Source organism: Mycobacteroides franklinii, assembly GCF_002013895.1.
Lineage (GTDB): Bacteria > Actinomycetota > Actinomycetes > Mycobacteriales > Mycobacteriaceae > Mycobacterium > Mycobacterium franklinii.
In genome coordinates this window covers 230,687-344,413 of the sequence record NZ_MAFQ01000006.1, presented here as the reverse complement: position 1 = coordinate 344,413, position 113,727 = coordinate 230,687, and the positions used below count along the sequence as shown (strand labels likewise).

Here is a 113,727-nt window from a genome sequence, read left to right as displayed (position 1 = left end):
GGTACTGCCGGATTCGATCGGCCGGAGGACCATTGGCCACGTCAATGGGCGCACGCATATGTGGACTTCGCCGCCGGAGAGAAGCGAACCTGGCTGCGTGCCAGGGGGTTACAGACTTTTCCGCTGGTCTCCTGGGCCGAGCGCGGCGGTAGGGATGCGCTGGGTCCGGGTAACTCCGTGCCACGATTCCACATCACGTGGGGCACCGGTCCCGGGCTGGTGGAGATCTTCGCCCGGCGCGTGCTCGCTGCCGTCGACCGTGGCCAGGTGCGCATCGCGTACCGGCACCAGGTCGACGAGCTGATTGTCGATCAGGGTGCCGCCGTGGGGGTTCGCGGCACGGTGCTGGAGCCATCAAGTGACGTGCGCGGTGTCGCGTCCTCGCGAACGGCTTTGGGAGAATTCGAGTTCCGCGCACAGGCCGTCATCGTGACCAGCGGTGGCATCGGCGGAAACCACGACCTGGTGCGCGCGAACTGGCCCGAGAGGTTGGGGCATGTGCCGTCTCAGCTGCTGACGGGTGTGCCTGCACACGTCGATGGCCGCATGGTGGGGATATCGGTGGCCGCCGGAGCCCACCTGATCAACCGTGACCGTATGTGGCACTACACCGAAGGCATTACCAACTACGACCCGATCTGGCCGGGTCACGGAATTCGCATCCTGCCCGGGCCTTCGTCACTCTGGTTGGATGCCAAGGGATCTCGAATCCCGGCGCCGCTGTTCCCTGGATTCGACACTCTGGGCACGCTCGAGCACATCTGTGGCAGCGGGCACGACTATTCGTGGTTCATCCTGAATGCGCGGATTATCGCCAAGGAGTTCGCGTTGTCGGGGCAGGAGCAGAATCCCGACCTCACGGGCAAGGATGTGCGTGGGGTGTTGCGGCGCGGTAAGGCGGGCGCGCCCGGGCCGGTGCAGGCGTTCATCGACAAGGGTGTCGATTTCGTCTCCGCCACCAATCTGCCGGACCTCGTCGCCGGAATGAACGCGCTGCCGGACGTCAGGCCCCTGGACTACGCCACTGTCGCTCAACAGGTGACGGCGCGCGACCGCGAGGTGGCCAACCCGTTTGGCAAGGACCCGCAGATCGCCGCCATCCGTGCCGCACGCGGCTATCTCGCCGACCGATTCACCCGCGTGGTGGCTCCGCACCGGCTCACCGATCCCAAGGCCGGTCCGCTCATCGCGGTGAAGCTGCACATTCTGACGCGAAAGACGTTGGGCGGTCTGGAAACCGATCTCGATTCGCGTGTCCTGCGGGCCGATGGCAGCTGCTTCGAAGGACTGTATGCGGCCGGGGAGGTTGCCGGATTCGGTGGCGGCGGTGTGCACGGCTATCGCGCGCTGGAGGGCACGTTCCTGGGCGGCTGCATCTTCAGCGGACGGGCCGCGGGTCGGGGCGCCGCCGAAGACATCGGCTAGTCACCCGCCGACACGCCGTGTTTTGCGAAGGTTACTCGCGAAACACATCGAAACGCGGCGTGTCGGCGACTGGGTAGGCCTAGAAGGTGACCGCATCCTCGTGCGGCAGCACCTGGAAGTCCGCGTCGGACATCTCCCGAAAACGCGTGTAGAAGAACGGGTATGCGGCCTCTTGCAGAATGCCCTGGTGAATCGGCACCGCCCGGGCCGGGTTGACCGCGCGCAGATACTCGATCGCCTCGGACACCTTCATCCACGGCGCCGCGGCGGGCAGCGCCAGCACGTCGACGTCCTCGCCGGGGGCGAAGAGCGCGTCACCGGGATGCATGAGGCGCGCGGCATGCTCACCGTCGCCGATCAGATACGAGGTGTTGTCGATGAGCGGGATCTCCGGATGGATCACCGCGTGCTGCCCGCCCACCCCGCGCACCGTCAGCTCCGCGACGGTGAAGCTGTCGCCGGCATGCACCGCCTGCCACGGCTCGCCCAGCTGCGCTGCGGTCATGGGGTCGGCATAGAGCGCCGCCCCGGGGTTCGCCTCGACCAGCGCGGGCAGCCGTTGCAGGTCCACGTGGTCGGGGTGCTGATGGGTGATCAAGATGGCTGACAGACCGGTGATCCCTTCGAATCCGTGCGAGAAATTTCCCGGATCGAACAGCAAAGTGGTGCTGCCGAAATCGGCCAGCAGGCACGAATGCCCGAAGTGGGTCAGCTGCATGAGGGGAGTCTAGGCGGGATGTGTCCGGGCCCACACGGTAAAGTCAGTCCGTGGCCCGAGTCGTCGTAAACGTCATGCCGAAACCCGAGATCCTGGACCCGCAGGGACAAGCGATCGTGGGCGCACTCGCCCGCCTTGGCTATGCCGGCGTGGCAGACGTCCGGCAGGGCAAGCGCTTTGAGTTGGAATTTGACGGAGAGATCGGCGATTCCGACCTGGAGTCCATCGCCGAGGCGTTGCTCGCCAACACCGTTATCGAGGACTGGGAAATCGTGCGGGAGTCCGAATGACCCCACGTATCGGTGTCATCACGTTCCCCGGCACCCTCGATGACGTTGACGCCGCGCGCGCGGCCCGGCTCTCCGGTGCCGAGGCCGTCTCGCTATGGCATGACGATGCCGACCTGAAGTCAGTCGACGCGGTGATCGTGCCCGGTGGCTTCTCCTACGGTGACTACCTGCGTGCCGGGGCCATCGCGCGGTTCGCCCCGGTGATGCGTTCGGTGGTGGACGCCGCCGCGCAGGGTCTGCCAATCCTGGGCATTTGCAACGGTTTCCAAGTGCTGTGCGAGGCCGGGCTGCTGCCCGGCGCGCTGGCCCGTAACGCCGGACTGCACTTCGTATGCCGGGACGTCTGGCTGGGTGTCGACGCCAACAACACCGCCTGGTCGTCCCGGTACGAGCAGGGCGCCGATATCCTGGTGCCGCTGAAGTCCGGTGAGGGCCGTTACGTGGCCTCCGATGCGGTGCTCGATGAGCTCGAGGGTGAGGGCCGCGTCGTCTTCCGCTACCGCGAGAACCCCAACGGGTCGATGCGCGATATCGCCGGGATTTCCTCGGCCAACGGTCGCGTGGTGGGGCTCATGCCGCACCCGGAGCACGCCACCGAGGCGCTGACCGGGCCCAGCGACGATGGGCTCGGGATTTTCTACTCGGCGCTCGACGCCGTGCTGACCGCGTAAATCCTGCCTGCCAATAGGCGTTTGCTGACGGCTCACGTAGCGGCCGTGCGACACTGCCTGTCTTAGTGGCTCATTGCATCGCGCGTCCTCGTACGCAGCGGTTGTCCGGCAATGGATGGCAAAGCCATAACTAGTGCCTATCTGCGTATTTGCTGGGTAGTTGCGCAGATGTCCGTTCTTACAGCTATGCTCCCACCAATTGCGGAGGGAGTGTGTCTATGGGTCAGGCAATCAGGGTTGGATGGCGGGTCGCGGCGCTTGTCCTATCGGTTGCGGTCGCCTGTCTTGGGTTCGCGGGACCGGCGAGCGCCGACAGCGATTTGGCCGACAAGCCAAGCTCTCAGTTGATGTCCCTGCTTCCGGACGACGCCATCCCGGCGGACTGGAAGGTGGAGAAGGACGACCTCGCCGGCGCAACCAGCAGCGGTGACCAATTGTGTCACCAGGCCGGCGACGCGAATGGCGCCAAGGTTAACTTTCTGGTCCGGTTGCAAGCGTTGTCGCACTGTACGGAATCGGTCGATGTCCTTTACGGCAAAGAGAACCCTGGGGTCGACATGATCGCCTGGGCCAAGTCCATCGTGCCCGCGCAGGGGGTCAACACCCTGGAGACGGGCACTGCGTCGGTGCAGATTTCGTCCGCCCCCGGCCCGAACACCGCGCCCTATCCGTCGGTCACGGCGCTGATGCGGCCGACCGACATGGACCAGGAGATTCCCGGGCAGCTGGTGACGTGGGTCCGTGTTCGTGGGCTGCTGGTTGTCGTGCGATCGTTCGCGTGGGATGCGGGTGAGGGGCGGGCGCGGCTCGACCAGGTGGTGCACTCGGCGATCGGCAGACTCAAGGCCGTGTGATCCTCCCGTTGTCGGCCTTTGGGCGACAAGCAAGATAACGAATTGCTTTGTCGCTCAAAGGCGGGCACACATCAGTGCGTTGAGAGACCGACCCGCCTAGGGCAGCAGCGCGACCGACGCCTCGGCGGTGTAGCTCAGGAACGTCAAGGTCTCCTGCAGGTAGAGCTGCACGCTCTCAGCGTCATGGGACAGGTAGCCGATGGTGACATCGGTGCCCAGCTGTAGGTCGAAGTCGCCGCCGCGGCAGCTCAACACGAACGCCCCGTCAATTGCCGGCGCCCAGAGAATCTCGCCGGTGACCAGCCGGCCAAGATGCTCGCGGATGGGGTATCCGCGATCGGAGGCCTCGCTGACCTTCGTGTACTCCTCCGCCGACAGCAGCACCGAATACGGACCGTCGACACCGGCCAGGCGCAGTTCCGAGAGCGCCTGCGCGACGATGTCGGGGTACTCGCGGACATCTTCGGGCAGCTTGAGTTCGGGGTTGGAGCTGGACTCGCGGATGCCGACGATCGAAGCGGCGGGGTATCCCTCGAAGATGGCGCGGTCCTCGGCGAACGCCAGCTTCTTGGCCGCCGCCTTGACCGGGTCCCAATCGGAGTCCTGTGAGCCGCGCTCCACATCGTCGATGGCCGAGCGGGTGATGGTGAACGGAACGCGTAGCCGCACAAGTGGTTTGCTTTCGCGCAGATGGGCCTGCACACCGTCGGCGGGTGCCGCCACATCCAGCAGATGCCCGGTGCTCACGGCCGCACTAGAGGGGCCGCCCGGCTCGCTGACGTCGACTACCCGGCGCCCGGCGATGTGGCGCTTGAAGGTGCGGGCGGCCTCGGTCTCGATCTCCGCCCAGGCCTCGTCGGTGATGGGTGCGAGTTCGCGGTACAGGTTGTTCATGACAACGATCCTTTCAGGCTGCCGATCGAAAGAGAACCTTGGTACTCAACAGATTTGGTGGCTGCCACGGTGGGCAGCGGTGGGGGAGCGTCGAGGAAATCGGCGGCCGGTGCAAAGAACAGTCCGCCGGTGACCGCGGTCGAGAAGTCCAGGATACGGTCGGTGTTGCCCGGTGGATCCCCGATAAACATGTTGCGCAGCATGCGTTCCGTGACGTCCGGGGTGCGCGAGTAGGCGATGTAGTAGGTGCCGAACTCGGATTTTCCGAGCTCGCCGAAGGGCATGTTCCGCCGCAAGATCTGCAACTCGTTGCCCTCTTCGTCCTCGATGACATTCAGCGCCACATGGGAATTGGACGGCTTGACGGCATCATCGAATTCGATGTCATCGAGCTTGGTGCGCCCGATCACCTTCTCCTGCTCATCCACGGTGAGCGCGCTCCACGCGGCCATGTTGTGCAGGTATTTCTGGACGTGTACGTAGCTGCCGCCGGCGAAGTCCGCGTCCTCGGAACCGACAAGGGCAGCCGAGGCCGCCTCGTCGCCGTCGGGATTCTCGGTGCCGTCCACGAATCCCAGCAGGTCGCGGTTGTCGAAGTACTGAAAACCGTGCACCTCGTCGGCGACGGTGACCGCACCCGCCAGCGTCGTGGTGATGCGGGTGGCCAGTTCGAAGCAGCGGTCCATGGTCGAAGCGCGGATATGGAACAGCAGGTCGCCGGGGGTCGCCGGAGCCACGTGCCGCTCGCCGCGCACCTCCTGGAAGGGCCACAGCCGGGCGGGCCGTGAACCGGAGAAGAGCCGGTCCCAGGCATCGGACCCGATGGCGGTGACCAGCGACAATCGCCGTGCCGGGTCGCGGAATCCGATGGCTCTCGCCTGGCCGGACAGCTCCGGCAGGGCGTCGTGAACTGCCTGTTCGGCGCCCTCGTTGACGGTCACCACCAGGAAGATGGCCGACGAGGACAGCGGTTCTAGGACGGCTTGCGGCACAGGATCGGGCACGCTTCGACCCTAGACCGTATCCGGTCAGCCATCATGGGAAGCGTGACCGCGACCGCAACAGGACTTTGCCAATTCATCGACGCCTCACCGTCGCCGTTTCATGCTGTGGACACCGTCGCACACCGCCTGCGCCAGGAAGGGTTCACCGAGCTGTCCGAGGCGCAACGGTGGCCGGGGCACGCCGGCGACTACTTCGTGGTGCGGTCCGGTTCGATTGTGGCCTGGCGCGGTATGGACATGGAAGACGAGAACGTGGCCTTCCGGGTGATCGGGGCGCATACAGACAGCCCGAACCTGCGGGTAAAGGCCAACGCCGATCGGGTGCAAGCGGGTTGGCCCATGGTCGCCCTGGAGCCCTACGGGGGTGCCTGGGTACAGACCTGGCTGGACCGCGATCTGGGCTTGTCCGGGCGGGTGCTGGTGCGCGATGGAGATGCGGTGCGGTCCACATTGATTCGCATCGATCAGCCGATCCTGCGGGTGCCGAACCTAGCGATTCACATGGTCAGTGCCGAGGAACGCAAGAAATGGGTGATCGACCCGCAGTGGCATGTGAACTCGGTGTGGAGTGGGAAGCGCAGCTTCGAGGAGTACATCGCCGAGCAGTTGGGGGTCGCCCCGGCCGATATCCTGGGGCGCGATCTGATGACGCACGACCTGACCGGCGCGGCGCTGGTGGGACCCGACGAGAGCCTGGTCAGTGCGCCCCGTTTGGATAACCAGGCCAGCTGCTATGCCGGCCTGGAGGCATTCTTGGCCGCCGAATCCAGTTCGACGACCGTGCTGGCACTCTTCGACCACGAGGAGATCGGTTCGGTCTCCGACCATGGCGCCCACTCGGATCTTTTGTCGACAGTACTGGAACGGATCGTGCTGTCCAGCAATGGAACCCGCGAGGATTTTCTGCGGCGCGCGGCCGCTTCGCTGATGGTCTCGGCCGATATGGCGCATGGCACCCACCCCAACTATCCGGATCGGCACGAACCGGGCCACCAGATCGGCGTCAACGCGGGACCGGTCATCAAGATTCACCCCAACGTGCGTTACGCCACCGATGGGCGGGGCACGGCGGCCTTCGCGCTGGCCTGCGAGCGGGCCGGGGTCCCCGTGCAGCGGTACGAACACCGGGCGGATATGCAGTGCGGCTCCACCATCGGTCCGTTCGCGGCATCACACACCGGCATTGTCACCGTGGACGTGGGCGCTGCGATGCTTGCGATGCACTCGGCACGTGAGCTGATGGGCGCGCACGACGTGCCGATGTACTCCGATGCGCTGCAGGCGTTTTTGGAGCTACCCGCTACATCGTGAAGCGCAGATTGGAGACGATCTTCCACCCCAGGTCGGGATCGCCGTCGAGTGTGAATCCGTTGCGGTTCGCGCTGGCACGTCCGCCCAGATGGCGAGCGAACTCACAGGTGTCCGCGGTGAGCGTCACCTGGGGGGCATCGGAGAGTGTGGCCACGATGCGGGCCCGGTCCGGGATTTCGATGTTGATGGTCTGCGCACCAATTCCGGTGAGCACGAAACGGATCCGGCTACCTTGGGGTGCGCCGGCCCGCTTGCCCACCAGGAAAGGCAGCGCGTTGATCAGTTCGGCAAGGGCCGGTGTCACGGTCACCGGATCCGTCGGTGCTGGCAAACCGAGGCTGTCACGCACGTCCAATTCGTGCATCCAGCAGTCGAAGTCGCGAATTTGCATGAACCGGCCATAACTTTCGGGCCCTACGGGGGTGGCGGTTTCGGCGTTGAACTGCTCTTGGGACAGGCCCTCCAGAACGGCCAGCCGGGCGCTGGTGACGGTACGCAGGTCATTCAGTACCGCGACCGGTGGCAGCTTGCGGTAGTAGGTGAGCCAGCGCTCGTTGAGGACGCCGACGGGATTGTGCACGTGCGGCAGATTCGCGACGGCCTCGTCGGTGCTGGGGATCGGGTCGCCCGAGAGCAGGCGCTCGGTACCGACCACATGCGCGAGGACATCCTTGACGGTCCACCCCGGCAACACCGACGGTGCGGCCCACTGGTCATCGGTCAGGCGCGCGCCCAACTCATCGAGCGCGGTCCACTCGGCGGCCAACGCGGCGACGACAGGCTGCTTGGCGACGATCGTGACGGTCATGGGGCGAGCCTACGAGAGTTAGCGCGGACAGGTTTCGAATTGGGCGCGCAGCTCGCCTTGCAGGGCCACATCGGGGGCAGTACTGGGCTGCGGCTCCCACACGCCCGTGGAGCAGCGTCCGGGACGGACCGTGATCTGGGCGTGGTCGATCGTGTACACGGTTGCCGTTCCTGACTTCTTGATCAGCTGAAGCTGTTCTTCCGCAACGTGATCCATGTTCCGGCCGGTCAGCTTGGTGAGCTGGATGCTGTTGCGGTCAGGCTGGTCACGGTTGCCTGGTAGCGGGCCCCGATTGAAGTCGCCGTCGACGGGCGCGATGGTGTCCAGGGCCTCCCACAAGTCCAGCTGCGCCGCGGTCGGCAGACCGTGGCCGGATCGGATGCTGGGTGGATCGTTGGCGTAGATCAAGGAGTTGGTGATTACCCAGTCGCTGGTGGAGCCGGGGAAGTCGGTGCCGAGCCTGCGCACTGCCGTGGCGAATTCGGTGGCGCCGATATCGTCCGGCCGTCGATCCTTGCCGTCGAACAACGTGACATTGAGGCTGGCGCCGGCGGGTCGGTCGTAGTCGGACGGCCACACCCGCCCGGTGATCTGGTGGCCGTATTCGCCCCGGGAAAGTTTCAGCCAGTCCTGCCACGGCGGCTCCGGGGTAGCAGCCGAGGGCCGCAGTTCGACATACATCGTGGAAAACAGGTGATTGCCCTCCGGCCAGCGTCTTACGTTGAGGGTCGCCGCCCAGGAGCGGAACGTGCGGGAATCGTGGATCTGGCCGGTGAAGACGCGCGTCAGTGCGGAGAGCTGATCGGCGGACGCTTCGCCGCGGACGTAGACGTCGAAGGTGGCACTGGCCGGTGCGGGGCCGCCGCTGTGGCTGATGGTGTGTGACACCGACGACACCCCCGCAAGCGATCGCAACGTTTCATCGATTCGGTCGGCGGTCCGCGAGCCGGTGAAATCGCAGCCGGCGACCAAGGATGCGACGCTGAGCACCAGAACGCCAAGCGCGCCGCCGCCCTGGCCGAACATTCTCATTGGTGGAGTATGCCGTCCCGGTGAGTCTCGGTGTCCTTGTCAGTCGGCATCAATACTGTTAGGGGATCGATCGAGAAGGGACCCATGATGGCCGAGACCAAGAGTGTTGTGGCGAATATTCAGGCCGCATTCGCCACCCGGACACCACCGGAAAAGATTGGTCTCGCGTTGACAGCGATCATCGTGCTGTTCCTGTTGGCCGATGCCGTGCCGAAGATCTTCGGAGCGCAGTTCGCGCGCACCGCGACGGAGGCGCTGGGCTTCCCGGCTTATCAGACAGCGCTGATCGGCTGGGTGCTGCTGGGATGCACCATCGTGTGGGCCATCCCGCGCACCGCGGTCCTCGGCGCGATCGGGTTGACGGCATACCTGGGTGGTGCGGTCACGATCGACATGCACGAGGAAGCGTGGTTCCCGGTCATCTTCGCCATCGGCTTCGGATTGTTGATCTGGGCGGCAATGATCCTGCGCCGGCGCGAATTGCTGAAGGTGCTGATCGGCTAGCGCGGGCAGGTCTCATATGTGGCGCGCATCTCCGCCTCGACTGCTGAACTGCGCAGTGAGGGAGGCATTTCCCCCATGCAACCGCCCAGCCACACAGTGACACTGGTCTTGTTGCCGTGTAATTCGTAGATACCGGGCTGGCCGAACTGCTTCAGCAGCTCCAGTTGCGCAAGCGCTATGCCTCGCAGCTGCGCTTCGGTCGCTGTCGGCACCTCCGCGTACGTGGTGTTCAGATAGTGCCGCGCCGTGGAGTACTGGACGTCCTTTTGATCCTTGTGGGCAGAGCGCGCGGTAAACCTCGCGGAGGTCGGAGCGACCGCGTTGAGCCGTTCCCACAGTGCGACCGCGCTGATATCGGGAAAGCCCTGCTCGGTGCTGAGAGCCGGGTATGCGCCGACGACAGGTCCTACCCGCCACGCGGCGTCGGATAAGGCGGCAAAGTCACCGGCGATCTGATGGAAGGCCGTCGTGATGTCCCGATAATCGGTAGGTCTGCCCGGTTGACTGCCCTTGATCGCGACCTCCACTGTGACGCGGGGCGCGGGACCGGAGTAGGCGGTGGTTATGTCGGCGCTCCCGACGTTGGGCGATTGCCGCAACCGGACCCAATCGGCGAAGGGCGGCGCGGGTTGACGTTTGGCGCCCGCGTCGATGGCTGAGGTGACCTTGCTGCAGCTCGACGAGGTGTCTTGGGTTGTGCAGGGCGCCACGACAGTAAGCGTCACATCGTGCTGACTGAAGCCGACCTCGCGTACTCGCTTGGTGAACAGCTCCCAGATGGCCGACAGCTGGTCGGCGGTCACGTCGGGAACTACCGAGACCGTCAGGCCGAACCGCTGGCCCTTGGTGAAGACATTGAAGTAGTCGTGGGTGGTCTCGGTGACGCCGGGAAGTGCGCGGATCTGCGTGGAGATCTGCTGCGACTCTTCAGTGCGTTGCGGCGCGCATCCCGTCCCCAGCAGAGCCACGGCGACGGCAACTACGGTCCAGATACCTCGGCGCCCCCATTTCACAGCGTTCAGTATGCGCGCCAGGAGCGTTTGTCCAGGCCTGCACCGACCACATATAGAATCTTGTCGTGACTTCACGGGTTGACTCGGTCGATAACGCAGCATCCACCCCCGATCACCCGCAGCCATTCGCTGAACTAGGGCTCAAGGACGACGAGTACGCGCGCATTCGCGAGATCCTCGGTCGCCGCCCCACCGACGCCGAGCTGGCCATGTACTCGGTGATGTGGAGCGAGCACTGCTCCTACAAGTCCTCCAAGGTGCACCTGCGCTACTTCGGGGAGACCACCACTGAGGAGATGCGCTCGGCAATGCTGGCCGGTATCGGGGAGAACGCCGGCGTCGTGGACATCGGCGACGGATGGGCGGTCACCTTCAAGGTCGAGTCGCATAACCACCCGTCGTATGTCGAGCCCTATCAGGGCGCCGCGACGGGCGTGGGCGGCATCGTGCGCGACATCATGGCCATGGGTGCCCGCCCGATCGCAGTCATGGATCAGCTGCGTTTCGGTGCGGCCGATGCCCCCGACACCCGTCGCGTGTTCGATGGCGTGGTGCGCGGTATCGGCGGCTACGGAAACTCGCTGGGTCTGCCGAACATCGGCGGCGAGACGGTGTTCGACGCCTCGTATGCCGGCAACCCGTTGGTGAACGCGCTGTGCGCCGGGGTGCTGCGCAAGGAAGATCTGCATTTGGCCTTCGCTTCCGGCGCCGGCAACAAGATCATCCTGTTCGGGGCACGCACCGGGCTCGACGGCATCGGTGGGGTTTCGGTTTTGGCCTCGGAGACGTTCGGTGGGGACGAGGCCGACGGCGCCTCCCGTAAGAAGCTGCCCAGCGTGCAGGTGGGTGATCCGTTCACCGAGAAGGTGCTCATCGAATGCTGCCTGGAGCTGTATGCGGCGCATCTGGTGGTCGGCATTCAGGACCTCGGTGGTGCCGGACTGTCCTGCGCGACATCAGAACTTGCCTCAGCCGGTGATGGTGGCATGCATATCGACTTGGACAAGGTGCCGCTGCGGGCGACCGGTATGACACCGGCCGAGGTGCTCTCCAGCGAGTCCCAGGAGCGCATGTGCGCCGTGGTGACTCCGGAGAACGTCGACGCCTTCATGGCGGTCTGCCGCAAGTGGGATGTATTGGCCACCGTCATCGGTGAGGTCACCGAGGGCGACCGGCTACGGATCACCTGGCACGGAGAGACTGTCGTCGACGTGCCGCCGCGGACCGTCGCGCACGAAGGCCCCGTCTATCAGCGTCCGGTGGCTCGCCCCGACACCCAGGATGCGTTGATCGCCGACAGCACAGCGGGATTGGCGCGTCCGGCCACCGCTGCCGAGCTGCGACAGACGCTGCTGGACATGATCGGCAGCCCGCACCTGTGCAGCCGCGCGTTCATCACCGAGCAGTACGACCGATACGTGCGCGGCAACACCGTGCTCGCCGAGCACGCCGACTCCGGCGTGATCCGGGTGGATGAGCAGACCGGGCGTGGAATCGCTTTGGCCACCGACGCTTCCGGTCGGTACACGGTGCTGGATCCATACCGCGGTGCGCAGCTGGCGCTCGCCGAGGCGTACCGCAATGTGGCGGCCTCCGGCGCGACTCCGGTCGCGGTGACCAACTGTCTGAACTTCGGCTCCCCGGAGGATCCGGGCGTCATGTGGCAGTTCTCCGAAGCGGTCCGCGGCCTCGCCGATGGCTGTGTGACGCTGGGCATTCCGGTCACCGGTGGCAACGTCAGCTTCTACAACCAGACCGGTACCACCCCCATTCTGCCCACTCCGGTGGTCGGCGTGTTGGGTGTGATCGACGATGTAAATCGGCGCATCCCGACGGGATTCGGGACCGAGCCCGGGGAAACGCTGATTCTGCTGGGTGACACCGCCGACGAGTTCGACGGCTCCATTTGGGCGCAGGTGGCCCACGATCATCTCGGTGGCACACCGCCGAAGGTCGATCTGGCCCGTGAGCAGCTGCTGGCCCAGGTTCTCACCGCCGCCTCGCGGGACGGGCTGGTGTCCGCCGCGCACGACTTGTCCGAGGGCGGGCTCATCCAAGCCGTCATCGAGTCGGCGCTGGCCGGTGAAACTGGTTGCCGGATCCTGCTTCCGGAAGGAGCCGATCCGTTCGTGGCGCTGTTCTCCGAATCCGCTGGGCGCGTGCTGGTCGCCGTCCCGCGTACCGAAGAGAGCAGATTCATGTCGATGTGTGAGGCGCGGCAACTTCCCGCCGTGCGTATCGGCGTCGTCGATCAGGGTTCGGATTCCGTTGAGGTGCAGGGACAATTCTCGATTACGCTGGCCGAGCTACGTGAGGTTCACGAGGGCGTGCTGCCCGGATTGTTCGGATGAGCGAGACTCCTGGAGTCCCGGTTACAACGAGCACCGTCGATCCCGATGATTGGATCGGCCGCAGTTGGCTGGCATTCCAGGAACTGGAGGAGCAACTCGAGCACCGGCACCCCTTGGTGGCCTGGGCATGGAATCTGCTGCGGCTGGATTTCTGCGGAATCGCCTTCGGGGCCTTGTTCTTCTGTCTGTCGCTGACGCCGTCGCTGATGCCCCGCACCTGGCTGTTCCAGGGGCTTATCGGTGGCGCCACCGCGGCCATCGGCTACGGCATCGGTGTCGCTCTCTCCAAACTGGTGCTGCGTTTTTGGCTCGGCCACCAGAAATGGTGGCCGCTACGCGACCGAGTGATGATGACCGTAAAGCTCGGAGTGGTGGTCCTTGGGGCGGTGTGCTCGCTGGCGATGATCGTGCCCGCTGCTCGGTGGCAGCGCCAGATCGCGGCCCTCATGGACACCCACGGGCCGACGACGATGGAGTACTCAAAGGCCTTTCTCGTCTCGATTGCCGTTGGTGCACTGTTTATTTCGGTATCCCGGATACTGCGCGACCTGGTTCGGTTGCTGGCCCGGTTCCTCATCCGCCGTCTGCATCTGAGCCAGGAAGTATCGCTGCTCATCGGTACCGCCATCGTTGCGGTGCTGGCGATCATGTTGTTCAACGGCGTATTGGTCCGCGGATTCTTCTCCGCCGCCAACGCCTCGTTCGGTCCGCACAACGACACCACACGCGCCGGAGTCAAACAGCCGATCCAACCCGAGCGTTCCGGCAGTCCGGCATCGCTGTCCTCCTGGGAGAGCCTCGGATACGAGGGCCGCAACTTCGTCTCCGGCGGTTTGCACGCCGATGTGCTCTCCAGGGTGAACGGCCGCCCGGCCAAGGAGCCCATCCGGGTGTACGCGGGCCTGGAGACTGCCGATACCGCCGAGGGCCGGGCTGACATCCTGGTGCGGGAATTGGAGCGCACCAAGGCATTCGAGCGCAAGGTATTGGTGATCGTGCCGACCACCGGCACCGGCTGGGTAACGCCCGCTGCCGCCCGCGGTATCGAGCTCATGTACAACGGCGATACCGCGATCGTGGCCACCCAGTACTCGTTCCTGCCCAGCTGGATCTCATTCCTCGCCGACAAAGAGAAGGCCCTGGCTTCGGGCAAGCTGTTGGTCGATACCGTCCAGAAGCGCTGGGCTCAGCAACCCGAGGGGCATCGCCCCAAGCTGCTCATCTACGGCGAAAGCTTGGGATCTTTTGCGGGGCAAGGCGCATTCGATGGTCTCGGTGACATCCGCGCCGCCGGTGTCGACGGTGTGTTGTGGACCGGTCCGCCGAACTTCAGTCATATCTGGAACGAGCTGGTGTCCAAGCGTGACCGGGGCACGTTGGAAGCGCTGCCGGTGTACGACAGCGGATTCACCGCGCGTTTCGCGATAGGCCCCGATATCGACGCCCTTGCCAAACCGCCGTGGCAGAAGCCCCGAGTGCTGTTCGTGCAGCATCCGTCGGACCCGGTGACCTGGTGGTCCACCGATCTGCTGTTCAGCCAACCGGATTGGCTCAAGGAGGCGCCGGTGGGGGACCGGTCGGTCGCCATGCGCTGGTATCCCATAGTCACCTTCTGGCAGGTGGCCGCCGATCTGGCCAACGCTGTCGGAGTGCCCGACGGGCACGGCCACAACTACGGCATCTCATCGGTCAACGGCTGGGCCGCGATCGCTCCGCCGGACGGTTGGACCCCGCAGGACACCGAACGCATCCGGAAGGCACTCGACGACACCGCGTCGCTCGACGGCCCCGACACGTGACCTCTCGCGTCCGGGCACTTGCTCTGTCTGTCGCGCTGGTGGGGTGGCCGGCAGCACTGGCGCGGGTCCCGCAGCGCTGGCGTCCCCTGATCGGGGCGGGCGCGAGCACCGCGCTGGCGGTGGCGGCCGGCACCCCTCTCGGGCTTCGGCGGCCCCAACTGAGGGCGGGTCTGCGTCTCGGTGGTGTCGTCGCATCGACCATCGCTGTCGCCGTCGGTGCCTCACCCGCGCTGAAGCCGGTGCGCGCCTCGATGCGAGAGCGCGATATCGGGCTTCATCCCGCGGCGTGGCTCGGATTGCACATTCCGGTGGGCACGGTGTGGTCCGAAGAGCTCGCGTTCCGTGGGGTGCTGCAGCCGATCGCCGTCGAAGCCTTCGGGGGCAGGCTGGGTGGTGTGGTGCAGGCGGCGGCCTTCGGGCTGGCTCATGTTCGGCCCGCGCGCGCCGTGGGAGACCCCATCGTGGCGACGGTGCTGGTCACCGGGTTGTTCGGTGGGCTGTTGGGCTGGCTGCGCGAGCGATCGGGCAGCATGGCCGCGCCTATGCTGGCTCACCTGGCGCTCAACGAGGCCGGTGCGGTGGCAACCCTGTGCCTGGCTCGGCCGAATGTCGACTAGGGCGAGAAAGTGCGAGCAACTGATACCAAAAGTGGACATTCGACGGAATACTGCACAGATGGCCTCGAAGTGGATGAACAGAGCCGGTGCAGCGCTGGCAGGAATGACCATCGCCGCCGGACTAGCACTGGCCGCACCCGCGGGTGCTGATGCCGGGCAGGGCGCCTCGTTGCCTGTATTCGTGCCGCACCCATCGGACTGGGCGCCGGACACCTCGGTATTCCCCTACAACATGTGGCAGAACCGGGCGAACGATGAGCAGTTCACCGCACTGCGGGATTCCTGCCAGTGGTTCAACGCGCAGTACGACACCCTGATGGGTTCGGTGTATGGATTCCAGAACTATCTGCGTGATCACCACGACGTCTGGGCGGCCTCGGGTTCGGACACCGTTGGCAATGTGGTGACCGCCAACCTGGATCAATCGGCGGCGTTCCTGGATCCGCGGGTGCATGCGCTGTACATCACCAACTACCCGGATCAGAGCCAGTATTCGCCGCTCTACAACGGTGACTCGTTCTATCACCTGTGGTTCCAGTTCACCCAGATCAGCGACAAGATCAAGCAGCAGTTGCCATCCGGGGTGATCAACGCAAACATCGCGACGGCGACCGTCTACGGCAACACCATTCGAGACTCGGGAATCTGCGACGGGGCATAGGGCCCCGGACCCGGCCAGATAGGCTGGCGGACATGCCAGCTCGCGCACCGGATGCCGCCTCGACCCGGGCTGCCGTGCTTGCGGTGGCCGAATGGTTGCGTGACAAGCAGGCGCCGGAGCCGGCGCGTGGTGCCCTGGCGGACGCCGTCCGGTTCACCGCGCGAACCCTCGCGGCCGATGCGCCCGGCGCGTCCGTGGAGGTGCGGGTGCCGCCGTTCGTTGCGGTGCAATGTATTTCGGGTCCGCGGCATACCCGGGGAACTCCGTCCAATGTGGTGGAGACCACCCCGCGTACCTGGCTATTGCTTGCGACGGGGCTGCTGACCTTGGAGCAGGCGGTCGCCGATCGTGCCGTCACCGTGTCCGGATCGCGTGCCGCCGAGATCGCCGAATGGCTGCCGCTGGTGCCGCTCGGCTAGCGAAAGAACGGATACTCCTGCACCCAGTGGAATCCTCGGCTGCGCAGCGGCAAGCTGTTCGGATCCACCCGTTTCAGCATGATCGTTACGGGCGCGTGGTACATCATTCCGCCCAGCATCAGTGAGTCGACGTTCGGCTGGCTATAGGTCAGGTCGGCGAAAGGCGCTTTCCCGCCGATCTTTCCGCCGGAGGTGTCCGAGGTGTTCATGAGCAGCAGGTGGCCATCGTGGAACTCTGCGAGCGCTATCACAAGGTTGCCGTTCATGTGCTGGTATGTCGCCGTCCCGGGCTTGTCGAAAATGATTGTTTGCCAGCGATTCCCATCGGTAGCCAATGGTGGGACGTACGTTCCGTCGACGAAGAATGCCTGCACCGACCAGATGCCGTACAGCTCGGACTTGGGACTGCCGCCTCCGTACTCATGCCAGGTCGCCCACCCGTCGTAGACGCCACCCAGCGCCACCCAGATGCCGATGGCCACCTGGCCCCAGGCCGCGACACGATTTCTGCGGTTGTCGGTGAACAGCGGTGGTTGCGTCAAGGGTTCGCTCGCACGTTGTCGCACAAAGACATTCAGGAGCCGTCCCAGGTAGGGGGTGAGCAGGACCAGGCTCAGCAGTAATAGGTGTAATGACAAGAGTTTGACGGGAACGTCGAACGTCATGTTCATCAGGAAGACCTGGGCCATGCTCGCCAGGCTCAGCACCGATCCCAGCACCGCCGTTCGCGGCACGAACAGCAGTAGGCCGGCGATGACCTCCACCGCGCCCAACGCCATCTCATAGGGGTGAGAGCTGCCCACCTGTAGCCACAGCACCGAGGCCGGGCTGAGGGTGCCGTACGGCTGCAGCAGCTGAGCCAGTGTCGGTCCCGGCATTTGAGTGGGGATGAGTTTGGCGAATCCGTAGAAGAGCATCTGCCCGCCCAGACACATCCGTAGAAACAGCGCGAACCAGGCCAGCAGCCGCGGATAGGCAGGGCGGCGACCGAGCGCCGTCCACACCGCCGTGGACACAATCGCGACGACCAGAATGCAGAACACCAGCACCCAGATGGCGGCCTGGTCCCCGCTCCCAGAGTCCTCGTGCAGGACGGCGTCTACACCGAAGAGGGTTCGGCCCACCCAGCCCGTGATCGGGTTCAGGAGCGACATCGCCGACAGGGCGAACTGGCCACCGATCACCCGGCCCACAACACCCAGCAATGCGAAGGGGATCTGCGTCAACAGCAGACAGAAGAGGCCGAAGTAGACGACGCAGAACCGGAATGCGACGCGTGTCAGCGGGCGCCATGATGTAGTGGCCTGGGTCACTTTTGTGATGGTACCGATGCGACCGGCCCGGCCGATTCCACGATCAGCAACCTTCCCCGTAGACTGGAGCAGTCACCCAAGCCCACGCAGGACGCAGCCAGGGAGCCGCACCGTGACCGCACAGCCGATCGAGCTGGAAAATGACCCTCGCGAAGAATGTGGTGTGTTCGGAGTCTGGGCGCCCGGCGAAGAGGTAGCAAAACTCACCTATTACGGCCTGTACGCGCTGCAGCATCGTGGCCAGGAAGCCGCGGGCATTGCCGTCGCAGATGGCTCGCAGATCGTGGTGTTCAAGGATTTAGGCCTGGTCAGCCAGGTTTTCGACGAGCAGACTCTGGCGGCCATGCGGGGGCACGTGGCTGTCGGGCACTGCCGCTACTCCACCACCGGCTCGGTCACCTGGGAGAACGCCCAGCCGGTATTCCGGACGACCGCTGCCGGTACCGGAATCGCGTTGGGACACAACGGGAACCTGGTCAACACCGCCGAGCTCACCGAGCGTGCGCGCGACGCCGGTTTGATCAACTCGAAGGCCCCGGGCATGGCCACCACCGATTCGGACATCATGGGCGCGTTGTTGGCGCACGGCGCTGCCGACGCCACCATCGAGCAGGCCGCGATGGCGCTGCTGCCCACCGTTCGCGGCGCCTTTTGCTTGGTTTTCGCCGATGAGAACACGCTCTACGCGGCACGCGATCCGCACGGGGTACGGCCGTTGTGCCTGGGCCGTCTCGACACCGGTTGGGTAGTCGCCTCGGAGACCGCGGCCCTGGACATCGTGGGTGCCTCGTTCGTTCGGGATATCGAGCCCGGCGAGTTGCTTGCCATCGACGCCGACGGGGTGCGCTCCAGCCGGTTCGCCAATGCCACTCCCAAGACCTGCGTCTTCGAGTATGTGTACCTGGCCCGGCCCGACAGCATGCTGGACGGGCGCTCCGTGCATTCCACCCGCGTGGAGATCGGTCGCCGGCTTGCCGCCGAACATTCGGTGGATGCCGACCTGGTGATCGGTGTTCCCGAGTCCGGCATCCCGGCCGCCGTCGGGTACGCACAGGGCTCGGGCATCCCGTACGGACAGGGACTGATGAAGAACGCCTACGTGGGCCGCACCTTCATTCAGCCGTCACAGACCATCCGTCAGCTCGGTATCCGCTTGAAACTCAACCCTCTTCGTGAGGTCATCCGTGGCAAGCGCCTCGTGGTGGTGGACGATTCGATCGTCCGTGGCAATACCCAGCGCGCGTTGGTGCGGATGCTGCGCGAGGCCGGGGCGGCCGAGGTGCACGTGCGCATCGCTTCGCCACCGGTGCGCTGGCCATGCTTCTACGGCATCGACTTTGCTTCTCCCGCAGAACTTATCGCCAACGCGGTGGAGTCCGACGACGAGATGCTCGACGGTGTGCGTACCGCGATCGGTGCCGACAGCCTTGGCTATATCTCGGCGGAAGGAATGGTGGCGGCCACCACGGAACCCCGGTCGAGGTTGTGCTGCGCGTGCTTTGACGGCAACTACCCGATCGAGCTGCCCAAGGAAGCGGCGCTCGGCAAGAATGTCGTCGAAAACATGCTTGCGGCCACCGTCCGGGAGACCTCCAGCGACAGTTCCGAATCCGTCCAGACGCGCTAGCGGTCGGTCCCCTGCGGCGGGTACTTCTCGTCGACCACCACGTCCCGCAGTCGCGGGAAGCCCGCCTTGATGAGCTCCACTTGTGTGTCGATCATGCCCTCGAGCGCCGTCATGAAGGACCGCTGAAGTTCCCCGGTCAAGATAACTTCGTCGATCAGCACGAAAAGCTCCGCGACGACCGAAGACGCCTTTTCGTAGACGTTGAGCACGACGGTGGCGCTGGCGCCCTGCAGTCTGTGCGACGCAACCTGGTAGCGACCCCGGCGGGCGGCGAGAAGTCTTGCCGTGTGGGTTATTTCGACGATCACCCATTCGATCGGCGTCATCAGACCGGCGATTCCGATCTGTGTGGTGAATGTATCGCCGACGGCGAGCGCATCGAGTCGACGAGCTGTGTCGGCGAAGACGCGGGGTGCGTGATTACCCGGTTCTATGTCGTCCGCTGAGGGCAGCTCAAAGTCGGCTACAGAAGAGATTTCCTCGAGGCTGCGGGGGAACTGAAAGCGCCGTTCAGCCGATAGCAAACTTCCCCCCTCAGGTGTTGTTGGCCCGAGGCTATGTGATTGAGGGTGAACGTGCGATGACCGAATTGGGCGAATTACTTGACCGAACGTGCGCTGTCTCGATATTGAGCCGGCGTTGCGCCCGTCCACCGCCGGAAGGCGCGAGTGAATGCGCTCAACTCCGAAAAGCCGAGACGAAGCGATAGGTCATTGAGCGATTCCGATCCGCCGGCAAGACTTCTGATGGCCTCCGCATGCAGCGTCGAGTCCCGGATCTGCCGGATGGAGGTGCCGAACTCGCTGCGAAGCGAACGCTGGAGCGCCGACGGTGCCATGTTCAGTGCACTCGCGATATCGCTCACGGAGGGAATCCCCTGCCCAATGCTTGATCCGATGATTCTTTCCACACGGTTGGGCAACTGCTGGTGATAGCCGTGCACGTCGAACCAGATCTGCTCCGGGCGTTCCAAAAGGGAGGTGATCTCCTCTTCGGTGCGAAGAATCGGAACATCGAGGAGCTTGGCGTCCAGAATTATCGCGGCCGAGTCATTACCGAACTCGATCGGCGCCTTGAACACGTTGCTGTGATCCGCCCGCCCGTCCGGCCGTGCCTGGGGGAGAAGAATTCGCTCCACCCGGATCGACCGCATGGTCAACCAACTCCAGATGCGGACGACGAGGGCCAGAGCCCACACCGTGAACGTGGCGTCGGGCAACGTGAGCGTTGAGGCCTCCAGTGCCACGGTGGCGAAGTCACCAGATCTGACCGCCGTCATGCTCGGTACCAAGGGCATCGCGTCGCGGAACGCCGCCCAGCGGGCAAAAGCCGCACCGGTGGTCTCCGACGTCGCGAGGCTGAACATCAGGACCTGCAGGGTCTCGGGTGGGACGGGCGCCGGGCTGGTGCCGAAGGACAGGTCACCCGTACGGGCCAGAACTTCGCAGGTAACGACGCGAACCTGTTCGGGGCTGATCGCCACGGGTTCACCAGCAAGGAACCGTGGCGAAACCTGCGCATCCATCAGCATTTTGGCCGCGTCCATGCCTTGCCGCTGCGCCAATTCCGTCGCCAGGGCACCCCAATGCGGCGGGATGGACAGCAGCTCCACGTCACCTCCTGAATCAAGATTCGAGAGGTGATCTTGGTATAGATTATTGCCAGTTTCAACTACCGCGGTAATGCGGTATGTCAATCCCGCGTGCGCGCAAGGATTCTGCCACCTTGGTGAGTAGACGTAGGAGCTCGGCCTGTTCCCTGGCAGGGAGGTCGTCGAAAAGCGCGGCAGACACCAGCTCCGAGGGGCCGAGCTCCACCTTGGTGATTTCCTTTCCTGCGTCCGTGATTTCGACGCAGGTAATCCTTCGGTCCCGTTCATGGGGCACCCTGCGGACCAGGTTTTCCTTCTCCAGGCCGTCAATCAGCACCGTCATGTTCCGCGGGGACATGCCGAGATATTCGCCGAGCTCGCTCATTCCGGCGGGCTCGGTGCGGGTGGACAGGCCGACAAGCACCGCCGCACGCGGCACGGTCATGCCGCCATTGGTGGGGATGTTCGACTTGGTCCATTGCGTGGCCGCCTTCGACACCTTGAGCAGGGTGAAGAGTAGTTCTCGTGCTGTTGTGCTTGACATAGCCAATCTTAACAATTGATAATATTACTGTTGGTACGTTACCCACCATCCTAAACCTCGCGGAAGGTTATCGTGACCGAATCCACCATCGTCATGACCGGTGCAACCGCCGGACTTGGCGCGTATGCCGCCAAACTCCTTGCTGAACGCCCCAATACGCGCCTGATCGTGGGTGCGCGAGGAGCTGGTCGAGATGTCCCCGGCGCCCAGGTGCTGCCGCTGGACCTGGCCTCGTTGGACAGCGTCAGGGAGTTCGCGGAGGAGACCAAGCGGGAGCTTGGCAACGTTCCTATTGATGTGTTGGTACTCAATGCGGGAATCCAGTTCCGCGACACCAACCATCGGACCGTCGATGGTTTCGAGACGACCTTCGCGGTCAACCACCTGGCGCATTACCTTATGGCGCGGCTGCTCCTGCCCAGCCTTGCCGACGGAGGTCGTCTGGTGATCACCACGAGCGACACCCATGACCCGGCGATCATCCCGTTCGCGCCACGCTCGCTGGACCCGGCGTTGCTTGCCCACCCCGAGACGGGCGGACACTCCGCAGGACTTCGGGCCTATGCGTCGTCAAAGCTGTGCAATCTGTTGACCGCGCAATCCTTCGCCGCGTCGGATGAGGTCGCGCGCCGGCGGATCGACGTGGTGGCCTACAACCCCGGCCTGACCCTGGGGACCAACCTGGCAGGAGCGTCGCTGTCGGGGCGCGTGATCACCGGGGCATTCCGGCCGATCCTGCGCCTGGTCTCGACGGTGCGACCCGCGTTCTATCCCGGCCGAATCGAAACCGCGGGAAAGGCGTTGGCGGATTTGTCGATTGGTGCGGTGAAACCGCCCGCCGGCCGCCTGTACGCGTCACTGGTGAAGGGACAGCTGACCTTTCCGGATCCCGCGCCTCTGGCGCGGGACGAAAAGGCTGCCGACGAGCTGTGGAGTGACAGCGCCGCGATGGTCGGTATCTAGAGCCGGCCCGAGCTGACGAGAAAGTCTACGAATTCGTTGACCGTGGTCTCGGTGGACCGCGGGTCATAGCCCAGCTCGGTGCGTGCCTTGGTGATGTTCGCAGTGGGTGACACGGTCAGCTTGTTGAATGCGGCGCGACTCAGCGCATCGTTCTTCAGTAGCTTGCCGATCGGTTCGATGACCGGAATCGCGGCGTTGAGCAGACCCATGGGCAGCGCGAACAGCGGACCGCGCTTGCCGACATGCTGTGCGGCCAGACGACACACGTGCAACAGGCTGCCCATGTGCCCGCCGAGCAGATAGTTCTCGCCGGTGCGTCCCTTCTCGCCCGCCAGGTACAGGCCGAGCGCGACATCGCGAGCATCGACCAGGTCGTACTGGCTGGCGACCATTGCCGGTAGCCGCCCACGGGCGCTGTCGAACAGCAGCTGGTTGATGCGCGACAGCGGTGCGGGGGCGGCCAGATCAACCGGGCCGTAGACACCGGTGGGGTTGCCGATGACGGCGTCCAGGCCGGACTCGATGACCTCGCGCACAGCTACCTCGCCACCCCACTTGGAGCGCTGATAGACAGGCAGGTCGGCACCCGTCGAGCGCGGCGAGGTCTCATCGAGAGTCGCCACGCTGTTGGAGTAGGAGTCGATCGAGCTGCAATGCACCATGCGGCGCACGCCGACGGAGAGGGCGGCCTGCGCGACTGTGCGGGCGCCCTCGGTATTGATGCGCCAGCACAGCTCGTCCTCGTGCTTGAGGGTGATGACGGCCACCAGGTGGTAAACCACCTCGACACCTTCGAGGGCCTTCGTCATGGAGGTCAGATCGAGAACGTCACCGGACACCCAGGTCACGGCGTCGCGGGTCTCCGGTGCGCTGGGCACCGCGCGGTCGATGGCGACGACTTCGTGCCCGTGCTCCACCAGGAGATTGACTAGGTTGGTACCAATGAAGCCGGCGGCTCCGGTGACGGCAGTCTTCATCTTTGTCCCTTATATGGCTCGGGTGTCGTAGCCGTCAGGCGCTGGTGCGGACGACGGCATCGCGTCCAACCTACCTAACGCTCGCTTGGTTGGCCTTGTGACATCTATTGCATCGCACCCCAGCGGGTTGGGACAAGTGTTGCCATACTCTCCGGATGGGCCGCTCGCGTGAAGACCGAGAACCGCGCTGGCGCAAACTCGCTGTGGCGGCATCCGCGCTGCTCGTCGCCGGATGTGGGATAGGCCGGCCACCCGGGGCCGCCGACGGCGAATACCTCACGGTGGGCACCACGGACCGGGTTTCCACGCTTGACCCGGCCGGTGCCTACGACAACGGGTCCTTCCTCGTCGAGAACCAGGTCTATCCCTTCCTGATGAACTTCACCCCCGGGACCGGTGAACTCAAACCGGACCTGGCCGCATCGTGTGGGTTCAAAAACCCCGCGCTCTACAGCTGCATGCTCAAGCCCGGTCTGGTGTTCGCCAACGGACACAAACTCACCTCATCGGATGTGAAGTTCTCGTACGACCGCGAGCGTGTGATCAACGACCCCAACGGGCCGCAATCGCTGTTGGCCAACCTCGATCGCGTCGAAACGCCCGACGACCTCACCGTCGATTTTCGGCTCAAGCTGCCCAACGACCAGACATTCCCCCAGGTGCTGGCCACCAACGCCGGGCCCATCATCGATGAAGAGGTCTTTCCCGCGGACCGCTTGTTGGACGATGACACCATCGCGCGCGCCGAACCATTCGCGGGGCCGTACACCATCACCTCTCATTCCAAGAACCAACTGATTGGGCTGCGCGCGAACCCCACATACGTTGGCGGGCTGGGTAAGCCGCAATGGGAGCTGATCGGTATCAAGTACTACACCGGTGGCGAGAACCTGAAGATCGACATCGAGAACCGTGCGATCGATGTTGCCTACCGGAGCCTGTCGCCCAACGACATCGAGACCCTGCGAGTCAATCCGCGTCTGGCCGTGCACGAGGGGCCAGGTGGGGAACTCAGATACATCGTCTTCAATCTCAAGACCATGCCGGGCGGCACGGACGCGCAGAAGCTGGCGATCCGCAAGGCCGTCGCGTCGTTGGTGGATCGTGAGGCGCTGTCTCGCAACATATACAAGGGCACCTTCACCCCTGCCTATTCGGTGGTGCCCGATTCGATGCCCGGTGCCGTGGAGTCGTTCAAGACACTCTATGGAGCCAAACCCAATAGTGAACTGGCCCGAAAGTTCCTGGCCGATGCCAATGTGGCTGTCCCCGTTCAGCTGAACCTGCAGTACAACCCGGATCATTACGGTGGTAACTCATCGGAGGAGTACGCGGCGGTGAAAGGCCAGCTCGAGTCGTCCGGCCTATTCCAGGTGGACTTGCAGTCCACCGAATGGGTTGCCTACCAGGAGCGGCGGTCATCGGACTCGTACCCCGTCTATCAGTTCGGCTGGTTCCCTGATTTCCCCGATCCGGACAACTATCTGACACCGTTCTTCATGCCGGACAACATGTTGGTGAACCACTTCGAGAACAGCACCATCACCCGACTCATCACCGCCGAAGCCACCGAGCAGGACCGCGCGACGCGGCTGCGCATCATCGGGCAGATCCAGGATCTGATGGCGCGCGACTACATTTCGACGCTGCCACTGCTGACCGGGAAACAAATAGCGGTGTCGGTGAAGAACGTCGACGGCATCAAACTCGGCCCCTCGTTCAAGTTTCAGTTCACCCCGCTGAAGAAGACCGGTGGCACCGCATGAGCACCACGCTGCTGCGCTATCTCGGGGTGCGCCTGGCACTCATCATCCCGACGGCGTGGATCCTGATGACGCTGGTGTTCGTGCTCATGCGCGGTATCGGCGACCCCATCACCGCCCAGGCCGGTGGTCGACTGACCCCCGCCGAGGTCGCCAAACGCAAGGCCGAGGCGGGTTTCGACCGTCCGATCTGGACCCAGTATTGGGAGTACCTCACCGGGGTGCTGCGCGGCGACTTCGGCCGCACGCTGACCGACAAGCGATCGATCACCGACATCATCGTGGTCAACGGTGCGGCGACCTTGGAGCTTGCGGTCGGCGCCATCCTGGTGGCGCTTCTGGTGGGGATTCCGTTGGGACGTCTGGCCGCAACGCATCGTGACAAGCTCACCGACGTATTCCTGCGGCTGGCTGCGGTGTTCTTCTATGCCGCCCCGGTGTTCTTTGTGGCGATTCTGCTCAAATTGTTCTTCTCGGTGAAACTCGGGTGGCTGCCGGCCTCGGGGCGTAGCACCGTCGGCACCGAAATCGCGCTGAATGCCATGCCGCACCGCACTCATCTGCTGTTGGTGGACACCGTGTTGTACGGCAACAGCGGATACTTCGTGGACGCGCTCAAGCATCTGGTGTTGCCGGTGCTGGCCCTGGGGCTGTTGACGGCAGGCGTATTCCTGCGGCTGGTACGCGTCAACCTCCTGCAGACGCTGCGCGCGGGGTACGTGGACGCGGCCCGTGCCCGTGGGCTGCCGGAGCGAGTCGTGGTGGGAAGGCACGCGTTTCGCAACTCGTTGGTCCCGGTGGTGACGGTGATGGGAATGCAGATCGCCATGCTGCTTGCCGGGGCCGTGCTGACCGAGACGGCCTTCGAATGGAACGGATTGGGCTCGCAGCTGGCGCACTATCTTTCGGCGCGCGACTTCGTCGCGGTGCAAGGCATCGTCACCGTGATCGCGATCATCGTCGCGGTGATGAGTTTTGTCATCGACGTGGTGGTCGCCTTCATCGATCCGAGGGTGAGGTTTTGATGACGGCATCGGTCAGGCAGTCCCTCGGAGGCCGGCTGCGCGGGCTACCGGGGGCGGAGCTACTGCGCTCCACCCATGGACTGCAGCGGTTCACTCTTGTCGCGGGTCTGGTTCTCGTCGTGGGATTCATTCTGGTGGCGATACTGGCGCCCGTCCTGGCGCCGTATGGGTTCTCGCAAACCGGGGTGGGCGGAACCGACTTTGTGCGGCAGCAGGCTCCCTCTTGGGAGCACTGGTTCGGCACCTCGGTGCGCGGCGAGGACGTGCTCTCGCGCGTGCTGTTCGGTGCGCGCACCGCGCTACTGGTCATCCTGACCTCGCTGGTGGTTTCCCTGCCGGTGGGTGTGGTGCTGGGTTTGACCTCCGGATACCTGGGCGGCTGGCTGGACCGTGCGTTGGTGTTGGTGATGGACGCCTTGTACGCCATGCCCTCGCTGCTGTTGGCCATCGTGGTCTCGGTTGCCGTCACCGGCGGACAATCCAGCACCGGCGGAGGAATTTTCGCGGCAGCCATCGCCATCATGGCGGTGTTCGTTCCGCAGTACTTCCGGGTGGTGCGCAACGCCACTGTGGGCGTCAAACAGGAGCCATTCGTCGACGCCGCGCGGGTCACCGGCGCCAGTACTTCGCGAATCTTGTTTCGGCACATACTTTCCAATGTCACCTCGTCGCTACCGGTCATCGTCACCCTCAACGGCGCGGAAGCCATTCTGACGCTGGCCGGGTTGGGTTTCCTGGGCTTCGGTATCGAGCCCACCCAGGCCGCCGAATGGGGATACGACCTGAACAAGGCGCTGTCGGATGTGGCCAACGGTATTTGGTGGACCGGAGTCTTTCCCGGTACCGCCATCGTCCTGGTGGTGCTCGGTATGACGCTGATGGGCGAGAGCCTCAACGAGGTCATCAATCCACTGTTGCGGACCCGGCGTGGTGACGCATGAGTGAGACACAAACGCCTGCCGCGTTGGAGTTCCGTTCGCTGTCGGTGACATTCAGTACAGACGGCGGTCCGGTGGCCGCCGTGGAAGACGTGTCCTTCGATGTGAAACCGGGGGAGGTGTTGGCGGTCGTCGGGGAGTCGGGTTCGGGTAAGTCGGTGTCCTCACGTACCGCGATTCGGCTGCTGCCGGACACCGCGCGCATCGCCGGTTCGGTCCTGCTCGGTGGGCGCGATGTCACCACACTGTCGGGCCGCGAGCTGACGGCGATGCGCGGTAAGGACATCGCCATGGTGTTCCAGGAGCCCGGGGCCGCGCTGGATCCCTTGTTCACCATCGGATACCAGGTGGCCGAGGCGGTCCGTGCGCATTCGGACTTGAGCCGCGTCCAGGTCCGCGCGCGCGTCATCGAGCTGCTCAAGCTCGTGCAGCTGCCCGACCCGGAGCGCCGCTACGACTGCTATCCGCATCAGCTCTCCGGCGGCCAGAAACAACGCGTGGTCATCGCCATCGCCATCGCATGCGACCCGAAGGTGATCATCGCCGACGAGCCCACCACTGCGCTGGACGTGACGGTTCAAGCCGAGATCCTGGAGCTGCTGCGGGATCTGCGCGACAGGATCGGCAGCGCGATCGTGCTCATTACCCACAACATGGGGGTGGTCGCCGATATCGCAGACCGGGTTGTCGTCATGAAACAGGGCAGGGTCGTCGAAATCGCGCCGGTGGAGCAGCTTTTCGCCGAACCTGCCGAGCCCTACACGCGGGCGTTGCTGGCCGCCGTCCCGCACCTGGGCCAGGGCGATCCCGAACATGCACCCGCGGGTGACGAGCCGTCCGAGCCCGTGCTGGAGGTGTCCCACCTCGTCGTGGAATTCCCCGGTCCGCTGGGCCGTGCATCCTTCCGCGCGGTCGACGATGTGAGCTTCAGTATCGGTAAGGGGAAAACCCTTGGACTGGTGGGGGAGTCGGGCTCGGGGAAGTCGACCATCGGCCGCTGTGTGGCGGCGCTGCAACAGCCTGCCTCGGGATCAGTGCGGGTGCTCGGCCAGGAACTCGTGGGTATGAGCCAGCGTAAGCTGCGCCCGCTGCGCGCCAAGTTCGGGTTCGTGTTCCAGGACCCGGCCACCTCATTGAACCCGAAAATGCGGGTGGGTGACTGTATCGCCGAACCCATGTGGGTGCATCGATACGGTGACCGCCGCAAGATTTTCGCCCGGGTAACTGAGCTGATCAACGCGGTGCAACTTCCGGCCGGGACCGAAAACCGTTATCCGCATGAGCTTTCGGGAGGGCAGCGGCAGCGGGCCAACCTGGCGCGCGCGCTGGCGTTGGGTCCCGACCTGTTGGTCGCCGACGAGCCCACCAGTGCACTCGATGTATCGGTGCAGGCGGCGGTGCTGGACTTGTTCGAGGAATTGCAGCGCCAGTGGCAATTCGCCTGTCTGTTCATCAGTCACGATCTTGCCGTGGTGGATCGACTGGCAGACGAGGTGGCGGTGTTACGCCACGGCGTCCTCGAAGAGCTGGGGCCGCGGGGCGAGATTCTGCACAACCCGTCGACCGAATACACCCGGACGTTGGTGGCCGCGGTGCCCGTGCCGGACCCCGTGGAACAACGGGCGCGTCGTTCCACAACGCCGAGATGACCGGCTAGGAGGCACCCGCAGTGTGCTCGTGCGACGGCCCGTCGGCGGCCTTCTTGTGATCACCGGAACTCGACGCCGAGCCGGTATCCGGATGCGCCGGCTTGTGGTCGCTTGCCCCACTCGGTGCGGAAGCCTGTTGTCCGCCAACGCTGGCTGACGGAGCCGTGTTCGCACTCCCGTTCGTGGTGGAGTTCTCGGTGCCGGAATGCGCGGCGGCCGAGGCGTCTGTGGCCGCCGCGCCGCTCTTCTTGGTCGCCGTCGGTGTCTTCTCAGTCTTCGTAGATCCCGACTCGGCCGCCGGACCGGCCGCATGGTCGGAAAGCCTGCTCCCCGCGGTTTTCCCATCGTGGGCTATGCCGTTGGCGCCGATACCGATCTTCGGCGTGATGGTGTTGGACTCGTGTGCCGCGGGCTTCGTGTCGACATCGGGCTTGCCCGGTGACTCTTTTGTCTTCGTTTCACCGGCCGCCGGAGAGGCCTTGGTGACCGGGCTCTCGGTGGCTTTGGCGAGGTGATCCGGCTGTGGGGAGGTCTTGCCGCTCGGTGTCTGTTCGGCCGGGTTGTTGGCAACCGTCACGCCGTGCGTCTCGCTGATCGAGACAGACTGGCCGTTGCGCTTCAACGTGACATCGCGTCCCGCGACCTCGAGGGTCGCTCCCGAAGGCGTGGTGACCGAGGTGCCGGTCGCGGCCTTGCCGACTGGCTCTTGAGATTGCTTGGTGGCGTTCTGCTTTGCAGATTCGGGCCGGTCTTCGATGGTCGCGACCACCTTGGTGCCCTCGGAGACGGTTGTGGTGCTGCCGTCTCTGCTGAGGGTGGTACCGGGATTGGCCTTGATCTGATCAGCCGAGCGCTGCGCCGACTGGCTGGACTTGAGGTAGTTGGTCACGGCAGAGATGACTTCCCTACCGTTCAGGCCGTGGTCGACCACCCCGTCGCGCGGCACTCCGGGCAGCGAATGTACTTCGATATTGACCGCAGTGGAACCCGGTGCCGCTGTGATGAATTGAGACTTATACGGGGTGGCGACGACATCATTTTTGGTGCTCACCACCAGGTAGTCGACACCAGGCTTGGTGTCCGGCAGCTTGTCGAGCTTGTCGAGAAAGCGGCTGCCCACCGTCTGTTGCGACAAGGACGGCCAGCCCAGCGTGCTGACAGCCGAATAGATCACGTCTTTGACGGGTTTCCAGCCGTTGATATCGACCAAATTACCAACCGGCGCAATGGCATCGGTGATTCCACTGAAGGTGGTGCCGTGACTCGAGGGCGCCAACTGGACAACATTGGCCACCCTGTCAGATTTGTCCTGTGCGACGAAATTCTTGATCAGCAGGCCGCCCTGCGAATGGCCGACGAGGTCGACCTTGCCGGCGCCGGTTTGATCCAAGACCGTCGCGACTTCGTGGGCAAGCTGTTGTGTGGACACGTCGACATCGCCGAAGCCGCGCAGCCCGATCTGCCGTCCGATCGAGCCCACGAGGCCCTGAAATCCCGTCTGTCCGTATTCGAAGGTGAATGCCTTCATCCCCGCATCATGCAGGCTCGTCTTCATCGCATCCCAATACTGCTGGTTCTCGGCAGTTCCGTGAACCAGGACGACCGGGATGCTTCCCGGTGTTGGTGTTCCGGGTTCGGTAGGGGAGGCGAGGGATTCGGATTTGATGACCGCATCCAGACCGTGGCCGTTCTCTACCGGATTCAGTGAGACGGTGGCCCGCCGGGTGATCGTGAGGGTAGGCGATGAATCGGAGGCGGCGGGCCCGGCCCCGAGCGGTGTCGAGTCCGAGGTCAGGGAAATGTATCCGGACTCCACTGTCAACGTGATCGGAGCAGACAACGAATTCTCTGAGATCGTGTGGAGGGCCGCGGGCGCCCCGTCCGTGACCACCAATGATGCGACCAGGCATGCGGCCAAGAGAACTCGCAGCCTGGCTGCGCGGGGGTGATGCGATAGGGGATTCCGTGAGGCACCGCGTGCGCGGTACGACGCCGTCGGCATGCATAAAACGGTAGGTGCTCAGCCGGTGGATCGCATGTCGAGCGCCCTAATTTTGTTGCAACACTGATGATTTGTGATTGGCATCACGAACGTGGGCTAGCCCATCATCGAGAACGGCTGCGCTTCCTCGATTTCCAACGCGAGCTCAAGCAGGGTCCGCTCGCCGCCACGGCGGCTGCTGAGCATGACCCCGATAGGCAGACCGTCGGGATCTTCGCCGAGCGGTAGCGATATCGCCGGGGCGCCGGAGGCATTGTGTACCGGGGTGAATCCGACGTATGAGCTGAGTTTGTCCAGCAGCACCTCGGGATCCTGATCCGGCGTGAGATATCCGATGCGCGGCGTGGTGTGGGTGAGCACCGGCGTGAGCACCGCATCGATACCGGTGCCGAATCCGCGTTCGTACACCCGGGCGGACGCGGCCAGGCGGGCCAAGAACAGCGGTGTGCGGTACGAGCGCCTGACAAACCGGCGGCTGAGGCCGAGCGTCAGCGGGTCCAGCCGGGAGGCGTCGAACCCGTCGAACAACCGGGGACCGCCCTTGGCGACCGCGAACGCCAAGAGAGACCAGTAGTCCTCGAAGTCGACCTTGAATGAGGGCAGCACCGCCGGAGCATAGGGCTCGACGGTGTGGCCAAGGGACTCAAGCAGTTCCGCGGCCGAGTTCACCGCCTGCCGGGTCGCCGGATCCGTTGCCGGGGTGAAGGGGGAGTCCATGCACAGGCCGACGCGCAGCCGGCGCTGCACCGGGCGATCCACGCGGCCGATCGGTGTCAGCTTCGGATTGCGGTAGTGCAATTCTGCGGCCTCGAAGAACCGGGCACAGTCCCGGACGCTGCGTACCAGCACCCCGTCTGCGACGATCTTCACCGGCGCCGAGCTGCTCGAAGGATCACCCAAAAGTCTTCCACGACTGGGTTTTAGCCCCACCAGTCCGCAGGCCGCCGCGGGGATCCGGATGGAGCCGCCGCCGTCGTTGCCATGCGCGATGGGCACCACACCGGCGGCCACCAATGCCGCCGAGCCGCCGGAGGACCCGCCCGCGGAGAAGTCCGTGTGCCACGGATTGCGGGTCACCGAGCCACCCGAGCGTTCCGTGCTGGCCGACCAGCCGTATTCGGGCATGGTCGTCGACGCGATGGGCACGACCCCGGTGCTGAGGAACTGTTGCGTGAACGGCCCGTCGACGGTCTGCAGCGTCGGCGCGATGGCGGCAGAGCCTTCCGTCAGCGGCATGCCCGCCACGTGGATATTGCATTTCGTCGCGGTGGGTACACCCTGAAACGCGCCGAAGGCGCCGGTAGCGGTGGCACCCTCCGCGGCCTGCGCGCGCTCACGTGCACGGGGAAAGTCCTTGAATTCCACAGCATTGAGTGCGGGATTGACCCGCTCCAGCCGGACGATGGCGGCCTCGGCGCATTCGGCCGCGGTGACCTCGCCGGAAGCGATCCGCTCGGCGACCCCGGTGGCATCCAGGTCGCCCAGGGCGTCCTCGGTGAATGCGTGGATGCGGGTCATGCATGACCTCCTAAGTAGGCGACGATCGCGTTGGTCAGCCCTCGGCGGGCCTCCTCCAGATCCGAATAGGTACCCAGCTGTTTTTCCGACACGAGTCCGCGCATGGCGCCCGGGATGAAGGCCGCCACCTCGCGCACCCGGACCGGATCCACATCCAAGCCGTCGAACGCCTGCTGGCACGCCCGCGCCCAACGATGTTTCCACGAGGCCAGCTCAGCGGCCGTGTGGGGGTATATCCGTTCGAGCTCCGTGGGGTCGGGCGGCAGCGCCCGGCGCAGGTTCTCGATGGCCCGCGAGTCCGGAGCCGTCAAACCCCGAAACAGGGTCTCGACGATCGCGCTGACCCGTTGATCCAGCGGGCCCGTCGGGTCGTTGCGCCAGGGTTGATCGCCACGACGTTCGGCGGTGCGCTGCAGCACCGCGGCCCACAGCCCGTCGATATCGCCGAATTGATACTTCACGGCGCCCCAGGTGGCGCCGCACTCCTTGGCGATTCTGTTCGCCGATACCGCCGCCGGGTCGCCCGAGGCGAGCACCCGCAGGGCGGCGTCGAGCATGCTCTCGCGGGTTGCCAGACCGCGACGATTCGCCCGCCGCCCCGTGGCCACCACTTCGCTCATCCGGATGATGCTAGCGGGCGGAGAATTTTTCATAGAAGTCTCTGTGAAAAGTGGGTGGAGTGGATTACTGTCCCCGCTTGAGGAGGTTCCGATGCCGAAGCCGCCGTTGTCGATGAAGCCCACCGGGTGGTTCCAGGTTGCCTGGTCCGCGGAGATCGCCGTCGGCGCCGTGCGGCGGATGACCTACTTCGGGCGCGAGATGGTGGCCTGGCGTGCGCAGTCGGGGGAGCCGGCGGTGATGGACGCCTACTGCGAGCACCTCGGTGCGCACCTGGGCCACGGTGGACATGTCGAGGGCGACCGCATCGTCTGCCCGTTCCACGGATGGGAGTGGAACCGCGACGGCAGGAACGTGTGCATCCCCTACGAGAAACGGCCAAACCCGTTGCGGCGCATTCGGAGCTACCCGGTGGTGGAACGCAATGAGGCGGTCTACATCTGGCACGACATCGACGGCCGTGAACCGTTTTTCGACGTCCCGGATGTGTTCACCGGGTTCGACGACGGCAGCAGTGCCCAGGACTACTACCCAGGATTCCCGCACAGCACCCTGTATCGCGAACGGCTGCAACTGCATCCGCAGTATGTTCTCGAGAACGGGGTCGACTTCGCGCATTTCAAATACGTACACAGGACGCCGTTCATTCCGAAGTTCACTCGGCAGGAGTTCGAGAAGCCGATCTCCTACGTCGACTTCACCATCGCCTTCGACGAGATGCCGGGTATGTCCGCCGAGGACATGAAAAGCGGCGTGCAGGCCATCAACGGCGGCCTGGGCGTCGCCGTCACCAAGAGCTGGGGAATGATCGACAACCGCACCGTCTCGGCGGTGACTCCCGTCGATGACGAGACCTGTGACGTGCGGTTCACCGTCTTCATCGGCAGGCCATCCGGTGACGAATCCGCTGAGCCGCCACAGACCGCGAAGACGTTCTCGCAGGCCATCATCGACCAATTTCTCGCCGATGTTCACATCTGGTCGCATCAGCGGTACTCGGACCCGCCCGCCTTGGTGCGCGCCGAATACGAAGGCTTCATCGCCCTGCGCAAATGGGCGACACAGTTCTACCCGGAGGAGATCACGGCATGAGTGCAGTCAGGGTGTTTCAGGTCGCCACCGGAAATGTCGGCACCGAGATGATCAAGCGCATCGCCCGGCACCCCGATCTGGAGCTGGCCGGATTGCATTGCTACTCACCGGAAAAGATCGGCCGGGATGCCGGTGAGCTCGTGGGGCTCGAACCCAACGGAGTCATCGCCACCGGCACCGTCGACGAGATCATCGCCGCCAAGCCCGACGTACTGACCTTCCATGGGGTCTTCCCCGACGAGGATCTCTACGTCAAGGTGCTGGAGGCGGGCATCGACATCGTCACCACCGCCGACTGGATTACCGGGCATCACCGCGACCAGAATCACCCGCACCCGTCGGGCCGACCCACCACCGAGGTGCTGCAGCAGGCATGCGAACGCGGCGGATCGACCTTCTACGGCACCGGGATGAACCCGGGGCTGACGCAGATCCTGGGCGTTGTCCACTCCTGCGACGTCGCCGAGATCGAGAACGTGACCGTCATCGAATCGGTAGACGTGTCCTGTCATCACTCGGTGGACTCCTGGGAGATGGTCGGATACGGGCGGCCCGTGACCGACCCCGAGATTCCGTCGCTCTTGGAGAAGGGCACCCGCGTGTTCGCCGACGGGGTATACCTGATGGCCGACTGCTTCGGTCTGAAACTCGATGACGTGACGTTTTCCTATGAGCTGGGCGCCTGCACCGAAGACGTCGACCTCGGTTGGTACCGGCTGCCCAAGGGCTCTCTGGGCGCCAACTACCTCAAATACCAAGGGATCGTCGACGGGGTGCCCAAGGTCGAGGTGCACGTCGAATGGCAGATGACCCCGAAGACTCAGCCGCACTGGAACGTCAAGGGCTGCTACATCACCAAGATCCAGGGCGATCCCTGCGTCTACAGCAAGCACATGGTCATCCCGAAGCCCGGCACCGACTTCTCCGACCCCGCCGCCTTCGCATCCGTCGGGATGACCGTCACGGGCCTGCCCGCGCTCAACGCCATCCGGAGCGTCATCGATGCCCCGCCGGGCATCCTCACCTCGGCCGACCTGCCACTGCGCGGATTCGCGGGGCGGTTCAAGTAGGGCTGTGCGGACACCGCTGACAGCTGGGACGGGTAGCCTAAGGCCCGTTATGAGCGAGCGAGCCGACAAACCCAGTAATTCGTACGCTGCGGCCGGGGTGGATATCGAAGCCGGTGACCGGGCGGTCGAGCTGTTCAAGAAATCCGTCGCCAAGACGCATCGCCCTGAGGTGCTGGGCGGTATCGGCGGCTTCGCCGGGCTGTTCGCCCTCAAGGGCGGATACCGCGAGCCGGTGCTGGCAGCCTCCACCGATGGCGTCGGCACCAAGATCGCCGTCGCCCAGGCCATGGACAAACGCGACACCGTCGGCCTCGATCTGGTGGCCATGGTCGTCGATGACCTGGTTGTGTGCGGGGCCGAGCCGCTCTTCCTGCAGGACTACATTGCCGTCGGCAAGGTGGTGCCCGAACGCGTCAGCGAGTTGGTCGCCGGTATCGCCGAGGGATGCGCCATCGCAGGCTGCGCGTTGCTCGGTGGCGAGACCGCCGAACATCCGGGCCTGATGGCCCCCGACGACTTCGACCTGTCGGCCACCGGGGTGGGCGTGGTGGAGGCCGACCGGGTGCTGGGACCGGACCGGGTGCGTCCGGGCGATGTCGTGATCGCGATGCGATCCTCGGGTCTGCATTCCAACGGGTACTCGTTGGCACGGCACGTGCTACTCGAAATCGACCGGATGGACCTGTTCGGGCAGGTCGAGGAGTTCGGCCGCACTCTCGGCGAGGAGCTCCTGGAGCCCACCCGCATCTATGCCAAGGACTGCCTGGCGCTGGCCGCCGAGACCGAGGTGCGGACCTTCTGCCACGTCACCGGTGGCGGGCTCGCGGGCAATCTCGCCCGCGTGATCCCCGACGGATTGGTCGCCGAACTCGACAGGGGTAGTTGGACTCCCGGTCCGATCTTCGCGATGATCGCCCAGCGCGGGCGCATCGAGCGTGCCGAGATGGAAAAGACCTTCAACATGGGCGTCGGCATGGTCGCCGTCGTCGCGCCCGAAGACGTCGACAGGGCACTCGCGGTCCTGACCGCACGACACATCGACTGCTGGACCCTTGGCGCCATCAAGAAGAAGTCGGGCAAGGATTCGGGCAGCGAAAGTGCCTTACTCGTGGGACAACACCCGAGGTTCTAGAACCTCGGGTGGGTTACCGCAGGGCCGTTACCGGCGCCAGGCGTCCTCGTCGTCCGTCCAGCGGTCGCTGGCGCGGTCGTCATCCGGCTGAGATACCGGAGCGCCGGAAAGTTCACGGCGGAGTTGCTCGAGATCCGTGTTAGGAGAGCTGTATTTCAGCTCGCGAGCAACCTTGGTCTGCTTTGCCTTTGCCCGGCCGCGGCCCATGGGGGAACCCCCTCGCGCAATAGCGGAGCGGCCCAATTTCAGGGCGGCTCCGGTGGAGTGTTTTTATCGATCCTGACGATAGTTTAGCGTGCCGATCCACCAACTGCTGCACGCCCTAACTACCCGGTTGAACAGACCCTTGCCGCAGGCGGTTCACGGCCTCCCGCCCGCGCTGCTCACCCTGCAGGTCGGGCAGTAGATCAAGGTCAATGGCGGCAGGTGACGGACCCGCCGACAGGGGCGCCGGATTGCCGTTCGAAAGGGCCTCGACGACCGATCGTTTGACCAGAGCCAACGCTATGGGACCCAGGTCGACATGATCGACCACGGAGCCCACCCGGCCCACTGCGCGGCCGGCGGCGGCCACCTCGTCACCAGTGGATGGGCGATCGGCGGAACCATCCAGATGTAGCAACACCAGCACTCGCGGCGGCTTGCCCAGGTTGTGTACCCGGGCCACCGTCTCCTGCCCGCGATAGCAGCCCTTGGCCAGATGCACGGCCCGGGGATCGTCATCCGGGCCGATACCGCCGATCCAGGCCACCTCATGGGGGATGGTTCGCTCATCGGTGTCCAGGGTCAGCCGGGGACGCGTGGCAGCGACGCGGAGCGCCTCGAACGCCCACAGGCCGGCAGGACGCACGCCCAGACGTTCGGCCAGGCCCGCTCCGGACGGGATGAGGAGATCGAAGGTCGCGTCGGGCAGTGGCCACGGCATGCGCCTGATGAAGCCGCCACCGGGTAGCGCGACGGCGCTGTCGAGCTCGGGCAGGGCCGCGATTCCCAACTTCCCGGCCAGCTCGGCGGTGCTGGGCCCGAGCAGGGTGAAGACCTTCAGCTCGGACGCGGCGACCTCCACCTTGGCCCAGAACACCATCTTGGTGAGGAAGTCCCTGAGCGCCTGGCCACGCCATGGCTCGGTATCCAGGTACGTGACACCGTCCAGATCGGTTTGCACCCAGTGGTCTTCGACACGCCCCTGCCCGTCCAGGCTGAGGTTCTCCCGCGTCTGGCCGTCGCGTAGGTCGGCGACGTGCTGGCTGGAGATGGTGTGCAGCCAGCTCAGCCGTTCGGCGCCGGACACCGAAATGGTCGACCGACTTGACCTGTCCACCAGGACGGCGCCGGTCAGGGCCGCACGCTGCTCACCCAGGGGATCGCCGTAGTGCCACACCGCACCGGCGTCGGGGTTGCCTTCAGGTACGTAAACAGCCGTCATCGGTGCCTAATGTTCTTCACGCAAGCGGCTCATCACATGTTCAACTCTACGACCGCTAATCTCATTGCCCATGGCGGTAGCGGTGGTGGTCACACTCGACGGTGAAGTGCACGACCCCGCGGTGCCGCTGTTGCATGCCGACGAGCTTGCCGCTGTTCGCGGCGACGGGGCGTTCGAGACGGCACTGGTGCGTGGGGGCGCCGTCTGCAAGCTGGAAGCCCATTTGGACCGGATGGCCGTATCGGCGGCGTCGATGGATCTCGCCGAACCCGACCGTCCCGCCTGGCGGGCCGCGGTTCAGATCGCTGTACGGCAATGGAATTCGATGTCAGGTGCGGACGCCATGCTGCGCCTGGTGTACACGCGGGGGCGTGAAAGCGGCGGGGGTGCAACGGCATACCTGACCATCGCGCCGGTTCCCGCGCGCTCGTTGACGGCACGGCGCGACGGTGTCTCGGTGATCACCCTGGATCGCGGGTTACCCGCGCAACCCGCCGAACCGCTGCCGTGGCTGCTATCGGGCGCGAAGACGCTGTCCTACGCCATCAACATGTCCGCCCTGCGATACGCCGAAACTCAAGGGGCGCAAGACGTCATCTTCGTCAGCTCGGACGGATTCGTGCTCGAGGGACCGCGCTCCACGGTCATTGTGGACACCGGTGACGCCCTGGTGACACCGTTCCCGGAGCATGGGATCTTGCACGGAACCACCCAGCGGGCGCTTTTCGAGGTGGCGGCCGCCGAGGGGATTCAGTGCCGGTACGAGGCCGTCAAGCCTACTGATTTGATTGCCGCCCAAGATGTTTGGATGTTGGCCAGTATTACCTTGGCGGCACGGGTGCACACGCTGGACGGTGTCAGCCGCTCCGCGGGGCCGTTGGCTGCGCGGTTGCCCGAGCTGGTCGACAAGGCCATCGCGCTCTAGTTCCGATCGCTAGTTCTGATCGCCGCAGAATAAATCGGTTGTGGCACACCCTCTTGCGTCGTACCGTCGTCGGTACACACGGAAGGAGGTGGTCCGACACTTTGATTGGTTATTGGACATGTGAGGTGGCTGCTCGCTAGCTGCAGCCATGCGCTGCGGTGGGCAAATCCACAGCAGCCACCCGGCCCCCGAACCCTCGATGAGTCCGATCGAGCCGAACGGTTCGGGGGCCGCCCCCTTTTCCGGGGGCGGGTCCGTGGCGAGCATGCTGAAATGTGCGCTTTTCGTGCCATTTTCGGCACGTATGGGCATGCTCGGCGGAAGGGCTAGCCCGCGAAACGCGACAACCGCGCGGAAAGATGCGGTTCCAGGCCGCCGTCGGCGCCCACCCGCTCCTCGACATAGGCCAGGTCGCCGCCGTCGACAATGCCGTACAGCCGCTTGGCCCCGCCGATCAGCGCACCGGACTTGCTCCGGGCCAGCGCGTCGGTCACCAGTTCCCAGGATGAGGCGTTGAGCGGCTGGCCGTAGAACAGCTCGACAAAGCCCGCGGCGTGCGCCAGCACCAATTCGATGGCCTGACTCTCGGCGAGGTCATCGGGATCGGGTGCAAACCGCCAGAAACCGCTCTCACGCAGGGTCAGCCGGTCGAACCGCCCATCGGCATCCAACCGCCACGATCGTGAATCCCACGTGAGGTAGTCGCTGCCGTCGTGCGCGACGACAATCTGCTGTCCGAAGCGGTAATCGCCGTCGGCGTCCCTGCCCTCGCCCTCGCCGCGCCACACCCCAACCAGGGGCAGCAGGGCCAGCATCGCCCCGTTGAGGTCCGGGCCTTCGCGCAGGTTAGCGGTATCGGCTGGGATGGGGAGGTCTTGGAAGGTGGGGAGATTCCTCCCCACCGATGGCCGCTGCTCGGCGGCGGTCGGATCCGGTTCCGTCACGACTCGTCGGTGATCAGCCGGTACAGCGCGTACAGCGCGAACCAGGTGATGACGAGCACCGCGGCCACCAACATGATCTCGAAGAAGAGCACCACGGGATGGGAGCTTACCTGGGATAACGGTGTGACCCACAACTCGCCGGGTAACGTCGACTACAGCTACCGCGATGGAAAGGTGTGAAGGTCTTGCCCGGGCGATGGTTATCTGCACTTTTCGTGTCCAGCGCGGTTTTCGCCGCGCTTGTCGCGGCACCCGCAGCGAATGCGCAGCCGCCGAAGTTCCCGGATGTCGACTCCTACCCGGCCGCCGATCTCGCCGAATACCAGGTGATCGGCGCGCACCCGAGCATGTCGGGATGGGTCTTCAGCACCCCCAGCGGTCTCAGATGCCAGAGCAACATGATCGCCGACCTGGGGGTGTCCTGTACCGGGCCGATCGTAGGTGCCGGTGTGGGCATGAATTCCGTGGTGGTGTCGCTAACCAAGCCGGGGCTCATCGCGCAGTACGAGCAGAGCCCAGACGACCACACGTATCCGTTGCTGCCGACCGGCTCGAAGATCGCGCCGGGCAATGGGACCGTTTGCGCAGTCCTCGCCGACGACGCGCTGGCCTGCCGCGCCAAGAAGCCCGATTCCTGGCCCGCGGACACCCAGGACCCGCCCGATCGGCACTACGGCGAACACGGATTCGTCATGCAGCCCTCCAGTAGTTGGGTCTACTGAATCGTCTCGATGGGGGACAGCCTTACCTCCGAGTAGAGGTAAACCCCACCTTATTTCCGTTCAGCCGTCGTTCACCGGAACTGGGATCGGCGTTAACTGGGCGCTAGCTAGAAATAACCCGCTCAGTTCGCGCTGAACTGGCCGGGCAGAACCGCTGCTACGGCTCTTCAGCACTCACCTGGAAGGCCGACATGGCAGGAACGTTCATTCGATGTATCCGCACCGCGTGCTTCGCGGCAGTGGCCGTGTGTTTCGCCGCGGTGACAGCTCCCACCGCCAGCGCGGAACCGGTGACCATGCAACCGGAGGACCTGGATCAGGTGACCCCGGACGGTTGGCATATCCATCTGAACAGCTACAACGAGGTCGTCAACTCGATCCCGAACCTCGCCAATGCGTCGAACTCGCGCGAGGCCTTCGTCAATCTGTACTCGTCGGCGGCAGTCACTGGCGGACAGGGATCAATCCTGGACAGCCTCTTCATCATGGGATACCAGCTGGGCTGCCAGTCCGATGTGTCGAGCGGACTGCAATTGGGTGGAGCGGTCTCCGGCGGCGTGAGCGGCACCGGGTCTTTGGGGTCGAGCAACTCCATCGGCGGGTCCGTGGGCGGCGGCGCCACCGGCTACGTGCAGACCGACCTGGAACCTGGCGTCATCGTCGACCTGCCGATGTCCAACATGGCGCTGAACCCGTCGGGCCGAGCGACGCTGGATATTACGAACCTGCACGTCAAAGTGGACGCCTGCGGCGGAGACGTCACCATCCGGTCGTACGCGTACCTGCGTATCTCGACCACCGGCGCGCATTCCTCGTATGCCATCTACGGCGAACCGATCAAGATCTAGACGAGGACGGTCACCCGAATGGCATCACGCATCAATACGGGCGCGGCTCTGCTCGCCGCCCTCCTGAGCGCGGGTTTCTTCCTGGCGCCCAGCGCACTGGCCGCGCCGTCGCCTCCCGTCCCGCCGGGCCCGCCGCCGGGATACGACGGGCTGCCGTACCACAACATGCCGGGCCGGATCGGTCATCAACCCGGCGCCTATACCTACATCCTCGGCTTCTGGATGCGTCCGCGCCGGGTCCTCGACGCCGCGGGTACCAGCGCGATGAGCAACACGGATTCGGACTCGGCGGAGTTCGGAATGCCCGGCTCGGAACTCGGCGTCGAACCGCTGCGCAACTCGACGCTGGGGGTCGCGCCGGGTGTGCGCCCGGAATCGCCGATGGATTCGATCGGTGCGCCCGATCCGGCCGCTGGCGTGGTGCCCGGGGCCAGCATGCCGGGCGGCGCCCCCGGAGGTCTGGAAGACCCCGTCCCCGGCACGCATCAGCCACCACCGGCCGCCGACAGCGAGTCCGTTCAGCCGAAGGCGAACGGAACCATCGCACCCGGCTCACTCAACAGCGACCCGGACCTGGGCCCCGCCGCATCGCACTGAATGAACTTGCGCCGCAATACAATACGAAGGACTTCCACAGTATGAGAGCATATATCCGCGACGCCGGTGTGATCGCGGCATTCGTGGTCGCCGGCCTACTCGGCGCGCCCAGCGCCGCTGCCGACCCCTCGGTTCCCGGTGACCCGACCGGGCAGATCTACTCGCCGCCCGGCTACATCGGCTACTACCCGGGTGTCTATGGATTGCAATCCATTTGGTCGTTGACCCCGCCGCCCCGCGTTCGCGACGCGGGAGGCACTCGGGCCATGACCAACGCCGATCCCGAGTCGGCTCATGTCGGCCTGCCCGGCGATCGCTTGGGGGTGCAGCTCAAGCATGTCTCGGTGAAGCCGCACGAGGCCGGTCCGCAAGGCCAGGTCTTCGGTACTCGCCCGTCGTCACCCATGCAACAGACCGGGACACCGGAGGTGGCCGGAGGTACCGCGCCGGGGGCGACGGCCGCTACCGGCCGCCAGAACATCCCCACCGGACAGCCCATCGGTCTGGAGGATCCGTCTCCTACCGGGAACGCACCCGATCGGCCGATGCCCGGCCTCGAGGCCAGGCAGCCGTCCCGAAGCGCGGCGGCCGCACCGGACACCGCGAACTGATCCACGTGTCGAGACGGTGGCGGCCAACGGATGTCGGTGACCGATGACCTACTCCTTGGGTGGGCACAGACAGAACGGATGTCCGTCCGGGTCCACCATCACCCGGTAGGAGTCGCCGCCTGGCTGCTCGGAGGCAACCGTGGCGCCGAGACCCGTGGCTTGGTCGACGGCGGCACGGAGGTCGTTCACGCGGAAGTCGAGGTGAAACTGCTGCGGATGCTTCTGGCTGGGCCACTGCGGTGACGAATAGTTCTGCACGCCTTGGAAATTGATATTCTGTGAGCCGATCGCCACCGACGCGTATCCGTATTCGGGATATTCACCCGTGACCGTGCCACCCGTGAGTTCGGCATAGAAACGGGCCAGTGCGGAGGCGTCGGAGCAATCGATGGTGAACGCAAGCAGTTCGGTAACAGCAGTACTCATGTGTTCACCCTGCCTAAGCTGAGGCGGTGCCGTCTTGGACCAACCCGACAGAACCGCGGGAGGGTCTGGGTGCGGATCCGTGGCGCGCGGTAGTGCGTCCCGAAGGGCTGTTACCGCGCATCGACCGAGTGGTGCTGCCGGGCCGCGGACCACTGCGTGATTGGGTGGAAAGGATTTGGTCGCTCTCCTGGGCCGAACCCGTACCGGCGGACTTCTCCGGTGTCATCGCCCACCCGACGGTGCATCTCACCCTCGAAGGCGGGCCGCCGGGCGAGATTCGGCACGGACATCGGCTTCCGGCCGGACTGCTGCACGGGGTGGTGACCGAGCGATTTGCCGTCGATCTGCCGGCACCCGGCTGGGTGGTCGGCTTACATCTGACGCCGGGAGCGATCTTCGACCTGACCGGCACCGAGGCCAGCACGTGGACGGGCCAAGTGGTTCTCTGGGACCAGGCCTGGCCGGGCTGGGATCTGACGGCGGTGTGGGAGGCGCGCGATGCGCGGGCTCGTGCCGAGGCAATCGAGAGGGCGGCACAAGAGATGATGGGCGGTCGGCGGCCGACCGCCGACGGTCACCGTGCTCGCAGCGTCGAACGGCTGGTGCGTACCGATCCGAGCATCGCATCGGTGGCAGATCTCGCCGCGAGGGTGGCGCTGTCACAGCGCTCACTGCAGCGATTGTGTCGCAGCCACCTCGGAGTATCGCCACGTTGGCTGCTGCGGCGGGCTCGAGTGATCGATGCCCATCAGCTGCTTTCCGAGACCGATCTCGACGTCGCAGAGGTGGCGAGCCGGCTGGGCTGGTACGACCAGGCCCACCTCACCCGCGACTACACCAAGTTGACAGGCACACCCCCGGTGCGGCTGCGCCAGGAACGGCGCGAAGGTCGTTAGATGACAAGACCGCAACTGCGCACGTCGTTCTCCGGGTGGGGAGGTGCGCAGTCGCGGTCTCGGTCAACGGCCTAAGCTGCTCAGCTTTCGATCTTGATGTCGACCTCGTGGATCCCGGCGCCGGTGGGGCTCACCGTCGCGGTGCCGTTCCCGGCCGAGGACAACGCCCGCAGCGTCCAGTCGCCCGGTGCGGCGAAGAACCGGAAGTCGCCGGTCGCCGACGCCACCACCTCGGCGGTGAACTCATCCGAGGAATCCAGCAGGCGCACAAAGGCACCGCCCACCGTCTGACCGTTGCCATCGACCACGCGGCCGGTGATCACGGTTTCCTTCTCCACGTCGACGCCCGCCGGAATGGCCAGGCCCTGCTTCGGTGCACTGCACATAACTAGCTTCCCAACTCGATCGGGGCTCCCACCAGGGAGCCGTATTCGGTCCAACTGCCGTCGTAGTTCGTCACGTTCTGGTGTCCCAGAAGCTCCTGCAACACGAACCAGGTGTGCGAGGAACGCTCACCGATACGGCAGTACGCGATGGTTTCCTTCTCACCGTCCAGCCCCGCGTCGGCGTAGAGCTTGGCCAGCTCTTCATCCGACTTGAAGGTGCCGTCTTCGTTGGCTGCCTTGCTCCACGGGACGTTGATGGCGCCGGGGACGTGCCCTGGACGCTGGCTCTGCTCCTGCGGCAGGTGCGCGGGGGCCAGGATCTTGCCGGAGAACTCGTCGGGCGAACGCACATCCACCAGGTTCTTGGCACCGATCGCGGCGATCACCTCGTCGCGGAAAGCGCGGATGGAGTTATCCGGGGCAGCGGCCTGGTAGGACGTCGCGGGGCGAGAAACGGTGTCGGTGGACAGCGCGCGGCCGTCCAGCTCCCACTTCTTGCGGCCGCCGTCGAGCAGCTTCACGTCCTGGTGCCCGTACAGCTTGAAGTACCAGTAGGCGTACGCGGCGAACCAGTTGTTGTTGCCGCCGTACAGAACCACGGTGTCGTCATTGCTGATGCCCTTGTCGGACAGCAGCTTCGAGAACTGCTGCTGGTCGACGAAGTCGCGCTTGACCGCATCCTGCAGATCGGTCTTCCAGTCCAGCCTGACGGCGCCTTCGATGTGGCCGACGTCGTACGCGCTGGTGTCCTCGTCCACCTCCACGAACACCGTGTTGGGGGCGGAAAGGTTGTCTTGCGCCCATTGGGCGGAGACCAGTACGTCAGAGCGTGCCATAAAGAGGACTTCCTTCCGTGTTTCTTGCGGGGTACTGAGTGGTTTTGCCGGGTTATTGAGCCGACGGTTGTGTATGGCGAAAACGAGTGACGAGGGGGTACAGCTGGCAGCCCAGGCAGATGCCGAAGGCAGCGTTCAGGAAGGCGGCACCGAGTGCGAGAGCGGTGGCGACCACACCAAGCAGGGTGAGGCCGGTAGCAAACCCGATGGTGCCGACGGCGGCGAAGCTGAAGCCCAGCAGCTGTGCGAACTGAAGAGGCGGGACGGGCTCGCGCTCGGTCACCGGGCTCAGCCGCGGCTGGATCAGCGTCCGGAAGATCGTTCCGTACGGGGCGCGATGCGGTCCCAGCAGCGCGCCAATCGCGAACACCACAGCTTGGAGCCCCAGGATCACCGCAGCGGCTGCCGGTGACACGGCAGACACGGCCAGGGTGACGATGAGAACGGTGGTGGTGACCCACGCCGAGAAGCGGGGGCCGCGAACGTCAACCTGACTGATTACAGGCGTGGTGTTGGCAGTGGTCATGGGTTGTTGTGCTCCTAAGGGTGGCGGATATGGCTACACCTTTTGGCGACCTGAATGCGGATGCACTCGAAGATGGCCGCGATTAGCAGCAACAACAACAGCAGCCCGCGACGCGGCACAGATCGACAGCGCGTCGTTTCGTGAGCATCGGCTCAAGGCGGGCTTGCACGGCGACGAGTTTACCCCGGCTGCGTCATGCCCTGCAGCGCAGTGCGCAGGTCCGCGGCCTTGGGCACTCCGGAGACCCGATATGCCTGCCGTCCGGTGGCATCGAAGATGAAGGTTGTCGGCAGCGAAAGCACTGAGAGGGCCCGTGCGGCGTCGGGATTCGCGTCGATATCGACCTCTATATGTGCGACCCCCGGCTGGTCAGCGGTCACCTGGTCGACGACCCGGCGGACCGAGGCACACGGCCCACACCACACCGCGCTGAAATGCACGATCGTCGGCCCGGTCGCTGAGAGTTCGATACCGGGCGGGGCCTGGACCCCATCTGTTCCGCCAGTGCCTTCGCGCAGCTTGCCGGACTTGCTCTTGATGGCCACGGCGATGAGGCTCGACGCCAGCAGTGCGACCGCAATCGCAATGACCGCGGTCACCAGTGGCGACGAGCCGCTCGCTTGAAGAGCGGACAGATCTGACCTCATGACTGCTTGAACGCGTCCAGGGAGATCGTTACTCCCTTGGCGATACCTTCGATGATCACATCTGATCCACGTGCGCCGACCGTTGTTGGTTCGATGGCGAAGGGAAGCTTCTGTCGGGGGACCACCTTGGTGAACGCGGCGAACACACCGGCCTGCTGCTCTTCGGGCACGTCGCGGTCGGCCGTTCCCGGGCCCGTGACCACGGACGTAGCGACGAACTGCAGATCTGTCTTGTCCGGTCCGCCGACGGACACGTCGACCGACACGGTCACCTTGTGTTGGAACTCACCTGTCTTGGGCGTCCCGGTGAACAGCAGACCCGTTCCCGTGGAGATGCCGGATTCGGTGGTGCCGCCGGTGGCGTCGTTCTGCTCCTTCGGCGGCGGTTCGACGGCGAGGTCATTGATTCCCATGAATCGGCCCAGGTGGTTGGAATCGATGATGATTCGGCTCTCCACGCGGTCCACCCGCAACGGGGAGTCGGGGCGGATCAGCCAGGAGGCCTGGGAGATGTCGATCCCGTGCAACGTGCCCTCCAGCGTTGCCTTCCCCGTCTCGGCGTGATCGACGCCATGCGCCTTGATCTCTACTTCCTTGTATCGGTGCGCGAGCGCCTGGGGGATGAAGGGAAACACCAGGATGGCCACCGACGGATCCGAGCTCAGGTTCGCCTCGGCGCGCAGCGTCCGGGACAGCCGATATTCGGCGTAGATCGCAAATCCGAAATCGGTGCCGGTGGCCACGATCGCCAGTGCACATACCGCCGCGATAGTGGCGATCAGGGGTTTGCGCATCTGCATATTCTGGCGTACCGCCGCACGCCCACCGTTCCCGACAGGCCCCGCCGGCCCGCGCTTGAGCGGCTCGTCCAACGCGCACGGTCGTCACGCGAACGGCTCGTCCGCGCTTATCAGCAGGTGGCGCGGTACATTATGGAGCACCTGGAGACCGAAGCACCCGGGTGTTGGAGGGCTCGTTGGACCTGTTGCTGCTGACCGCTGACCCAAATCCCGATGCGGTGCTGCCGTCTCTGTCGCTGCTCGCCCATACCGTGCGACCGGTGCCCAGCGAGGTGTCCTCGCTGTTGGAGGCGGGCTCTGCCGACGTGGCCATCGTCGACGCGCGCACCGATCTGGCGTCCGCGCGCGGACTATGCCGACTACTCGGAGCGGCCGGATCCTCGGTCCCGGTGGTCGCCGTGGTGAACGAGGGCAGCCTGGTCGCGGTCAACGTCGACTGGGGTTTGGATGACATCCTGCTGCCCGGCACGGGCCCCGCCGAGATCGACGCCCGGTTGCGTCTACTGGTGGGCCGTCGTGCCGGTGCGGTCAACGTGGAGAACGCCAGCAAGGTCGTTCTCGGTGAGTTGGTCATCGACGAGGGCACCTACACCGCGCGGTTGCGCGGTCGCCCGCTCGATCTCACCTACAAAGAATTCGAGCTGCTGAAGTATCTGGCGCAGCACGCCGGCCGGGTTTTCACCCGGGCCCAGCTGCTTCAAGAGGTGTGGGGATACGACTTCTTCGGCGGCACCCGCACCGTGGATGTCCACGTGCGTCGCCTGCGGGCCAAGCTGGGTGGCGAGTACGAGTCGCTGATCGGCACCGTGCGCAATGTCGGTTACAAGGCCGTGCGCCCGCCGCGCGCCAAGGGTGACCCCGGCGCGTCCGCAAGCCCCGGTACCGCGGAACCCGATATCGGCGAGATGGATGACGACGGTACCGGCGAGGACATCGCGTCCGAACCGGGGACGACCATCGCGGGGTAGATCTCCGACTAGCGTGACGGTATGACCGAATGGGTCCCGCTTCTCGATAGTCAACGCCAGCTACAGATACGCGAACTGGTTGTCGAAGCCACCCGCGTCGACGGTATCGCTCCCGTGGGGGAGCAGGTGTTGCGCGAGCTGCGCGGCACCGGGGCCAAGCACCTGGTTGCCGAGGACGGCGACGATGTGGCGGCCTACCTCAATATGGTGCTGCCCGACGAGGCCGCCGCCGAGAATGCCACGGCGATGGCCGAATTGGTGGTCGCACCGGTCGCCCGCCGCCGCGGGATCGGTTCGGCGATGATCCGGCAAGCCTTCCTCGAAGGGGGCGAGAGCACCCGTATCTGGGCTCACGGCGACCTGCCTGCCGCACAGGCGGTCGCAGCCAAGCTGGGGCTGGTCGCGCTGCGGCGGCTGCGCCAGATGCGTCGCCCGTTGGCCGAGCTGCCCGCACTCTCCCAAGACCCCAGCGTTGTCATCGGTCATTACCTTGGCTCCCAGGATGATTCGGATCTACTGCGCGTCAACAACGCCGCGTTCGCCTGGCATCCGGAGCAGGGAGGCTGGACTCAGGACGACCTCGCCGGCCGGTTTGATGAACGATGGTTCGACCCGGACGGGCTGTTCCTGGCGCGCGACGCGCACACCGGGGAACTTCTCGGATTCCATTGGACCAAAAGACATGTCGACAAGCCTGGGGTGGGCGAGGTGTACGTCGTCGGGGTTGATCCCGCCGCACAGGGCCGGGGATTGGGCCAGCTATTGACGCTGGTGGGACTGCATCATCTGGCGGGCCTCGGCTTGGACACCGTGTTGCTGTACGTCGAATCGGACAACGAAGCGGCGCTGCGGACATACCAGCGGCTGGGATTTCAGGTGGCGCTGACCGACGCCGCCTATGGTCGTGCCTGACAGGGCGTTTACCTGCGATAACAACCGGACTGTCAAGTCTGTGAGTTCACTTTCCGTTTACCTGCGGGCCGGTGCCCGTCCATTGACTGCCTTTAGTTTCCGGGGTGCGCGTAGAAGATTCCATCCCCGTCATCGTCTTCCATCACATATGCGAGAAAGCGAGAGCCGTGAACCTCAAGGCCGTGAATCTTAAGAGCACCGGCACCACGATCTTCGCGGCGGCCGCCGCGGTCGCTCTGTCCGCAAGCCTTGCCGCCTGCGGAACCGACAACACCACCGGAGGTTCCTCCTCCAGCGCCTCCGGCTCTGCTTCCGCATCGGGCGACTGTGCGGGCAAGGCCAAGCTGAGCGCCGAGGGCTCGTCGGCTCAGAAGAACGCGTTCGACATCTTCGCCAACGAGTACTCGACCGCGTGCCCCGGAAAGTCGATCAACTACAACCCCACCGGGTCGGGCAAGGGACGCGACAACTTCATCGCCGGACAGGTCGACCTTGGTGGTTCGGACTCGGCGCTGTCCGAGGAAGAGGCCGGCAAGGCCAAGGAGCGCTGCGGTGGCAACGAGGCATGGAACCTGCCCGTCGTCTTCGGCCCAATTGCGTTGGCGTACAACGTCCCCGGTGTGGATAAGCTGGTCCTGAACGCGGACACCGCCGCCAAGATTTTCACCGGCGTCATCACCACCTGGAACGACCCGGCCATCGCTGCCCTCAACCCGGGCGCGACGCTGCCGGACACCAAGGTCACCCCGGTGTACCGCAAGGACAAGTCGGGCACCAGCGAGAACTTCGGCAAGTACCTCACCACCGCCGCCCCGGAGAGCTGGACCAAGGGCAGCAGCGGCAGCTGGGAAGGTGGCGCCGGTGAGAGCGCAGAGAAGTCCTCGGGTGTGGCCGAGAAGGTCAAGGCCTTGCCCGGCGCCATCACCTACGTGGAAAAGGGCTACGCCGACGACCTCAAGATGGAGTACGCGCAGATCGACAGCGGTGCCGGCGCGGTTGCGCTGACCCCGGAGACCGCCGCGGCCTCGGTGGAGACCGCCAAGTTCGCGGGCGAGGGTAACGACCTCAAGCTGGACCTGGCCTCGATCTACGGGACCAAGACTGCGGGTGCCTACCCGATCGTGCTGGCTACCTACGAGATCGTCTGCTCCAAGGGCTACAAGGACGCCGACGTCGCCGCCGCGGTGAAGTCGTTCCTGACGGTCGCGGTGAACCAGGGACAGAAGGGTCTGTCCGATGTGGGCTACGCCCCGCTGCCCACGCAGTTCAAGTCCCGCCTCGAGACGGCCATCAAGGCGCTCGCTTAGCAGCGGTAGGTCCCCACCCGGCGAGCTCGGGCAACCCGGGTGGGGACGTACCATCAACCACATAGACAGCGAGTTCAATGAGCAGCCAGACCAGCGGGATCGATCCCGTGGGGGTAGCCCGTTCGGCGGATCTTGACGGATCGGTCTTCGAGGAGAAGCCACAACCCATGAGCGATGAGGGCGACCATCAGCCACCCGCCAAGGTCACCAAGGCGGTTACCCGTCCCGGTGATCGCATCTTCTCCGGACTCGCGACGGGATCGGGCGTATTCGTTGTCGCGCTGATCGGGCTGGTGGCGATATTTCTGATCCTGCGTGCCGTCCCCGCGCTGAGCAACGACGACGAGAACTTCTTCCTCTACAACGGTCCGTGGCGCACCGACGACACGGCGCACATGCACTTCGGCGTTCTCGACCTGTTCTCGGTCACGGTCTTCGTTTCGGTCTTCGCGCTGCTGCTCGCCATGCCGGTGGCCCTCGGGATCGCGATCTACCTCACCGAGTACGCGCCCGCACGGGTTCGTGGGCCGCTGGCCTACGTCATCGACCTGTTGGCCGCGGTGCCTTCCATCGTCTACGGCCTGTGGGGCATTTATGTGCTGGCGCCGGCGATCGCACCGGTTGCCCTGTGGCTCAACGGGAATCTCGGGTTCATACCACTATTCGCCGATAGCCCCGTGAACATTGCGGGCGGCGGCAACCTGTTCACCGGTGGCATCGTGTTGGCGGTGATGATCCTGCCGATCATCGCGGCGGTCACGCGAGAAGTGTTCATTCAAACTCCCAAAGGGCAGATCGAGGCGGCGCTCGCCTTGGGCGCTACCAAGTGGGAAGTGGTGCGCACCACCATCATTCCGTTCGGCACCTCCGGGTACATCAGTGGTTCCATGCTGGGTCTCGGCCGCGCGCTGGGCGAGACCATCGCCCTGATGTTGATTTTGTCGGGTACATCGGTGGCGTTCGGCTGGTCGCTGTTCGACAGCGGCAGCACCTTCGCGACCCATATCGCGTCCAATGCGTCGGAATTCAACAACGAATTGGAGGCCGGTGCCTACATCGCGGCCGGGCTGGTGCTGTTCGTGCTCACGTTCTTGGTGAACTCGGCGGCACGTGCCGTCGTCGGCGGAAAGGGCCGGGCATGACCACGACTCTTGACAGGCCCGTGAAGGAGCCTGCGTTCCATCCGCTCTCGGGCAGGCGCAAGTTCACCAATGCACTTGCCACCGTGCTGGTCTCGGCGGCGGTGATCATCGCTCTGATTCCCCTGGTGTGGGTGCTGTACACCGTGCTCGATCGCGGATTCGATGCCATCCTCAGCGCCGACTGGTGGTTCAAATCGCAGAACATGATGACCAACCGGATCGCGGGTGGTGGCGCCTATCACGCCATCATCGGCACCCTGTTCCAAGGCCTGTTCTGCGCCGTCATCTCGGTGCCTATCGGCATCTTCGTGTCGATTTATCTGGTCGAATACGGTGCCAACTCTCGGCTGGCCAAGCTCACCACCTTCATGGTCGACATCCTGACGGGTGTGCCGTCCATCGTCGCGGCGCTGTTCATCTACGCCCTATGGGTGGCGACGCTGGGGCTGCCGCGGTCAGGTCTTGCGGTATCCCTGTCCCTGGTGCTGTTGATGATTCCGGTGGTGGTGCGTTCCTCGGAGGAAATGCTCAAGATCGTTCCGAATGATCTGCGTGAGGCGTCTTATGCCCTGGGCGTGCCCAAATGGAAGACCATCTCGCGCATCGTGCTGCCGACCGCGCTGTCCGGTGTGGTCACCGGTGTGATGCTGGCACTGGCCCGCGTCATGGGTGAGACCGCGCCGCTGCTGGTGCTCGTCGGCTACAGCAAGCTGATCAACTACGACATGTTCGGCGGAGAGATGGCCTCGCTGCCCGGCATGATGCTCGATCAGCGCAGTGGTTCGGTAGTGGGGCTTGCCGAGTCCCGGCTGTGGGGCGCCGCCCTCACTCTCATCTTGTTGGTCGCGGTTCTCAACGTAATCGCCAAGCTCATTTCGCGTTTCTTCGCGCCGAAAAAGGTCTAGGAAGGTAGTCATGGCCAAGCGCCTCGATCTCAAGGACGTCAACATCTTCTACGGCAAGTTCCACGCCGTTCAGGATGTCGCGCTGTCGGTTCCGCCTCGCAGCGTGACGGCCTTCATCGGCCCGTCCGGTTGCGGTAAGTCCACCGTGCTGCGCACGCTCAACCGGATGCACGAGGTGACCGCGGGCGCCCGCGTCGAGGGTTCGGTGCTGCTCGACGGTGCCGATATCTACGGTGCCGGGGTGGACCCGGTATCGGTGCGTAAGACCATCGGCATGGTGTTCCAGCGTCCAAACCCGTTCCCCACCATGTCGATTCGCGACAATGTGGTGGCAGGTCTGCGGCTGCAGGGTGTGCGCAGCAAGAAGACCCTCGACGAGGTCGCCGAGCGTTCCCTGCAGGGCGCCAACCTGTGGAACGAGGTCAAGGACCGTCTTGATCGCCCAGGTGGCGGGCTGTCCGGTGGTCAGCAGCAGCGCCTGTGCATCGCCAGAGCCATTGCGGTGCAGCCGGATGTGCTGCTGATGGACGAGCCGTGCTCGGCCCTGGACCCCATCTCGACATTGGCGATCGAGGATCTGATCTCCGAGCTCAAGCAGGAGTTCACCATCGTCATCGTCACGCACAACATGCAGCAGGCCGCGCGCGTCAGCGATCAGACCGCGTTCTTCAACCTGGAGGCCGCCGGCAAGCCGGGCATGCTGGTGGAGATCGACGACACCGAGAAGATCTTCTCCAACCCCACCCAGAAGGCCACCGAGGACTACATCTCCGGCCGCTTCGGCTGATCCTGCCCGCCCGATCGGGCGGAATAGTGCCGGAGTCAACCCCGTTGACATGTGCATGACCAAGGCAGTGCAGTTCGATCGCTACGGCGATATAGACGTTCTCGAAGTCAGGGATGTGCCGAGGCCGGTGCCGGCCGCTGACCAGGTATTGGTTCAGGTGCGGGCCGCGGGGATCAACCCCGGCGAGGCGAAAATCCGCACCGGGATGCTGCATGACAGATTCCCGGCGGCCTTCCCGTCCGGGGAGGGTAGTGACCTGGCGGGTGTGGTTGTCGAGACCGGCCCCGGGACCGTGGAATTCGCCCTGGGCGACGAGGTGTTCGGCTATACCGATGACCGGGCCAGTCACGCGGAGTTCGTGGTCGTCCCGGTCGGCCAGCTGGTCATCAAGCCCGAGAGTTTGTCGTGGGAGGTGGCGGGCAGCCTGTTTGTCGCGGGCACCACTGCATACGCCGCGGTTGGCTCGGTCGATTTGGCTCCCGGCGACGTGGTTGTCGTCTCGGGCGCGGCAGGGGGAGTGGGCACCATCGCGGTACAGCTCGCCAAGGCGGCGGGCGCGACCGTGATCGGCATCGCCGGGCCGGACAACGACGAGTGGCTCACGGGGCACGGCGTCATCCCGATCAACTACGGCGACGGACTGGCCGACCGGATCAGGGCAGCAGTGCCCGGGGGACGGGTCGACGCCTTCCTCGACCTCTTCGGCGGTGGTTACGTGGAGCTGGCACTCAATGAGCTCGGGGTGGATCTACGGCGAATCGACACCATCATCGACTTCGCGGCAATCGAGCGATTCGGCGTGCAAAGTGTGGGAAACGCCGAAGGCGCCTCGGCGGAGGTGCTCGCCGAGCTGGCCGCGTTGATTGTCGCTGGAAAGCTAGAAGTCACTGTCGCGCAAACATTCCCGCTGGATGACGTGCGCGGTGCGTACGAGCTGCTGGAACGTCAGCACACCCGCGGAAAGATCGTGCTGGTGCCGTAGGTGCGCTAGATCGTGGTGAGGTGGTCGTGGCCTTGCCCCTCCGGGGGCAGGGTTCCGGTCACCTGGAAGATGACCCGGCGGGCGACCTCCACCGCGTGATCGGCGAACCGCTCGTAGAAGCGGCCCAGCAGGGTCACGTCGACGGCGGCGGCCACGCCGTGCTTCCACTCGCGGTCCATCAGCACCGTGAACAGGTGCCGGTGCAGGTCGTCCATCGCATCGTCTTCTTCGTTGATGCGGGCGGCCTTCTCCGGGTCGCGGGTCAACAGCACCTCTTGTGCGCTGTTGCCCAAATCAACTGCGACACGGCCCATCTCGGCGAAGTATCCGTTGACCTCTTCGGGCAGGGCGTGCTGCGGGTGGCGGCGGCGGGCGATCTTGGCGACGTGCAGGGCCAGGGCGCCCATCCGGTCCACGTCCGCGACGATCTGGATGCTGCTGACGACCTCACGCAGATCGCCGGCCACCGGAGCCTGCAAGGCCAAAATGGCGAAGGCGCTTTCCTCGGCCGCGGCACTCATCGCGGTGATCTGCTCGTGGTCAGAAATCACCTGTTCGGCGAGAACCAGATCGGCCTGCAGCAATGCGCGAGTGGCCCGTTCCATGGCGGCTCCGGCCAACCCACACATCTCCCCCAGCTGTGCCGACAACGAGGACAGCTGCTCCTGAAACGCGGTACGCATGAATCAAGACTACGGACCCGTCGTCGTCGAGTCATGGACCTGGTGTGAACGGCGAGTGAATGCCACTACAGGTTCCGTGTACGAAACTGCGAGCAGTGTCTAAATAGCTGGACTATCCGCAGCTAGTGTCGCCGGCGTTGACGACGGTCAGGTCCATCGGAAGCTCGGCGGGGGCCATCGAGCCGGACGACAGCTGCAGTGGGACGGTCGACCCGGCGGCGGGCGGCGCCTGCAAGTTTGCGGTGGAGGTGTAGTCGCTCCCGAGGACAACCCGCACCGTGGTTTGAGCGCCATTGATCCGCTGGAGCCGGGCGTTACCGAACGAGGCGGCAACCGTCGCGGCCTGCTGCTCGTGACCCGGCGAGAAGAAGACCGTGGTGGCGGGCAAGGCCGACGGGTAATCGTCGGTGGTGGTGATGCCGAATCCGTATCGGGTCAGCTGGCTGGCCGCCGACGCTGCCAGGCCGGTTTGGCCCGTGCTGTTGGACACGTGCACGTTGATCTCGCTGGGCTCGGTGGTCACCAGGTCGACCTGCTCGCTGGGCGTGGCCGGGGTGTTCTCAGGAGTCGGTGTGGCAGTGGATGTTTCGCCGAGCTCGCGCGCGGATCCGTGCTCGCTGGATGCCAGGGTGGTGTCCTGGGTGGTGGTGCCGGGCATCGGAACGCGGGTGCCGTCGGGCTGCAGCTCGCCGGGCAGCGGATCATCGTTGATGATGGCGTCGAAGATCTTTCGGATATCCGTGGTGCGCGGTGTCTCGTTGCCTTCGGAGTCGGTGCCATCGGTGGGCACGGTCAGGAAGGTGATTCGGCCGGCCTTCACGTCCTGGAGCGACTGGCCAAGGTCCACAAGGTCTTTCGTCCTGATGTTGTCGACATAGGAGTCGTCGATGAAGGTGTTCACCACATTGTTGAGCTTGCTCAGCGAGAAGAAAGTGTTGTGCGAGATCATCGAACGCAGCAGCGATGACAGGAACAACTGCTGCCGCTTGATGCGTCCGTAGTCGCCGTTGTACTCGGTGGTGACCTGGCGCGCGCGCACGTACTGCAGCGCCGTGTGGCCGCTAATCGTTTGGCGCCCAGCATTTTCCAGCACAGTGCCGAGCTCGTAGTCCTCGATCGGGGTGGGCGAGCAGACCTCGACCCCGCCGAGCGCGTCGACTATTTTGGAGAACCCGGCGAAGTCCACCCCGAGGAAGCGGTTGATGTTCAACCCGGAGATCTTCTGAATCACCTTGACCAGACACTTGGGTCCGCCGAAGGCGAATGCTGAGTTGAGTTTGGTTTCGGTGTAAGCCTTGTCGGGTCCGTAGGCCTTGGAGTCCTCGTTCCACACGTCACAGAGCGTCGGCTGGATCGCCAGATCGCGGGGGAAGGACACCACCGCGACGCGCTTACGGTTGGCCGGGATGTTGACCAACATGATGGTGTCCGAGCGCGTGCCTTCGGCATCGGAGGTGTCACCGGCGCCCATGGCGCTGTTGGCGCCGGCGCGGGTATCGACGCCGATGATGAGGAAGTTTTCGTCGCCGTACTGACCGTTGGGATCGCGGATGTCGCGGGAGTTGGGGTCGAGCGCCTCGACATGATTGAGCCTGCTGTTCTTGGCGTTGCTCCACTGCCACGCACCCCCGGTCAGGGTGAGGGAGCACACCGCGACGACGGCGGCGATGGAGCGCCCGAAGTAGATCGGCCGCCGCGAGCGTTTGGTTTCTTCCTCCCGGACAACGGCCTCCGGATTGCCCACCCGGATCGGGATGGCGCGAGTGTCGATGTCGTCGTCCAGGTTGGATGCCCGAACGCGACGTGCGGCGGCCTTGTCATAGAGGGGGGCGTCGTCTGGGTAGTCGACGTATTCGTCCGCCGGCTCCTGGGAATGTTGATCAAGATCGGGTGCGTGTTCCTGCACCTGGGGGAGGACGTCTGTGTGGCTTTCGTCGACGAACGACGGTGGAGCAGGCTCCTCTGCGTAGTCGTCGGACTCCTGGGCGCGCGAGTGCCGACGTGACCGTCGGCCGCCGCTGGCACCCTCACGGGCCAGGAGATCGGCGACCGACAGCGAGTGTGATCCCGTTTCGTGCGCCGATGGCACCAGCGGCTCCGGGGGCCTGGGAGCCGATCCGTTGGGAGCCGGCCTGGCAGGCCGCGCGGGAGGCAGGGGTGCGGGCCGGGGCACCGGAGCCTCGGCCGCCGCGCGCTCCGGCTCCCGCAGCGATTGTTCGGTCTGCAACCGCCGGGTCCACTCGTCGTCGGTGGGGTCGGGCAGCGAGTGATTCAGGGCAGGTGGTGGTGTCCACGGTGTGTTGGACGGTTCCGGCGCCACGTCAATGTCAGGATGACTGCCAACGGGTTCGATCGTGCGTTCCCATGGGGCCGAGCCGTACGCGCGTGGTTGGGCAGGAGTGGCGTTTGGGCCATCACCCATGTTCAACCTCGCTTAAAACGTCTGGACAGTTGCAAGTACACGGCACACCGGCAGCAGATAACGCCGCGCTCGGGGCACGGTCGTCGTCACATGCTACTGAGCATTGCCGCAGATCACCATGCCCGGTGACCTAGATGTGACCCCACATCACCCACCAGAGTGCATGACGTCGGCAGCCGAGGGAACCGTGCAATCGTCGGGGTCATTGAGCCAGCCATCGGGCAGCGACACCTTCGCGGGTGACCCCTGACGCCCTCGGGGCCCGTTTCCACCGTCGGGGAACGGGGCGGTCTGATCGAGCTGATTGAGCAGGGTGTCCAGCTCGGCGCGGGTACGCACGAGAGCCAGTGCTCGCCGGACATCGCCGCCGGCGGGGAAGCCGTGCAGGTACCAGGCGATGTGCTTGCGCATATCGCGCAACGCCTTGTCTTCGCCAAAATGATCGACGAGCAACTCCGCGTGGCGGCGCATGATGTCCGTTACCTGACCGAGATTCGGTGGCTCCGGAATCGTCTGACCGTTGAAAACGGCACTTAATTCGGCGAAGAGCCACGGACGTCCGAGACATCCGCGGCCAATGACGACGCCGTCGCAGCCGGTCTGTTCCATCATGGCCACCGCGTCGGTGGCATCGAAAATGTCGCCGTTCCCGAGGACGGGGATGGTGGTGACGTGATTCTTGAGCGCGGCGATCTGGCTCCAGTCGGCGGTGCCCGAGTAGCGCTGTGAGGCGGTGCGGGCATGCAATGCGACGGCCGCGGCCCCCTCGGCCTCGGCGATGGCGCCGGCGTCCAGGTGGGTGTGATGGTCATCGTCGATGCCCACGCGGAATTTCACCGTCACCGGGATTTCGGTGTTTTCGGTCGCAGCCACCGCAGCTTTGACGATCTGACCGAACAGCCGTCGCTTATAGGGAAGTGCGGCGCCTCCGCCGTTGCGGGTGACCTTCGGGACCGGGCAGCCGAAGTTCATGTCGATGTGGTCGGCGAGATTCTCGTCGACCACCATCTTGGCGGCCCGATACGTCGTTTCCGGGTCCACCGAATACAGCTGCAGGGACCGCGGCGACTCCTCGGGGGAGAAGGCCGTCATGTGCAGGGTGGTGGGGTGCCGTTCGGCGAGCGCGCGGGCGGTCACCATCTCGCAGACATAGAGACCGCTGACGGTGCCGGAGGTTGCCAACTCCAGCTCTCGGCACAGCGTGCGGAACGCGACGTTGGTGACGCCGGCCATGGGCGCCAACACGACAGGGCTCGGTAATGCCAAAGACCCGATCCGCAATGCAGACCGGGCCTCCGGCAGATCGACGGATGCAGTCACGGTGTCATTTCGATTAGACGCTGACCGCTTCCCGGGCGGCCTTGGCGGCATTGCGCTCGGCGCGCTTGGCCTGGCGGTCCAGGTACTTGGCCTTGACTTCCTCGAAGTCGGACGAGGTCTTCTTCAGATCGCCGACGATGCGGTTCAGGTCCTCGCGATACCACTCGCCCTCGCCGTTGATGTCGTCACGATCGAAGATGCGCCATTTGCGCAGCACCGGCAGCACGACCTCGTCGAGGTGCGACTGCGGGTCGTAGACGCCGCCGGTGGCGATGGTGACGGCGTTGCGGCGGAATCCCGGAATCGTGTAGCCGGGCATCTTGAAGTTGTCGAGCACTCGGTGAATGGACTTCATGGCCTGGTTGGGGGCGATTTCCAGGCCGGCCGAGACCATGTTGCGGTAGAAGATCATGTGCAGGTTCTCGTCGGTGGAGATGCGTTTGAGCAGCTCATCGGCGACGGGCTCGGCGCAGGCCTTACCGGTGTTGCGGTGCGAGACGCGGGTGGCCAGCTCCTGGAACGTCACGTAGACCACCGAGTCGAACAGGCTCTCGGCGAACAGTTCCTCGCCGCCCTGCCGGTTCTGGCCGGGAGAGAAGCCGCGGGTCATCTGCTCCACACGCAGCTTCTCCAACTCGATCGGATCGACCGAGCGGGTCACCACCAGGTAGTCGCGGATGGCGATGCCGTGGCGGTTTTCTTCCGCGGTCCAACGGTTGACCCAGGTACCCCACGGTCCGTCCATCGTGAAGTTCATCGCGATCTCACGGTGATACGAGGGCAGGTTGTCCTCGGTCAACAGGTTGGTGATCATCGCGACCTTGGCGACCTCGGAGAGCTTGGACTGCTCCGGATCCCAGTCCTGGCCACCTAATGCCTTGTAGTTCTTGCCCTCGGACCACGGGACGTAGTCGTGCGGGTTCCAGTCCTTGGTGACGCCGAGGTGGCGATGGACATTCTCCTCGACCACAGGCTCAAGCTCGTGCAGGAGCTCAAGGTCGGTGAATTCCTTCTGCGACATGAATGCGGTCCTCGGTTCGACAGAGTTATCTGTATCTGGAAGTTGCAGTCAATATATCTGTAAACGGCGGTTGCATACAAGTGGACGGGCCGCGACACACATCCACCCTTCCGCGTGCCTTCCGACGTGCGGATTGATGCTTTTCTCGCTGGAGCTGCGAGGCCGTTACACCCGCAGTATGCTTCCTGGCAAGCCAAGGTGGAGGTGTATCGGTGAAGTCGGTAGTGAACGCGACCATTGTCGCGGCTGCGGGTGTGGGTTTCTCATTGGCGATGGCCGGCCTGGCTCATGCGGGCGGTCCCACCGACACCACCGGGCAGTTCTACAGCGATGCCTCCTCGACGCTCAAGGGCGAGGGCTACACGGTGGTGGTTGCCGGGCGTTCGGGCGATCAAGTTGGCCTGGACAATTGCCTTGTCGCGCACCAGGAAGCCTTCACCGTCAAGAAGGGACAGGACGACCGCGGCAAGATGGTCCACGTGACCTTGCGCTGCTACAAGGCAGAGGTCGCGGCGGCTAAGAAGGCTGCTGAGGAGAAGGCGAAGTCGGCCTCGACGTAGCCGTCGCGCCAGCCGTCGAGTTGACACCCTGTAGCAGGATCTGCACGCAGTAGTCCACGAATCGCTGCCGGTCCACTCTCAGCTCCTCGTTGAGGTATCCCCGGAAAAGGCTTGTCAGTGCCCCCACCAGGCTGGTGGCGACCAGCTGTTGCTGCACCTCGTCGGTGAGGTTGGTGCTGAGCTTTCCCTGGAGCAGCGCCACGAATCGCGGCAGCCAGTCATATCCGGACTCGGAAAGTGTCGGCTCAAAGGTCGGTGCTATCAGCAGGACGCGCCCCATGGTGGGTTCGTCCACCATGAGCCGGACGAAAGCGTCGACCCCCTCATGCGCGGACCGCGCATGACTGAGCGCCTCGATGGCACGGAAACCCACGTGGTCGTAGACCGCCCGGACAAAGGTGTCGCGGTCGGAGAAGTTCTCGTAGAAGTACCGCTCGGTCATGCCCGCAGATCGGCAGACGGCGCGGACGGTGACGGCAGGGCGGGGGCTGAGTCCGAGCAGCCGCACGCCGGCCGCCATGAGTTCGCGGCGCCGCTCATCAGCCCGCTCGGCAGGTGAGACACCCGCCCAGCTACGTCGCTGCGCTTGACCGTTCGGCACGGGCCTCCTAATCTGATATCAAAGTTGACAACCGTGATTGTCACTATACGTCGAACTGCAACGGAGCGTTCCGAATGGTCAACGATATGTCCGAGCTCGCCCAGGCGCAGCCTGCCGCCGAATCCGGCGCCTTCATGTCGGGTTGCCCGGTGAGTCACGGAACGGGTAAGTCCACGCCGGTCCCGCTGGGGCCGGAGTCGTTGACGTGGAAGTACTTCGGCGATTGGCGCGGAGTGCTGCAGGGGCCGTATGCCGGATCCATGCAAAACATGCACCCGCAGCTGGGTGCGGCCGTTGAGCAGCATTCGTTGTTCTTCCGGGAGCGTTGGCAGCGGCTTTTGCGCTCCCTGTACCCGATCGGCGGGGTCGTGTTCGACGGAGATCGCGCACCCATGACGGGCGCCGAGGTGCGCGACTATCACGTCAACATCAAGGGCGTGGATGACCAGGGGCGCCGCTACAGCGCGCTCAACCCCGACGTTTTCTACTGGGCACACGCGACCTTCTTTATGGGCACGATCGTGGTGGCGGACTGGCTGAGCGGCGGAATCGGAGAAGCCGAAAAGCGTCAGCTGTTCGACGAGCACATCGTCTGGTACCAGATGTACGGCATGAGCATGCGGCCCGTACCGGCGAGCTGGGAAGAATTCCAGGAGTACTGGGATCACATGTGCACCAACGTCTTAGAGGATCAGAAGGCGGCACGTGACGTGCTTGACCTGACGACTCTTGCGGTGCCGCCGTTCGCGCCCTGGATTCCTGAGCGCGTGTGGCGCTTCCAGCGCCGTCTGGTGGCTCCGCTTTTCGTGTGGCTGACCGTTGGGCTGTATCACCCGGCTGTCCGGGAACGCTTTGGATACACCTGGTCCGCGCGTGATGCGTGGTTACACCGCAAGTTTGGGCAGGGTGTCAACCTGCTCTTCACGTTCGTGCCGGAGCGCAAGCGTCGTCATCCGCGCGCTCGTGCCGGATGGGATCGCGCGCTCGGGCGCATCCCCGCGGATGCTCCGCTGCCGCAGACCCCGGACTACAACCTGCCGCCGAGCGACACCTGGGGCAGCCCCAATCACTACAACCCCAAAGCGACCTAGCCGCAGTTTGTATTTCGGCGGTCACGCCGTGTCCGTGGTGCCATGATTGCTGCTCATGGTAGGAAGTTGGGGTTCGGTCCTCACCGGGCTCATTCCACTCGGGCTGGTTGTCGCACTCTCACCGATCACCGTCGTCCCGGCGGTGCTGGTCCTGCAGGCGCCGCGGCCACGGCCGAGCGGTCTGGCCTTCCTCGCGGGCTGGCTATTGGGCTTGGCGGCGCTGACGGCGTTGTGTGTCGGGGCCACGGGCTTACTGGGCGGGCTACACAGGTCGGTGCCGAACTGGGCCTCCTGGGTGCGGGTGGTCCTCGGATCGGTGCTGATCGTCTTCGGCATCTACCGATGGCTTACCCGGCATCATCACACCGAGTCGCCGGGCTGGATGCGATCGTTCTCCACCATCGGACCTGTCCGGGCGGCGATCACCGGGACGGCCTTGGTGGTGGTCCGGCCTGATGTCCTGTTCATTTGCATCCCAGCCGGATTGGCGATCGGTGCCAGCGGGCTTGACGACGCGGATCGCTGGCTGGCCGCGGTGTTCTTCGTCGTCGTGGCCGCGTCATCGGTCGCCGTGCCGATACTGGCTTACGCGGCCGCCGGTCATCGTCTTGACGACGCGATGCGGCGGCTCAAGGACTGGATGGAGAAGAACAACGCCGCATTGATGGCGGCAATCCTGGTCGTGATCGGGGTTATGGTGCTGTACAACGGGATTCGCGCGCTGAGGTGAGGCGCCTAGTCGTGTGACGGCTGCGGGTAGTCGTTGTAGAAGCCCTCGCCGGACTTCACGCCCAGCTTGCCGTCGTCGACATATCGCTGGAGAAGGTCCCGCGATGTGGCAGGGATGTAAGGGAAGTGGTCGATGTAGTTCTTCTCGATGTCCAGCGCGACGTCGAGGCCGACGTGATCAATAGTCCGAAACACGCCCACTGAGCTCATACCGGATGCGACCCAGATTCGGTCGAACTCGGCCGGCGTCGAGACTCCCTCGGCGACAACTGCCAGGGCTTCGCGCTTGATGGCAGCCCACACCCGGTTGATGATGAAGCCGACACTTTCCTTACGGGCTACGGCGGTGACGAAGCCGTGTTTGGGCAGTTCCTCGCTGAGGACGTCGAAGATCCGTTCGTCGGTCTTTCCGTCGGTCATCAACTCGGCCTGTGGGGCTTCGGGTGGCTGCCCGTAGTGGGTGTTCAGAAATCGTTCCGGGTGTTTGACCTTTCCGATGAGCTCACCACTCCTGAAGGACGACGAGTTGGTGCCGATGATCGTGTCGGGTGCGGCGATTTCGTCGAGCTGGCCCAGGATATCGATCTTGAGTGCCTGCACTTCGGGAACGGACTCAACGACATACCAGGCATCCTTCACCGCGCTGGGCAGGTCCGTGAAGTACTCGACGGTGGCGGCTGTGGCCCCCTCATCGCTTCTGGCCCAGACCAATTGCGGAATCCGTTGGTCGAGGAATTCCCTGGCTGACTTCAGCGAGTCCTCGGAGACGTCGTAGAGACGCACCACTCCGCCCCGTGTGGCGAAGGTAAGGGCGATGCGGCGGCCGAGCGTGCCTGCGCCCAGCACGGCGACCGGGCGATTGGCGATGTCTGTCGGGGGTGAATACGTCATGTTCTGTTCCTATCTGTGCTGACGACTGGTGAGTTATGTTCAGATACCGATGATTCCGGTGAAATTTCCGTCGACCTTCGCGAACGTGTGTTCGCCGCTGCCGTCGAGGTTGACTGCCCGAATCTCGCCCGCCATATCGCTCACGTAGGCGATGCCGGCTTCCTTGTCCACGGCCAGGCCAATGGCTTCCCCGAACCCGGACGCGAGAACGGTTACGGCGCCGCCTCGTTGTCCTGGAGCGGGGATACGAGCCTTGTTCAATGTGTTGCCCAAGGGCGCGGCGCCGCGGTCGGTCCAGTAGATCAGTCCGGCATCAAGGTCGAGTTCGATGTCGATCGGCTCGGGTAGGTCGGACCAGAGCACGTCGATATCGCGGCGCGTCGGGGCCTGTCCGTCGGGAATCTCCAAGGAAGTCCGGAAGATTCGGCCGTCGCCGCCCTTGGACGGGCCCTTCTGGGTCCAGTACAGGAGGCCGTTGCGCTCGTCAATCGCCAGTCCGACACATTGATTGCGGGCAATGTGACGGTCTTTGTCGGTGGTGGCGACCACGACCTCGTCGCGCAGGTCGCTGCCGTCCAGTCGCACGCTGCGGATGGCCGCGCCCTCGCGATCGGACCAATACAGGCGTCCTAGTGACCATGCTGCCGAAAGCTGTTTTCCGGTAACGAAACTTCCTGTCGGCAGGAGATAGCCCCGCCCGCTGCCGTCGATTGCGGCCCTCTCGATGGAGCCGTTCTGCCCGTAGAAATCCAGGTTGTGTTCGGTTGGCGGTTCAGCGGGGTGCACAAGGGTGGGCACGCCCATGTTCGTCCAGTAGATGTTCTCCCGGGCGGGATCGACGATGATGCCGTCGGGCAATTCATTCAGTCCCGTAACCAGTTCCGTGAATTGTCCGCCGGAAACGGGAAACTTCAGGATGGATCTCTTGATCTGGTTCAGCGCCAACAGGTATCGAAACATGGTGTTCTCCTTGAGGTATCGTGCTCGTTCAGGCGTCTAATTGACGAAGTGCTGCCAAGACAGCGCTAGTGCGTTCATCGCGCCGGGCGAGTAGTCGTTGGTAGTTCTGCTGGCCGGTTCCGTAGGCGGAATCAATGTCTTCGATCAGTTGCTCGATTACCTGCGGGTCCGCTGAGGGAGTCCCGAGTGCGATCTTGCCCACCTCGGCGCCAACGCCCTCGTAGAGATGCCGTGCGCCCTCCGGGCCGCCGCCTAGCGCGTTTCCTTCGAACAATCCTGTTGCGGCCCAGCGCAAGCCAAGCGAATTCTGCAGAGCGATATCGAGGTCCGCGACGCTGACTACTCCCTCCTCCACGAGATACTGCGCTTCGCGGGTCAGCGCAACTTGGAGGCGGTTGGCGACGAAGCCGGGAACCTCCTTGCGGATCACAATCGGTGCTCGGCCCAGTGCCCGATACAGCTCAAGGGCGTTCTGCAGTGTGGATTCACTCGTCTGAGCTCCTGGAACCACCTCAACCAGCGGCATCAGCTCGGGCGGATTGAACGGATGGCCCACGATGACCCGGTCACCGGCGCTCAGACCGTCGGCGATGAGGGTCGCCCCAATAGAGGAACTCGAGGTGGCCAACACCGCGTGTTCGGGCGCCGAGTCCAGAAACTGGCCGAACAGCTCATGTTTGACGGCCAGACGCTCTGGGCCGTTCTCCTGGACCAGGTCGGCTTCCGCGACCACATCGGTCAGCGCATGGCTCCCGAACACGTCGGGGTTATCCGCGCCGAAGGTCGCTGCGACCAACGCGTCGAGATCATCGCGGGGATCGGTGATGCCGACTCGCCATCCATGGTTGCGGGCCAGCCGGGCCCACGACAGGCCGATGACGCCAGCGCCGACGACTGCCATGGTCTTCTGCCGATCGCTCATTGTCGCTTTTCCTTCTCTGCGGTTGCGAGCAATGTCGGTGTTCGATCACCCGCTCGGTCGGTGGCCCCAGGATCCGGTGTCACTCCGATGTGTTCCGAGAACTCAATTCTGGGTATATGAACAATCTATTCGCATCTGAGCCGCACGTCGATGGCTGTAGAGCCAAGATGGAGAGACATCAAATTGTTGATTTGAACAATTTGAATGGTCCGGGGAGTTGTATCCTCGTGGTATGAGTGAGCCGCCGGCGGACACAGTGGGGGCAAATCTGCGGGCAGTCGGACGCCAACTGCTCACCCGGGTGGACGAGCTGAGCGCCAAACAGTGCCGGATCATTCGTGAACGCGTCGCGGCATACCGGGATCCTGGGCTGGTTACCGATGAGGATCTGTTCGCGGCAGGCCGTGACCAGATGGTGTTCCTCTTGGAGGTAATGGGTTCGGGTACCCCCGATACCAGCGCGGCGGGTCGGGTCGGCAGGTTGCGCGCAGAACAGGGAGTGCCGCTGGCCGACGTGATGTCGGCCTACCGGGCCGGGGGGCAGTTTCTGTGGGACCAACTTTCGCAGGCGATCGACACGGCAGGTCTGTCTCGGCAGGAGTTGCGGGCTGCGGCTTCACAGGCATGGCAGAACCAAGACAGATATACGGATGCGATGGCCGAGGGATATCGCGACGTTGTCGTCGAGCAGCTGCTCCAACGCGATCAGGAACGATCGGCGCTGGTAGGTGGGCTGATCGACGGCCGCCTGCCGACGGGCATCACCGCGTGGGACGCGGCGCATCTGCTCGGGTTACCGGAATCTGGGTGCTTCGTCGTGGTCGCCATTGACTCGGGGCCGCTCGACTACCGCGCATTAGGGGCTGCGGAGAAGGCCCTCCGCGACCACGGATTCGCCTCCGCCTGGCGGGTTGAGCCTGATATGCACGTGGGTGTTGTTGCGGTCGTTACGCGTTCGCGGCTCGGCGAGCTGAACGAAGTGTTACGCGGTCTAGGTGTGCGGCGAATCGGGGTCAGCCCGGTGTATGACGGCTACCCACCGCCCGGTTCCCCCCTCAACTATGCCAAGGCGGCCCTGCTTGCGACCACCGAGGACGAGGCGGTCGTCGCATTCGACGTGAATCCCTATGCCATTGCGGCGATTACCGATCCGCAGACCATGGAGCGATACCGCGACCTGGTGTTGGGCGGCCTTGCCGATGTCGGTGCCGCGGACCGGCAGCTGCTTGTGAGCACCTTTCAGCAGTGGGTGGCTTGCGATGGCTCCATCCCCGCCACCGCAGCGGCGTTGTTCTGTCATCCGAACACCGTCCGATACCGGCTGCGCAGGTTGAAGCAACTGACGGGTCGCGATGTCGCCCGTCCCCGCGATATCGCTGAACTCCATCTCGCTATCGAGGCCGACCGCCGCCTCAACGTCTCCTAGCCGCGCAACGGCAGCGGGTCTACACCGACGAGATCGCAGCTTTTGGCGTACAGGTCATCTTGCGCCGCTTGGTTTCTGGTGTAGCGCCGGACCGGGCTTGGCCTTTGTGCGGCGAGATATTCTCCGTTACGCCCGTGGTAATCGTCCGACACCGCCATGTCGGCGATCAGTCGACTTGGCCGCTCCGGCGTGATCAGTGCCAACATCACCAGTGAGCGGACTGGCCGCGGTATCTCACGCCAGATGTCGGATCTGACGTTGCCGGGATGCAGCGCGTTCGACGTGACCCCGCGGGGCAAGCGGCGCGCGAGTGCGTTGCTGAACATGAGATTGCCCATCTTGGACTGCGCATACGCCGCGTAGGTGAAGTAGAGACGCCTTCCTTGCCAGGTCTTTTCGTTGATCCGTCCGGTGCTGTGGGCAACGGAGGACAAGTGGATGACGCGTGCATCGCCGCTTCGCGCGGCCTGTAGTTGGGGAAGCAGCAGGTGCGTCAGCAGGAAGGGGCCCAAATAGTTGGCACCCCACTGCAGTTCGAAGCCGTCCTGTGTGGTGGATTGCCGCATTGGTGAGGCGCCGGCGTTGTTGATCAACACATCGACCTGGGGGTGCTGCGCGGCCAGCTCGCCGGCGAAGCGGCGGATGTGTTCGAAGGAGGACAGGTCCAGCGACATGACGTCGACTTGAGCGCCCGGCGTCGCGGCCAGGATCTGATCGCGCGCTGCCCGGGCTTTCTGTTGATTGCGGCAGGCCATGACGATGGAGTGCCCGTCGGTGGCCAACCGCTGTGCGGTGGCCATGCCGATTCCGGCGTTGGCTCCGGTGATGACCACCGTTCGCGAGCTGCTGGGCATGCTGATCTCCTCGTCGAGATATCCGGAACAGGGGCAGTTTCACACGGCGGTGGTCGGGTGTCGACCGGCGGCCTGCCACACGAGGCGTAAGGCCCTCATGGCGAATATCAGTGCGGTGGCAGCCAGCGCCAGACGAACGAGGTTGAGCAGATTCCAGTGCAGGGCGAGTTGGTGCAGCTCCTTGGGGGTTTCTCCCAGAGAGCCGAAGAAGAGCGTCATGTTGAGCGTGGTGACGATATAGACGGAAAGGGCGATGCCGGCGATCTGGGCTACGGCGGACAGCGACAACGAGAGCTTCTCGGGTGCCTTCCATGGTGTGCGAAAGAACCACACGAGCAGCGTGATCGCGGCGATCAAGGTCAGGGGCACGTAGTAGTACACCGGGTTGGTCACCTCGGTGAACTGCTGGAAGGCCCTTAGTTGCTCCTTGCTGTCGCCGGCGATGTTGGGCCCGATCACGATGGCCTCGTACAGGTTTCCGAAGAACCACATCGCGATCCCGAACACGGTGAAATACATCAGTATTCGACGGCCCATCGGCACATACTCCCAAGATTGCGGCCCGATACGGCCAAAAGTCGTCGAAATATGGCCAGCGGCGGCCTTTCGGGCCCGGTGTGGGAGCCGATACCGTCTGCGCGTGACCAAGGTATTGCTTTCGATCCACGTCCTGGCCGTGATTCTCGCGGTGGGGCCAATCGCGGTGGCAGCCAGCATGTTTCCAGCGTTCGCACGCCGGGCGGTGGGCGATGGCGGTGTGGATCTGGGCAGTCTGCGCACATTGCACCGGGTGTGCCGGGTGTATGCGGTGGTGGGGATCGCGGTTCCGATGTTCGGACTGCCGTTGGCCGATCTGATGGGCGTGCTGGGCAGCGCGTGGTTGATCGCGTCGCTGGTGCTCACGGGGGTGGCGGCGGCCGTGCTGGTATTCGTGGTGTTGCCGCGGCAGCAGCGTGTGTTGGCTCAGTTGGGGGAAGGCGAATCGCCTGACGCGCGGGTTTTCGCGAGGCTGGCGATGTCTACCGGGATTTTCAACCTGTTGTGGGCGGTGGTGACGGTGCTGATGATCGTGCGCCCGGGCTCCAGCACCGGCGTGTAGACGACGGCGAAAAACCGCTAGCGCCCGCGCTCGGCGGTGCTGTGCAATTGCGCAGTGGATACCGCGACCGTCGCACCGGCCCGCAGCCGCTGGCTTCCGATCCAGTTCGCGGCCCTTGCCCTGGTGTGGGGCGGGAGCTTCCTGTTCATCAAGGTCGGACTGCACGGGCTATCGGCACTGCAGGTGGCGGCCGCACGCCTGGATTTCGGTGCCCTCACCCTCATCTCCCTGATGGTGTTGCTTCGGGTTCCGCTGCCGCGCGAGCTCAAAATCTGGGGACATATCGCGGTGGTCTCGCTGACGCTCTGCGTGATTCCGTTCGTCCTGTACCCGTGGGCCGAGCAGAGCATCGATTCCGGACTGGCGAGCATCTACAACGCGGCAACGCCGCTGATGACCACCGTGGCCACGCTCGTCGCCCTACGCGCCGAACGGCCCAGCCGAATGCAGTTGCTCGGACTGGGATTGGGGTTTCTGGGGGTATGTGTGGTGCTGGCGCCGTGGCAACTGATCGGCCACGGGGAACCGGTGCTCGCGCAATTCGCGTGTTTGGCAGCGACGATGAGCTACGGGATTGGCTTCGTCTACATGCGCAAGTACGTCACGCCGCTGGGCCTGCCTGCGCTGACGGTCGCCGGAATCCAAGTGGGTGTGGGGGCGGCCTTACTGACCGTTGTTGTCGCGATTGCGGATCGTCACGCGGTGTCTGCGACGCCCGCGGTGGTGCTGAGCATGCTGGCACTCGGGGTGCTGGGCACAGGTTTGGCATATGTGTGGAACACCCACATCATCAATGGATGGGGTGCCACCGCGGCATCGTCGGTCACCTATCTGACACCGGTGATCGGGGTGTTGTTGGGTGCATTGCTGTTGGATGAGCACATCGGCTGGCACGAACCCTTGGGCGGGGCGATTGTGATCGCGGGAATCGTGTTGAGCCGCAGAGCTAGTCGCTGACTTGAGGTGATCGGGGCCGTTGGTGTGTGCGCCAACGCAGGGGAGGCTCGCCGAATCGGCGTTGGAACGCGCGGCTGAATGCGGCGTCCGAGGTGTATCCGACGGTTCGTCCGATCTGGCTCACCGCGTCGGTGGTGGAGCGCAGGAGATGGGCCGCGCGGTCGAGCCGTCGCTCGGTAATGTAACTGGCGGGCGGCTGCCCCAGTAGCTCGGTGAATCTCTGGGTGAAAGCTGAGCGTGACTGCCGCGCGTGCTGGGCGAGCTCCGCGATCGACCAGGGATGCTCCAGGTTGTTGTGTATCGCGGTGAGCACGGGAGCAAGCCGTGGATCCATGGCGGCGGTGAGCCAACCCGGTTCGGTGCGATGGGAGCTCGACCATTCGCGCAGCGCGTGGATGAACAGCAGGTCCAGGATTCGCGAAATCATGACCCACGAGCCAGGACTGGGTGTGACGATCTCGGCCAGGATGAGCTGAAGAGACAGTGGCAGCCATTCGTGACCGGGCCGGCTGGCATGAATGACGATGGCCGGTGGCAGCACCGACAGCAGGGGGTCGGCGGCCGTCCTCTCGGCGGTGAACCTGCCGCTCACCCACCAGGTGGCGCTCAGGGGTTCGTATCCGTGGGTCGGCTCGGTACCCGAGAGGCGATGAGCCGTGCCGCGTGCCAGCAGCACCATGTCGCCGGCATCAAGCGTGCACACCGGAGCTCCCTCGATATGCACGCGGAGCCCGGGAGTCTCGGCGATGTGCAAGACACGTTCACGTGCGGGTACGGCGATATCGAACGGGGGCTCTGCAGAGCAACGCACTGCGGATTCACCCTGCAGCCGGATTGTGGACAGGACGCCGGAGAAGGCGTCGATATCCGGAGTCCCTGCGGACACGCTGAGAGATTCTGGATGATCGGCAAAATAATCTGGACTACGGGTCATGTCACTTGCCTCATTATCCAAATATGTTGGTGGTGCCCCATGAAGTCAACAACGCCGACGATGGCGGTGTCCACGGGGTGGAGGTCGTCCAACATCTACTGAGAGGCAGATATGCCCAGCAAACCAGCTATCGTCCTGGTCCACGGATTCTGGGGCGGTGCCGCACATTGGGGAAACGTGATCGTCGAGCTGCACGGTCGCGGGTATGGGGATCTTCACGCGGTGGAGAACCCGTTGACCTCACTGGCCGACGATGCTGCCCGCACGCGGCAGATGGTGGCGCGGATCGACGGGCCGGTACTGCTTGTCGGGCACTCCTACGGTGGGGCGGTGATCACCGAGGCGGGCGACCTGCCGAACGTGGCGGGCCTGGTTTATGTCGCGGCGTTCGCCCCCGACGCCGGTGAGAGCCCCGGTCAGCTGACCGAGCAGCTGCCGCCGGCTGCCGCGGCCAATCTGGAGCCGGATAGCGACGGCTACCTGTGGATCAAGCAGGACAAGTTCCGTGAGAGCTTCGCTCAGGATCTGTCCGAGGATGCTGCGCTTGTCATGGCCGTCACTCAAAAGGCGCCGCTGGCATCGACATTCGGTGACGCCATCACCGCACCCGCGTGGCGGAGCAAGCCCTCGTGGTACCAGGTATCAACGCAAGACCGGATGATCAACCCGGATAACGAACGCCGGATGGCGCAGCGGATCAGCCCCCGAAAGATCATCGAATTGGATGCCAGCCACGCCTCGCTGGCATCTCAGCCGGTGGCTATCGCTGATCTCATTGTCGAGGCCGCCGCGGATTCCGTCGGCTAAGAGGTGTTGCGACTGGGGGCATCGGCAGGCGCTGCCGGTGCCCCCAGTTGTGTGGGCTAGGACGTCAGGTCTTCGGTAAAGGCTTCGTCGGCAAGATCTTCCAGCTCCTTGCCTCTGGTCTCGGGTCCCAGCAGGTACCCGATGATCGTGAGAATCCACAGGGCGCTGAGGGCCAGATACGGCGTCTGGATTCCGTAGTGCGTGATGGCCCAGCCCACCAGGGCTGGTGCCGCGATGGACACAACGCGCCCGCCGCCGACCGCGATGCCGAACCCGGTGCCGCGCAGCACAGTAGGGAAGAGTTCGGCGACATACGTATCGCCGACGCCCCAGAGCCAGCCGAGCGTGGCGATGGAGATGGCGCCGAAGACCAGGTACTCGGGCAGTGTGTCTGAGGTGGCTCCCAATGCGGTGGAAACGATTTCGATGACAGCGCCGAGGATGGCCGAGGGGCGTCGCCCGATCCAGTCGGCCAGTGCGGTGCCGATGAACACGAAGACGGCCTGCAGCAGGAAGAAGACGAGTGCATAGCGGATCGCGTCTATGGACGTGGCGTGGAATTTCCTGACGATGTAGGTGGTCAGGAACAGCGTCATGCCCCAGTAGCCGACCGCATTGGCGGTGTAGACGAGCCAGCCGACCAGGAGGCGCCGCCGCACTCCCGGCACGTGCCACAGTGTGGGTTTGGCGGCGCCGCCGGCGACCTTGGCCTTGGTCTGGGTGTAGCGGTGTGATTCCTTGATGCCTTGGCGGGCAAGGAAAAGCAAGACTGCGGGGACGATCGCGACGATGAACGCCGCCTGCCAACCGAAATGCGGAACCAACAGCAAGGCGACTCCGGCGGCCAGGACGTACCCCAGTGAGAAGAGCGAAAAGATCACGCCACCAACGCCTATGGCCCGGGTTTTGGCGGGCCACACCTCGGCCGTGTAGGGCGCGCCGACGGCGAGCTCGCCGGCGCCGCCGACACCCGTCAGAAATCGCAGCCCGGTGAACGCGGCGACGTTCGTGGTGAGGCCGGCCAGGGCGGTGGTGATGCCGTACAGCAGGATCGAGGCCCCGAGCGTTGTCTTGCGGCCCCACCGGTCCGCTGCGAGGCCGAATCCGACGGTGCCAATGGTGTACCCGAGCAGGAAGATCGAGCCGATGTATCCGGCCTGGGCCTCGGTGATGTGCAGTGTGTTCTTGATCTCGGGCAGCACCAGGCCGTAGATGTTCACCGCATAGGAGTCGAAGCCGTATCCCAGGCCCGCCGTCACGGCCACGAAGAACGCCTGCCTGAACGTCACGGGACGGGATTGAGATGGGTGCGTCCCGGTGGCGGTGTTCTCGGCCGTGGAGGTCATTGGCCGAACGGTATGAGCCGGTCGATGACCTGGTAAGGCTCCTGCTCCCGCTGATTGCAACGGATAATCTGGTGCCCCCACCAGGGCTCGAACCTGGGACCTGCGGATTAAAAGTCCGTAGCTCTACCAACTGAGCTATAGGGGCGTGCCGAGACAGGATACTGGTCGGGTGGGCGCGCGAGCACCGAGGTTATCCGGTTTGGGTTCTGAGGCAGTTGTGTCCTAAGCTGTGCAAGCTCCCAACGCGACAAGCGTTGTGGGTACCCCGGAGAGATTCGGAATGGGCCCCCATCGTCTAGTGGCCTAGGACGCCGCCCTTTCACGGCGGTAGCACGGGTTCGAATCCCGTTGGGGGTACGCAACCAGTCATACTGGGAGCAGAGTAAGGCCCTGTGGCGCAGTTGGTTAGCGCGCCGCCCTGTCACGGCGGAGGTCGCGGGTTCGAGTCCCGTCAGGGTCGCCAGTACGGCGAGGCAGTATGTAGTGGGTCTGCCGTCCGGCCAGGTAGCTCAGTTGGTACGAGCGTCCGCCTGAAAAGCGGAAGGTCGCCGGTTCGATCCCGGCCCTGGCCACCATAAAAATCACCTGATAGCAGGTGGTTTTTCTCGTTTTCGGGGCAACTTCTGTGTGACTCGAATCTGACACATATGACACATCGGCTGCCTTATTCGCAGCAGCGGGCTACTGAGCGTCCTTCGTCTTCCGCGCCGTGATCGTGCCGAGCATGGCTGCCGCTTCAGCCAACGCGTCGTTGGTGCTGTGGGCATACGTGCGGAGCGTGAAGCCAGGATCCTTGTGGCCGAGCCACGCGGCGATCACGACGACGGGCACCCTGTTGAGGTGCATCAGCGTGGCGCAGCTGTGGCGCGCGTCGTGCAGGCGAACGTGAGGGAGTCCGGCGTTCGCCAGGGCTCTGCGCCAGGCCGCCGTGACGGTGTCCGGGTGAGGCGGGTTCCCTAACTCGTCAACTACGAGCAGACCGGTGTTGGTCCACTTCGATCCCAGCAGCAGCTTTAGTTTCGCGTGACGCTTGCGCTCGCGGCGCTAGATCCTCTGGCATCGGCAACGTGCGGGTGCTTGTCACTGTTTTGGTTGCGCCGCTCACGCTGCCTCCGGAGACGGCGATCCGCGACTCGTCGACGGATGGTGGTCGCATCGATGTCTTTGTCGATGTCGATCGCGAGAATCTCGCCACGGCGCAGGCCCTACACCGCGAGCAGCCAGGCGATCGCGAATGGATCGCCGGCCGTCGCATCGAGGAGCGTGACGACCGGGTCGCCGTCGAGGGTGTGCATTTCAGCCTTCTTAGCCGGGAGGCTCTTCACTAGCGCTGCGACGTTCCGCACCACGATGCCCTGGTTCACCAAGTCGTCGAAGACGGAGCGCGTTTTAGCGAGCATCGGATTGATCGATGTCGCAGGCCATTTCGACCGCACCTTCTTCGCGCTTTTCTTCAGCTTGGTCGGCGCATTCCAGGTACCCATCTTCGATGTGCCCGTGCGCAGCGCCTGGACTGCCGTCTCGATGTCGTCCTTGGTGATGCTCTGTACCGGCTGGCCGCCGAGGTGGTCCACGATCGGCCGCAGCGAGGTTACGTACGCCGACATCTGCTTGCGGTGGAGGTGTGAAGAAAGTTTTCTGACGACATTTTGTCGCGGTGTGTCGGCGGACGGTGCGGTTCGTGGACCGGGGCGCCAGCCGGGCGAAAACTGTACGTCGGCGGCGTGACGATCGCCGACCGTGGGTCGCATATTGGCGCGCAGTGTCTCTCATAGCATTAAGTAATGCGATGTTAATAGGCTTTATGCGGCGGTAGCTGCGTTGCGCACCCCCGCATTTGCGGAGTGCCATAATTGGTTACGGTTGACTATCGTAATTGACATCGGGCGTGCTGGTGGGAGCCAAATCTGCCATCGCCGGGAATGTTATGTGCTGCTGCGATTGCGACTCGATTGCTGCGCGAGTTTTCGATCGCGTGAATGGCGGCGGTATTGCCGAGTTACGGGTTGTGATCAATATCGGGTGAGGTTAGCCTGGCTCGGTCAAGGGTTGTTTCGTTAATGAATCAAACTTGTGCAGCGAGGGAAAACATCAGATCGGGGTATCGATGACCGCCACTGGGTACCAGCTCATGCATCTCTTGGATCCGTCCGACGTCCTGGTGCTGCCGCGTGCGGCACTGAGCGCGGACTCCTGTCCGTGACCGCCCAGGTCGACCGGGCATTGTCAGCGCCCGGGCGCCCGGTCATTGTGTTCGTCTTGGGCATGGGGCGGTCGGGGACATCGGCCCTCACCCGGGTTCTGTCGCTGTGTGGAGCGGCACTCCCCGCCGGGATGTTGGGGGCCGACTCCGGCAATCCGCGCGGGTACTGGGAACCGCGCGCAGCCTTGCATCTGAACGAAAAGCTCCTATACCGCCACGGCAGTAGCTTTTTCGATCCGACGCTGCGCCTACAAGAAGAGGGGGTGTTGGGCGAGGACAAGAAGGCCGCCTTCACCGCCGAGATTGCAGCATACATACGCACACTGCCGGAAGCGCCCCTCGTGGTCATCAAGGTTCTACATATATCTCTGCTGTTCAACATGTGGTTCGAGGCGGCGCGTCTGGCGGGATTCGATGTGGCGACGGTGATTGCGGTGCGAAACCCGCAGGAGGTGTCGGCATCGCTTTCCAAGCTGATGCAGGCCTCGCCGCAGCTTTCCAGTGCCCTGTGGTTGAAATACAACCTCTTGGCCGAGCGGGACACCCGAGGCCTGCCGCGCACTTTTGTGGACTACTCGAATGTGTTGGACGATTGGCGCTGCGAGATGAAGCGGATTTCCGAGGTGCTGCCCGTCGATCTCGACACGGGGGACGGGAGCGCTGTTGAGTCGTTCCTCGAACCGGGTCTTCGACGCCAGCGACGGGGTGGTCCGGTCGCCGAGCCGTTTGGAACCGACTGGCTCTCTGTCGTTTACAGGGAATTGCAAGCCGCCGCACGAGATGAGCTTTGGGATCAATCGGTGCTGGATCGTGTTTTTGCGGAGTATCGAGCAAGCGAGCACGGTTTCCGCACGGCGTTGGAGGATTTCCGCGGGCACTTCAACGTGCCCTATCGGATGTCACGCCTTTTCATGAAGCCGATTTTCGAGGCGGTCGGACTTGTTCACGGGCGCAAAGGCACTTGGGCCTAGGCAAATTTCATCTTGATGTCGGGGCAGTCATCGATATCATGATCCGGACCGCGATCTCGCCGGGGTGTCGGTCGTTTCTGGCAGACGACTGCATTCACCTCACCCGTCAAGCACGTTTGCTCTCAACGCACGCACCAGCGATCGAGGGGCAATACATAGCCGAGACCTGGTTCCAGATGCGCTCGCTGATTGAGGGCTTGAGGTCGTTGCCTAGTTAGTCAGTGTCACCTACTCATCGTTGCTCAGCCCTGCGGCCGAGAGTCTAGAACTTGAGCCGTTCTGCCTTGCCCATCAGGTTCGCCGGTTTCGCATCACGTGGAATGGGATCGAGCAGGGCGATTCGGTCGTCTGCTTAGCAGTCACTCGTCGGGCGAGCAGATTTGGTCTATTGGGCTCGAATCTGATTGCCGTATTGCGATTCTGGTGGACCACGCGAGCTGTCATTGCGGCCTCGGTGCGCTGGTCGTTGCGCGGCGGAATGCGTTTGACGAGGAAGCAGTGGTAGGCCTGCCTCGGACCGATTCCGGGTGACCCCCTCCGAGCCCTCACCCCGGTAGGAGAGTTATGTTTGCTGTCTGCGTGGACAACCCCTGTCTGGTGCGCGTAGTCTCATGCCTGGGGAACTTTGCGGGGATTTGACGGAGGCGATTGTGCCGGGATACGTGCCATCGGCGGAACGCCTGACAGCAGTGACCAATTGCCGCAAACTGCCTGGTTCTGATGTCGCCACGGAGCAGTTGCCTCATCCTGATCTTGAAACGCAATCCCGTGCTGATGCTGGTGCGGCACGCCGACTAGCGTCATTCGCTGCGGGCGGCGCCCTTGTCGCCGGTGGCGTCGCCGCACTGCACAACCTCTACCGCAGCGGGGACGGTGCCGCTGATCTGATCAGCTGGTCTGCGCTGTTGTTGTTGACACTGACCGCGCTCGGCGGCGGCATCAAGCTGGCGACGTGGGGTGCTCAGGCCCTCATCACGGCGATACTCGACAACGCGAAGAACCGGTCTTCGGAGCCTGCGCAAGCGTTCATCGCGACGGTCGGAGTCATTATCGGCGCGCTGGGCATGTGGTGGGTCTTCCGCGGCGGGTACGGCACGTGGTGGCAGTCGGTGACCGGCGAGCGCGGCTGGTCGCTGTTACTCGGGGCTGGTCAGATGCTGATCGCTGTGTTGGCGGGTGTCACGCTGTTCGCCGGGGGTAACTACTTGGCGGGTGTGGTTAAGGAGTCGCTGGTCAGCAGTGGGCTGCTGATGGAGCGTGATCGCGCGCGACGCAGCGGCGACAACGCACCGTCGCACCCGGCGCTGATGGCTGCCCTGATCGCCGGCGCACTGGGCCTGGTGATCTTGGCTGCCTGGCTGACTCCGAAGCTCGCACCGACCATCTCGGGTTCCGGCGTGTTGCCCGCCGCTGCAGCTGTCGTCGCGGTGTTGGTGTGGGCCATCGGGGCGAACCTGGGCTGGTGGACTGGACTGTCTGGCCTGTGGGTGTGGGTCGAGGGCGCGAACCAGAAGGCTGCGGCGCTTGCGGGTGTGGCAGCGGTGCTGCTGTTTTCGGCGGGGGGACTGGGTTTGGGGTGGTTCACCCCCGCGTCTGTGCCGCAGGCGCACGCGGCGTGCCCGCCGGACTGCGGCGGCGGCCCGGGTGACGGCTCCTATGGGCCTGACGCCTCGCAGTTTCAACCGCCTCAGATGCCGAACCAGATGCCGGACTATCAGGGGGCCAACTCGGGTACGCCGGGTCTTGATCAGAACAACGGGATCAGCATCTACAACCAGCAGCCGGGACAAGGGGAGAACACGTCGACTCCGAACGGCTCTGCGCAGCAGGGGCAGAATGCGGATAGCTCGTGGCAGCGTGCGGCCAATGGCGAACAGATCCCGGATTACCAGAACGCAAACCCGTACACGCAGGGGCCGGGCGCTCCGAATCCAGATTATCAAGGTGGGCAAGCTAACCCGGGATCGCAGGGCCCTGACCAGGCACCCCGGCAGCCGCCGCAACAACTGGAGCAGGGGCCTCAACAGCCACCGCAGCACGATGCGGGGCAGCCCGACCAGTCGTCGGACCAGCAGAAGCAATCCACGCAGGACGGTCAGCGCATTGACGACATGATGAGGCAGCTGAAACAGCAGAAGCAGCAGTCATCGAAGTTCTCGTCGAAAGACAAGAAGAAGGACGATCAACAGGACCGTGACAAGCAGTCCGGGGACAACGACCTGACCGCGCTGTTGTTGGGTGCGGCCTCCACGCGCCGACGTAAGCAGGACGAACGGACTGTTTGAAATCGGTGACTTTGGCGACGTTAGTCTTCCCTGTCGCGCTCCGGATCCCACGTATTCGGCAGCATCGGCGCCCGAGCCCCCTCGCTGAAGTCATCGCCGCGGCTCAGTGTCACCAATCCCGTTGCCGTTGCACCCGTTCGGAGTGCAGTTCCGGTGAAACCCATGGGACCGGCTCCGCGGTGTGAAGCCGCTACAGGGGTCTCGTCTCTGCCTGATGCTGGGCTGGCATCTATGTCCATGTACTCGACGGCCCGTCCTTCTTGCTTGCTCCGGTCGCGGCGTCGGCGCGCCTGTCGTGCCGCTGCCGTCGCCGCGGTGGCGGCCTCTTCCCGCACCGAGGACCGCACTGCCGCAGTGCTTCCCCTGCGCGCCTGACTCGCCAACGTCACCCCCGCGCCGATGCGTGGTCCGCCACCGACGGCATACGGAAAGGAGAAGCCCGGGTCGCCGACGGGCGGTGGAGGGGACGGAGCGGGTGCGGTACTGGTGGGGGTGGGCGCGGGGGCGCTCGTAGGGGTCGGTGCCGGAGCCGGCGCCGATGGACTGGTGGTCGGGGCGGTGCCGGCGGACGCCGCCGTAGGAGCATCCGCTGCCGGACTGGGTTCCGCGGCAAGGATTTCCGGCGACGGTTGGATGCCGGCCAGGCCCGCGAACCCCGCCGCCCAACCAAGGTTGGCGATCGCCAGAGCCAGCGCGGGCTGGATCAGTGCCGGGGCGAATTGGCCGATGGTCGAGGCCAATTGGGCTGCATGAAAGGCCACATCCGCCAACACCATCGGAAGGTTGGTGAGCAGTGCGGCGGGATCGGTCAGCAGGTTGTTCAGCAACAACTCGAAATGTTCGAGCATCTCGCCGGCCACATGTACCCACCACTCCGGGTCGGTGGGATCCAGGTCGCCGTGACCGTGGTCGTCGTCGTGGCCATGTTCGTGCTCATGGTCATGATCGTGATCGTGACCATGCAGGATCACGGGCGGCGGTGTGGAAGGCGGTGTGGACGCCAAGGCCACTTCGGAAGCCGCTTGGTACGTGGCCATCGTGGTGGCCGCCTGCACCCACATGCGAACGTAGTCGGCCTCGGTGACGACGATAGGAATTGCGTTGATACCGAAGAAGTTTGTCGCCACCAGTGCCGCGTGGGTGGCGTGGTTGGCGGCCAACTCGGTGAGGGTGGGCATCACCGCCAGTGCGGCGCTGTACGCGCCGGCCGCGGCCCCGTGTTGCGCTGCCCGGGCATTGCTCTGGGCGGCGCCCTGGCTGAGCCATTCCAGATACGGAACATGCGCTGCCACATACATTTCCGCGCTCGGCCCGTGCCATGCACCTGTGTGGGTGGCGGTCAGAATCGCCTGCAGTTCGTCGGCAGTCGCGGAGTAATGCGCGCCCAAGGATGACCACTCGGCAGCAGCCGCGAGCAGCGGCCCGGGGCCCGGACCGCCGCTGAGCAGAGCTGAATGCACCTCAGGCGGTGACGCCATCCACACCGGAGCAGTCAACATATGCCCTCTCGCTAATGATAATGAAAACGGTCTTCATTTACATTAGCGGCAGGGATCTCACAGCTTTCAGGCACCTCATTCACAGATTCTGCGCCCGGATGTGGCGGCGCCCGGCCCCACGTTGCTCTCGGTGTCGGCTCAGTCTCACCGCCCGCGACACGCGTTACCTATATACGAATTGGACATTCAAAAGGAACTACATGTCCTAAACGGACATTCGTGTGGCTACCGGCCTGCTCCTACTGTCGGGATGACATCGAGCGGAAGGAGACCTGATGACCTCGATGATTAGCCTCCAGGGAGGGCCGGGAGTGGCCCAGGTACGGCGAATGGCGACGGAAGTGCCTGGGCCACGCTCGCGCGAGCTGACGGCCCGCCGTGCCAAAGCGCTGCCGGCCGGGTTGGTGAGCGGTGCCGGTGTTTACGCCGCGGCGGCCGGCGGCGGCGTGTTGGTCGACGTGGACGGCAACAGCTTCATCGATCTGGGCAGCGGCATCGCCGTCACCACCGTGGGCAACAGTGCGCCGGCCGTGGTCAGCCGCGTTACGGCGCAGGCGCAGCGATTCACCCACACCTGCTTCCTGGCGACGCCCTACGAGCAGTACCTCGAGGTTGCCGAGACGCTCAATCGGATCACCCCTGGTGATCACGAGAAGCGCACCGCCTTATTCAACACCGGTGCCGAAGCCGTAGAGAACGCGGTGAAATACGCCCGGGTGGCCACCGCGAGGCCGGCGGTGGTCGTGTTCGATCACGCGTTCCACGGCCGCTCGCTGATGACGATGACGATGACCGCCAAACAGGCCCCCTACCGGCGGGGCTTCGGACCGTTCGCCCCAGAGGTCTACCGGGCGCCGATGGCACACCCCTATCGCTGGCCGTCGGGAACCGAGAACTGCGCCGCAGATGCGTTCCGTCAGTTCGCATCCCTCGTGGACAACCAGATCGGTGCCGAAGCGGTGGCCTGCGTCGTGGTAGAGCCGATCCAGGGTGAGGGAGGGTTCATCGTCCCGGCACCCGGATTCCTGGCGATGGTCGCCGACTTCTGCCGGGCGCGGGGCATCCTGCTGGTTGCCGACGAGGTTCAGACCGGAATCGCCCGCACCGGTGCGTGGTTCGCGTCCGAGCATGAGCAGGTTGTACCGGACCTCATCACCACCGCGAAGGGGCTTGCAGGCGGGCTGCCGTTGGCGGCCGTGACGGGCCGCGCCGACATCATGGATGCCGCACATCCGGGTGGCATCGGTGGCACCTTCAGTGGCAACCCACTTTCGTGCGCGGCGGCCCTGGGTGTCTTCGAAGAGGTCGAGACCCACGATTTACTCACGCGTGCAGCCGATATCGGCGAGGTGTTGGTACGGGAGTTGGGCATCATCTCGGCGGAGACCGGCATTGTCGGCGACATCCGTGGCCGCGGCGCGATGATCGCCGCCGAGTTGGTGGTACCGGGCACCGAGGAACCGAACCGCGAAGCGGTAGCGGAGATCTTGAGGTTCTGCCAGAACAACGGAGTGCTGGCGCTTTCGGCCGGAACGTATGGCAACGTGCTGCGATTCCTGCCGCCGCTCTCCCTGCCCGATGAGCTGCTGCGGGAGGCCCTCACCGTACTGCGCGACGCATTCCGGTCCCTCTAAGACCATACGAATTATCCAGACCACAAGGAGTTTTGACATGTCTGCTTCCGTAGTTTCCTCGCCAGAGGTGTGCTCGACACCGCTGGAACTCTTCGACACAGATCGCCGACTGGACCAGGACGAGCGCGACATCGCGGCCACGGTGCGGAAGTTCGTCGACACCAAGCTGCGCCCGAACATCGCCGAATGGTTTGAGTCCGCCACCCTTCCTCGAGAGCTGGCACGTCAATTCGGCGAGCTGGGCGTGCTCGGCATGCACCTCGACGGCTACGGGTGCGCCGGTACCAACGCCGTGAGTTATGGGTTGGCATGCCTCGAATTGGAAGCCGGTGACAGCGGTCTGCGGAGCTTCGTCTCGGTGCAGGGCTCCTTGTCGATGTTCTCGATCCACCGGTACGGCTCGGAACAACAGAAGCAGGAATGGCTGCCGCAGTTGGCATCTGGTCATGCCATTGGCTGCTTCGGGCTGACCGAGCCCGACTTTGGTTCCAATCCGGCCGGGATGCGGACGCGGGCACGCCGCGACGGTAAGGACTGGGTGCTCGACGGAACCAAGATGTGGATCACCAACGGTAACCTTGCCGATGTCGCTACGGTGTGGGCGCAGACCGACGAGGGCGTCCGTGGTTTTGTCGTGCCGACGGCCACCAAGGGATTCAGTGCCCATGCAATTCACAAGAAGCTATCGCTGCGGGCGTCGGTGACCTCCGAGTTGGTGCTCGAGGGTGTGCGACTGCCGGCGTCGGCGGAACTGCCCGGTGCCCGGGGGCTTTCGGCGCCGCTGTCCTGCCTCAACGAGGCACGATTCGGCATCATCTTCGGTGCGCTGGGTGCCGCGCGCGACAGCCTGCACACGGCATTGGACTACACCCGGACCCGTGAGGTATTCGGGCGCTCGCTGTCGAGCTACCAGCTCAGTCAGGAGAAGCTGGCCAACATGACGGTCCAACTGGGTCTGGGGATGTTGTTGGCGCTGCACCTCGGCCGCATCAAGGACTCGGAAGGACTACGCCCCGAGCAGGTCAGCCTGGGCAAATTGAACAACGTGCGTGAGGCGCTCAACATCGCCCGCGAATGTCGTACTCTGCTGGGCGCAAGCGGTATAACGCTCGAGTACTCGCCACTGCGGCATGCCAACAACCTGGAATCGGTGCTCACCTACGAGGGCACCTCCGAGATGCATTTGCTCTCGATCGGGCGGGCCCTCACCGGGCAAGCAGCGTTCCGCTGAACCCTCGGACATTTGAGACGGAGATAGACATGCTGGCGTTGGATACCAACGAGATTCAGAGTTTTGTTGCCGGGCGGTGGGTCACCGGTGCGGGCGAGGCGATCGTCAGCGTGTGCCCTGCTGTCCCCAGCCGTGTCGTCGCGGAAGGACCCGCGGCGGGGGCAGCGGAGTTCGATGAGGCGGCCGCGGCGGCACGTGCGGCACAGCCCGGTTGGGCCGCCATGCCCATGCACGAGCGGGGTGCGGTGCTGCTGCGCGCCGCCGCGGTTCTGGATGCCAAGGCGGACTCCTGGGGCCTGGAGCTGGCCGCGGAGGAAGGAAAGACCAAGGCGGAGGGCGTCGCAGAGGTACGGCGGGCCGCCCAGATTCTGCGCTACTACGGCAATGAGGGCGACCGGCAGAGCGGAGAGATGTTCAGTTCACCGCGCCGCGGCGAGCACATCCTGGTGACCCGCAAGCCCGTTGGTGTCGTCGGGGTCATTACACCGTTCAATTTCCCCATCGCGATACCGGCCTGGAAGATCGCCCCCGCGTTGGTATATGGCAACACCGTGCTGTGGAAGCCGGCGAGTACGGTACCGCTCCTCGCGATGCGCCTTGCTCAGGCATTCGAGGCCGCCGGGCTGCCGGCGGGTGTGTTGAACCTTGTGGTGGGGGATTCCCGTGTCGGTGATGCGATAGTCACCGACTCGCGGGTCGATGCTGTCACCTTTACCGGTTCGACGGGCGTGGGCCGGCGCGTAGCGGCAGCAGGGGCAGCGCGGGGTGTACCGGTCCAAGCCGAAATGGGCGGCAAGAATGCCGCGGTTGTTTTGGACGATGCCGATGTCGACCTGGCGGTGGAGCAAGTTCTGTTGGGGGCCTTTCGGTCAACGGGCCAAAAGTGCACCGCGACATCGCGCCTGGTGCTCACTGATGGCATCGCAGACACATTCTTGTCACGGCTCAAGAACCGCGCGGACGCGCTCGTGGTCGGAGATCCCACCGCAGACGACACGCAGATGGGACCCGTGGTCAGTGAGCTGGCGTTCGCCGCGATCTCCGCGGGGATCGGCAGAGCGTCCGCGCAGGGGGCGGTGACCATCGCCGGCGGGCACGGGTACGCCGATGGCCCCCTGGCCGGCGGCTACTTCATCGCACCCACCATCATGGAACTTGGCACGGAAGCGGCGGACCTGTGGACCGAGGAACTGTTCGGCCCGGTTTTGGCGGTGCGTCGTGCCGCAGACATCGAGGAGGCGTTCGGCTTGGCGAATGACGGCGAGTTTGGTTTATCCGCAGCAATTTTCACCAAGGATCTCACTCAAGCATTGCGGGCCGTCGATTGTTTGGACGTCGGCATCCTGCATGTGAATTCGGAATCGGCCGGTGCCGATCCTCATGTTCCCTTCGGCGGCGCGAAGAAGAGCGGGCTGGGTCCCAAGGAACAAGGCCGGGCCGCGCGAGAGTTTTTCACCCACACCACCACCGTGTACCTGCGCGGCGGGGAGGGAATGTGACGCCCGCAGCGCTAGACGGGTTGGTGGTGGTCGACTTCAGCCGGGTGCTCGCCGGCCCCTACGCGACCATGATGTTGGGGGACTTCGGCGCCGAGGTGATCAAGATAGAACGGCCCGTGCTGGGAGACGACACCCGCCAGTGGGGACCTCCATACGATTCGAACGGCCAGGCCACGTATTTCAACGCGGTCAACCGGAACAAAAAATCGGTGGTTCTGGATTTGACGAGCCCCGAGGACCAGCAGCGGGCACGGGAGTTGGCCAGCGGCGCCGATGTGGTGGTGGAGAACTTCCGGGCCGGAACCATGGAGAAGTTCGGCCTGGGGTATGACAGTTTGAAGGAGCTCAATCCAGGTCTGGTCTATTGCGCCATAACGGGTTTCGGCCGCACCGGTGGAGCGGATCTCCCCGGATACGACCTGCTGGTACAGGCGGTCGGTGGGCTCATGAGCGTCACCGGGCCCAACCCCGAACACCCGTCGAAAGTTGGTGTGGCGCTCGTTGATGTCCTGACGGCTTTACATGCGTTGTCCGGGATACTTGCCGCACTCTCATATCGAGATCGCACCGGGCAGGGGCAGCGTGTCGACACCGATCTGATGTCAGTGTTGTTGTCCTCATTGGTTAACCAGGCCTCGGGCTATCTGGGGGCGGGTGTGGTGCCCGGTGCGCTAGGAAACCGGCACCCCAGCATCGCGCCCTACCAGACGTTTGAGACCGCGGATCGGCCGATCGCGATCGCGGTGGGCAACGACAAGCAGTTCAGACTCCTTGCACACGCGCTGGAACTGCCACTGCTGGCGCAGGACGACCGATTCGGAACCAATCCGATGCGCGTCCAGCACCGTGAGGCGCTGGTCGAGGTGCTGGAACAGCGGCTCAGAGAAAAGACTGCTGACCAGTGGTACGACATCCTGACCGAGGTGGGTGTCCCGGCGGGTCCCATCAACGACATCGCGGAAGCCTTCCGATTCGCCGAGCGCATCGGGCTCGACGTGTCGGTGACGGTGCCCGGCAGCCCGGAACCGCAGGTGGCCAATCCGATCTCGATGTCGCAGACCCCCGTCTGGTACCGCAACGGACCGCCGCCTTTGGGACGATCTGAGGCTTGATCAGGCCGTTGCCGGGACGTGGCCGAGTACCGTCTAACCGTGCCGATCACCGTCAGGAGCTTGACTCAGAGAGCTGATCTGGGACTTGTGCTGTCCGCAGGTGAGGCCGGCGCTTCGCGGACTATCAAGTGGGCCCATGCCATCGAACTGAACGATCCGACCCCGTACCTGTTCGGCGGGGAGTTGGTGATGACCACCGGGCTGACGGTGGGGCTCAGTCATGCCGAGCAGTACGCGTACGCGGCGAGGCTGTCCGAGAAGAACGTTGCTGCCCTGGCATTCGATACCGGAACGACTTTCTCCGAGGTGCCTGCTGGAATCCTCGCTGCCGGTGATGAATTGGGTCTACCGATTCTTCAGGTGCCGGTGCGCACTCCGTTCATCGCCATCACCAGGGCCGTGATCGATGAACTGACGGCGGACGAACTCCGCGTGGTGCAGCGGGTAGTGGACCAGCAAGATGTGCTGGTGCGCGCCACGCTTCGTGACGGTGCGCCGGGTGTGGTGTCGGCGCTGAGTCGATCTTTGGCGGCGACCGTCATCGTGACCGCAACGGACGGAACGCTTCTGGCCGAGGCGGGCAATGATGCCGAGCATCTGGCCGAGGTCACCCGCCGAGCCTTTCCCGATGACGGTCGCAAGCATGCCAGCCGGGTGGTCGCCGACCGTGAGGGTTACTGCACAATCCAGACGGTTCGTGCCGGCAAGGCTCAGCGCGGATATCTCGCGGTGCGGTCCGAGGATGCGTTGACCGCCGCCCAGCGCCTGCTCGTCTCGCACGCCATGGCGCTGATCGCGATCGAGCTGGAGAAGCCCGCGCGGGTTGCCGACGCGGAGCAGCGGCTGCGGGCCGCGGTGACCCGGGCACTGCTGGCGGATCCCGCCACGGCAGACCGAGGTGTATTGCGCTACTTCGGATTCGACCCGGACACCGAAGTCGTCGTGGTCGTGCTTTCCAATATCGGCTCGGTGTTACCGGGTGAGCTACATGCCAGCCGATATTTGACCGGGGGAGCGCCTTTTCTCATGTCCGCGGCATCCGGTGAGATCGTGGTGGTACTGGCGGCGAACAATGCAGGCCGTGCGGCAGACCTTCATCGAAGTCTGGGCACCGTGCTGGGTCGCTCGATATGCGCGGGTATCAGCAGGAGGGCTCGGCTCGGCGAGGTTCAGCTGGCGCTTCACCAGGCGCGGTCGGCGGCACGTGCTCATCCGGATGGGCGAGTGACAGAGTTCGACGACCGAGACATCTACAGCATGCTCCTCGGCGGCAGGGAACCTGGTGAACTCGCATTGCTGGCACAGTCGCTGGCGCCCTTGCTCGGCGATGATTCGGATACCACGCTGCTGGATACGCTTGAGTCCTTCCTGAGCTGCAACGGTCAGATGGAAACCGCCGCATTGAGCCTCGGTGTCCATCGGCACACCATGAGGAACCGGACTGCGAGGATCACGGCGCTTCTCGACTGCGACCTGCAGTCCGCGGACACCCGGGCCGCGTTGTGGATTGCCCTCCGCGCCCGCGCGTTATTGAGGTGATTTGCGTTGCCGCGGAAAGGAGTTGGATACGCTCTCGGCTCAGTCGAGCGCACCCTGCAGGTGCCGGCACGCCTTGGCCACGAAATCCTTCGACACGTCCGCCCAGGGCGCCAGTCTGTCGAAACCGTGAAAGGCGCCCGGTACCACCTCCAATTCGCACGGGACCCCGGCGGCCTGTAGGCGTTCGGCGTACACCAGATCCTCCTCGTGGAACAGGTCGGCCGTTCCGATGCCCATCCATGCCGGCGCCAATCCGGCCAGATCGGTGCGACGCCCCGGCACCGCGATATCGCGGTCCGCGTCGCCGAGGTACGAGTCCCAACCGAACCGGTTACTTTCGGCGCTCCATACCCGCAGGTTGGTGCCACCGATATCGGTGCGGTCGCTCGTGCGGTCATCGAGCATCGGGTAGATCAGCAACTGTGAGGCTGGAGCTACCTCGCCGCGATCGCGCGCCAGCAGAGCGAGTGCCGCGGTCAGTCCGCCGCCGGCGCTGGCGCCGCCGATGGCGGTGCGCGTCGGATCGACCCACCCCTGCACGGACAGCCAGCGCAGCGCGGCATAGCAGTCCTCGAGCGGAATGGGGTAGGGATGTTCGGGCGCCAGCCGATAGTCGACGGACACCACCGGGAATCCCGTCTGTTGCATGACCATGCGACAGAAGAAGTCCTCCTGACGTGCGGTGCCCAGCACATAGCCGCCGCCGTGAATCCACAACAGGGCCGGGGATGGTTCCTTGAGGTTCTTGGGCAGGTGCGCGCGGACGGTCACATCACCGTTGACCGCGATGGTCCGCACCCCGCATCTCGGGATCAGGTCGGAGAGGTGGATACTCGCGCGCAGCACCGGGAGCGTTCGGGGTAGCCCGACCTGCCGCGGAAATACCCTGGCAGCCAAGCGGAGATCGGGGTGAATGTCAGGCGACGACACATAGCGAGTATGCCTGCGGGATGCACATACCGTCACAGTTTGGCGTGACGGGGAATGTTTCGCAGCTGAGTCCGCTTGACCCCTGCGTACCTAAGGAAGGAGCACCATGACTCCACCACTGAAGGGTCGCCGCGCATTCGTGACCGGCGGATCTCGTGGGATAGGCGCGGGCATTGTGCGCAGGCTTGCCGAAGACGGTGCACGTGTCGTGTTCACGTTCTCGAGTTCGGCGCAACAGGCCGCGGACGTCGTGGCCGATGTCAAGGAGGACGGTGGCTGGTCGCTGGCCGTCAAGACCGATGTATCCGACCCGGCGCAGCTTACGGCCGCTGTCAACGAGGCAGCCGAACACCTTGGTGGACTGGATATTCTGGTCAACAACGCGGGTATCGCATCCTTTGGCGACGTGGACACCGCAACCTTGGAAGACTTCGACAAGATTGTCGCGGTCAACGTACGGGCAGTCTTTGCGGCCATCAAGGCGGCCTCCCCGCATCTGAAGGACGGTGCTCGGATCATCACCATCGGCAGCATCAACGGTGACCGTTCGCCCACCGCCAGCGCGTCGTTGTACTCGATGTCCAAGGCCGCCGTGGCCGGCCTCACCCGCGGACTGGCGCGTGAGCTAGGGCCCCGCGGTATCACCATCAACACTGTTCAGCCGGGTCCCGTGGCCACCGATATGAATCCGGAGGACGGCGCGCTGGCCGAGATCCTGCGCCCCAATATCGCGGTCGGGCGCTATGGTCAGCCGCGCGATATCGCGAGCCTGGTCAGCTACCTGGTCTCCGATGAAGCTTGGTACATCACGGGAACCGCGATCAATATCGACGGGGGATTCACCGTCTAGAACCCAGAGGGTCGCTAGGGTCAGATCCATGGCCACGAGCGACACCCGGGAAATTGTGATCGAAGCGACCCCTGAACAGATCATGGACGTCATCGCCGACTTCGAGGTGCTGCCGAAATGGTCCTCGGCGCATCAGAGTTCCACGGTGTTGACGACGGGTGAGGACGGGCGACCGCACGAGGTGAAGATGAAGGTGAAGACGGCGGGCATCACCGACGAACAAACCGTCGCGTACAGCTGGGGCCCCGACACGGTCAGCTGGACTCTCGTCAAGGCCGGCCAGCAGCGGCGTCAGGACGGTAAGTACACCTTCACGCCCAAGGGGGACAAGACGCACGTGAAGTTCGAGCTGACGGTCGACCCACTGATCCCGCTGCCCGGATTCGTGCTGAAGCGGGCCATCAAGGGCGCCATGGAAACCGCGACCGACGGGCTGCGTAAGCAGGTTCTGGCCACGTATCGATAGGGCTTTCCTCCGGCGCGTCCCACTAGTATCGTTATTTTAAATATCGAAACTAGTGGGACGGTCGGACGGTGGACAGAAACCAGGGCGGACGGCCCCGCGATCCGGACAAGGATGACGCGGTCCGCGAAACAGTGCGCCGGATGTTGGCCGCCGACGGATATCAAGGCACCACCATCCCGGCGGTGGCCCGTGCAGCCGGAATCGGCGCGCCCACGATCTACCGCCGCTGGCCCACCCAGGCCGCCATGGTGGAAAGTGCGATCGCGGACCGGCCCTGGCCCGAGGCGCTTGCCGCCCGCGTCGAGTTTCGGGACTATCTACCAATTTTGGTGCGCGCCGTCGTCGAGTACTTCGCCGACCCTGCCACCCGTGCGGCGATGCCTGGCTTGCTGGTCGAGTACTACCGTGAACCGAGCCAGTACGTGGGCTTGGTGGAACGCACCGAAACGCCGCTGCGCGAAGCATTCCGGGCCGCCCACGCCGAGGCCGTAGCCGCTGGGCGATGCGTGGCAAGGCCGGGGGCGGACGCGCTCTTCGACACCATTGTGGGCATGGCGGTCTACCACGGCGTGCTGCGCGGAACTGCCGACGATGCGCTCATCGAGCAGATTCTGGACGTCGTGCACGCCGCGAGTTTTGTGGACGAGTGAAAAGTTAGGAACCGATGAATCGAGAAACCTACTCACGTCTGTTCGATCTCACCGGACGTACCGCCGTTGTGACCGGAGGTACCCGCGGGATCGGACGGGCTATTGCCGAGGGGTACGCCTGTGCGGGCGCCAATGTCGTTGTGGCAAGCCGTAAACCAGAGGCATGCGCCGAGACGGTCGAGCACCTGCGCGCCCTGGGCGCACGGGCGTTGGGGGTGCCTACGCACACCGGTGACATCGAGTCTCTCGAACAGCTGGTGCGGGCCACCGTCGAGGAGTTCGGCGGTATCGACATCGTGGTGAACAATGCCGCCAACGCCCTCACGGAACCGGTTGGCGCCTTCACCGTCGACGGGTGGGACAAGTCGTTCGGTGTGAACCTGCGTGGACCGGTCTTCCTCGTACAGGCCGCGCTGCCGCATCTGGTGGCCAGTCGGCATGCGGCGGTTCTCAACGTAGTATCGGTGGGCGCCTTCATATTTGGTCAGGGTGTGTCGATGTATTCGGCGGCCAAGGCCGCCCTCGTCGCATACACACGCTCGGCGGCGGCCGAGCTCGCCGTGCGGGGTGTGCGCGTCAACGCCCTCGCGCCCGGTGCGATCGACACCGACATGGTGCGCAAGACGCCGCAGGCGGAAGTGGAGCGGATGGCCAACGCCAACCACCTCAAACGGCTCGGGCTGCCCGATGAAATGGTGGGCACCGCACTTCTTCTCACGTCTGATGCGGGGAGCTACATCACCGGTCAGACCATTATCGCCGACGGCGGGCTGGTGGCCCGATGATCCGTACCGAGCAGCGAGAGAACGGAATCCTGGTCGTCACCATCGATCGCCCGGAGCGCCGCAACGCGTTGGATCCGCAGACCGTGTCCGAGCTGCATGCGGTGATCGAGAAGGTCGATGGCGACCCGAAGATCCGGGTGGTGGTTCTCACCGCGGTCGGCGCATCCTTTTGTGCCGGTGCCGATCTGAAATCGCTGCCGAGTGATTTCACCAATACCGGTGCCACCTCCACGGCGGCGCTGCTCGGCGCGACCGACTCCGAGCTGGTGCGCACGCTTGCCGCTCAGGAGCTGATGGCCTCCCTGTTCGAACGGATACACCGGTTGCGTCAGCCGGTCGTCGCGGCCGTCAACGGGCACGCGGTTGGTGGCGGATTCGCGTTGGCGCTCGCCTGCGATATCAGGTTCGCTTGTCCGGAAGCATCTTTCGGCGCTGTTTTCATTCGTCACGGGGTGTCGAACTGTGATATGGGCACCAGCTATCACCTGCCGCGCCTGGTGGGCGCGGCGCGCGCCGCGGAGCTGATGTTGACGGGCCGCGTGTTTGGCGCAGAGGAGGCGCAACGCATCGGCCTGGTTTTCGATGTGGTTCCCGGCGAGAGTCTTCTCGCTGCGGCGCTGGCGAAAGCCGGCGAGATCGCCGTGCATTCGCCCTTGGCGGTCTGGATGACCAAAGAGACGATGTGGCAGACGATCGATGCGCCCAGCCTGCGCCATGCGCTCGACCTGGAGAACAGGACCCAGGTGATGTGTACTGCGACGGGAGAACTGCGCCGGTCCTTTGACGCATTCCGCGAAGGACGCGGCTAACCCTCCTCGGGAGGGCCGGCCAGGATCGCTGTCACCATGTCGATCAGCTGTGTGTTCATCTGGCTGCCGTCCAGATAGGTCCCGCTGAGCGACATGAGGCGATTGGTGTGCGCGATATCGCCGAGCACGACGCAGGTCAGCGTCACCGCGTGGGTGACGCCGAAGCGGATGGACGGTAGCGGCGCGTTCGGACGCAGCCGCACGATGAGCTCCTGCAGTCGCGCCGCTTGCGGCTGGAAACTCACGCTCATGGGTATCAACGCGGGATGCCCGCTGATCATGAGCTTGCCGAGCGTGGAAAGCCATGCGGTTGAGCCCTCTTCGCCGATCTCGGCCAGCGGAGTGACGATCGCTTCGGCGATGGTGCGCAGTGTCCCCGCGGTTTCGGCGATGTCCAGCAGTGCGAACCGCCGTTTCTCTATCTGATCGAGGTACCTGTCGAGCAGCGCCTCGATGAGACGCTCCTTGGATCCGAAGTGGTAGTGCACCGAGGCGACATTGGTGCCGGCCGCCGCCATGATGGCGCGCAGCGACACCGCGTCCACACCGCGTTCGGCGAAGAGCCGCTCGGCAGCACTGAGTAAGCGCTGGTCGGTGGAATCGTTGGTCAACCCCGAAGGTTCGGCCGCGGTGCTGGTCATTGTCCGGTGAACCGTGCCTCTCGTTTCTCCCGAAATGCTGTCAATCCCTCGCGCGCATCGGCGGAGGTGATGACCTGGCGGGTAAGTCGAGCCTCGATGGCGCGGGCGTCTTCCTCGGCGATCCATCCGCTGCGCACAACGGCCTCCTTGGCGTTGCGCACGGCCAACGGACCGTTGCGGACCACCCGTTCGGCGAGGCTGCGTGCCTTGTCCAATGCGGTGCCCGCCGGCACCACGTGCCCCACCAGCCCGAAATGATATGCCTCCTGGGCGGTGAGTGGTTCGCCGGTGAGAATCATTTCCATGGCCTTGGTGTAGGGAATCTGCCGCTTGAGCCGGACCATGGACCCCGCGCCGGGCACCAGCCCGCGCTGAACCTCGGGAAAGCCGAACGTTGCGTTCTCGTCGGAAACGCGGATGTCGGTTTGCTGCAACATCTCACAGCCGCCGCCGAGGCAGGCGCCGTTGATCGCCGCGATGAGCGGTTTGGTCAGCGTGTGGGTGAGCAGCAGGCCCTTACCAATGGTGGCCGGATCCAGCGGTGGTGCCGAGCCATCGCGGACCATCCACCCGTCACTCAGATCGCCGCCCACGCAGTAGGCAGAACCGGCACCCGTCAGGATGGCCGCCCGGATACCGTCATCGCCGTCAATCTCGTCCCAGGCCTCGGCGAACTGCCCGACCATGGTGGTGGACAGCGCATTTCGCCGACGCGGGCGATTCATGGTCAGGACCACGATGGGGCCGTCGCGTTCGACGAGGAGCTCTCGATCTTCGTTCATGGTTTTTCGCTTCCCACCACCCACAGCGCGTGGAACTGCGAGGCACCGCCCATGGCGTGGCCTATCGCTCGCCTGGCCCCGTCGACCTGATGTTCCCCCGCCAGCCCGCGTACCTGCAAGGCGGCCTCGGCGAACCGTAGCAGGCCGGTGGCCCCGGTGGGGTTGCCCGAGAGCACGCCGCCGGACGGATTGATCGGATGCCTGCCACCGAATGCGGTGTGACCCGCGTCGACGGCGCGCCAGCCGGATTTCTCCGGTGCCAGCCCGATGTTCTCCATCCACATGGGCTCATACCAGCTATAGGGGATGTAGAGCTCGGAGACATCTACCTCGGAGGCGGGGTCGGTGATGCCTGCCTCGCGATAGGCGGCGGCGGCACACTCCTGGCCGGCGCGCGGATTGACCTCGTCCCGGCCCGCGAAATGCCCTGTCTCGGTGCGCCATCCGGTGCCATGGATCCAGGCCGGTGGCCGGGGAGCGAGTCGTGCGTGTACCTCTGAGGAAATGATGACCGCGCACGAGCCATCCGATGACGGGCACGATTCCAGAAACCGGATCGGGTCCCACAGCATCGGCGAGTTGCGTACTTCCTCGACGGTGATGTCGGGTTTGTGAATGTGCGCGTACGGGTTTCGGATGGCGTTGAGGCGATGATTCACGGCCACCTGCCAGCCGATGTGCTCGGGTGCTTCCGAGCGGCGGATGTACTCCCGGATCACCGGTGCGAAATGGCCGCCGGCGCCGGCCCCGAGCTGAGCGCTGAACGGCAGTGGGCGTGACAGCGCCCAGGTGAAATTACCTTCGGACTCTTTGGAATACGCGACAACCAGCACCCGTCCGGCGAGTCGTGCCTGGATGAGGTGAGCGGCGTAGATGGCGGCGTGGCCGCCGACACTTCCGCCGGTGAACACCCGCGTGACCGGCAGACCGCGGGCACCGATCGCGTCGGCGAGGTACAGCTCGGGGTTCATCACCCCGTCGAACAGGTCGGGGGTCTTGGCAAGCACGATCGCGTCGATATCGCTGAAGGTCAGCTCCGCATCGGCCAGCGCGCCGTCCACCGCCTCGCGGACCAGTGCTGCGATGGTCACGTCGCGCTTCTTGGCTTGCTTGCTTTGCCCGATGCCGATCACGGCGACACGGCGACTCATGCGCTTGTCTCCATCAGGCAGACCAGATTGTGCTGCAGTGCGGGACCATTGGTGGCATGCGCCAGCGCGCGGGTGGCACGTCCCTGCATGATGGTGCGGGCGGCCTCGCCGATGCGGATCAATCCCGTGGCGGTGGCGGGGGCGCCCGCCAGCGGCCCACCCGATGGGTTGACGAGCGCATTCTCGATGCCGAAGGTCGTGGTGAGTAGCGGTTCGGCATAGCTGTATTCGGAGTGGAGTTCGGCCACCTCCACGTGGGCGGCCGAGAAACCGGCCATGATGGCCGCCCTTTCGGCGGCGATTCGGGCGGATTCGAGCACTGCGAGGTCTCGTGATCCGGGGTAGTGCGTGTCCATCCGGTGATCGATCGCCCGGATCCATGCCGGTCGCCGGGTCAGCCGCCGTGCGACCTGATCGGTGGCCAGGATCAGTACCGCCGCACCGTCACCGACCGGTGCGGTGTCATGCTGGCGCAGTGGCGAGGCGATATACGGCTCCTCGAGCAGTGCCTCGACTCCCGGAGCGCCTGCCTTGAGTGCGAAGGGATTTGACAGCGCATCGGTCAGTGACTGGTTGACCACATCGGCCATCTCGCGCTCGGTGGTGATACCGGCCTCGATGGTGGCAGCCGCCTGCAACCCGGCGATCGCGTGGCGATGCGGATGTAAGGGGGTCAGGTAGTAGGGGTCCAACGAGGAGGGCATCACCTGGTCCAGGTCGACGGGCAACCCGCCGCGGCCGATGCCGTAGACCAACGCGATATCGCCGTGGCCTAGTTGGAGCCATGCCCATGCCTCGTAACAGGCCCAAGCGGCGTCCATTTCGACATGCGATTCCGATATCGGCGGCCAGGCGCCGACGGCGTCGAGGGATTCGACGTATGCGAACGTGCGGCCTTCGAAGAAGTCGTGGCTGCCGGATGCGTAGAAGTCGATGTCCGTCCGGCGCAACTCCACCCGGGCAAGTGCCTCGCGGACGACAGGGAGCAGTATCTCGGCCATATCGTCGTGAAGATTGGCGGTGGTGCAGTGTGATTGGGCAAAGGACACCACGGCTACGTCACGCATGGGCTGCCTCGTTCGATGACGGGCGGAAGTAGCGGATGCTCTGCATGGTGGCGGCAAGATCCTCCTCGGCCACCCAGACCGGTTCGACGGTCATCCCCATGTGAACCCGGTCTGGCTCGGTATCGCCGATCATGTGCATGAGCCTGGTATCGGCGCCGTGCAACTGGATATGCGCCACCGCATAGGGAGGCGTGAACACCTGTCCCGGGAAAGGGAAGCTGACAATGCAGAACGTCTCCACTGTGCCGGTACCGGCGAGCGGGTACGGGTCACCCAGCTCGGTGAGACATCGCGAACAGAATTGCGGCGCAGGACAATACGTGCGCTCACATCCCGGGCACCGGCGTGCCAGCAGAAGTCGCTGGGCCAATCCACGCAGGAACACCGAGCGGCCCGCGCCCGCGACATATGTGTAGTCCATGTGAAACGGACTGGCAATCGAGGAGACCGGCTCGGGTAAGGCAGTCACTGCCCACCCGCCGGTTGAAAGCAGACAATGTCGGTGATGGCGCCGACGCGGTCGGGGCGCCAGCGCGGGGCGACCGTCAACCCTGTCTTCATCGCCGCGGGATTCCCGCCCACGTCGACCGCGTGGAACATCGAGTTGGCGGTTCCCTTGATGCGGATGAGTGCCCACGCGAAACTGGTCTCCAGCTCATCTGCTGGCCGCGGTGGCACCCAAGTCCATTGCAGAACAACACCCTTGGGTTCAAGCTCGACAAGGTCGCCGGTGGCGCTGCCGTCCGCCGGATCGAATTCAAGTGCCGGGCACAACACCTGGCCACTGGCGGTGCGCACTCCGAACAGCCGACCGTCGCGCAGGCCCCCGAGGAAGGCGCCGATCTTGGGGCCGACGGTCCGTTCGAATCCGAACTCGATCGTGTACGGAGCGCATAGAGAATCGGCGTTTTGGTCGGCCACAGCCCTCCCAGAGAAGGTTTCTATCGACTGATTCAATCAAGCGATTAGGACGGTAGCACGCACGTGATGGGTGCCGTCGAGCTACGTCGCACAGACGAGTTGAGTGCGCGCGCTGGTAGCTCACACGCGGAGAAAGGGACTGCCGGTTATCGCGGTGGAGGTGGCTTCAACGCCTTTTCCAGTTGTGGCGTCAGCTGTTCAAGGGCGTAGATCCGCGCCAGCGGACCACCGAGTCGCAGGGCACTCACCACCGGGCTGTCCGCCGGGATGTAGATGGCGCGTCCCTCGGTGACGGCGCGAAGGTCAGCCAGGCCGGCCGTGGATTTGGCTTGTTGTTCGGTAGCCCCCACCACCACGAGGAGGTCTTCGTCGGCCTTGGCCTTCAACTCGTTGTCGGGTACAGGCCCGGCATAGCGCTGGCTCAGGAATCCCAGACCGTCGAAGACCGCCCGCCGCGGATCGCGGAAGCCGACCAAGACGCTGCCTTGCCCGTCGGCAACCCAATCGACGGCGGCCGTGCGGTTGACCCAATATTGGTGCCCGCCACGTACCTGGTTGTACCGGCTCCCGACCTCTTCGGATCGGATGCGCGCCTGATCGGACTTGCCGAGAGCCTTGCCGATAGTGAAGAGCTGGTTGTACCAAGGCGTTTCGGCCCGGTCGACGCGATCTTCGGAGACAACCGTCGGTGCGATCCGGGTGAGTCGGTCGTAGCTCGGTCTATCGATATCGGCCCCGATGGCCACGATGACATCCGGTTTCGCGGCCGCGATGGCGTCGAAGTTCAATTCCACGCCCGACACGACGGGTGGACCTGAGACCTCGGGAGGTACCCAGGGATACGTGGGGTATTCCGGCAGTGTGAACCGGACACCGACCGGCTTGGTGCCCAACGACTGCACCAGGTCCTGGTCGTTCCATCCCAGCGTGACGACGCGATCGGGCCGCGACACCAGGTAGGTACCGCCGTACCGGTGCGGGATGCTGACCGGGAAACCATCGGGCCCCTGCACGATGGTGGGCCTAGGCGCCGGACTTTGATCGCGAGAACACCCGGCGAGCGCCAGCAGGATCAGCAGCGTGGCAATCGTGCGCCACCCGGCCTGTGCCATGCCGAGCAAGCTACCACCGGCCAGTGGCGATAACGAATGTGACCCGAATCGGCTCGGGGTGAATCGAACGACCGTCCATAGGGTTGCACGCCCACCACCTGGGGGAACGCCACCAGGCTAGATATCGGTTGCTGGGCGTTGCCATTGACGCGCCATGGGGACCTTCATACGTTTGCGCCGTTCCCAGCTCGTGCTACGGGTCAGAGCAACAGTGCAATAAGCATGCAATAGGACACCGATGATTAAGCATCTCACCCGCCGCGCGACGGTCGCCCTGGTCGTGGCAGCCGCGGCGATGTCGCCTGCCACCTATCCGGCGGTCGCCGATACGGCGACACCGCTGAACGGACTGTTCGCGTTGACACCCGGCAGCTGCGCAGAAGGTCGCGCCACGGGTTCCTATTTCCGCATGATCCTGCCCGCCGGTGACGCTTCCGGTCCCTACCTGGCAAATGGCGATTCGACATGCTCGGATAACACGGTCACCTTGCTGGCACCGGGCACCGATGGCGGTCTGAAGTCGGGCGAGTATCAGCCGCAGCCTGCCAGCGCCTTCGACGGAAACGGAAATGCGGTGTCCGGCAGTATTACTCAGCCGGTCAAGTTCTACGGCGTGGGCTTTGCGACTGCCTCCAACCAGACGGATCCGCAGACCGGGCAGGGGACCTCCACCCCGCAGATCACGGTGAGCGGCGACAAGCTCGGCGGTGACCTCAGTGCCTTCGGCGTGACGTGGAACAACCAGGTTTTCAACCAGGGAGCACCGAAACCCGGTGGCGCACTTCCCGGTAAGACCACGGCGGTGACCGGCACCTACGACCGCGGCTCAGGTGCCTTCATCCTCGAGTGGACCAGCCAGATCGTCGGAGGTCCCTTCAACGACTTCACCGGGCTGTGGCACCTGGTCGGCAAGGTAGGGGGTGGTGCCGGTGGTGCGGCCGCTGCACCGGCGCCTGCGCCGGCACCGGGCGCGCCGCCTCCGCCGGATGCACCGCCGGCTGCCGCGGCACCGGTGGCTCCGGCCCCGGGACAAGTGGTGGTCCAGGCAGGGCAACAGTTCGCCTCGCCGCCGCCGCTGTCGGCGGGTCAGCAACTCATCGCGTTGCCCGTTGATGACAACCCGCGCACGGTGACCCCGCCGTGGGTCATCGCGCTGCTGGTCTTCGTGGCCATCGGTGGGGGAATCTTGTTTGTGGTGGGGGAGCGGATCTTCAGCCGTGGCCGATGAGCCGCTGGCGCGAAGAGGATTAGGCGCCGATGCTGGGCCAGCCGGCATCGCCCTACCGTCCTACGCCGATGTTGTCGGCGAAGAAGCGGTGGTGGCGGAGGCCGGACCGGCGCCAAAGCCCCGGTGGCCGTTCATCGCGCTCATCGCACTGGGTGTGCTGCTGTTCGTACTGCCGGTGATCACCGGCATGTTCACGCGGGCCGCCGGTGGTCAGCAGTTGCTCACCGAGTTCCGTCCGTTTGTCTCCTCGGAGGTGCTCGTCAAGTTCCGCGGTTACCTGGACACCGTCGATGCGGCGCGCGCCGATGTGCAGGCGACTCAGGTGGCCGCGGGCGGACGCTACGAGCGGCTGGATTCCTTTGTCACGCAATATCCGTCGATTCGACAAGACATGAACGCTCTGTTGGACGCGGTGGATGGTCAGGTGCGCAACTACGAGCAATTGCGGGCAGTGGGCCCCTTTGACGTATTGCCGTTCCTGCTGGCGGTGCCTGGGCTGGTCCTGGTCGGGGCCGGTGTCTGGGGCCTTCGGCGCACGCGTGAGGGCGAGAAGGCCTTCGGTGCGAGGGCGCTGGCGGTGCTGGCGGCTGCAGTGCTGATCGCCGTGCCGTTCGCGGACGGGCTCTTTTCCCGGGCTCCGGCGGGTGCGCAGCTCATTGATGCGTTCACCCCGATCATGACCCATGAGCGGGTCGCAGCCGTGCAGCAGCATTTCGTGGTGCTGGTCGCGGCGGAGGGGGAATTGGACACCCAGTTCCTTGGTGATCTGCGGCGACACGATCCGGCCCGCGCGGTTCCGGGTATTGATGCGTTTGTCTCCCAGTGGCAGCCGATGACAGCGGATTTCGCTTCTCTGATCGGCGTGATGGCTGACAACGTGGACAACGTCGGCAGGGTGGTGGCGCTCGACCGGATCACCGCCCCCCTGGGATTCCGGTCATTCGACTACTTCGGGTGGTTCTTTCTCGTACCCGGTGTATTGGCGGCTGTGGTCGCCCTCGACGCGAAAGGGGTTCTTCGATGGCCCAACACAAAGTGACGACGAAAACGATGCTGCGTTGTGTGCTCGGGGTGGCGGTGACGGCCACCGTGCTGGTGACTGCGCCCGCCTGCGCGTCGGAGAAGCCGGCCGAATCCGCCCTCAAGGGGCTGTTGGCCTTGGAGCCCGGCAAGATCGAGGGCAACAAGCTCAGTGGCACCTGGTTCAAGATGGTGCAGCCGGGCGGTAACCCACAAGAGGGCCCGTTCATGCCGAACGCCAATTCGCCTGTGCCGCAGGGGGCTGCAACATTGCTCTCGCCGGGCGCGGATGGCGGGCTGGTTCTGGGTGACTACCAGGGTGAACCGGACCCGGCGTTCGACGAGGCCACCGGTTACTCGCTGGCGGCCCGGGTGACCCAGCCCACCAAGTTCTTCAACATCGAATTCGGCATATCCACGAACAAGATTGACCCGCAGACTCAGCGCGAGCTGTCGGCGCCCACCGCGACGGTCGCGGGAGACACGATCTCCGCGGACCTGTCCGCGTGGGCCGCTTCATGGAACCGGCAGGAGTTCAACCAGGGTGCTCCCAAGCCGAAAGCCAAGGAGCAGGCCCAGATTCCCGGTGAGGCCCGCGCCAAGCAGGTCTGGGAGTTCGTCGCCGGACGTTGGGTCGGTCACGATTCCGTGGATGGCGAAAGCCCCAAGGCCACAGGTACTTACGACAAAGACACCAAGAAGTTCACCCTCGATTGGACGAGCCTCATTGTGGGTGGCCCGTTCAACAGCTTCACCGGGGTCTGGCACCTTGAAGGGGTGGTGAAGGATCGATGAGCGCAACTCCCGCCGAAGAGACGGCGCCGATCACCGCCACCACCATCAGCCGCAAGCCCTCGAAAGAACGTGTATTCGGCATCGCGGTAAGGACATTCGCTGCCATTACCGTAATCGGCAGCGTGGCCGCCATTACCCAACTGTCGTATTCACCTGCGCGTGCGCCCATCGTCGGGTATCAGATTGTGAACCGTGACGGATCGATTCCCGAGGGCGCCATCCCGATTCCGGTGCCACCGCCGGGGCCGCAGTTGGTGGCGCCGCTGCCCCGTCCTCAGCCACCCTCGCATCCGCCGGGTCCGGTCGCGGCGGGGCCATTTGGCGCGCTGCCCTCGGTCACCGATCGCGGTCTGCCGATATCCGTGGCCCAGCCCTGCCCTTTCGGTTGGCCGGCGCCCGGTCCGGATGAGCAGGGTGGATTGGCCTCGCTGATCGATGTGGCACCGGCAGCGGGTGTGTTCTCGTCGGAGGCATTCGCCCCGGCCACCGCCTATGAGCCGATTCTGAAGATGATGGGCCCGGTATTGGCCCGGATCTCCCCATTGTTGTCCCGGCATCCGTGGATGATCGACCAGTTCGTCACGCGCTTCCAGACCATCATGGTGCGCGTTCTGGAGGCGATCCTTCCGTACTACGGCCCGTACCGGAACGATGTCCTCAAGGCCGAGGGTGATCTCGCAAAAGCATTGACTCCCTTCCTGGAAAGCCTGTACAACACGCCGACCGCGCAATGCCTCGTCGCCTGGGAAGCGCAGCGCATCAGAGACGCGCGTGGGGGCCGTCCGCCGGCGCTGCGGCTGCACGATCTCGGCAAGGTGATCGACCTGTTCGAGTCGACGCACTGGCGGGAGGACGACGACCATCCACCACCCGCGCCGCTGCCCGCGTACGAGTACACCCCGCCGCCCGGCCCGCCGCCGGCGTCGGATGCCCCGGCGGCACCGAGCACGTCGCGGCCGGTGATACCCAATTTCCCCACCCCGACTCCGGTACCGGCACCCGCACAAACCTCGTCACCCGCCATCTCGTCTTCGCTCTAGCCGCACTTCCCAACCAACGGGTTGACTGGCTAGGGTGGCCCCATGGCTGACACTGGCGTCAAGACAGGCCCTCTTGCGGGCGTAAAGGTGATCGAGCTCGGTGGCATCGGCCCCGGGCCTCATGCGGCGATGATGTTGTCGGACTTGGGTGCAGACGTCATCCGGGTGCGCCGGCCGGGTGGACTTGCGATCCCCGCCGAGGAATCCGATCTGTTCCATCGCGGCAAGCGCCTGGTCAACCTGGATGTCAAGAAGGATCCCGAGGCGTTGCTGGCCCTGGTCGACAAGGCCGATGTGCTGCTGGATCCGTTCCGGCCCGGAGTGTGTGAGCGTATTGGGATCGGGCCCGAAGAGTGCGCCAAGCGCAACCCGCGGCTGATCTTCGCCCGGATGACCGGCTGGGGCCAGAACGGCCCGATGGCTGAGCGTGCCGGGCACGACATCAACTATCTGTCGTTGACCGGCGCGCTGGGATCGATGGGCTACAAGGACCGCCCGCCGATGCCGCCCATGAATCTTGTCGCGGATTTCGGCGGTGGCTCAATGCTTTTGGTGCAGGGCATTCTGGCCGCGCTGTACGAGCGTGAGAAGTCGGGCACGGGGCAGGTCATTGACGGCGCGATGGTCGACGGTGTCAGCCAGTTGGCTCAGATGCAATGGACCATGTACAACAACGGCCTGCTGTTCGACGAGCGTGAGGCCGGGCTACTCGACGGCGGCTCGCCGTTCTACGGCACCTACGAGACCTCCGACGGCAAGTACATGGCGGTGGGATCGATTGAGCCGCAGTTCTTCGCGATCCTGGTGCAGGGCCTGGGGCTGGATCCCGAGAGTGTTCCGTTCCAGCTCGACAAGGCACGCTACCCCGAGATGCGCAAGATGTTCGACGATGCTTTCAAGACCAAGACGCGTGACGAGTGGACCGAGATCTTCATCGGCACCGACGCGTGCGTCTCGCCGGTGCTCACCTGGAGCGAGGCCAAGCAGAATGAGCATCTTCGTGATCGCGGCACGATTGTCGATGTCAACGGAGTGACCCAGGCCGCGCCGGCTCCGCGTTTTTCGCGGACGCCGAGTGGGCCGATCGAGGCGCCGCCGAAGGACACGACAGAGCTCACCGATATCGGCTGGTGATTTAGCTGAGATTGCTAGTACTAGGTACTGGTAGTCTCGCTCCAAAGCAATGACGCTACGAGGAGGCTCGATGACCACTGCCCGACATGCCGCCGAATCCCAGCTGGCTGCGGTGACGTACGCCGGACCGGAGTGGATGGGCAAGGCCAATTGGCATTCGGTGGCCGAGACCTACCTGTTCAAGGCGGTGGGTAAGCCCGGTCTGTACGCATTGACCCGGCTGATGTTGGCCGTCAACCGCCGGTTCCCGGATGCCCTGTTGAACCGGCGTTACGACGGACTGGAACGTTTCATGGGCTGGGTGCCGGGCGTAGCCGGAACCCGCACCGAGCGTGTTCAGCTGCCGAACTGCCCGGCCGAGTGGACGTGGAACGCCAAGAACGAGTCGGGGCCCGGTTCGTCGGCCGACGCCCCGGTGGTCATCTACTTCCACGGGTCGGCATTCATCGCCCTGGGGATCAACAGCCACCGGCCTCTGGTCAGTCACATCGCGCGCGACTCCGGTGCGCGGGCGTTGAGTGTGGGTTACCGGTTGTGCCCACGCAATCTGGTGGAGGATGCCGTCGCCGACGGCGTCGATGCGTACCGCTATGTGCTGAGCCAGGGCGTCGACCCCGACAACATCGTGCTCGCGGGTGATTCCGCGGGTGGCTTCCTGGCGGCCATGACGGCCATCGCGGTGCGGGATCAGGGACTGACGCCACCCGCGGGCTGTGTGCTGATCTCGGCGGCGACCAGTAACGACATGGAGCCCAAATACGCTGTCGGCAAGCGTGTTGGCGATGCCATGTTCCCGGTGGATTTCCTGAGGATGATCAACGAGGTCTTTCTGCTGCGCAACGGCGCGCGGGAGCCGGGGCCGTGTCCGGCAGATGCGGACCTGACGGGCCTGGGTCCGTTCCTGTTGCAGGTGGGCTCGCAGGAGGCGCTGCGTCCGGACTCCGAGCTGCTCGCGGAACGTCTTGTCGCGGCCGGGGTTCCGGTGCGCTTGCAGATCTTCGACCGTGCGATTCACGTGTTCCAGGTGTTCGCGATGACGAACCCGGATGCGCGACGTGCGGTGGGGGAGATCACCGAGTTCATCAAGGTCCTGCCGGGGCTGGCCAAGGCCCGGCGGCGTCCCGACGAGGTGGCGACCGGCCTAGGTTCCTAGCCGCGCCAGTCGGGCTATTGCCTCGTCGATCACCGCGTCGCGCTTGGCGAAGGTGAACCGCACCAAGTGATTCCATTGATCGGAGTACTTGTCACAGAAAGCGCCTACCGGAACCGCGGCTACGCCAACGGTTTCCGGTAGGCGTTGGCAGAGCTCCGCGCCGTCACTGAACCCCAGGGGGCGCGGGTCGGCGCAGACAAAGTACCCGCCCTCGCTGCTGTGCACCTCGAACCCCAGGCCGGTCAGCGCCGAGGAGAGTCGATCACGTCTGCGCTGCAAGGACTCTCGTAGGTTTTTCACCCATGTTTGTTCGGTATCCAGTGCCACCGCCACCGCGGGCTGAAACGGCCCGCCGCCGACATAGGAGAGGAATTGCTTGGCGGCGCGCACACCCGCAACCAACTCCGGTGTGCCACAAGCCCAACCGATCTTCCATCCGGTGCAGTTGAACGTCTTGGCGGCGCTGGAGATCGTGACGGTGCGATCGGCCATCCCGGGCAGGCTGGCCATCGGAGTCTGCGTGCGCCCGTCGAAGAGTAAGCGCTCGTAGACCTCGTCGGAGATGACCAGCAGGTCGTGTTCCACCGCGAGCTCGGCTACCCGCGCCAGCTCGGCATCGGTGAACACCTTGCCCGTCGGGTTGTGCGGCGAGTTGATGACCAATGCCGCCGTCCGTGGCGTGATGGCCGCCGCGAGCGCTTCGGTGTCCAAGGCGAAGCCCGCATCGTCGGGAACAAGTGGTACTGGCACGCGGATCGCGCCCGCCATTGCTACGACCGCCGCGTAGGAGTCGTAGTACGGCTCGATCAAGATGACCTCGGAGCCGGGTTCGACGAGTCCGAGCAATGCACCCGCGATTGCTTCGGTGGCGCCGACGGTGACGAGCACCTGGGTGTCTGGATCGAGCTCTTCGCCATAGCGGGCCAGTCGGTCGGCGGTGATGGCGCGGCGCAGTTCCGGAGTGCCCAGCCCGGGCGGGTACTGGTTGAGACCGGACCGGATGGCCTGCTGTGCCGCATCGAGCATGGAGGCGGGCCCGTCCTCATCGGGGAAGCCCTGACCCAGATTGATCGCATCGTGTCGGACGGCTAGGGCCGACATCTCGGCGAAGATCGTTGCGCCGAAAGGGCGCAACCGCTCGACGGTCTTCGGATTCACGCTGGTCCGTGTTCGGTGTGCCCCGGCTCCATGCCGGGCAGCCTACCGCCGGATCTAGCAGCTGGGCGGTTCGAAGGACAGGTCGGTATCCGGAATCGGGCAGTAGTAGTGACTGAACCCGGGATTGCCTCGGTCATTGTTGTCCACGAACACCTCCACGTCCCGGTCGGCGCTGTACACGCGGTAGTACGTGGTGGTGTCTTCAAGGAAGAAATTCGCGACGGTGGTCACCAGCTCGGCGCCGGTACCCGCGGCACGGGCCTGGCGCATGCAGTTCAGGTAGTCCGGCGGGATGTCGTGGGGCGGTGGCAACATGCGCAGCCGGCCGCATGAATGGAGTGGCACCCGCTGCTCGAACGCGGCATCGGCGGTAAGCGGTTCCGGCTCGGCCTGTGCCAGCGGTGGGCACCCGGTCATCGCCACGGCAAGGACCGCCGTCGCCGTGCAGAGTCGTGTGAGCATCGCTCCACACTTGCCGCCCACGGCCCGGCTGCGGAAGATTTCGGTGAAATCTCGTCGAAAAGCACCGCAAAGTGCTTATTCCTCTGGGGTCTGACCCCAGGGGGCTATCGCGGTACCGAACACGACCAGGGCTGGCCGCGCTGCATCGGTCTGCAGTAAAGGTGATCCCATCCGGTCCCACGGGATCTCAGAGTGCTGTGGTCGATGAAGGCCTCGCCATTGAGTCCGGGAGCGCGGACCCGGTAATAGGTTGTGATCGGATCGCCGCTGGCGGTGTGGGTCACGACGGTGAGTTCGGCGCCCTTGCTCGAGTCTCGCGCCAGCGTCATGCATTCGCGGTACCGGTCGGGAATGTCTTCTGCAAGCCTGGCGGCGAAAGTTCCACAGCTGGGCAGGGGATCACGGCTGAGGAATGCCTCGTGGGGCGGCGGCGCGGCCGGACAGTAAATAGTCATCGCGTTCCGCGAGTGCCACGCCCACCACACGGCGAATATTGAAAGTGCCGCAATAGACCCGATGAACACGCGTCTTGCCGACAACGACCGAGTCCACAGCACACTTCGATAGTAGCCTTGTGGAATTCCCAACCAACGGGTTGGGAGGGCTGCTTACCATGGGGACGCCGTCCTGGTCTAACGTAGGGCTGTCTCGGCGAAACTGACCCGGAGTCAACCCGGAATCACAGGCCGGCACACCTTGCACCACATGCCCCATACGCACCCCCTATAAGGACGTATACCCATGACTGAAGCATTCATCTACGAGGCCATCCGCACGCCTCGCGGTAAGCAGCGCGGCGGTGCCCTCAATGAGGTCAAGCCGCTGAACCTGGTGGTCGGCCTGATCGACGAGATCCGCCGCCGCTTCCCTGACCTGGACGAGAATCTGATCAGCGATGTCGTGCTCGGCGTCGTCGCACCCGTCGGTGACCAGGGCGGCGATATCGCCCGCACCGCCGTGCTGGCCGCGGGTCTGCCCGACACCGTCGGTGGCGTGCAGCTCAACCGCTTCTGTGCCTCCGGCCTGGAAGCCGTCAATATCGCGGCCCAGAAGGTCCGTTCCGGCTGGGACGACCTGGTGCTCGCCGGTGGTGTGGAGTCCATGTCGCGCGTCCCGATGGGCAGCGATGGCGGCGCCTGGGCCTCGGACCCGGCCACCAACTACGACGTGTCCTTCGTGCCGCAGGGCATCGGTGCCGACCTGATCGCCACCATCGAGGGCTTCACCCGTGACGATGTCGACGCCTACGCCGCCCGCTCGCAGGATCGCGCCGCGGCTGCGTGGTCCGGCGGTTACTTCGCCAAGTCCGTTGTGCCGGTGAAGGATCAGAACGGTCTGCTCATCCTGGATCACGACGAGCACATGCGTCCCGGCACCACCGCCGCGGACCTGGGCAAGCTGAAGCCGGCCTTCGAGGGCCTGGCTGCCCTCGGCGGGTTCGATGACGTGGCGCGCATCAAGTACACCTACGTCGAGAAGATCAACCACGTGCACACCGGCGGAAACAGCTCGGGCATCGTCGACGGCGCCGCGCTGGTGTTGGTGGGCTCCGAAGAGGCCGGTAAGTCTCAGGGTCTGACCCCGCGTGCCCGGGTCGTGGCGACCGCCACCACCGGCAGCGAGCCGCTCATCATGCTGACCGGCCCGACGCCGGCCACCCAGAAGGTGCTCGACCGCGCCGGCCTGACCGTGGACGACATCGATCTGTTCGAGCTCAACGAGGCATTCGCCTCCGTGGTCCTGAAGTTCCAGAAGGACCTGAACATCCCGGACGAGAAGCTCAACGTCAACGGCGGCGCCATCGCCATGGGCCACCCGCTGGGTGCCACCGGCGCCATGATCACCGGAACCATGGTCGACGAGCTGGAGCGTCGCGGCCTCCGTCGCGCCCTCATCACCCTGTGCGTCGGCGGCGGCATGGGCGTGGCCACCATCATCGAGCGAGTCTGAGCTAAGGGAGCGAGAACTTATGTCTGCAAACACAATTCAGTGGGAAAAGGATGCCGACGGCATCGTCACTCTCACCCTGGACGACCCCAACGGCTCGGCCAACGTCATGAACGACGACTACAAGCAGTCGATGGCCGCGGCCGTCAAGCGCCTTGTGGAAGAGAAGGATTCGATCACCGGCGTGGTGATCACCAGCGCCAAGAAGACCTTCTTCGCCGGTGGTGACCTGACCAAGATCATCCAGATCCAGCCGGAGAACGCCCAGGAGGCCTTCAACGAGGTCGAGGAGATCAAGAAGGACCTGCGCACGCTGGAGACCTTCGGTCGTCCGGTCGTGGCAGCCATCAACGGCGCCGCCCTCGGCGGTGGCCTGGAGATCGCGTTGGCCACCCATCACCGGATCGCGGCCGATGTCAAGGGATCTCAGATCGGTCTGCCCGAGGTATCGCTGGGTCTGCTGCCCGGCGGTGGCGGTGTCACTCGTGTGACCCGCATGCTCGGTATCCAGAACGGCTTCGTCACCGTGCTGGCCCAGGGCACCCGCTTCAACCCGACCAAGGCCAAGGAAGTCGGCCTGATCGATGAGCTGGTCGGCTCCGTCGACGAGTTGATCCCCGCCGCCAAGGCGTGGATCAAGGCCAACCCCGAGGCCGTGCAGCGGTGGGATGTCAAGGGATACAAGATCCCCGGCGGCACCCCGTCCACCCCGGCGCTGGCGGCCATCCTGCCGTCGTTCCCGTCGAACCTGAAGAAGCAGCTCAAGGGCGCGCCGATGCCGGCCCCGCGGGCCATCCTGGCCGCCGCGGTCGAGGGTGCCCAGGTGGACTTCGATACCGCGAGCCGCATCGAGAGCCGCTACTTCACCAGCCTGACCACCGGTCAGGTCGCCAAGAACATGACGCAGGCATTCTTCTTCGACCTGCAGACCATCAACGGCGGCGGTTCACGTCCGGATGGCATTGCCAAGCAGGACATCAAGAAGATCGGTGTGCTGGGCGCGGGCATGATGGGTGCCGGCATCGCGTACGTCTCGGCCAAGGCCGGTTACGACGTCGTGCTCAAGGACGTCTCGGCTGAGGCCGCTGCCAAGGGCAAGGCCTACTCGGAAAAGATTGAGGAGAAGGCTCTTTCGCGCGGCAAGACCACTGCGGAGAAGTCCGCTGCGTTGCTGGCGAAGATCACCCCGACCGCCGACCCCGCCGATCTGGCCGGTGTCGACTTCGTGATCGAGGCGGTCTTCGAGAACACCGAGCTCAAGCACAAGGTGTTCCAGGAGATCGAGGACATCGTCGAGCCCAACGCACTGCTTGGCTCCAACACCTCCACCCTGCCCATCACCGGGCTGGCGTCGGGTGTGAAGCGCCAGGAGGACTTCATCGGTATCCACTTCTTCTCGCCCGTCGACAAGATGCCGCTGGTGGAGATCATCCGCGGTGAGAAGACCTCCGACGAGGCGCTGGCCCGCGTGTTCGACTACGTGCTGGCCATCAAGAAGACGCCGATCGTGGTCAACGACAGCCGTGGCTTCTTCACCAGCCGCGTCATCGGCACCTTCGTCAACGAGGCCGTCGCCATGCTGGCCGAGGGCATCGAGCCCGCGACCATCGAGCAGGCCGGCAGCCAGGCCGGATACCCGGCCCCGCCGTTGCAGCTCTCGGATGAGCTGAACCTGACGCTGATGCAGAAGATCCGCAAGGAGACTGTGGAGGCAGCCAAGGCCGAGGGCAAGGAACTGCCGGATGATCCTGCGGGCCGTGTCATCGACACCCTGGTCGAAGCGGGCCGTCCTGGCCGCCTCGGCGGTGCCGGTTTCTACGACTACGTGGACGGCAAGCGCACCGAGCTGTGGCCTGGACTGCGCACGACGTTCAACACCCGTGCGGGCAGCGATGCGGCCAACCCGCCGCTGCAGGACCTCATCGAGCGCATGCTGTTCGCCGAGGCCATCGAGACGCAGAAGTGTTTCGACGAGGGTGTGCTGACCTCGACCGCCGACGCCAACATCGGTTCGATCTTCGGCATCGGCTTCCCGGCGTGGACCGGTGGTGTGCACCAGTACATCGTCGGATACGAGAGCCAGGACGGTAAGGGCCTCAAGGGCACAGCCGGGTTCGTCGCTCGGGCAAAGGAATTGGCCGCCAAGTACGGCGACCGCTTCAACCCGCCCGCGTCGCTCCTGGACGCGTAAACAGGCTCGAACAGCCCCCTCAGCCGCTCACCCTTCCGGGTGGGCGGCTGAGGCCGTTTCAGGGCCCTTTACGGCGGCCGGTGGCGTGCGAACGCCCGACTGTCGGCAACGGCCGTCGGGGGCGTGGCGGTCGCACCGTCCCACAACCCAGTGGTGCACGCCACAGAGCTAGCGTGCGCGGGGCGTGGCCCACAATTTGTCTCGCAGATCCCGTAGGTTCTCTGAAGGCACTACGGACATAGTTGTTGGTACTTCGCGTGGCCAGATGCGAACAGCCAGGTCATACGGTATTTCCGTAGACAAATTATATTTGCTGGGAATAGGTTACGGTAAGACTTTCGGGAAGTTGCTAGAAATCAACTTAACGGGGCGTTACCCACAGTTCACTAGCTATTTCTTTGACGTAACGTACCTTTGCGCGATATTTGTTCGCTACGCTGCCCGCAATGGGTAATCTCTTTGCCACTTGCAATGTGGCAGGAAAATCGAGTTCGGCTCGGTCGATTTATAAGATCGCTGCACAGGGATAGGGACGATGGTTGCACTTGGAACGATCCACGACTGGCGCCCGAAGCCCGGGACCGTCATCTCATGGAGCGCTTCACCACGCGCCCGTGAAGTAGCGGCCCAGGCGCCCGCCAGCGCGGTTCCACCCAGCTATCAGCAGGCGCAGCATGTGCGCTCGTATCGGGATCTTGCCCGGCGGGATCGTGAGATGGCTCGACTCGGGATCGGTTCCTGGGATGTTCCCGGTGTCTGCGATGTCGATGCCATGACCGCCGCCATCAATGCTCACCTGCGCCGGCACGACACCTATCACTCCTGGTTCGAGTTCGACCCGGCGGACAACATCGTGCGACACGTGATCGACGATCCGGAGAGCATCGATTTCGTTCCGCAGGATCATGGGTTACAGGGGCCCGATGAGATCCGTGCCCACCTGTTGCGCACCTCCGGGACCCCGTTGTCCTGGGATTGCTTCACCTTCGGGGTGATTCAGCGCGCGGACCACTTCACGGTGTACATCAGCGTTGACCACCTGCACACCGACGGCATGTCCACCGGCATCCTGTACGTCGAGATCCAGCTGATGTACGCCAGCCTGGTGCATGGTTCGGCGCTGCAGTTGCCGCCTCCGGCAGGGTATCTGGATTTCTCCGCGCGTGAGTTCGCGCATAACCAGGCCATGACCCTCGACTCGTTCGAGGTGCAGACCTGGGCCCGGTATGCGCGAGACAACGGTGGCACCTTGCCGGACTTCGCGCTGCCGCTCGGCGACCGCTCCGCTCTGAATGTCGGCGCCATGGTCGCCATACCGCTGTTGGACGCCGAAGAGACCGTCGCGTTCGAAAAGGCTTGTGAACAAGCGGGAGTGCGATTCAGCGGTGGCGTGTTCGCGTGTACCGCGCTGATCGACCGCGAGCTCACCGGTGCCGACACCTTCTACGGCATCACGCCCTACGACACCCGTAGCTCTGCCGAGGAGCAGATGTCTGTGGGCTGGTACGCGAGTTTCATCCCCTTTGTCGTCGACCTGGCGGACGGCTCCTTCGCCACCGTCGCGCGGTCCGCGCAGAAGTCGTTCGACGAATGCCAGCCCCTGGCCAAGGTGCCGTTTGAACGGGTGCTGGAGTTGGCGGGTCCGGATTCGGGGCTGACCGCTCCCGAGTACGTGGTCCCGATGGTGTCCTTCCTGGACGCGCGCAAGATCCCGGTCAGTGCCGAATGGGATCGCATCAATGGTGGAATCTACGGGGACAGCCGTTCTTCCGACCAGGTCTGCATGTGGGTCAACAGGTTTGAGAACGAAACAAACCTGACGATCTCGTTCCCCGACAATGCCGTCGCCCGTGAATCTGTGTCGCGCTACTTCGAAGTAGCACGCGTGGTTTACCAGCGTGTCGCGCAGTCACAGTTCGTTTCCTGAAACGCGGCGTCGCGGCCGCACCACGCAGCATTTGAGCAGCAGTGAAAGGTTGGCATTGTCATGAGCACAAGCCTTGATGTCGCGGTGAATGGGACCAGCTCACCGGATTTCGACAACGTCCGGCGCGCCTTCGCGTTGAACTTTCTGGAGAACGACGAGCTGGGCGCGGCCGTAGCGATCTGGGTCGATGGGGAACTCGTGGTGAACCTCTGGGCCGGTTGGGCCGATGAGGCGCGCACTCGTCCGTGGACGGAAGACACTCTGGCGCCGGTGTATTCGGGGACCAAGGGACTGATGAGTACCTGCGTCCATATGCTCATCGAGCGCGGTGTACTCGACCTGCATGCACCGGTCGCGCGGTACTGGCCCGAATTCGGCCAGGCCGGTAAGGAATCCATCACACTGGCGATGGTGCTCGGGCACCGCTCGGGCGTGATCGGGCCGCGTACCCGGTTGACACCGGAGCAGGCGGCCAACTGGGACGAGGTGTGCGAGCACATCGCGCGGGCAACCCCGTGGTGGGAGCCCGGAACCGCCCAGGGTTACCACATGGCGACGTTCGGATTCATTCTCGGCGAGGTGGTCCGCCGGACCACGGGTAAGACGCTGGGACAGTTCCTGCGCACCGAGGTGGCCGAACCGTACGGACTGGACGTGCACGTCGGGTTGCCGCACAGCGAGCATCACCGGTGCGCCGAGCTGGTCAACAAGCCGTACCTGCGCGACGTATTCCGCGGTGCTCCTGGAGAATTCGACTGCATGAGTGACCACCCGCTCGCGGGCCCGCTCATCTCGGGCGACTTCATCCCCGACGACGAGATAGCCCGTAGGGACATTGCGCTGTGGCGGGCCCTGGAGTTCCCCGGCACCAACGCGCACGTGTCCGCGCTGGGCATGGCCACCTTCTACAACGCCATGGCGCTCGGCAAGCTGCTCAGCCACGACCACATGGATGTGGTGCGGGTATCGCAGGGCGGGTTCGATCCCGACGTCGTGCTGGGCCCCCGGGTGGCCAATCACGGATGGGGCCTGGGCTACATGCTCAATCAGCGCTGCTACGCCGGGCCCAACCAGAAGACGTTCGGGCATGGCGGATCTGGCGGTTCATACGCGTTTGTCGACCTGGAGCACCGCATCGGCTACTCGTATGTGATGAACCAATTCGACGTGACCAAGGCGGATGCCGATCCCCGGAGTGTGCGGCTGATCAACGAGCTCTACACCACGTTGGGGGTGTCGCCGGCGGGAGAGTCGCTATGACGGCCACGATCCCGGAGGCTCGGGTCAGCGCGTCCGCCGCACCGTCGTCGATCGCTCATCTGGACTTCGTCGATCAAGCGTCGTTCCTCGGGTTACGCGCCACCGAGATGTCCACGCTGAGCCAGATGGTGTGGGTCTACGAGCGCGATATCGATACCGACCGTTTGCGCAGGTTCCACACCAATCTCGGCCGGGGGCTCTTCGGGCGGCGAGTCCAACGTTCCCGCTTGCCCTTTGGTAGGCATCGGTGGGTACTCGATCCGGCGTGTCATCCGATCGACGTGGAACTCGCGCCGCTGCCGAGGGCCGAATTGCAGAACTGGGTATACGGCCACTCCCAGCTGCCGATCGACCCTGAGCACGGTCCGTCCTGGAGACTCGGCGTCACCCGGTTCACCGATGGTGCCACCGCGGTCAGCCTGGTGGTTTCGCACAGCATCGCCGATGGCGTGGGCCTGTGCCGGGGCATCGCCGATGCCGTCAACGATGCCGAACTGCCGCTGGGCTACGCCAGGCCACAGGCGCGTAAGCGGTTCCGGGGCATGCGGGAGGATTTGCGGCGTACCGGGCATGACCTGCCCGATACCGCGCGGGCCTTTCGCAAGGCCACCAAACTGCTGAGCTCCCGACACCAGGACATCAAACACGCCGGCCGGCCCGCGACCGAGGTGCACGTGAATCAGGTCCCCGCGGTCACCGTGTACCTCGACGAAAACCATTGGGACACGCACGCGCACGGCCGCGGCGGTACCAGCAATTCACTGGTTGGCGCGTTCGCGGCTCAGCTGGCTGCCAAGGTTGGCCGGCTCGGTCCGAGCGGCAAGGTGACGCTGTCCATGCCGGTCAACGAACGCACGGAGGGCGACAACCGTGCCAACGCCATGACCTCGGTGATGTTCGCGATCGATCCGGCGGACCTGACCACCGACCTGCGTGGAATCCGGAGCGCCACCAAGCAGGTGCTCTCCGGGCTACGGGATGCACCCGACGAGAAGTGGGCGCTGCTACCGCTGACGCCCTTCATCCCGAAGGCAGCCGCGCGCCGGCTCGCCGACGTTGCGTTGGAATACAACGACTATCCCGTCGGATGCTCGAATGTCGGACCGCTGGACCCGGCGGTGAACCGTCCCGACGGGGCGGACGCCGACTACATCTTCTGCAAATTGGCCGAGCAAAGGGTGCGGCCCGACAAGGTGCTGAGCACCTATGGGCAGCTCTTCCTCGCGTCCGGGAGGGTCAACCACAAGGTCTTCCTGGCTGTCGTCGCCTACCAACCCGGCGTGATCGAGTCGCGCGCCGACCTCACCAATCTGCTCACCGAGACGCTCGACGACTTCGGCCTACACGCTGTGATCGAGTAGACATGGCGGAGAACACAGGTGGTATCTACGGACTGATCGCACGGATCGTCCGGAGAGCCCCTGTCGTCATCATCGGGGTGTGGATCGCCTTGGCCGCGATCTTGGCCATGACGGCGCCCTCGCTGCAGAAGGCGATCGAGGACCACCCTGTCGACCTCCTGCCCAAGGACGCTCCTGTCATGGAGACCACCCGGCAGATGGTCGAATCGTTCCAAGAGTCGGGCGCGCAGAACATCCTGCTGATCGTCCTCACCAACGAGAACGGGCTGACTCCGGCGGACGAACAGACCTACCGGATTCTCGCGGCACGAATGCGTGAGGACACCCGCGACGTGAGCATGGTGCAGGACTTCATCACGAAACCGATGCTGCGCGAGATGATGTCGAGCACCGACGGCAAGGCGTGGTACCTGCCGGTGGGACTGCAGGGCGAACTGGCCACTCCCGAATCCGGTAAGGCCTATGTGGGCGCCCTGAAGATCATCAAGGACGCCACCGCGGGAAC

The 113,727-nt window shown here is 64.6% G+C and carries 112 protein-coding genes, 4 tRNA genes and 2 pseudogenes (2 of these 118 only partly in view); 67 read left to right on the top strand and 51 right to left on the bottom strand.

Going from position 1 to position 113,727, the window contains the following annotated elements; translation table 11 throughout:
- Positions 1-1,425: the 3' portion of an FAD-binding dehydrogenase gene (locus B4393_RS11490; protein ID WP_078334250.1), read on the top strand. It extends 234 nt beyond the left edge of the window; the window shows 1,425 of its 1,659 coding nt (coding positions 235-1,659); its start codon lies off the left edge, out of view; its stop codon occupies positions 1,423-1,425.
- A gap of 79 nt (positions 1,426-1,504) precedes the next feature.
- On the opposite strand, the gene B4393_RS11485 is transcribed toward B4393_RS11490, so the two are convergent.
- Complete coding sequence (locus B4393_RS11485; protein ID WP_078334249.1) at positions 1,505-2,143, bottom strand: MBL fold metallo-hydrolase; 639 nt, start codon at positions 2,141-2,143, stop codon at positions 1,505-1,507.
- Between the two features lie 50 nt (positions 2,144-2,193).
- Between B4393_RS11485 and purS the strand changes: the two genes are divergently transcribed.
- From purS to B4393_RS11470, 3 genes are all read left to right on the top strand, one after another.
- Entirely contained in the window at positions 2,194-2,433 is a 240-nt protein-coding gene (purS, locus tag B4393_RS11480) for a phosphoribosylformylglycinamidine synthase subunit PurS (RefSeq protein WP_070936719.1), read from the top strand.
- Positions 2,430-3,104, top strand: coding sequence for a phosphoribosylformylglycinamidine synthase subunit PurQ (purQ, locus tag B4393_RS11475; protein WP_070936718.1), 675 nt, complete (start codon positions 2,430-2,432; stop codon positions 3,102-3,104). The genes purS and purQ overlap by 4 nt, the downstream gene beginning before the upstream one ends.
- 218 nt (positions 3,105-3,322) lie before the next feature.
- Positions 3,323-3,958: a hypothetical protein gene (locus B4393_RS11470; protein ID WP_078334248.1), complete on the top strand. Its 636-nt coding sequence runs from the start codon at positions 3,323-3,325 to the stop codon at positions 3,956-3,958.
- Between the two features lie 96 nt (positions 3,959-4,054).
- Here B4393_RS11470 and B4393_RS11465 read toward each other — a convergent pair whose 3' ends face one another.
- On the bottom strand, positions 4,055-4,852 hold the full coding sequence (locus tag B4393_RS11465) for a family 1 encapsulin nanocompartment shell protein (protein ID WP_070936716.1): 798 nt from the start codon (positions 4,850-4,852) through the stop codon (positions 4,055-4,057).
- On the bottom strand, positions 4,849-5,856 hold the full coding sequence (locus B4393_RS11460; RefSeq protein WP_078334247.1) for a Dyp-type peroxidase: 1,008 nt from the start codon (positions 5,854-5,856) through the stop codon (positions 4,849-4,851). Before B4393_RS11460 ends, B4393_RS11465 begins: the two co-directional genes overlap by 4 nt.
- 42 nt (positions 5,857-5,898) lie before the next feature.
- Between B4393_RS11460 and B4393_RS11455 the strand changes: the two genes are divergently transcribed.
- A complete protein-coding gene (locus B4393_RS11455) occupies positions 5,899-7,167 on the top strand; it encodes a M18 family aminopeptidase (RefSeq protein WP_078334445.1) in 1,269 nt (422 codons plus the stop codon).
- Here the strand turns inward: B4393_RS11455 and B4393_RS11450 are convergent.
- Positions 7,157-7,975: a maleylpyruvate isomerase family mycothiol-dependent enzyme gene (locus tag B4393_RS11450; protein ID WP_078334246.1), complete on the bottom strand. Its 819-nt coding sequence runs from the start codon at positions 7,973-7,975 to the stop codon at positions 7,157-7,159. The genes B4393_RS11455 and B4393_RS11450 overlap by 11 nt on opposite strands.
- A gap of 18 nt (positions 7,976-7,993) precedes the next feature.
- Positions 7,994-9,007 (bottom strand): hypothetical protein, encoded by a 1,014-nt coding sequence (locus B4393_RS11445; RefSeq protein ID WP_078334245.1) that lies wholly within the window; start codon positions 9,005-9,007, stop codon positions 7,994-7,996.
- 84 nt (positions 9,008-9,091) lie between these two features.
- On the opposite strand from B4393_RS11445, the gene B4393_RS11440 reads away from it, so the two are divergent.
- Complete coding sequence (locus B4393_RS11440) at positions 9,092-9,511, top strand: DoxX family protein (protein WP_070936712.1); 420 nt, start codon at positions 9,092-9,094, stop codon at positions 9,509-9,511.
- Here B4393_RS11440 and B4393_RS11435 read toward each other — a convergent pair.
- Positions 9,508-10,524 carry a hypothetical protein gene (locus tag B4393_RS11435; protein ID WP_078334244.1) on the bottom strand — a complete coding sequence of 339 codons (1,017 nt, stop codon included), beginning with the start codon at positions 10,522-10,524 and terminating at the stop codon, positions 9,508-9,510. The genes B4393_RS11440 and B4393_RS11435 overlap by 4 nt on opposite strands.
- Before the next feature lie 65 nt (positions 10,525-10,589).
- Here B4393_RS11435 and purL point away from each other — a divergent pair, with 65 nt between their 5' ends.
- The 5 genes and pseudogenes from purL to B4393_RS11410 all read left to right on the top strand — a co-directional run bounded on the left by purL (position 10,590) and on the right by B4393_RS11410 (position 16,371).
- Complete coding sequence (purL, locus tag B4393_RS11430) at positions 10,590-12,875, top strand: phosphoribosylformylglycinamidine synthase subunit PurL (protein WP_078334243.1); 2,286 nt, start codon at positions 10,590-10,592, stop codon at positions 12,873-12,875.
- On the top strand, positions 12,872-14,674 hold the full coding sequence (locus tag B4393_RS11425) for an alpha/beta hydrolase (RefSeq protein ID WP_078334242.1): 1,803 nt from the start codon (positions 12,872-12,874) through the stop codon (positions 14,672-14,674). The genes purL and B4393_RS11425 overlap by 4 nt, the downstream gene beginning before the upstream one ends.
- Positions 14,671-15,314: pseudogene (locus tag B4393_RS11420) on the top strand (Rv0804 family intramembrane glutamic endopeptidase). Before B4393_RS11425 ends, B4393_RS11420 begins: the two are co-directional and overlap by 4 nt.
- Before the next feature lie 35 nt (positions 15,315-15,349).
- Positions 15,350-15,952, top strand: coding sequence for a hypothetical protein (locus tag B4393_RS11415; RefSeq protein WP_078334240.1), 603 nt, complete (start codon positions 15,350-15,352; stop codon positions 15,950-15,952).
- 32 nt (positions 15,953-15,984) lie between these two features.
- Positions 15,985-16,371 carry a sterol carrier family protein gene (locus B4393_RS11410; RefSeq protein ID WP_078334239.1) on the top strand — a complete coding sequence of 129 codons (387 nt, stop codon included), beginning with the start codon at positions 15,985-15,987 and terminating at the stop codon, positions 16,369-16,371.
- Here the strand turns inward: B4393_RS11410 and B4393_RS11405 are convergent.
- Positions 16,368-17,684, bottom strand: coding sequence for a DoxX family protein (locus tag B4393_RS11405; RefSeq protein ID WP_078334238.1), 1,317 nt, complete (start codon positions 17,682-17,684; stop codon positions 16,368-16,370). The two genes, B4393_RS11410 and B4393_RS11405, sit on opposite strands and share 4 nt — an antisense overlap.
- 112 nt (positions 17,685-17,796) lie before the next feature.
- On the opposite strand from B4393_RS11405, the gene purF reads away from it, so the two are divergent.
- The gene (gene purF / locus B4393_RS11400) at positions 17,797-19,311 is read left to right on the top strand and encodes an amidophosphoribosyltransferase (protein ID WP_078334237.1); all 1,515 of its coding nucleotides are present in this window, start codon (positions 17,797-17,799) and stop codon (positions 19,309-19,311) included.
- On the opposite strand, the gene B4393_RS11395 is transcribed toward purF, so the two are convergent.
- The 3 genes from B4393_RS11395 to B4393_RS11385 all read right to left on the bottom strand — a co-directional run bounded on the left by B4393_RS11395 (position 19,308) and on the right by B4393_RS11385 (position 21,446).
- Positions 19,308-19,835 (bottom strand): hypothetical protein, encoded by a 528-nt coding sequence (locus tag B4393_RS11395; RefSeq protein ID WP_078334236.1) that lies wholly within the window; start codon positions 19,833-19,835, stop codon positions 19,308-19,310. The genes purF and B4393_RS11395 overlap by 4 nt on opposite strands.
- Before the next feature lie 74 nt (positions 19,836-19,909).
- Positions 19,910-20,923, bottom strand: coding sequence for an AraC family transcriptional regulator (locus tag B4393_RS11390; protein WP_078334235.1), 1,014 nt, complete (start codon positions 20,921-20,923; stop codon positions 19,910-19,912).
- Positions 20,924-20,978: 55 nt separating this feature from the next.
- The gene (locus B4393_RS11385; protein WP_078334234.1) at positions 20,979-21,446 is read right to left on the bottom strand and encodes a MarR family winged helix-turn-helix transcriptional regulator; all 468 of its coding nucleotides are present in this window, start codon (positions 21,444-21,446) and stop codon (positions 20,979-20,981) included.
- 72 nt (positions 21,447-21,518) lie between these two features.
- On the opposite strand from B4393_RS11385, the gene B4393_RS11380 reads away from it, so the two are divergent.
- Positions 21,519-22,409 (top strand): SDR family NAD(P)-dependent oxidoreductase, encoded by an 891-nt coding sequence (locus B4393_RS11380; RefSeq protein ID WP_078334233.1) that lies wholly within the window; start codon positions 21,519-21,521, stop codon positions 22,407-22,409.
- Here B4393_RS11380 and B4393_RS11375 read toward each other — a convergent pair.
- The gene (locus tag B4393_RS11375; RefSeq protein ID WP_078334232.1) at positions 22,406-23,386 is read right to left on the bottom strand and encodes an NAD-dependent epimerase/dehydratase family protein; all 981 of its coding nucleotides are present in this window, start codon (positions 23,384-23,386) and stop codon (positions 22,406-22,408) included. The genes B4393_RS11380 and B4393_RS11375 overlap by 4 nt on opposite strands.
- Before the next feature lie 239 nt (positions 23,387-23,625).
- Between B4393_RS11375 and B4393_RS11370 the strand changes: the two genes are divergently transcribed.
- From B4393_RS11370 to B4393_RS11355, 4 genes are read left to right on the top strand one after another with little or no spacing between them, the layout of a single operon-like run.
- Positions 23,626-25,152 carry an ABC transporter substrate-binding protein gene (locus B4393_RS11370; RefSeq protein ID WP_078334444.1) on the top strand — a complete coding sequence of 509 codons (1,527 nt, stop codon included), beginning with the start codon at positions 23,626-23,628 and terminating at the stop codon, positions 25,150-25,152.
- The gene (locus B4393_RS11365; RefSeq protein WP_070936699.1) at positions 25,149-26,174 is read left to right on the top strand and encodes an ABC transporter permease; all 1,026 of its coding nucleotides are present in this window, start codon (positions 25,149-25,151) and stop codon (positions 26,172-26,174) included. The genes B4393_RS11370 and B4393_RS11365 overlap by 4 nt, the downstream gene beginning before the upstream one ends.
- Entirely contained in the window at positions 26,174-27,115 is a 942-nt protein-coding gene (locus tag B4393_RS11360; RefSeq protein WP_078334231.1) for an ABC transporter permease, read from the top strand. Before B4393_RS11365 ends, B4393_RS11360 begins: the two co-directional genes overlap by 1 nt.
- Entirely contained in the window at positions 27,112-28,761 is a 1,650-nt protein-coding gene (locus B4393_RS11355) for an ABC transporter ATP-binding protein (RefSeq protein WP_078334230.1), read from the top strand. Before B4393_RS11360 ends, B4393_RS11355 begins: the two co-directional genes overlap by 4 nt.
- A gap of 4 nt (positions 28,762-28,765) precedes the next feature.
- On the opposite strand, the gene B4393_RS11350 is transcribed toward B4393_RS11355, so the two are convergent.
- The 3 genes from B4393_RS11350 to B4393_RS11340 all read right to left on the bottom strand — a co-directional run bounded on the left by B4393_RS11350 (position 28,766) and on the right by B4393_RS11340 (position 32,901).
- Positions 28,766-30,763, bottom strand: a complete 1,998-nt coding sequence (locus tag B4393_RS11350) for an esterase/lipase family protein (protein WP_078334229.1) — start codon at positions 30,761-30,763, stop codon at positions 28,766-28,768.
- Between the two features lie 96 nt (positions 30,764-30,859).
- Positions 30,860-32,281: an amidase gene (locus tag B4393_RS11345; RefSeq protein WP_078334228.1), complete on the bottom strand. Its 1,422-nt coding sequence runs from the start codon at positions 32,279-32,281 to the stop codon at positions 30,860-30,862.
- Complete coding sequence (locus tag B4393_RS11340) at positions 32,278-32,901, bottom strand: TetR/AcrR family transcriptional regulator (RefSeq protein ID WP_078334227.1); 624 nt, start codon at positions 32,899-32,901, stop codon at positions 32,278-32,280. Before B4393_RS11340 ends, B4393_RS11345 begins: the two co-directional genes overlap by 4 nt.
- Before the next feature lie 91 nt (positions 32,902-32,992).
- Between B4393_RS11340 and B4393_RS11335 the strand changes: the two genes are divergently transcribed.
- From B4393_RS11335 to purM, 3 genes are read left to right on the top strand one after another with little or no spacing between them, the layout of a single operon-like run.
- Complete coding sequence (locus B4393_RS11335; RefSeq protein WP_078334226.1) at positions 32,993-33,991, top strand: Rieske 2Fe-2S domain-containing protein; 999 nt, start codon at positions 32,993-32,995, stop codon at positions 33,989-33,991.
- Positions 33,988-35,061, top strand: coding sequence for an NAD(P)H-dependent amine dehydrogenase family protein (locus B4393_RS11330; RefSeq protein ID WP_109558507.1), 1,074 nt, complete (start codon positions 33,988-33,990; stop codon positions 35,059-35,061). The genes B4393_RS11335 and B4393_RS11330 overlap by 4 nt, the downstream gene beginning before the upstream one ends.
- 49 nt (positions 35,062-35,110) lie before the next feature.
- The gene (purM, locus tag B4393_RS11325) at positions 35,111-36,193 is read left to right on the top strand and encodes a phosphoribosylformylglycinamidine cyclo-ligase (protein ID WP_078282526.1); all 1,083 of its coding nucleotides are present in this window, start codon (positions 35,111-35,113) and stop codon (positions 36,191-36,193) included.
- Positions 36,194-36,220: 27 nt separating this feature from the next.
- Here the strand turns inward: purM and B4393_RS11320 are convergent, their stop codons facing one another.
- Positions 36,221-36,400 (bottom strand): DUF3073 domain-containing protein, encoded by a 180-nt coding sequence (locus tag B4393_RS11320; RefSeq protein WP_070936690.1) that lies wholly within the window; start codon positions 36,398-36,400, stop codon positions 36,221-36,223.
- A 115-nt stretch (positions 36,401-36,515) separates the two neighbouring features.
- The gene (gene ygfZ / locus B4393_RS11315; RefSeq protein WP_078334225.1) at positions 36,516-37,619 is read right to left on the bottom strand and encodes a CAF17-like 4Fe-4S cluster assembly/insertion protein YgfZ; all 1,104 of its coding nucleotides are present in this window, start codon (positions 37,617-37,619) and stop codon (positions 36,516-36,518) included.
- A 70-nt stretch (positions 37,620-37,689) separates the two neighbouring features.
- On the opposite strand from ygfZ, the gene B4393_RS11310 reads away from it, so the two are divergent.
- Positions 37,690-38,544, top strand: coding sequence for an aminodeoxychorismate lyase (locus tag B4393_RS11310; RefSeq protein ID WP_078334224.1), 855 nt, complete (start codon positions 37,690-37,692; stop codon positions 38,542-38,544).
- Positions 38,545-38,870: 326 nt separating this feature from the next.
- Here B4393_RS11310 and B4393_RS11305 read toward each other — a convergent pair whose 3' ends face one another.
- Positions 38,871-39,488: a heme-binding beta-barrel domain-containing protein gene (locus B4393_RS11305; protein ID WP_078334223.1), complete on the bottom strand. Its 618-nt coding sequence runs from the start codon at positions 39,486-39,488 to the stop codon at positions 38,871-38,873.
- Between the two features lie 215 nt (positions 39,489-39,703).
- Between B4393_RS11305 and B4393_RS11300 the strand changes: the two genes are divergently transcribed.
- The 4 genes from B4393_RS11300 to B4393_RS11285 all read left to right on the top strand — a co-directional run bounded on the left by B4393_RS11300 (position 39,704) and on the right by B4393_RS11285 (position 42,266).
- On the top strand, positions 39,704-40,210 hold the full coding sequence (locus B4393_RS11300; protein ID WP_078334443.1) for a hypothetical protein: 507 nt from the start codon (positions 39,704-39,706) through the stop codon (positions 40,208-40,210).
- A 191-nt stretch (positions 40,211-40,401) separates the two neighbouring features.
- The gene (locus tag B4393_RS11295; RefSeq protein ID WP_078334222.1) at positions 40,402-41,058 is read left to right on the top strand and encodes an MspA family porin; all 657 of its coding nucleotides are present in this window, start codon (positions 40,402-40,404) and stop codon (positions 41,056-41,058) included.
- Between the two features lie 18 nt (positions 41,059-41,076).
- The gene (locus B4393_RS11290; RefSeq protein ID WP_078334221.1) at positions 41,077-41,655 is read left to right on the top strand and encodes a hypothetical protein; all 579 of its coding nucleotides are present in this window, start codon (positions 41,077-41,079) and stop codon (positions 41,653-41,655) included.
- 41 nt (positions 41,656-41,696) lie between these two features.
- Positions 41,697-42,266 carry a hypothetical protein gene (locus B4393_RS11285; RefSeq protein WP_078334220.1) on the top strand — a complete coding sequence of 190 codons (570 nt, stop codon included), beginning with the start codon at positions 41,697-41,699 and terminating at the stop codon, positions 42,264-42,266.
- A 48-nt stretch (positions 42,267-42,314) separates the two neighbouring features.
- Here B4393_RS11285 and B4393_RS11280 read toward each other — a convergent pair whose 3' ends face one another.
- Entirely contained in the window at positions 42,315-42,692 is a 378-nt protein-coding gene (locus B4393_RS11280) for a VOC family protein (RefSeq protein ID WP_078334219.1), read from the bottom strand.
- Between the two features lie 92 nt (positions 42,693-42,784).
- Here B4393_RS11280 and B4393_RS11275 point away from each other — a divergent pair, with 92 nt between their 5' ends.
- A complete protein-coding gene (locus B4393_RS11275) occupies positions 42,785-43,588 on the top strand; it encodes a helix-turn-helix domain-containing protein (protein ID WP_078334442.1) in 804 nt (267 codons plus the stop codon).
- Positions 43,589-43,668: 80 nt separating this feature from the next.
- Here B4393_RS11275 and B4393_RS11270 read toward each other — a convergent pair whose 3' ends face one another.
- From B4393_RS11270 to lmeA, 6 genes are all read right to left on the bottom strand, one after another.
- The gene (locus B4393_RS11270; RefSeq protein WP_005064245.1) at positions 43,669-43,974 is read right to left on the bottom strand and encodes a DUF1416 domain-containing protein; all 306 of its coding nucleotides are present in this window, start codon (positions 43,972-43,974) and stop codon (positions 43,669-43,671) included.
- 2 nt (positions 43,975-43,976) lie between these two features.
- Positions 43,977-44,810, bottom strand: a complete 834-nt coding sequence (locus tag B4393_RS11265; RefSeq protein WP_030094247.1) for a sulfurtransferase — start codon at positions 44,808-44,810, stop codon at positions 43,977-43,979.
- Between the two features lie 52 nt (positions 44,811-44,862).
- Complete coding sequence (locus tag B4393_RS11260; RefSeq protein WP_078334218.1) at positions 44,863-45,336, bottom strand: DUF4395 domain-containing protein; 474 nt, start codon at positions 45,334-45,336, stop codon at positions 44,863-44,865.
- Positions 45,337-45,418: 82 nt separating this feature from the next.
- Positions 45,419-45,505, bottom strand: a complete 87-nt coding sequence (locus tag B4393_RS28450; RefSeq protein ID WP_353615267.1) for an Ms5788A family Cys-rich leader peptide — start codon at positions 45,503-45,505, stop codon at positions 45,419-45,421.
- Between the two features lie 10 nt (positions 45,506-45,515).
- A complete protein-coding gene (locus B4393_RS11255; RefSeq protein WP_078334440.1) occupies positions 45,516-45,935 on the bottom strand; it encodes a thioredoxin family protein in 420 nt (139 codons plus the stop codon).
- A gap of 44 nt (positions 45,936-45,979) precedes the next feature.
- Positions 45,980-46,783, bottom strand: a complete 804-nt coding sequence (gene lmeA, locus B4393_RS11250) for a mannan chain length control protein LmeA (RefSeq protein ID WP_078334217.1) — start codon at positions 46,781-46,783, stop codon at positions 45,980-45,982.
- Positions 46,784-46,959: 176 nt separating this feature from the next.
- Here lmeA and B4393_RS11245 point away from each other — a divergent pair, with 176 nt between their 5' ends.
- The 7 genes from B4393_RS11245 (at position 46,960) to B4393_RS11215 (ending at position 53,786) form a co-directional block, all read left to right on the top strand.
- A complete protein-coding gene (locus B4393_RS11245; protein ID WP_078334439.1) occupies positions 46,960-47,751 on the top strand; it encodes a winged helix-turn-helix transcriptional regulator in 792 nt (263 codons plus the stop codon).
- Between the two features lie 21 nt (positions 47,752-47,772).
- Positions 47,773-48,663 carry a mycothiol synthase gene (gene mshD / locus B4393_RS11240; RefSeq protein ID WP_078334216.1) on the top strand — a complete coding sequence of 297 codons (891 nt, stop codon included), beginning with the start codon at positions 47,773-47,775 and terminating at the stop codon, positions 48,661-48,663.
- Positions 48,664-48,830: 167 nt separating this feature from the next.
- On the top strand, positions 48,831-49,970 hold the full coding sequence (pstS, locus tag B4393_RS11235; RefSeq protein WP_070936670.1) for a phosphate ABC transporter substrate-binding protein PstS: 1,140 nt from the start codon (positions 48,831-48,833) through the stop codon (positions 49,968-49,970).
- A 77-nt stretch (positions 49,971-50,047) separates the two neighbouring features.
- Positions 50,048-51,112, top strand: a complete 1,065-nt coding sequence (gene pstC / locus B4393_RS11230) for a phosphate ABC transporter permease subunit PstC (RefSeq protein ID WP_078334215.1) — start codon at positions 50,048-50,050, stop codon at positions 51,110-51,112.
- Positions 51,109-52,017, top strand: a complete 909-nt coding sequence (gene pstA, locus B4393_RS11225) for a phosphate ABC transporter permease PstA (protein ID WP_078334214.1) — start codon at positions 51,109-51,111, stop codon at positions 52,015-52,017. Before pstC ends, pstA begins: the two co-directional genes overlap by 4 nt.
- 10 nt (positions 52,018-52,027) lie before the next feature.
- The gene (gene pstB, locus B4393_RS11220) at positions 52,028-52,804 is read left to right on the top strand and encodes a phosphate ABC transporter ATP-binding protein PstB (RefSeq protein WP_070936667.1); all 777 of its coding nucleotides are present in this window, start codon (positions 52,028-52,030) and stop codon (positions 52,802-52,804) included.
- 55 nt (positions 52,805-52,859) lie between these two features.
- Positions 52,860-53,786 (top strand): NADP-dependent oxidoreductase, encoded by a 927-nt coding sequence (locus tag B4393_RS11215; RefSeq protein WP_078334213.1) that lies wholly within the window; start codon positions 52,860-52,862, stop codon positions 53,784-53,786.
- 5 nt (positions 53,787-53,791) lie between these two features.
- On the opposite strand, the gene phoU is transcribed toward B4393_RS11215, so the two are convergent.
- From phoU to B4393_RS11195, 4 genes are all read right to left on the bottom strand, one after another.
- On the bottom strand, positions 53,792-54,469 hold the full coding sequence (phoU, locus tag B4393_RS11210) for a phosphate signaling complex protein PhoU (protein ID WP_070936665.1): 678 nt from the start codon (positions 54,467-54,469) through the stop codon (positions 53,792-53,794).
- Between the two features lie 112 nt (positions 54,470-54,581).
- Positions 54,582-56,891 (bottom strand): LCP family protein, encoded by a 2,310-nt coding sequence (locus B4393_RS11205; RefSeq protein ID WP_078334212.1) that lies wholly within the window; start codon positions 56,889-56,891, stop codon positions 54,582-54,584.
- A gap of 147 nt (positions 56,892-57,038) precedes the next feature.
- The gene (gene dusB / locus B4393_RS11200; RefSeq protein WP_109558503.1) at positions 57,039-58,211 is read right to left on the bottom strand and encodes a tRNA dihydrouridine synthase DusB; all 1,173 of its coding nucleotides are present in this window, start codon (positions 58,209-58,211) and stop codon (positions 57,039-57,041) included.
- Between the two features lie 13 nt (positions 58,212-58,224).
- Positions 58,225-59,232, bottom strand: a complete 1,008-nt coding sequence (locus tag B4393_RS11195) for an acyl-ACP desaturase (RefSeq protein WP_078334211.1) — start codon at positions 59,230-59,232, stop codon at positions 58,225-58,227.
- A gap of 212 nt (positions 59,233-59,444) precedes the next feature.
- On the opposite strand from B4393_RS11195, the gene B4393_RS11190 reads away from it, so the two are divergent.
- A complete protein-coding gene (locus B4393_RS11190) occupies positions 59,445-59,792 on the top strand; it encodes a hypothetical protein (protein WP_078334210.1) in 348 nt (115 codons plus the stop codon).
- On the opposite strand, the gene B4393_RS11185 is transcribed toward B4393_RS11190, so the two are convergent.
- Entirely contained in the window at positions 59,749-60,393 is a 645-nt protein-coding gene (locus B4393_RS11185; protein WP_078334209.1) for a TetR/AcrR family transcriptional regulator, read from the bottom strand. The two genes, B4393_RS11190 and B4393_RS11185, sit on opposite strands and share 44 nt — an antisense overlap.
- A gap of 74 nt (positions 60,394-60,467) precedes the next feature.
- Between B4393_RS11185 and B4393_RS11180 the strand changes: the two genes are divergently transcribed.
- Both B4393_RS11180 and B4393_RS11175 read left to right on the top strand, forming a co-directional pair.
- Entirely contained in the window at positions 60,468-61,484 is a 1,017-nt protein-coding gene (locus B4393_RS11180) for an oxygenase MpaB family protein (protein WP_078334208.1), read from the top strand.
- A 55-nt stretch (positions 61,485-61,539) separates the two neighbouring features.
- Positions 61,540-62,214 carry a GAP family protein gene (locus tag B4393_RS11175; RefSeq protein ID WP_078334207.1) on the top strand — a complete coding sequence of 225 codons (675 nt, stop codon included), beginning with the start codon at positions 61,540-61,542 and terminating at the stop codon, positions 62,212-62,214.
- Between the two features lie 5 nt (positions 62,215-62,219).
- Here the strand turns inward: B4393_RS11175 and B4393_RS11170 are convergent, their stop codons facing one another.
- From B4393_RS11170 to B4393_RS11160, 3 genes are read right to left on the bottom strand one after another with little or no spacing between them, the layout of a single operon-like run.
- Positions 62,220-63,104, bottom strand: coding sequence for a 3-hydroxyacyl-CoA dehydrogenase family protein (locus B4393_RS11170; protein ID WP_078334206.1), 885 nt, complete (start codon positions 63,102-63,104; stop codon positions 62,220-62,222).
- Positions 63,105-63,143: 39 nt separating this feature from the next.
- On the bottom strand, positions 63,144-64,064 hold the full coding sequence (locus B4393_RS11165) for a hypothetical protein (RefSeq protein WP_078334205.1): 921 nt from the start codon (positions 64,062-64,064) through the stop codon (positions 63,144-63,146).
- 28 nt (positions 64,065-64,092) lie between these two features.
- A complete protein-coding gene (locus tag B4393_RS11160) occupies positions 64,093-64,986 on the bottom strand; it encodes a 3-hydroxyacyl-CoA dehydrogenase NAD-binding domain-containing protein (RefSeq protein ID WP_078334204.1) in 894 nt (297 codons plus the stop codon).
- A gap of 232 nt (positions 64,987-65,218) precedes the next feature.
- Between B4393_RS11160 and B4393_RS11155 the strand changes: the two genes are divergently transcribed.
- Positions 65,219-66,412, top strand: a complete 1,194-nt coding sequence (locus B4393_RS11155; protein ID WP_078334203.1) for a PucR family transcriptional regulator — start codon at positions 65,219-65,221, stop codon at positions 66,410-66,412.
- Here B4393_RS11155 and B4393_RS11150 read toward each other — a convergent pair.
- Positions 66,409-67,266, bottom strand: a complete 858-nt coding sequence (locus B4393_RS11150; RefSeq protein ID WP_078334202.1) for an SDR family NAD(P)-dependent oxidoreductase — start codon at positions 67,264-67,266, stop codon at positions 66,409-66,411. The two genes, B4393_RS11155 and B4393_RS11150, sit on opposite strands and share 4 nt — an antisense overlap.
- 39 nt (positions 67,267-67,305) lie before the next feature.
- Entirely contained in the window at positions 67,306-67,803 is a 498-nt protein-coding gene (locus tag B4393_RS11145; RefSeq protein ID WP_070936654.1) for a DUF1772 domain-containing protein, read from the bottom strand.
- A 103-nt stretch (positions 67,804-67,906) separates the two neighbouring features.
- On the opposite strand from B4393_RS11145, the gene B4393_RS11140 reads away from it, so the two are divergent.
- Together B4393_RS11140 and B4393_RS11135 are read left to right on the top strand one after the other, a co-directional pair.
- Positions 67,907-68,365, top strand: coding sequence for a DUF2269 family protein (locus tag B4393_RS11140; protein WP_070936653.1), 459 nt, complete (start codon positions 67,907-67,909; stop codon positions 68,363-68,365).
- A gap of 54 nt (positions 68,366-68,419) precedes the next feature.
- The gene (locus tag B4393_RS11135) at positions 68,420-69,322 is read left to right on the top strand and encodes a DMT family transporter (RefSeq protein WP_078334201.1); all 903 of its coding nucleotides are present in this window, start codon (positions 68,420-68,422) and stop codon (positions 69,320-69,322) included.
- On the opposite strand, the gene B4393_RS11130 is transcribed toward B4393_RS11135, so the two are convergent.
- Positions 69,312-70,256, bottom strand: coding sequence for an AraC family transcriptional regulator (locus tag B4393_RS11130; protein ID WP_078334200.1), 945 nt, complete (start codon positions 70,254-70,256; stop codon positions 69,312-69,314). The two genes, B4393_RS11135 and B4393_RS11130, sit on opposite strands and share 11 nt — an antisense overlap.
- Positions 70,257-70,367: 111 nt before the next feature.
- Between B4393_RS11130 and B4393_RS11125 the strand changes: the two genes are divergently transcribed.
- The gene (locus B4393_RS11125; RefSeq protein ID WP_078334199.1) at positions 70,368-71,063 is read left to right on the top strand and encodes an alpha/beta hydrolase; all 696 of its coding nucleotides are present in this window, start codon (positions 70,368-70,370) and stop codon (positions 71,061-71,063) included.
- Between the two features lie 56 nt (positions 71,064-71,119).
- Here B4393_RS11125 and B4393_RS11120 read toward each other — a convergent pair whose 3' ends face one another.
- Positions 71,120-72,409: an MFS transporter gene (locus B4393_RS11120; RefSeq protein WP_078334198.1), complete on the bottom strand. Its 1,290-nt coding sequence runs from the start codon at positions 72,407-72,409 to the stop codon at positions 71,120-71,122.
- Between the two features lie 69 nt (positions 72,410-72,478).
- Positions 72,479-72,554: transfer RNA gene (locus B4393_RS11115), tRNA-Lys, on the bottom strand.
- A 139-nt stretch (positions 72,555-72,693) separates the two neighbouring features.
- On the opposite strand from B4393_RS11115, the gene B4393_RS11110 reads away from it, so the two are divergent.
- From B4393_RS11110 to B4393_RS11100, 3 genes are all read left to right on the top strand, one after another.
- Positions 72,694-72,766 (top strand) — tRNA-Glu (locus B4393_RS11110).
- Between the two features lie 29 nt (positions 72,767-72,795).
- Positions 72,796-72,872: transfer RNA gene (locus B4393_RS11105), tRNA-Asp, on the top strand.
- 35 nt (positions 72,873-72,907) lie between these two features.
- A tRNA-Phe gene (locus tag B4393_RS11100) sits at positions 72,908-72,984 on the top strand.
- A 106-nt stretch (positions 72,985-73,090) separates the two neighbouring features.
- Here the strand turns inward: B4393_RS11100 and B4393_RS28375 are convergent.
- Both B4393_RS28375 and B4393_RS28370 read right to left on the bottom strand, forming a co-directional pair.
- Positions 73,091-73,387, bottom strand: a complete 297-nt coding sequence (locus tag B4393_RS28375) for a tyrosine-type recombinase/integrase (RefSeq protein WP_330359277.1) — start codon at positions 73,385-73,387, stop codon at positions 73,091-73,093.
- Between the two features lie 227 nt (positions 73,388-73,614).
- Positions 73,615-74,016, bottom strand: a complete 402-nt coding sequence (locus B4393_RS28370) for a hypothetical protein (protein ID WP_330359276.1) — start codon at positions 74,014-74,016, stop codon at positions 73,615-73,617.
- A 658-nt stretch (positions 74,017-74,674) separates the two neighbouring features.
- Here B4393_RS28370 and B4393_RS11090 point away from each other — a divergent pair.
- Both B4393_RS11090 and B4393_RS11080 read left to right on the top strand, forming a co-directional pair.
- The gene (locus B4393_RS11090; RefSeq protein WP_078334436.1) at positions 74,675-75,583 is read left to right on the top strand and encodes a sulfotransferase family protein; all 909 of its coding nucleotides are present in this window, start codon (positions 74,675-74,677) and stop codon (positions 75,581-75,583) included.
- A gap of 650 nt (positions 75,584-76,233) precedes the next feature.
- Positions 76,234-77,859 (top strand): annotated as a pseudogene (locus B4393_RS11080) (hypothetical protein); the annotation flags it as partial.
- A 29-nt stretch (positions 77,860-77,888) separates the two neighbouring features.
- On the opposite strand, the gene B4393_RS11075 reads toward B4393_RS11080, so the two are convergent.
- Positions 77,889-79,367, bottom strand: a complete 1,479-nt coding sequence (locus tag B4393_RS11075) for a PPE family protein (RefSeq protein ID WP_078334195.1) — start codon at positions 79,365-79,367, stop codon at positions 77,889-77,891.
- A gap of 275 nt (positions 79,368-79,642) precedes the next feature.
- Here B4393_RS11075 and gabT point away from each other — a divergent pair, with 275 nt between their 5' ends.
- The 5 genes from gabT (at position 79,643) to B4393_RS11050 (ending at position 86,382) form a co-directional block, all read left to right on the top strand.
- A complete protein-coding gene (gabT, locus tag B4393_RS11070; RefSeq protein WP_078334194.1) occupies positions 79,643-81,001 on the top strand; it encodes a 4-aminobutyrate--2-oxoglutarate transaminase in 1,359 nt (452 codons plus the stop codon).
- Between the two features lie 67 nt (positions 81,002-81,068).
- Positions 81,069-82,232, top strand: a complete 1,164-nt coding sequence (locus B4393_RS11065; protein WP_191987017.1) for an acyl-CoA dehydrogenase family protein — start codon at positions 81,069-81,071, stop codon at positions 82,230-82,232.
- Positions 82,233-82,270: 38 nt separating this feature from the next.
- Positions 82,271-83,731 (top strand): aldehyde dehydrogenase family protein, encoded by a 1,461-nt coding sequence (locus B4393_RS11060; RefSeq protein WP_078334435.1) that lies wholly within the window; start codon positions 82,271-82,273, stop codon positions 83,729-83,731.
- The gene (locus B4393_RS11055; protein ID WP_078334192.1) at positions 83,728-84,843 is read left to right on the top strand and encodes a CaiB/BaiF CoA transferase family protein; all 1,116 of its coding nucleotides are present in this window, start codon (positions 83,728-83,730) and stop codon (positions 84,841-84,843) included. Before B4393_RS11060 ends, B4393_RS11055 begins: the two co-directional genes overlap by 4 nt.
- 18 nt (positions 84,844-84,861) lie before the next feature.
- Positions 84,862-86,382: a PucR family transcriptional regulator gene (locus B4393_RS11050; protein WP_078334191.1), complete on the top strand. Its 1,521-nt coding sequence runs from the start codon at positions 84,862-84,864 to the stop codon at positions 86,380-86,382.
- Between the two features lie 39 nt (positions 86,383-86,421).
- On the opposite strand, the gene B4393_RS11045 is transcribed toward B4393_RS11050, so the two are convergent.
- Positions 86,422-87,312, bottom strand: coding sequence for an alpha/beta hydrolase (locus B4393_RS11045; protein WP_078334190.1), 891 nt, complete (start codon positions 87,310-87,312; stop codon positions 86,422-86,424).
- Between the two features lie 106 nt (positions 87,313-87,418).
- Between B4393_RS11045 and B4393_RS11040 the strand changes: the two genes are divergently transcribed.
- The 5 genes from B4393_RS11040 to B4393_RS11020 all read left to right on the top strand — a co-directional run bounded on the left by B4393_RS11040 (position 87,419) and on the right by B4393_RS11020 (position 90,872).
- Positions 87,419-88,162 carry an SDR family NAD(P)-dependent oxidoreductase gene (locus tag B4393_RS11040; protein WP_078334189.1) on the top strand — a complete coding sequence of 248 codons (744 nt, stop codon included), beginning with the start codon at positions 87,419-87,421 and terminating at the stop codon, positions 88,160-88,162.
- 28 nt (positions 88,163-88,190) lie between these two features.
- The gene (locus tag B4393_RS11035; RefSeq protein WP_078334188.1) at positions 88,191-88,628 is read left to right on the top strand and encodes an SRPBCC family protein; all 438 of its coding nucleotides are present in this window, start codon (positions 88,191-88,193) and stop codon (positions 88,626-88,628) included.
- 68 nt (positions 88,629-88,696) lie between these two features.
- A complete protein-coding gene (locus B4393_RS11030; protein WP_078334187.1) occupies positions 88,697-89,278 on the top strand; it encodes a TetR/AcrR family transcriptional regulator in 582 nt (193 codons plus the stop codon).
- A gap of 14 nt (positions 89,279-89,292) precedes the next feature.
- Positions 89,293-90,063 (top strand): SDR family NAD(P)-dependent oxidoreductase, encoded by a 771-nt coding sequence (locus B4393_RS11025; RefSeq protein WP_078334186.1) that lies wholly within the window; start codon positions 89,293-89,295, stop codon positions 90,061-90,063.
- Positions 90,060-90,872 (top strand): enoyl-CoA hydratase/isomerase family protein, encoded by an 813-nt coding sequence (locus B4393_RS11020; RefSeq protein ID WP_078334185.1) that lies wholly within the window; start codon positions 90,060-90,062, stop codon positions 90,870-90,872. Before B4393_RS11025 ends, B4393_RS11020 begins: the two co-directional genes overlap by 4 nt.
- Here the strand turns inward: B4393_RS11020 and B4393_RS11015 are convergent.
- The 7 genes from B4393_RS11015 to B4393_RS10985 form a co-directional block, all read right to left on the bottom strand.
- A complete protein-coding gene (locus B4393_RS11015; protein ID WP_078334184.1) occupies positions 90,869-91,513 on the bottom strand; it encodes a TetR/AcrR family transcriptional regulator in 645 nt (214 codons plus the stop codon). The genes B4393_RS11020 and B4393_RS11015 overlap by 4 nt on opposite strands.
- Complete coding sequence (locus B4393_RS11010; protein WP_078334183.1) at positions 91,510-92,295, bottom strand: enoyl-CoA hydratase-related protein; 786 nt, start codon at positions 92,293-92,295, stop codon at positions 91,510-91,512. Before B4393_RS11010 ends, B4393_RS11015 begins: the two co-directional genes overlap by 4 nt.
- Positions 92,292-93,446 carry a thiolase domain-containing protein gene (locus tag B4393_RS11005; RefSeq protein WP_078334182.1) on the bottom strand — a complete coding sequence of 385 codons (1,155 nt, stop codon included), beginning with the start codon at positions 93,444-93,446 and terminating at the stop codon, positions 92,292-92,294. Before B4393_RS11005 ends, B4393_RS11010 begins: the two co-directional genes overlap by 4 nt.
- Positions 93,443-94,513 carry a thiolase domain-containing protein gene (locus B4393_RS11000; RefSeq protein ID WP_078334181.1) on the bottom strand — a complete coding sequence of 357 codons (1,071 nt, stop codon included), beginning with the start codon at positions 94,511-94,513 and terminating at the stop codon, positions 93,443-93,445. The genes B4393_RS11005 and B4393_RS11000 overlap by 4 nt, the downstream gene beginning before the upstream one ends.
- Positions 94,506-94,982 (bottom strand): Zn-ribbon domain-containing OB-fold protein, encoded by a 477-nt coding sequence (locus tag B4393_RS10995; protein ID WP_078334180.1) that lies wholly within the window; start codon positions 94,980-94,982, stop codon positions 94,506-94,508. The genes B4393_RS11000 and B4393_RS10995 overlap by 8 nt, the downstream gene beginning before the upstream one ends.
- Entirely contained in the window at positions 94,979-95,434 is a 456-nt protein-coding gene (locus tag B4393_RS10990; protein WP_078334179.1) for a Zn-ribbon domain-containing OB-fold protein, read from the bottom strand. Before B4393_RS10990 ends, B4393_RS10995 begins: the two co-directional genes overlap by 4 nt.
- Positions 95,435-95,580: 146 nt before the next feature.
- Positions 95,581-96,546, bottom strand: a complete 966-nt coding sequence (locus B4393_RS10985; RefSeq protein WP_078334178.1) for an ABC transporter substrate-binding protein — start codon at positions 96,544-96,546, stop codon at positions 95,581-95,583.
- Positions 96,547-96,784: 238 nt separating this feature from the next.
- Here B4393_RS10985 and B4393_RS10980 point away from each other — a divergent pair, with 238 nt between their 5' ends.
- From B4393_RS10980 to B4393_RS10955, 6 genes are all read left to right on the top strand, one after another.
- Positions 96,785-97,774, top strand: coding sequence for a hypothetical protein (locus B4393_RS10980; RefSeq protein ID WP_078334177.1), 990 nt, complete (start codon positions 96,785-96,787; stop codon positions 97,772-97,774).
- Complete coding sequence (locus B4393_RS10975) at positions 97,764-98,813, top strand: hypothetical protein (RefSeq protein WP_413816144.1); 1,050 nt, start codon at positions 97,764-97,766, stop codon at positions 98,811-98,813. The genes B4393_RS10980 and B4393_RS10975 overlap by 11 nt, the downstream gene beginning before the upstream one ends.
- Positions 98,795-99,589: a hypothetical protein gene (locus B4393_RS10970; protein ID WP_078334176.1), complete on the top strand. Its 795-nt coding sequence runs from the start codon at positions 98,795-98,797 to the stop codon at positions 99,587-99,589. Before B4393_RS10975 ends, B4393_RS10970 begins: the two co-directional genes overlap by 19 nt.
- Positions 99,586-100,629 (top strand): hypothetical protein, encoded by a 1,044-nt coding sequence (locus B4393_RS10965; RefSeq protein WP_078334175.1) that lies wholly within the window; start codon positions 99,586-99,588, stop codon positions 100,627-100,629. Before B4393_RS10970 ends, B4393_RS10965 begins: the two co-directional genes overlap by 4 nt.
- Before the next feature lie 42 nt (positions 100,630-100,671).
- Positions 100,672-101,763: a CaiB/BaiF CoA transferase family protein gene (locus B4393_RS10960; protein ID WP_078282580.1), complete on the top strand. Its 1,092-nt coding sequence runs from the start codon at positions 100,672-100,674 to the stop codon at positions 101,761-101,763.
- A 70-nt stretch (positions 101,764-101,833) separates the two neighbouring features.
- A complete protein-coding gene (locus B4393_RS10955) occupies positions 101,834-102,916 on the top strand; it encodes an alpha/beta hydrolase (RefSeq protein WP_078334174.1) in 1,083 nt (360 codons plus the stop codon).
- Here the strand turns inward: B4393_RS10955 and B4393_RS10950 are convergent.
- The 3 genes from B4393_RS10950 to B4393_RS10940 form a co-directional block, all read right to left on the bottom strand.
- Positions 102,905-104,074 (bottom strand): pyridoxal phosphate-dependent aminotransferase, encoded by a 1,170-nt coding sequence (locus B4393_RS10950; protein WP_078334173.1) that lies wholly within the window; start codon positions 104,072-104,074, stop codon positions 102,905-102,907. The genes B4393_RS10955 and B4393_RS10950 overlap by 12 nt on opposite strands.
- Before the next feature lie 54 nt (positions 104,075-104,128).
- The gene (locus tag B4393_RS10945; RefSeq protein ID WP_078334433.1) at positions 104,129-104,536 is read right to left on the bottom strand and encodes a hypothetical protein; all 408 of its coding nucleotides are present in this window, start codon (positions 104,534-104,536) and stop codon (positions 104,129-104,131) included.
- Between the two features lie 104 nt (positions 104,537-104,640).
- On the bottom strand, positions 104,641-104,991 hold the full coding sequence (locus tag B4393_RS10940) for a hypothetical protein (protein WP_078334172.1): 351 nt from the start codon (positions 104,989-104,991) through the stop codon (positions 104,641-104,643).
- Positions 104,992-105,277: 286 nt separating this feature from the next.
- On the opposite strand from B4393_RS10940, the gene B4393_RS10935 reads away from it, so the two are divergent.
- From B4393_RS10935 to B4393_RS10910, 6 genes are all read left to right on the top strand, one after another.
- Positions 105,278-106,486: an acetyl-CoA C-acetyltransferase gene (locus B4393_RS10935; protein WP_078312898.1), complete on the top strand. Its 1,209-nt coding sequence runs from the start codon at positions 105,278-105,280 to the stop codon at positions 106,484-106,486.
- Positions 106,487-106,505: 19 nt separating this feature from the next.
- Positions 106,506-108,674, top strand: coding sequence for a 3-hydroxyacyl-CoA dehydrogenase NAD-binding domain-containing protein (locus B4393_RS10930; RefSeq protein WP_078334171.1), 2,169 nt, complete (start codon positions 106,506-106,508; stop codon positions 108,672-108,674).
- A 535-nt stretch (positions 108,675-109,209) separates the two neighbouring features.
- Positions 109,210-110,601: a condensation domain-containing protein gene (locus tag B4393_RS10925; protein WP_078334170.1), complete on the top strand. Its 1,392-nt coding sequence runs from the start codon at positions 109,210-109,212 to the stop codon at positions 110,599-110,601.
- Between the two features lie 60 nt (positions 110,602-110,661).
- A complete protein-coding gene (locus B4393_RS10920; protein ID WP_078282587.1) occupies positions 110,662-111,861 on the top strand; it encodes a serine hydrolase domain-containing protein in 1,200 nt (399 codons plus the stop codon).
- The gene (locus tag B4393_RS10915) at positions 111,858-113,222 is read left to right on the top strand and encodes a hypothetical protein (protein WP_078334169.1); all 1,365 of its coding nucleotides are present in this window, start codon (positions 111,858-111,860) and stop codon (positions 113,220-113,222) included. The genes B4393_RS10920 and B4393_RS10915 overlap by 4 nt, the downstream gene beginning before the upstream one ends.
- Before the next feature lie 2 nt (positions 113,223-113,224).
- A protein-coding gene (locus B4393_RS10910; RefSeq protein ID WP_078334168.1) for an MMPL/RND family transporter crosses the window boundary here: on the top strand, positions 113,225-113,727 show its 5' end (the start). Its footprint extends 2,626 nt past the window's final position; the window shows 503 of its 3,129 coding nt (coding positions 1-503); the start codon lies at positions 113,225-113,227; its stop codon lies beyond the right edge, outside the window.

Coding starts and splice junctions, on each gene's coding strand:
- B4393_RS11485 (WP_078334249.1), bottom strand. CDS start 2,143: ATGCAGCTGACCCACTTCGGGCATTCGTGCCTGCTGGCCGATTTCGGC.
- purQ (WP_070936718.1), top strand. CDS start 2,430: ATGACCCCACGTATCGGTGTCATCACGTTCCCCGGCACCCTCGATGAC.
- B4393_RS11470 (WP_078334248.1), top strand. CDS start 3,323: ATGGGTCAGGCAATCAGGGTTGGATGGCGGGTCGCGGCGCTTGTCCTA.
- B4393_RS11465 (WP_070936716.1), bottom strand. CDS start 4,852: ATGAACAACCTGTACCGCGAACTCGCACCCATCACCGACGAGGCCTGG.
- B4393_RS11450 (WP_078334246.1), bottom strand. CDS start 7,975: ATGACCGTCACGATCGTCGCCAAGCAGCCTGTCGTCGCCGCGTTGGCC.
- B4393_RS11445 (WP_078334245.1), bottom strand. CDS start 9,007: ATGAGAATGTTCGGCCAGGGCGGCGGCGCGCTTGGCGTTCTGGTGCTC.
- B4393_RS11440 (WP_070936712.1), top strand. CDS start 9,092: ATGATGGCCGAGACCAAGAGTGTTGTGGCGAATATTCAGGCCGCATTC.
- B4393_RS11425 (WP_078334242.1), top strand. CDS start 12,872: ATGAGCGAGACTCCTGGAGTCCCGGTTACAACGAGCACCGTCGATCCC.
- B4393_RS11415 (WP_078334240.1), top strand. CDS start 15,350: ATGGCCTCGAAGTGGATGAACAGAGCCGGTGCAGCGCTGGCAGGAATG.
- B4393_RS11410 (WP_078334239.1), top strand. CDS start 15,985: ATGCCAGCTCGCGCACCGGATGCCGCCTCGACCCGGGCTGCCGTGCTT.
- B4393_RS11385 (WP_078334234.1), bottom strand. CDS start 21,446: ATGTCAAGCACAACAGCACGAGAACTACTCTTCACCCTGCTCAAGGTG.
- B4393_RS11375 (WP_078334232.1), bottom strand. CDS start 23,386: ATGAAGACTGCCGTCACCGGAGCCGCCGGCTTCATTGGTACCAACCTA.
- B4393_RS11365 (WP_070936699.1), top strand. CDS start 25,149: ATGAGCACCACGCTGCTGCGCTATCTCGGGGTGCGCCTGGCACTCATC.
- B4393_RS11360 (WP_078334231.1), top strand. CDS start 26,174: ATGACGGCATCGGTCAGGCAGTCCCTCGGAGGCCGGCTGCGCGGGCTA.
- B4393_RS11355 (WP_078334230.1), top strand. CDS start 27,112: ATGAGTGAGACACAAACGCCTGCCGCGTTGGAGTTCCGTTCGCTGTCG.
- B4393_RS11350 (WP_078334229.1), bottom strand. CDS start 30,763: ATGCCGACGGCGTCGTACCGCGCACGCGGTGCCTCACGGAATCCCCTA.
- B4393_RS11345 (WP_078334228.1), bottom strand. CDS start 32,281: ATGACCCGCATCCACGCATTCACCGAGGACGCCCTGGGCGACCTGGAT.
- B4393_RS11340 (WP_078334227.1), bottom strand. CDS start 32,901: ATGAGCGAAGTGGTGGCCACGGGGCGGCGGGCGAATCGTCGCGGTCTG.
- B4393_RS11335 (WP_078334226.1), top strand. CDS start 32,993: ATGCCGAAGCCGCCGTTGTCGATGAAGCCCACCGGGTGGTTCCAGGTT.
- B4393_RS11330 (WP_109558507.1), top strand. CDS start 33,988: ATGAGTGCAGTCAGGGTGTTTCAGGTCGCCACCGGAAATGTCGGCACC.
- purM (WP_078282526.1), top strand. CDS start 35,111: ATGAGCGAGCGAGCCGACAAACCCAGTAATTCGTACGCTGCGGCCGGG.
- B4393_RS11320 (WP_070936690.1), bottom strand. CDS start 36,400: ATGGGCCGCGGCCGGGCAAAGGCAAAGCAGACCAAGGTTGCTCGCGAG.
- ygfZ (WP_078334225.1), bottom strand. CDS start 37,619: ATGACGGCTGTTTACGTACCTGAAGGCAACCCCGACGCCGGTGCGGTG.
- B4393_RS11310 (WP_078334224.1), top strand. CDS start 37,690: ATGGCGGTAGCGGTGGTGGTCACACTCGACGGTGAAGTGCACGACCCC.
- B4393_RS11295 (WP_078334222.1), top strand. CDS start 40,402: ATGGCAGGAACGTTCATTCGATGTATCCGCACCGCGTGCTTCGCGGCA.
- B4393_RS11290 (WP_078334221.1), top strand. CDS start 41,077: ATGGCATCACGCATCAATACGGGCGCGGCTCTGCTCGCCGCCCTCCTG.
- B4393_RS11285 (WP_078334220.1), top strand. CDS start 41,697: ATGAGAGCATATATCCGCGACGCCGGTGTGATCGCGGCATTCGTGGTC.
- B4393_RS11280 (WP_078334219.1), bottom strand. CDS start 42,692: ATGAGTACTGCTGTTACCGAACTGCTTGCGTTCACCATCGATTGCTCC.
- B4393_RS11270 (WP_005064245.1), bottom strand. CDS start 43,974: ATGTGCAGTGCACCGAAGCAGGGCCTGGCCATTCCGGCGGGCGTCGAC.
- B4393_RS11265 (WP_030094247.1), bottom strand. CDS start 44,810: ATGGCACGCTCTGACGTACTGGTCTCCGCCCAATGGGCGCAAGACAAC.
- B4393_RS11260 (WP_078334218.1), bottom strand. CDS start 45,336: ATGACCACTGCCAACACCACGCCTGTAATCAGTCAGGTTGACGTTCGC.
- lmeA (WP_078334217.1), bottom strand. CDS start 46,783: ATGCAGATGCGCAAACCCCTGATCGCCACTATCGCGGCGGTATGTGCA.
- mshD (WP_078334216.1), top strand. CDS start 47,773: ATGACCGAATGGGTCCCGCTTCTCGATAGTCAACGCCAGCTACAGATA.
- pstC (WP_078334215.1), top strand. CDS start 50,048: ATGAGCAGCCAGACCAGCGGGATCGATCCCGTGGGGGTAGCCCGTTCG.
- pstA (WP_078334214.1), top strand. CDS start 51,109: ATGACCACGACTCTTGACAGGCCCGTGAAGGAGCCTGCGTTCCATCCG.
- pstB (WP_070936667.1), top strand. CDS start 52,028: ATGGCCAAGCGCCTCGATCTCAAGGACGTCAACATCTTCTACGGCAAG.
- B4393_RS11215 (WP_078334213.1), top strand. CDS start 52,860: ATGACCAAGGCAGTGCAGTTCGATCGCTACGGCGATATAGACGTTCTC.
- phoU (WP_070936665.1), bottom strand. CDS start 54,469: ATGCGTACCGCGTTTCAGGAGCAGCTGTCCTCGTTGTCGGCACAGCTG.
- B4393_RS11205 (WP_078334212.1), bottom strand. CDS start 56,891: ATGGGTGATGGCCCAAACGCCACTCCTGCCCAACCACGCGCGTACGGC.
- B4393_RS11195 (WP_078334211.1), bottom strand. CDS start 59,232: ATGTCGCAGAAGGAATTCACCGACCTTGAGCTCCTGCACGAGCTTGAG.
- B4393_RS11180 (WP_078334208.1), top strand. CDS start 60,468: ATGGTCAACGATATGTCCGAGCTCGCCCAGGCGCAGCCTGCCGCCGAA.
- B4393_RS11175 (WP_078334207.1), top strand. CDS start 61,540: ATGGTAGGAAGTTGGGGTTCGGTCCTCACCGGGCTCATTCCACTCGGG.
- B4393_RS11170 (WP_078334206.1), bottom strand. CDS start 63,104: ATGACGTATTCACCCCCGACAGACATCGCCAATCGCCCGGTCGCCGTG.
- B4393_RS11165 (WP_078334205.1), bottom strand. CDS start 64,064: ATGTTTCGATACCTGTTGGCGCTGAACCAGATCAAGAGATCCATCCTG.
- B4393_RS11160 (WP_078334204.1), bottom strand. CDS start 64,986: ATGAGCGATCGGCAGAAGACCATGGCAGTCGTCGGCGCTGGCGTCATC.
- B4393_RS11155 (WP_078334203.1), top strand. CDS start 65,219: ATGAGTGAGCCGCCGGCGGACACAGTGGGGGCAAATCTGCGGGCAGTC.
- B4393_RS11150 (WP_078334202.1), bottom strand. CDS start 67,266: ATGCCCAGCAGCTCGCGAACGGTGGTCATCACCGGAGCCAACGCCGGA.
- B4393_RS11145 (WP_070936654.1), bottom strand. CDS start 67,803: ATGGGCCGTCGAATACTGATGTATTTCACCGTGTTCGGGATCGCGATG.
- B4393_RS11130 (WP_078334200.1), bottom strand. CDS start 70,256: ATGACCCGTAGTCCAGATTATTTTGCCGATCATCCAGAATCTCTCAGC.
- B4393_RS11125 (WP_078334199.1), top strand. CDS start 70,368: ATGCCCAGCAAACCAGCTATCGTCCTGGTCCACGGATTCTGGGGCGGT.
- B4393_RS11120 (WP_078334198.1), bottom strand. CDS start 72,409: ATGACCTCCACGGCCGAGAACACCGCCACCGGGACGCACCCATCTCAA.
- B4393_RS28370 (WP_330359276.1), bottom strand. CDS start 74,016: ATGTCGGCGTACGTAACCTCGCTGCGGCCGATCGTGGACCACCTCGGC.
- B4393_RS11090 (WP_078334436.1), top strand. CDS start 74,675: ATGGGGCGGTCGGGGACATCGGCCCTCACCCGGGTTCTGTCGCTGTGT.
- B4393_RS11075 (WP_078334195.1), bottom strand. CDS start 79,367: ATGTTGACTGCTCCGGTGTGGATGGCGTCACCGCCTGAGGTGCATTCA.
- gabT (WP_078334194.1), top strand. CDS start 79,643: ATGACCTCGATGATTAGCCTCCAGGGAGGGCCGGGAGTGGCCCAGGTA.
- B4393_RS11040 (WP_078334189.1), top strand. CDS start 87,419: ATGACTCCACCACTGAAGGGTCGCCGCGCATTCGTGACCGGCGGATCT.
- B4393_RS11035 (WP_078334188.1), top strand. CDS start 88,191: ATGGCCACGAGCGACACCCGGGAAATTGTGATCGAAGCGACCCCTGAA.
- B4393_RS11025 (WP_078334186.1), top strand. CDS start 89,293: ATGAATCGAGAAACCTACTCACGTCTGTTCGATCTCACCGGACGTACC.
- B4393_RS11020 (WP_078334185.1), top strand. CDS start 90,060: ATGATCCGTACCGAGCAGCGAGAGAACGGAATCCTGGTCGTCACCATC.
- B4393_RS11015 (WP_078334184.1), bottom strand. CDS start 91,513: ATGACCAGCACCGCGGCCGAACCTTCGGGGTTGACCAACGATTCCACC.
- B4393_RS11010 (WP_078334183.1), bottom strand. CDS start 92,295: ATGAACGAAGATCGAGAGCTCCTCGTCGAACGCGACGGCCCCATCGTG.
- B4393_RS11005 (WP_078334182.1), bottom strand. CDS start 93,446: ATGAGTCGCCGTGTCGCCGTGATCGGCATCGGGCAAAGCAAGCAAGCC.
- B4393_RS11000 (WP_078334181.1), bottom strand. CDS start 94,513: ATGCGTGACGTAGCCGTGGTGTCCTTTGCCCAATCACACTGCACCACC.
- B4393_RS10985 (WP_078334178.1), bottom strand. CDS start 96,546: ATGGCACAGGCCGGGTGGCGCACGATTGCCACGCTGCTGATCCTGCTG.
- B4393_RS10980 (WP_078334177.1), top strand. CDS start 96,785: ATGATTAAGCATCTCACCCGCCGCGCGACGGTCGCCCTGGTCGTGGCA.
- B4393_RS10970 (WP_078334176.1), top strand. CDS start 98,795: ATGGCCCAACACAAAGTGACGACGAAAACGATGCTGCGTTGTGTGCTC.
- B4393_RS10965 (WP_078334175.1), top strand. CDS start 99,586: ATGAGCGCAACTCCCGCCGAAGAGACGGCGCCGATCACCGCCACCACC.
- B4393_RS10960 (WP_078282580.1), top strand. CDS start 100,672: ATGGCTGACACTGGCGTCAAGACAGGCCCTCTTGCGGGCGTAAAGGTG.
- B4393_RS10955 (WP_078334174.1), top strand. CDS start 101,834: ATGACCACTGCCCGACATGCCGCCGAATCCCAGCTGGCTGCGGTGACG.
- B4393_RS10945 (WP_078334433.1), bottom strand. CDS start 104,536: ATGCTCACACGACTCTGCACGGCGACGGCGGTCCTTGCCGTGGCGATG.
- B4393_RS10940 (WP_078334172.1), bottom strand. CDS start 104,991: ATGACTATTTACTGTCCGGCCGCGCCGCCGCCCCACGAGGCATTCCTC.
- B4393_RS10935 (WP_078312898.1), top strand. CDS start 105,278: ATGACTGAAGCATTCATCTACGAGGCCATCCGCACGCCTCGCGGTAAG.
- B4393_RS10930 (WP_078334171.1), top strand. CDS start 106,506: ATGTCTGCAAACACAATTCAGTGGGAAAAGGATGCCGACGGCATCGTC.
- B4393_RS10925 (WP_078334170.1), top strand. CDS start 109,210: ATGGTTGCACTTGGAACGATCCACGACTGGCGCCCGAAGCCCGGGACC.
- B4393_RS10920 (WP_078282587.1), top strand. CDS start 110,662: ATGAGCACAAGCCTTGATGTCGCGGTGAATGGGACCAGCTCACCGGAT.
- B4393_RS10915 (WP_078334169.1), top strand. CDS start 111,858: ATGACGGCCACGATCCCGGAGGCTCGGGTCAGCGCGTCCGCCGCACCG.